Source organism: Stenotrophomonas maltophilia complex sp. Om-AH-Sm3, from assembly GCF_059337855.1.
Genome location: NZ_JBYBLQ010000001.1, coordinates 282,179 through 397,521 on the forward strand (window position 1 = coordinate 282,179; position 115,343 = coordinate 397,521).

99 protein-coding genes (2 of these 99 running past the window's edge) are annotated in these 115,343 nt (G+C 67.1%); 48 read left to right on the forward strand and 51 right to left on the reverse strand.

All coding sequences use genetic code 11. The annotated features are described in order from the left end of the window. Nucleotides 1-185, reverse strand: the beginning of a protein-coding gene (locus tag AC10QF_RS01360; protein WP_329846422.1) for a serine hydrolase. 1,378 nt of this gene lie to the left of the window's left edge; only the first 185 of its 1,563 coding nucleotides appear in the window; the start codon lies at nt 183-185; its stop codon lies off the left edge, out of view. A 111-nt stretch (nt 186-296) separates the two neighbouring features. On the opposite strand from AC10QF_RS01360, the gene AC10QF_RS01365 reads away from it, so the two are divergent. Together AC10QF_RS01365 and AC10QF_RS01370 are read left to right on the forward strand one after the other, a co-directional pair. After that, the gene (locus AC10QF_RS01365) at nt 297-740 is read left to right on the forward strand and encodes a VOC family protein (protein WP_005415823.1); all 444 of its coding nucleotides are present in this window, start codon (nt 297-299) and stop codon (nt 738-740) included. Then, on the forward strand, nt 737-1,609 hold the full coding sequence (locus tag AC10QF_RS01370) for a DUF72 domain-containing protein (protein ID WP_069138007.1): 873 nt from the start codon (nt 737-739) through the stop codon (nt 1,607-1,609). The genes AC10QF_RS01365 and AC10QF_RS01370 overlap by 4 nt, the downstream gene beginning before the upstream one ends. Here the strand turns inward: AC10QF_RS01370 and AC10QF_RS01375 are convergent. After that, the gene (locus AC10QF_RS01375; protein ID WP_111176273.1) at nt 1,530-2,144 is read right to left on the reverse strand and encodes a Pr6Pr family membrane protein; all 615 of its coding nucleotides are present in this window, start codon (nt 2,142-2,144) and stop codon (nt 1,530-1,532) included. The two genes, AC10QF_RS01370 and AC10QF_RS01375, sit on opposite strands and share 80 nt — an antisense overlap. Nucleotides 2,145-2,223: 79 nt before the next feature. Between AC10QF_RS01375 and AC10QF_RS01380 the strand changes: the two genes are divergently transcribed. Beyond that, on the forward strand, nt 2,224-3,171 hold the full coding sequence (locus tag AC10QF_RS01380; protein WP_005415820.1) for a DMT family transporter: 948 nt from the start codon (nt 2,224-2,226) through the stop codon (nt 3,169-3,171). A 30-nt stretch (nt 3,172-3,201) separates the two neighbouring features. Here the strand turns inward: AC10QF_RS01380 and AC10QF_RS01385 are convergent, their stop codons facing one another. From AC10QF_RS01385 to AC10QF_RS01410, 6 genes are all read right to left on the reverse strand, one after another. Further along, on the reverse strand, nt 3,202-4,362 hold the full coding sequence (locus tag AC10QF_RS01385) for an AAA family ATPase (RefSeq protein ID WP_494541600.1): 1,161 nt from the start codon (nt 4,360-4,362) through the stop codon (nt 3,202-3,204). Between the two features lie 117 nt (nt 4,363-4,479). Then, the gene (locus tag AC10QF_RS01390; RefSeq protein WP_111176279.1) at nt 4,480-5,550 is read right to left on the reverse strand and encodes a GGDEF domain-containing protein; all 1,071 of its coding nucleotides are present in this window, start codon (nt 5,548-5,550) and stop codon (nt 4,480-4,482) included. Nucleotides 5,551-5,683: 133 nt separating this feature from the next. Next, nucleotides 5,684-6,406 (reverse strand): pseudouridine synthase, encoded by a 723-nt coding sequence (locus AC10QF_RS01395; RefSeq protein WP_005408708.1) that lies wholly within the window; start codon nt 6,404-6,406, stop codon nt 5,684-5,686. A 34-nt stretch (nt 6,407-6,440) separates the two neighbouring features. Continuing rightward, nucleotides 6,441-8,105 carry a sensor domain-containing diguanylate cyclase gene (locus AC10QF_RS01400; protein WP_494541601.1) on the reverse strand — a complete coding sequence of 555 codons (1,665 nt, stop codon included), beginning with the start codon at nt 8,103-8,105 and terminating at the stop codon, nt 6,441-6,443. Nucleotides 8,106-8,213: 108 nt separating this feature from the next. Further along, nucleotides 8,214-10,637, reverse strand: coding sequence for a putative bifunctional diguanylate cyclase/phosphodiesterase (locus AC10QF_RS01405; RefSeq protein ID WP_111176283.1), 2,424 nt, complete (start codon nt 10,635-10,637; stop codon nt 8,214-8,216). A 218-nt stretch (nt 10,638-10,855) separates the two neighbouring features. Then, nucleotides 10,856-12,802: a DEAD/DEAH box helicase gene (locus AC10QF_RS01410; protein WP_053497041.1), complete on the reverse strand. Its 1,947-nt coding sequence runs from the start codon at nt 12,800-12,802 to the stop codon at nt 10,856-10,858. A 269-nt stretch (nt 12,803-13,071) separates the two neighbouring features. On the opposite strand from AC10QF_RS01410, the gene AC10QF_RS01415 reads away from it, so the two are divergent. After that, complete coding sequence (locus AC10QF_RS01415) at nt 13,072-13,293, forward strand: RNA-binding S4 domain-containing protein (RefSeq protein ID WP_014036469.1); 222 nt, start codon at nt 13,072-13,074, stop codon at nt 13,291-13,293. 11 nt (nt 13,294-13,304) lie between these two features. On the opposite strand, the gene ubiM is transcribed toward AC10QF_RS01415, so the two are convergent. The 4 genes from ubiM to AC10QF_RS01435 all read right to left on the reverse strand — a co-directional run bounded on the left by ubiM (nt 13,305) and on the right by AC10QF_RS01435 (nt 16,732). Beyond that, complete coding sequence (gene ubiM, locus AC10QF_RS01420) at nt 13,305-14,483, reverse strand: 5-demethoxyubiquinol-8 5-hydroxylase UbiM (protein WP_069138013.1); 1,179 nt, start codon at nt 14,481-14,483, stop codon at nt 13,305-13,307. Nucleotides 14,484-14,562: 79 nt separating this feature from the next. Continuing rightward, nucleotides 14,563-14,952: an MAPEG family protein gene (locus AC10QF_RS01425; protein WP_494541602.1), complete on the reverse strand. Its 390-nt coding sequence runs from the start codon at nt 14,950-14,952 to the stop codon at nt 14,563-14,565. Between the two features lie 11 nt (nt 14,953-14,963). After that, complete coding sequence (locus tag AC10QF_RS01430) at nt 14,964-15,509, reverse strand: DUF4019 domain-containing protein (protein WP_005415810.1); 546 nt, start codon at nt 15,507-15,509, stop codon at nt 14,964-14,966. A gap of 59 nt (nt 15,510-15,568) precedes the next feature. Then, nucleotides 15,569-16,732 (reverse strand): COG3904 family protein, encoded by a 1,164-nt coding sequence (locus tag AC10QF_RS01435; RefSeq protein ID WP_494541603.1) that lies wholly within the window; start codon nt 16,730-16,732, stop codon nt 15,569-15,571. Nucleotides 16,733-17,148: 416 nt separating this feature from the next. Here AC10QF_RS01435 and AC10QF_RS01440 point away from each other — a divergent pair, with 416 nt between their 5' ends. The 3 genes from AC10QF_RS01440 (at nt 17,149) to AC10QF_RS01450 (ending at nt 20,776) form a co-directional block, all read left to right on the forward strand. Further along, nucleotides 17,149-18,627: a DNA-3-methyladenine glycosylase 2 family protein gene (locus AC10QF_RS01440; RefSeq protein WP_053501265.1), complete on the forward strand. Its 1,479-nt coding sequence runs from the start codon at nt 17,149-17,151 to the stop codon at nt 18,625-18,627. After that, the gene (locus AC10QF_RS01445; RefSeq protein ID WP_494541604.1) at nt 18,624-19,115 is read left to right on the forward strand and encodes a methylated-DNA--[protein]-cysteine S-methyltransferase; all 492 of its coding nucleotides are present in this window, start codon (nt 18,624-18,626) and stop codon (nt 19,113-19,115) included. The genes AC10QF_RS01440 and AC10QF_RS01445 overlap by 4 nt, the downstream gene beginning before the upstream one ends. Before the next feature lie 410 nt (nt 19,116-19,525). Continuing rightward, nucleotides 19,526-20,776: an alkaline phosphatase family protein gene (locus AC10QF_RS01450; protein ID WP_069138019.1), complete on the forward strand. Its 1,251-nt coding sequence runs from the start codon at nt 19,526-19,528 to the stop codon at nt 20,774-20,776. A gap of 132 nt (nt 20,777-20,908) precedes the next feature. On the opposite strand, the gene AC10QF_RS01455 is transcribed toward AC10QF_RS01450, so the two are convergent. Further along, nucleotides 20,909-21,088 (reverse strand): 30S ribosomal protein THX, encoded by a 180-nt coding sequence (locus AC10QF_RS01455; protein WP_004150462.1) that lies wholly within the window; start codon nt 21,086-21,088, stop codon nt 20,909-20,911. A gap of 110 nt (nt 21,089-21,198) precedes the next feature. Then, nucleotides 21,199-21,612 (reverse strand): MerC domain-containing protein, encoded by a 414-nt coding sequence (locus tag AC10QF_RS01460; RefSeq protein WP_005415804.1) that lies wholly within the window; start codon nt 21,610-21,612, stop codon nt 21,199-21,201. Between the two features lie 135 nt (nt 21,613-21,747). On the opposite strand from AC10QF_RS01460, the gene AC10QF_RS01465 reads away from it, so the two are divergent. The 5 genes from AC10QF_RS01465 (at nt 21,748) to AC10QF_RS01485 (ending at nt 28,179) form a co-directional block, all read left to right on the forward strand. Continuing rightward, nucleotides 21,748-23,955 (forward strand): TonB-dependent receptor, encoded by a 2,208-nt coding sequence (locus tag AC10QF_RS01465; protein ID WP_494541605.1) that lies wholly within the window; start codon nt 21,748-21,750, stop codon nt 23,953-23,955. A gap of 169 nt (nt 23,956-24,124) precedes the next feature. Continuing rightward, nucleotides 24,125-24,574, forward strand: a complete 450-nt coding sequence (locus AC10QF_RS01470; protein WP_494541606.1) for a hypothetical protein — start codon at nt 24,125-24,127, stop codon at nt 24,572-24,574. A 200-nt stretch (nt 24,575-24,774) separates the two neighbouring features. Then, nucleotides 24,775-25,341, forward strand: coding sequence for a TetR/AcrR family transcriptional regulator (locus tag AC10QF_RS01475; protein ID WP_059033760.1), 567 nt, complete (start codon nt 24,775-24,777; stop codon nt 25,339-25,341). Beyond that, nucleotides 25,341-27,014, forward strand: coding sequence for an MFS transporter (locus AC10QF_RS01480; protein WP_494541607.1), 1,674 nt, complete (start codon nt 25,341-25,343; stop codon nt 27,012-27,014). The genes AC10QF_RS01475 and AC10QF_RS01480 overlap by 1 nt, the downstream gene beginning before the upstream one ends. Nucleotides 27,015-27,024: 10 nt before the next feature. Then, nucleotides 27,025-28,179, forward strand: coding sequence for an HlyD family secretion protein (locus tag AC10QF_RS01485; protein ID WP_494541608.1), 1,155 nt, complete (start codon nt 27,025-27,027; stop codon nt 28,177-28,179). 70 nt (nt 28,180-28,249) lie between these two features. Here the strand turns inward: AC10QF_RS01485 and AC10QF_RS01490 are convergent, their stop codons facing one another. From AC10QF_RS01490 to creB, 7 genes are all read right to left on the reverse strand, one after another. Further along, entirely contained in the window at nt 28,250-28,741 is a 492-nt protein-coding gene (locus AC10QF_RS01490; protein ID WP_005415799.1) for a Fur family transcriptional regulator, read from the reverse strand. 34 nt (nt 28,742-28,775) lie between these two features. Next, nucleotides 28,776-30,179, reverse strand: a complete 1,404-nt coding sequence (gene gltX, locus AC10QF_RS01495) for a glutamate--tRNA ligase (RefSeq protein ID WP_494541609.1) — start codon at nt 30,177-30,179, stop codon at nt 28,776-28,778. Nucleotides 30,180-30,333: 154 nt separating this feature from the next. Then, the gene (locus tag AC10QF_RS01500; RefSeq protein ID WP_065197074.1) at nt 30,334-31,926 is read right to left on the reverse strand and encodes a M20/M25/M40 family metallo-hydrolase; all 1,593 of its coding nucleotides are present in this window, start codon (nt 31,924-31,926) and stop codon (nt 30,334-30,336) included. 180 nt (nt 31,927-32,106) lie between these two features. Beyond that, nucleotides 32,107-32,517: a hypothetical protein gene (locus AC10QF_RS01505; RefSeq protein ID WP_005415796.1), complete on the reverse strand. Its 411-nt coding sequence runs from the start codon at nt 32,515-32,517 to the stop codon at nt 32,107-32,109. A gap of 10 nt (nt 32,518-32,527) precedes the next feature. Beyond that, entirely contained in the window at nt 32,528-33,847 is a 1,320-nt protein-coding gene (gene creD, locus AC10QF_RS01510; protein ID WP_494541610.1) for a cell envelope integrity protein CreD, read from the reverse strand. 81 nt (nt 33,848-33,928) lie between these two features. Then, the gene (creC, locus tag AC10QF_RS01515) at nt 33,929-35,389 is read right to left on the reverse strand and encodes a two-component system sensor histidine kinase CreC (protein WP_065177469.1); all 1,461 of its coding nucleotides are present in this window, start codon (nt 35,387-35,389) and stop codon (nt 33,929-33,931) included. A 3-nt stretch (nt 35,390-35,392) separates the two neighbouring features. Beyond that, entirely contained in the window at nt 35,393-36,118 is a 726-nt protein-coding gene (gene creB, locus AC10QF_RS01520) for a two-component system response regulator CreB (RefSeq protein ID WP_080375099.1), read from the reverse strand. A gap of 35 nt (nt 36,119-36,153) precedes the next feature. Between creB and AC10QF_RS01525 the strand changes: the two genes are divergently transcribed. The 4 genes from AC10QF_RS01525 to AC10QF_RS01540 all read left to right on the forward strand — a co-directional run bounded on the left by AC10QF_RS01525 (nt 36,154) and on the right by AC10QF_RS01540 (nt 41,929). Next, nucleotides 36,154-37,011 (forward strand): 23S rRNA (adenine(2030)-N(6))-methyltransferase RlmJ, encoded by an 858-nt coding sequence (locus AC10QF_RS01525; RefSeq protein ID WP_053499314.1) that lies wholly within the window; start codon nt 36,154-36,156, stop codon nt 37,009-37,011. Nucleotides 37,012-37,106: 95 nt separating this feature from the next. Then, the gene (locus AC10QF_RS01530) at nt 37,107-37,652 is read left to right on the forward strand and encodes a GNAT family N-acetyltransferase (protein WP_004150340.1); all 546 of its coding nucleotides are present in this window, start codon (nt 37,107-37,109) and stop codon (nt 37,650-37,652) included. 149 nt (nt 37,653-37,801) lie between these two features. Further along, nucleotides 37,802-41,266: a transcription-repair coupling factor gene (gene mfd / locus AC10QF_RS01535; RefSeq protein ID WP_005415791.1), complete on the forward strand. Its 3,465-nt coding sequence runs from the start codon at nt 37,802-37,804 to the stop codon at nt 41,264-41,266. 45 nt (nt 41,267-41,311) lie between these two features. After that, complete coding sequence (locus AC10QF_RS01540) at nt 41,312-41,929, forward strand: HD-GYP domain-containing protein (protein WP_005415790.1); 618 nt, start codon at nt 41,312-41,314, stop codon at nt 41,927-41,929. Nucleotides 41,930-42,128: 199 nt separating this feature from the next. On the opposite strand, the gene AC10QF_RS01545 is transcribed toward AC10QF_RS01540, so the two are convergent. Beyond that, on the reverse strand, nt 42,129-44,222 hold the full coding sequence (locus tag AC10QF_RS01545) for a M13 family metallopeptidase (protein WP_053499310.1): 2,094 nt from the start codon (nt 44,220-44,222) through the stop codon (nt 42,129-42,131). A gap of 210 nt (nt 44,223-44,432) precedes the next feature. After that, nucleotides 44,433-45,182: a 2,3-diphosphoglycerate-dependent phosphoglycerate mutase gene (gpmA, locus tag AC10QF_RS01550; RefSeq protein ID WP_069140082.1), complete on the reverse strand. Its 750-nt coding sequence runs from the start codon at nt 45,180-45,182 to the stop codon at nt 44,433-44,435. Between the two features lie 93 nt (nt 45,183-45,275). Here gpmA and nfi point away from each other — a divergent pair, with 93 nt between their 5' ends. Further along, nucleotides 45,276-45,950, forward strand: a complete 675-nt coding sequence (gene nfi / locus AC10QF_RS01555) for a deoxyribonuclease V (RefSeq protein ID WP_069140083.1) — start codon at nt 45,276-45,278, stop codon at nt 45,948-45,950. Nucleotides 45,951-45,989: 39 nt separating this feature from the next. Here the strand turns inward: nfi and AC10QF_RS01560 are convergent, their stop codons facing one another. Further along, nucleotides 45,990-46,970 carry a cation diffusion facilitator family transporter gene (locus AC10QF_RS01560; RefSeq protein ID WP_069140084.1) on the reverse strand — a complete coding sequence of 327 codons (981 nt, stop codon included), beginning with the start codon at nt 46,968-46,970 and terminating at the stop codon, nt 45,990-45,992. A 143-nt stretch (nt 46,971-47,113) separates the two neighbouring features. Then, nucleotides 47,114-49,363 carry a TonB-dependent siderophore receptor gene (locus AC10QF_RS01565; RefSeq protein WP_494541611.1) on the reverse strand — a complete coding sequence of 750 codons (2,250 nt, stop codon included), beginning with the start codon at nt 49,361-49,363 and terminating at the stop codon, nt 47,114-47,116. Between the two features lie 286 nt (nt 49,364-49,649). Between AC10QF_RS01565 and AC10QF_RS01570 the strand changes: the two genes are divergently transcribed. Next, nucleotides 49,650-51,065 carry a GGDEF domain-containing protein gene (locus AC10QF_RS01570; protein WP_494541612.1) on the forward strand — a complete coding sequence of 472 codons (1,416 nt, stop codon included), beginning with the start codon at nt 49,650-49,652 and terminating at the stop codon, nt 51,063-51,065. A gap of 112 nt (nt 51,066-51,177) precedes the next feature. On the opposite strand, the gene AC10QF_RS01575 is transcribed toward AC10QF_RS01570, so the two are convergent. Then, nucleotides 51,178-52,383, reverse strand: coding sequence for an MFS transporter (locus tag AC10QF_RS01575; RefSeq protein WP_494541613.1), 1,206 nt, complete (start codon nt 52,381-52,383; stop codon nt 51,178-51,180). A gap of 78 nt (nt 52,384-52,461) precedes the next feature. On the opposite strand from AC10QF_RS01575, the gene AC10QF_RS01580 reads away from it, so the two are divergent. From AC10QF_RS01580 to map, 19 genes are all read left to right on the forward strand, one after another. Continuing rightward, nucleotides 52,462-52,890: a winged helix-turn-helix transcriptional regulator gene (locus AC10QF_RS01580; RefSeq protein WP_069139141.1), complete on the forward strand. Its 429-nt coding sequence runs from the start codon at nt 52,462-52,464 to the stop codon at nt 52,888-52,890. Nucleotides 52,891-52,981: 91 nt separating this feature from the next. Beyond that, complete coding sequence (locus tag AC10QF_RS01585; protein WP_494541614.1) at nt 52,982-53,317, forward strand: DUF3649 domain-containing protein; 336 nt, start codon at nt 52,982-52,984, stop codon at nt 53,315-53,317. Continuing rightward, nucleotides 53,314-54,903, forward strand: a complete 1,590-nt coding sequence (locus tag AC10QF_RS01590) for a PepSY-associated TM helix domain-containing protein (RefSeq protein ID WP_494541615.1) — start codon at nt 53,314-53,316, stop codon at nt 54,901-54,903. The genes AC10QF_RS01585 and AC10QF_RS01590 overlap by 4 nt, the downstream gene beginning before the upstream one ends. Beyond that, nucleotides 54,900-55,199 carry a DUF3325 domain-containing protein gene (locus tag AC10QF_RS01595; RefSeq protein ID WP_134730283.1) on the forward strand — a complete coding sequence of 100 codons (300 nt, stop codon included), beginning with the start codon at nt 54,900-54,902 and terminating at the stop codon, nt 55,197-55,199. Before AC10QF_RS01590 ends, AC10QF_RS01595 begins: the two co-directional genes overlap by 4 nt. A gap of 17 nt (nt 55,200-55,216) precedes the next feature. Continuing rightward, nucleotides 55,217-57,424, forward strand: coding sequence for a TonB-dependent siderophore receptor (locus AC10QF_RS01600; RefSeq protein ID WP_494541616.1), 2,208 nt, complete (start codon nt 55,217-55,219; stop codon nt 57,422-57,424). 116 nt (nt 57,425-57,540) lie between these two features. Beyond that, nucleotides 57,541-58,671, forward strand: coding sequence for a metallophosphoesterase (locus AC10QF_RS01605; RefSeq protein ID WP_494541617.1), 1,131 nt, complete (start codon nt 57,541-57,543; stop codon nt 58,669-58,671). A 133-nt stretch (nt 58,672-58,804) separates the two neighbouring features. Beyond that, nucleotides 58,805-59,488, forward strand: coding sequence for a response regulator (locus tag AC10QF_RS01610; protein ID WP_008265770.1), 684 nt, complete (start codon nt 58,805-58,807; stop codon nt 59,486-59,488). Further along, nucleotides 59,485-60,864, forward strand: coding sequence for a sensor histidine kinase (locus AC10QF_RS01615; protein ID WP_095377801.1), 1,380 nt, complete (start codon nt 59,485-59,487; stop codon nt 60,862-60,864). Before AC10QF_RS01610 ends, AC10QF_RS01615 begins: the two co-directional genes overlap by 4 nt. An 80-nt stretch (nt 60,865-60,944) precedes the next feature. Further along, complete coding sequence (locus AC10QF_RS01620) at nt 60,945-61,781, forward strand: alpha/beta hydrolase (protein ID WP_005415777.1); 837 nt, start codon at nt 60,945-60,947, stop codon at nt 61,779-61,781. Between the two features lies 1 nt (nt 61,782). Then, entirely contained in the window at nt 61,783-62,142 is a 360-nt protein-coding gene (locus AC10QF_RS01625; RefSeq protein ID WP_021202495.1) for an EamA family transporter, read from the forward strand. Beyond that, entirely contained in the window at nt 62,139-62,537 is a 399-nt protein-coding gene (locus AC10QF_RS01630; RefSeq protein ID WP_494541618.1) for a DMT family transporter, read from the forward strand. The genes AC10QF_RS01625 and AC10QF_RS01630 overlap by 4 nt, the downstream gene beginning before the upstream one ends. Nucleotides 62,538-62,547: 10 nt before the next feature. Beyond that, nucleotides 62,548-63,750 (forward strand): DegT/DnrJ/EryC1/StrS family aminotransferase, encoded by a 1,203-nt coding sequence (locus tag AC10QF_RS01635; protein ID WP_494541619.1) that lies wholly within the window; start codon nt 62,548-62,550, stop codon nt 63,748-63,750. Nucleotides 63,751-63,924: 174 nt separating this feature from the next. Next, entirely contained in the window at nt 63,925-64,641 is a 717-nt protein-coding gene (locus AC10QF_RS01640) for an MtnX-like HAD-IB family phosphatase (RefSeq protein WP_494541620.1), read from the forward strand. 64 nt (nt 64,642-64,705) lie between these two features. Next, a complete protein-coding gene (locus tag AC10QF_RS01645) occupies nt 64,706-66,106 on the forward strand; it encodes an aspartate aminotransferase family protein (RefSeq protein ID WP_061479537.1) in 1,401 nt (466 codons plus the stop codon). A gap of 28 nt (nt 66,107-66,134) precedes the next feature. Next, entirely contained in the window at nt 66,135-67,199 is a 1,065-nt protein-coding gene (locus AC10QF_RS01650; protein ID WP_111175400.1) for a GNAT family N-acetyltransferase, read from the forward strand. Between the two features lie 3 nt (nt 67,200-67,202). Further along, entirely contained in the window at nt 67,203-68,087 is an 885-nt protein-coding gene (locus AC10QF_RS01655) for a hypothetical protein (protein WP_494541621.1), read from the forward strand. Between the two features lie 142 nt (nt 68,088-68,229). After that, on the forward strand, nt 68,230-68,589 hold the full coding sequence (locus AC10QF_RS01660) for a bleomycin resistance protein (RefSeq protein WP_072166862.1): 360 nt from the start codon (nt 68,230-68,232) through the stop codon (nt 68,587-68,589). Nucleotides 68,590-68,656: 67 nt separating this feature from the next. Beyond that, nucleotides 68,657-68,869, forward strand: a complete 213-nt coding sequence (locus AC10QF_RS01665; protein ID WP_006425741.1) for a ParD-like family protein — start codon at nt 68,657-68,659, stop codon at nt 68,867-68,869. Between the two features lie 7 nt (nt 68,870-68,876). Beyond that, nucleotides 68,877-69,659 carry a type I methionyl aminopeptidase gene (map, locus tag AC10QF_RS01670; RefSeq protein WP_494541703.1) on the forward strand — a complete coding sequence of 261 codons (783 nt, stop codon included), beginning with the start codon at nt 68,877-68,879 and terminating at the stop codon, nt 69,657-69,659. Here map and AC10QF_RS01675 read toward each other — a convergent pair. Then, nucleotides 69,656-70,270 carry a LysE/ArgO family amino acid transporter gene (locus tag AC10QF_RS01675; RefSeq protein WP_494541622.1) on the reverse strand — a complete coding sequence of 205 codons (615 nt, stop codon included), beginning with the start codon at nt 70,268-70,270 and terminating at the stop codon, nt 69,656-69,658. The two genes, map and AC10QF_RS01675, sit on opposite strands and share 4 nt — an antisense overlap. A gap of 105 nt (nt 70,271-70,375) precedes the next feature. On the opposite strand from AC10QF_RS01675, the gene AC10QF_RS01680 reads away from it, so the two are divergent. The 5 genes from AC10QF_RS01680 to AC10QF_RS01700 all read left to right on the forward strand — a co-directional run bounded on the left by AC10QF_RS01680 (nt 70,376) and on the right by AC10QF_RS01700 (nt 76,050). After that, nucleotides 70,376-71,269 carry a LysR family transcriptional regulator ArgP gene (locus tag AC10QF_RS01680; protein WP_005415765.1) on the forward strand — a complete coding sequence of 298 codons (894 nt, stop codon included), beginning with the start codon at nt 70,376-70,378 and terminating at the stop codon, nt 71,267-71,269. 78 nt (nt 71,270-71,347) lie between these two features. Then, nucleotides 71,348-72,754 carry a TolC family protein gene (locus AC10QF_RS01685; RefSeq protein ID WP_494541623.1) on the forward strand — a complete coding sequence of 469 codons (1,407 nt, stop codon included), beginning with the start codon at nt 71,348-71,350 and terminating at the stop codon, nt 72,752-72,754. Beyond that, entirely contained in the window at nt 72,747-73,760 is a 1,014-nt protein-coding gene (locus AC10QF_RS01690; RefSeq protein ID WP_069139124.1) for an HlyD family secretion protein, read from the forward strand. Before AC10QF_RS01685 ends, AC10QF_RS01690 begins: the two co-directional genes overlap by 8 nt. Then, nucleotides 73,745-74,932: an ABC transporter permease gene (locus AC10QF_RS01695; protein WP_171955915.1), complete on the forward strand. Its 1,188-nt coding sequence runs from the start codon at nt 73,745-73,747 to the stop codon at nt 74,930-74,932. Before AC10QF_RS01690 ends, AC10QF_RS01695 begins: the two co-directional genes overlap by 16 nt. Next, nucleotides 74,929-76,050 (forward strand): ABC transporter permease, encoded by a 1,122-nt coding sequence (locus tag AC10QF_RS01700; protein WP_494541624.1) that lies wholly within the window; start codon nt 74,929-74,931, stop codon nt 76,048-76,050. The genes AC10QF_RS01695 and AC10QF_RS01700 overlap by 4 nt, the downstream gene beginning before the upstream one ends. A gap of 50 nt (nt 76,051-76,100) precedes the next feature. Here AC10QF_RS01700 and AC10QF_RS01705 read toward each other — a convergent pair whose 3' ends face one another. From AC10QF_RS01705 to AC10QF_RS01745, 9 genes are all read right to left on the reverse strand, one after another. After that, nucleotides 76,101-77,393: a hypothetical protein gene (locus AC10QF_RS01705; RefSeq protein ID WP_494541625.1), complete on the reverse strand. Its 1,293-nt coding sequence runs from the start codon at nt 77,391-77,393 to the stop codon at nt 76,101-76,103. Nucleotides 77,394-77,618: 225 nt separating this feature from the next. Further along, nucleotides 77,619-77,987 (reverse strand): glycine zipper 2TM domain-containing protein, encoded by a 369-nt coding sequence (locus AC10QF_RS01710; RefSeq protein ID WP_005415760.1) that lies wholly within the window; start codon nt 77,985-77,987, stop codon nt 77,619-77,621. Nucleotides 77,988-78,152: 165 nt separating this feature from the next. Then, on the reverse strand, nt 78,153-80,375 hold the full coding sequence (locus tag AC10QF_RS01715) for a methyl-accepting chemotaxis protein (protein ID WP_494541626.1): 2,223 nt from the start codon (nt 80,373-80,375) through the stop codon (nt 78,153-78,155). A gap of 210 nt (nt 80,376-80,585) precedes the next feature. Beyond that, complete coding sequence (locus AC10QF_RS01720) at nt 80,586-80,978, reverse strand: hypothetical protein (protein WP_494541627.1); 393 nt, start codon at nt 80,976-80,978, stop codon at nt 80,586-80,588. Beyond that, entirely contained in the window at nt 80,978-81,865 is an 888-nt protein-coding gene (locus tag AC10QF_RS01725; RefSeq protein WP_494541628.1) for a DUF2628 domain-containing protein, read from the reverse strand. The genes AC10QF_RS01720 and AC10QF_RS01725 overlap by 1 nt, the downstream gene beginning before the upstream one ends. A 130-nt stretch (nt 81,866-81,995) precedes the next feature. Continuing rightward, complete coding sequence (locus AC10QF_RS01730; protein ID WP_494541629.1) at nt 81,996-82,601, reverse strand: hypothetical protein; 606 nt, start codon at nt 82,599-82,601, stop codon at nt 81,996-81,998. Between the two features lie 141 nt (nt 82,602-82,742). After that, entirely contained in the window at nt 82,743-82,961 is a 219-nt protein-coding gene (locus tag AC10QF_RS01735; RefSeq protein ID WP_134970741.1) for a hypothetical protein, read from the reverse strand. After that, a complete protein-coding gene (locus tag AC10QF_RS01740) occupies nt 82,958-94,132 on the reverse strand; it encodes a hemagglutinin repeat-containing protein (protein ID WP_494541630.1) in 11,175 nt (3,724 codons plus the stop codon). The genes AC10QF_RS01735 and AC10QF_RS01740 overlap by 4 nt, the downstream gene beginning before the upstream one ends. 21 nt (nt 94,133-94,153) lie before the next feature. Next, entirely contained in the window at nt 94,154-95,842 is a 1,689-nt protein-coding gene (locus AC10QF_RS01745; protein WP_494541631.1) for a ShlB/FhaC/HecB family hemolysin secretion/activation protein, read from the reverse strand. A 422-nt stretch (nt 95,843-96,264) separates the two neighbouring features. Between AC10QF_RS01745 and AC10QF_RS01750 the strand changes: the two genes are divergently transcribed. The 4 genes from AC10QF_RS01750 (at nt 96,265) to AC10QF_RS01765 (ending at nt 101,925) form a co-directional block, all read left to right on the forward strand. After that, nucleotides 96,265-96,657: a barstar family protein gene (locus AC10QF_RS01750; RefSeq protein WP_494541632.1), complete on the forward strand. Its 393-nt coding sequence runs from the start codon at nt 96,265-96,267 to the stop codon at nt 96,655-96,657. 133 nt (nt 96,658-96,790) lie between these two features. Next, entirely contained in the window at nt 96,791-99,382 is a 2,592-nt protein-coding gene (mutS, locus tag AC10QF_RS01755) for a DNA mismatch repair protein MutS (RefSeq protein ID WP_494541633.1), read from the forward strand. Nucleotides 99,383-99,571: 189 nt separating this feature from the next. After that, entirely contained in the window at nt 99,572-101,215 is a 1,644-nt protein-coding gene (locus tag AC10QF_RS01760) for a catalase (RefSeq protein ID WP_005415744.1), read from the forward strand. Nucleotides 101,216-101,322: 107 nt separating this feature from the next. After that, nucleotides 101,323-101,925 (forward strand): DUF937 domain-containing protein, encoded by a 603-nt coding sequence (locus AC10QF_RS01765; RefSeq protein ID WP_065178082.1) that lies wholly within the window; start codon nt 101,323-101,325, stop codon nt 101,923-101,925. A gap of 38 nt (nt 101,926-101,963) precedes the next feature. Here the strand turns inward: AC10QF_RS01765 and AC10QF_RS01770 are convergent, their stop codons facing one another. Together AC10QF_RS01770 and AC10QF_RS01775 are read right to left on the reverse strand one after the other, a co-directional pair. Further along, complete coding sequence (locus AC10QF_RS01770; protein ID WP_494541634.1) at nt 101,964-102,371, reverse strand: RNA-binding S4 domain-containing protein; 408 nt, start codon at nt 102,369-102,371, stop codon at nt 101,964-101,966. Nucleotides 102,372-102,380: 9 nt separating this feature from the next. Further along, nucleotides 102,381-102,620: a hypothetical protein gene (locus tag AC10QF_RS01775; RefSeq protein ID WP_005415741.1), complete on the reverse strand. Its 240-nt coding sequence runs from the start codon at nt 102,618-102,620 to the stop codon at nt 102,381-102,383. Nucleotides 102,621-102,682: 62 nt separating this feature from the next. On the opposite strand from AC10QF_RS01775, the gene AC10QF_RS01780 reads away from it, so the two are divergent. Next, nucleotides 102,683-104,143: an MATE family efflux transporter gene (locus tag AC10QF_RS01780; protein ID WP_069139106.1), complete on the forward strand. Its 1,461-nt coding sequence runs from the start codon at nt 102,683-102,685 to the stop codon at nt 104,141-104,143. A 69-nt stretch (nt 104,144-104,212) separates the two neighbouring features. Here the strand turns inward: AC10QF_RS01780 and AC10QF_RS01785 are convergent, their stop codons facing one another. From AC10QF_RS01785 to ffh, 10 genes are all read right to left on the reverse strand, one after another. Continuing rightward, the gene (locus AC10QF_RS01785) at nt 104,213-104,620 is read right to left on the reverse strand and encodes a DUF1801 domain-containing protein (protein WP_065178085.1); all 408 of its coding nucleotides are present in this window, start codon (nt 104,618-104,620) and stop codon (nt 104,213-104,215) included. A 38-nt stretch (nt 104,621-104,658) separates the two neighbouring features. Continuing rightward, nucleotides 104,659-105,093: a DUF1801 domain-containing protein gene (locus AC10QF_RS01790; protein WP_005415738.1), complete on the reverse strand. Its 435-nt coding sequence runs from the start codon at nt 105,091-105,093 to the stop codon at nt 104,659-104,661. A 78-nt stretch (nt 105,094-105,171) separates the two neighbouring features. After that, the gene (locus AC10QF_RS01795) at nt 105,172-105,552 is read right to left on the reverse strand and encodes a DUF6404 family protein (protein WP_095377784.1); all 381 of its coding nucleotides are present in this window, start codon (nt 105,550-105,552) and stop codon (nt 105,172-105,174) included. A gap of 82 nt (nt 105,553-105,634) precedes the next feature. Next, nucleotides 105,635-106,036 carry a 50S ribosomal protein L19 gene (gene rplS, locus AC10QF_RS01800; protein ID WP_005415736.1) on the reverse strand — a complete coding sequence of 134 codons (402 nt, stop codon included), beginning with the start codon at nt 106,034-106,036 and terminating at the stop codon, nt 105,635-105,637. 154 nt (nt 106,037-106,190) lie between these two features. Next, nucleotides 106,191-106,949, reverse strand: coding sequence for a tRNA (guanosine(37)-N1)-methyltransferase TrmD (trmD, locus tag AC10QF_RS01805; protein WP_005415735.1), 759 nt, complete (start codon nt 106,947-106,949; stop codon nt 106,191-106,193). A gap of 8 nt (nt 106,950-106,957) precedes the next feature. Next, complete coding sequence (rimM, locus tag AC10QF_RS01810; protein ID WP_005415734.1) at nt 106,958-107,470, reverse strand: ribosome maturation factor RimM; 513 nt, start codon at nt 107,468-107,470, stop codon at nt 106,958-106,960. A 44-nt stretch (nt 107,471-107,514) separates the two neighbouring features. After that, the gene (rpsP, locus tag AC10QF_RS01815) at nt 107,515-107,775 is read right to left on the reverse strand and encodes a 30S ribosomal protein S16 (RefSeq protein ID WP_005415733.1); all 261 of its coding nucleotides are present in this window, start codon (nt 107,773-107,775) and stop codon (nt 107,515-107,517) included. A 99-nt stretch (nt 107,776-107,874) separates the two neighbouring features. Then, complete coding sequence (locus AC10QF_RS01820; protein ID WP_494541635.1) at nt 107,875-108,687, reverse strand: aminotransferase class IV family protein; 813 nt, start codon at nt 108,685-108,687, stop codon at nt 107,875-107,877. Further along, nucleotides 108,684-109,760 carry an NAD(P)H-dependent flavin oxidoreductase gene (locus AC10QF_RS01825; protein ID WP_206621924.1) on the reverse strand — a complete coding sequence of 359 codons (1,077 nt, stop codon included), beginning with the start codon at nt 109,758-109,760 and terminating at the stop codon, nt 108,684-108,686. Before AC10QF_RS01825 ends, AC10QF_RS01820 begins: the two co-directional genes overlap by 4 nt. Nucleotides 109,761-109,908: 148 nt before the next feature. Beyond that, nucleotides 109,909-111,285: a signal recognition particle protein gene (ffh, locus tag AC10QF_RS01830; protein WP_346469749.1), complete on the reverse strand. Its 1,377-nt coding sequence runs from the start codon at nt 111,283-111,285 to the stop codon at nt 109,909-109,911. A gap of 122 nt (nt 111,286-111,407) precedes the next feature. Here ffh and AC10QF_RS01835 point away from each other — a divergent pair, with 122 nt between their 5' ends. Next, nucleotides 111,408-112,202: a cytochrome C assembly family protein gene (locus AC10QF_RS01835; RefSeq protein WP_494541636.1), complete on the forward strand. Its 795-nt coding sequence runs from the start codon at nt 111,408-111,410 to the stop codon at nt 112,200-112,202. 41 nt (nt 112,203-112,243) lie between these two features. Here the strand turns inward: AC10QF_RS01835 and AC10QF_RS01840 are convergent, their stop codons facing one another. The 3 genes from AC10QF_RS01840 to AC10QF_RS01850 form a co-directional block, all read right to left on the reverse strand. Next, entirely contained in the window at nt 112,244-112,702 is a 459-nt protein-coding gene (locus AC10QF_RS01840; protein ID WP_069139100.1) for a YqhG/Tai3 family protein, read from the reverse strand. A gap of 92 nt (nt 112,703-112,794) precedes the next feature. Next, nucleotides 112,795-115,101 (reverse strand): tetratricopeptide repeat protein, encoded by a 2,307-nt coding sequence (locus AC10QF_RS01845; RefSeq protein WP_494541637.1) that lies wholly within the window; start codon nt 115,099-115,101, stop codon nt 112,795-112,797. 49 nt (nt 115,102-115,150) lie between these two features. After that, nucleotides 115,151-115,343 carry the end of an ATP-binding protein gene (locus tag AC10QF_RS01850; protein WP_494541638.1) on the reverse strand. The gene runs 1,664 nt beyond the window's last position, so 193 of the gene's 1,857 nt are visible here — the last part of the coding sequence; its start codon lies beyond the right edge, outside the window — the gene reads right to left on this strand; it ends in the stop codon at nt 115,151-115,153.

The window sequence follows — 115,343 nt, forward strand, 5'->3', positions numbered from 1 at the left end:
ACGCCCCAGCCACGTTCCAGCACCACCTGGCCATCCTTGACTACGGCCACGGCGATGCCGGGCACGTCGAACTGCGTGCGCACGCGCTCGACGGTCGCATCCAGGTCCTGCAGCTGCTGCGGGGTCGCCGCATTGGCCATGGTCGTGCACGCCAGCAGCACGGCTCCTCCGATCCAGGTTTTCATCCAGCACCATCTCCGAACAGGGGTCGCGGCCATGTGCAGGCCGTCACCGGGGTTTCGCAGGATGGTAACGGTCGCCGATGCACCCTGCCCCGTGCCATAGGAGGGGGTGTCATGGGCGGAAACGGCCAATCAAGCAACGGCTCCACCATCATTCCGTGCCTGCGCTACCGCGACGCGCTGGCCGCCATCGACTGGCTGCAGCGGGCCTTCGGCTTCCATGCCCAGGCCGTGTATGCCGATGGCGATACGGTTTTCCATGCCCAGCTCACCTTCGGCAACGGCATGATCATGCTCGGTTCGGCCAACAACCAGAGCGCGTGGAGCGAACACGCGGTTCTGCCCGGAGAAGTCGGCGGCCGCCAGACCCAGAGTGCCTGCGTGATCGTCACCGATGTCGATGCGCACTATGCGCGGGCCAAGGCGGCTGGAGCGCGCATCGTCATCGACATTGCCGACCAGGACTACGGTGGCCGCGGCTACGCCTGTGCCGATCCTGAAGGCTACCTGTGGTGGTTCGGCAGCTACGACCCCTGGCGCGAGGACCACAGCCAGTGACCGCTGCTGGCCGGATGGCGATCCGCTGCGGTATCGGCGGCTGGGTGTTTCCCGAGTGGCGCGGCGGCATGTTCTATCCGGTGGGACTGCCGCAGCGCGAGGAACTGGCCCATGCCAGCCGCGCCCTGCGCTGCATCGAGATCAACGGCACCTTCTACCGCACGCCCACTGCGGCCCAGTGCGCGCAGTGGGCCGCGCAGACGCCGGAAGGCTTCCGTTTCTCGATGAAGGCGCCACGCTACCTGGTGCAGCGCCGCGACCTGTCCAGCACCGTGGAAGCGGCCACGCCGTTCCTGCAGGCGGCACTTGCACTCGGTGACCGGCTCGGCCCGCTGCTGTGGCAGTTCGATCCGCACCATCCGGCCGACGCCGATGCATTGGAAGCGCTGATGGCGCAGCTGCCGAAGCAGCTCGAGGGCGTGCCGTTGCAGCACGCTCTGGAAGTGCGCAACGCCGAAGCACATGGACCGGCACTGGTCGCCGCCGCGCGCCGCCACGGCGTGGCGCTGGTGATCGAGGACAGCGACGAGGCGCCATTGCATGGCGATGTCAGTGCGGGCTTCGTCTACGCGCGGATCAAGCGCAGCCAGGCCCGCTTGAACGAGGGCCTGCCTGCACCCGTGCAGCAGCGCTGGGCTGAACGCGCGCGACGCTGGTCACGCGGCGAGCCGGTGGACGACCTGCCCTGCCTGGCCGGGTCCGCCCCGGAAACCCCGCGCGAGGTCTACCTGCTGTGCATCGGTGCCGGCAAGGCCCGCAACCCGGCCGCAGCGATGGCCCTGCAGCGCCTCATCGACGGCGCCAGCGGTCCAGCCCCCACAGCAGGGTCCACCCCACCACGAACACGCCGGCAACGCGCAGCACGTTGAGCAGGAAGGCCGCCAGGCCCAGGCGTTGCAGTTCGAGGAATGGATACGGCGCCTGTCCGGTCATTGCAGCGACCAGCATCGCCCAGCCAAGGTAGACCAGCGGTACCAGCAGCACGCCGCCCAGCGCGCGCCAGCGCAGCGCCCCATGCGGCAGCAGCCACCACCACCCCAGCAGGTACAGCGCCGGCACAGCGTAGTGCAGGCCGGCATCGACCCACCATTGCAGCCCGGTGGGCTGCCACAGCCCCTGCAACGCCAGCACGTAGATGCACGCGGTCACCCCGATGCACAACGCGATCACCGCGGCGACAGTCGTGTCCAGCACACCCGCACGGATCAGCCTGACGCATCCCAGGCACACCGCCACGTTGCTGAGAATCGTGAAGTAACCAACGAAGCGCAGTGTCGCCATGCCGACCCCGGCAGCCGCCCCGGGGCCGCGTAGCAGCAACAGGTATTGCAGCAGCAACGCGGTGGCGGCCACCAGTGCAGTCAGTGCTGCCCATGCACGCAGGGCGGAGCGGTTGGCAGCCATTGCAGGGTTCCCCTGAGGAGTTTCCGCGAGCATGCCACAGGCGTCGCCGGCGACCGTACGATTGCCTCACAATAGGCCGATGAGCACACCCGACACCCGCAAAGCGCTGTGGCAGATCCATTTCTGTGTCCTGCTGTGGGGCATCACGGCCATCCTCGGCAAGCTGATCACCCTGCCCGCACTGCCGCTGGTGTGGTGGCGCATGCTGCTGGTGACGGCGATGCTGGCCCTGCTGCCGCGGGTCTGGCGCGGGTTGCGCACCCTGCCCCCGCGGCTGGTCGCCGGCTACGCCGGTATCGGCGCGCTGGTCGCCCTGCACTGGCTGACGTTCTACGGCGCGGTGAAGCTGGCCAATGCCTCGGTGGCTGCCACCTGCATCGCACTGGCACCGGTGTTCACCTCGATCATCGAGCCGTGGGTGGCCAAGCGGCCGTTCCAGCTGCGTGAGCTGGCGTTTGGCCTGGCGGTGCTGCCGGGTGTTGCGCTGGTGGTCGGTGGCGTGCCCGATGGCATGCGCCTGGGTGTGTTGATCGGCGCGATCTCGGCGCTGCTGGTGGCGGTGTTCGGTTCGCTCAACAAGCGCATGGTCAGCCATGCCGATCCGCTCACGGTCACCGCGCTGGAGCTGGGTGCCGGCACCCTCACACTGACCCTGCTGGCGCCGCTGATGCCCTATCTGCTGCCGGCGCTGGCCAGCCCGCTGTGGGTGGTCCCGAATCTGCACGACGGGATCCTGCTGCTGGTGCTGGCCGGGTTCTGCACGCTGCTGCCGTTCGCCCTGGCCCTGGTCGCGCTGCGCCACCTGAGTGCCTACACGGTGCAGCTGGTGACCAACCTGGAGCCGGTCTATGCGGTGGTACTGGCGGTGGTGCTGCTGCGCGAGCAGCACGAAGTCACCCCGTGGTTCTACCTGGGCGTGGCGATCATCGTCGGCGCGGTGTTCCTGCATCCGCTGCTGAACCGCCGCAAGCCGGTGCAGCATCCGGAAATCCTTGGCACGGCCGAAGCGCGCAACATCGCCGATTGAGTGCATCCACGCATGGCGTGGATGGCCGCATCAACGCTGCGGCCAATGCCAGGCCGGCGCATCCAGCAGGCCCTGCCCGCTCAACAGCGTGCGGCCCTGTTCCTTGTACAGATGCAGCGAATGGCACCCTGGCGCCTGTTCCAACGCCGCGATCAGCCGGCTGGCGTGCGACACCACCCATACCTGGCTGCGCGCACTGGCTGCGATGATGAGCCGCGCCAGCGCCGGCAGCAGGTCCGGGTGCAGGCTGGTCTCCGGTTCGTTGAGCACCATCAGCGGCGGTGGGCGTGGTGTGTGCAGCGCCGCCGCCAGCAGCAGGAAGCGCAGCGTGCCGTCGGAGAGCTCGGCCATCGACAATGGCCGCAGCAACCCGGGTTGGTGGAAGCGCAGCGCCAGGCGTCCATCCAGCTCCTCGAAACCGACCGTGGCGCCCGGGAACGCGTCGTCGACGCTGCGTGCCAACGCAACCGGGTCACCGACCTCGAGGATGGTCACCCAGGCCGCCGCCAGGTCCCGGCCATCGTGATGCAGCACCGGCGTGCGCGTGGCCATCGCCGGTTGCCGCGCCGGGGCATCGCCATCGCTGCGGAAATGGTCATAGAAGCGCCAGCAACGGATGTACTCACGCAGGGTGATCGTTTCGGGCATGCGCTGCGGATCGCCGACCTGGGTGAACAGGCTGTCGAACAGCGACAACCGGTCATCCACCAGATCCCAACCGCGCGCATGGCGCTGCCGCACCATCGCCCCGCGACGATCGACCAGCTGGTTGGCGCTGCGCAGGAACGGCCCCGCCCAGATCGCCTCGGCCTTGATCTGCGGGTCCAGCGCAAACGGCGAACGGCTCGGCGGCGGGTAGCCGAGATCGATGGCGTAGCCGAATTCGTCGGTCGTGAAGCCGAGCTTCAATCCCACCGATTCCTGGCGTGGGCCGCCCTGCAAGGGGATTTCGCCGGCAGCAACCCGACGGTCTATTTTTTCCGGGCCCGCCCACAGCGCCGAGCCCAGCCCACCTTCGCGGGCCAGCACCGCCGCGACGCCGCCCTGCGCGGTCTCGGCCAGCAGGCGCAGCGCGCGGTAGAGGCTGGACTTGCCACTGCCATTGTCGCCGGTCACCACATTCAACTGCTGCAGCGGCAATACCAAACCGTGCAGCGAGCGATAGTGGGCGATGGCCAGGGTCTGCAGCATGGTCGGCGTCCGGGAAGACAGAGCGTCATGCTGCCCGCTCTTGATCGCAGGCGCTGCGACGCGATGTGAATCGGGAAGAGCATCCACGCATGGCGTGGATCTACCGGGCGGGGCGCTTCAGCCCGCTACTTCCACCCGGTTGCGGCCATTGCCCTTGGCCCGGTACAGCGCCTTGTCGGCACGTGCCAGCGTGTCGTCCACGCTTTCACCGGGCTGGTGCTGGGCGATGCCGATACTGATCGTGACCGGGAAGCCCAGTGGCAGGTCGGCCACGGCCAGGCGCAGGAACTCGCACTGAAGTTCGGCGGTGCGCAGGTCGGTTGCGGGCATCACTGCCACGAACTCCTCGCCGCCATAGCGCGCCGCCATGCCACGGCCGGCAAAGTGCGACCGCAGCAGCGCGCCCAGTTCGGCCAGCACGCGGTCGCCGGTGGCGTGGCCCTGGAAGTCGTTGATGTGCTTGAAATGATCGATGTCCAGCAGCGCGACGCAGGCCTCAGCGGGCTGCTCCCCGGTCATCGCCACGGCCTCGTCCAGCGCCGCTGCCATCGCGCGGCGGTTCGGCAGGCCGGTCAGCGCATCAGTGCGGCTCTGCTCGGCCAGGTCGGCGTTCTGCGCCAGCAGCACGTCGTGGTACTCCGACAGCAGGCGCTCATAATCATCGCGTTCCAGCATGTGGTTCTGGATGTCGAGCGCGAAACGGCGCAACTCCATCACCAGCATCACCTGCCGCGACAGTGCGGCCAGCGCCTCGGCCTTGTCGCTGGCCAGGTGTTGCGGCTGTGCGTCGAACACGCACAGCGTACCCAGCGGCAAGCCGTCGGAGCTGATCAGCGGCGCGCCGGCATAGAAGCGGATGTGCGGATCGCCGACCACCACCGGATTGTCGTGGAAGCGCGCATCCTGCAGCGCATCCTCGACCACCATGATCTGCTGCGGCTGCAGGATGGCATGGCCACACATCGATTCGCTGCGCAGGTTTTCCGCCGCATCGATGCCCTGGATCGACTTGAACCATTGCCGTTCGACATCGATCAGGGTCACCGCCGCCATCGAGGTGCCGCAGACCGCCTTGGCGATCACCACCAGGTCGTCGAAGGATTTTTCACGCTCCGAATCGAGGATGCGGTAGCGGTACAGCGCCTCGAGCCGAAGGGCTTCGTTGGCGGGCTTGTCGGGCTTGATCATGCAACGTCACGTTCCGGCAGGTCACCGCGAAGTCTAGCGGAAGCCGGTGCGCAATCCGCATGGCGGTGGTGCCGACCGTCGGCCGGCATCCCGGATACACCGCGCGCCCATTGCAGCCGGCCAGCGGCCGGCACTACCAGTCCAGCTGCTTCGGCAGCAGGCCCTGCAGCTCCTGCTCGGTCAGGTTGCGCCACTGGCCCGGCTTCAGCGCCCCAATCTTGATGTTGTCGATGCGCACGCGGCGCAGCTGGGTCACGCGATAGCCGAACTCGGCGGCCATCAGGCGGATCTGCCGGTTCAGGCCCTGCTGCAGGGTGATGCGGAAACCGAACTTGGCGATGCGCGAAGTCTTGCATGGCAGCGTCATCTGGTCGTGGATGCGAACACCACGCGCCATGCCGCGCAGGAACTCATCGGTGACCGGCTTGTTCACCGCCACCAGGTATTCCTTCTGGTGGCCGTTCTCGGCCCGCAGGATCTGATTGACGATGTCGCCGTTGCTGGTCATCAGGATCAGGCCTTCGGACTCCTTGTCGAGGCGGCCGATCGGGAAGATGCGCTGTTCATGCCCGACGAAGTCGACGATGTTGCCCTTGACCGACGTCTCGGTCGTGCAGGTGACGCCGACCGGCTTGTTCAGCGCGATGTAGACGTGGCGGCGGGCGCCGGGCTTGCGGGCCACGCGCGCGCGCAGCGGCTGGCCGTCCACCAGCACCTGGTCTTCCTCGCCCACCACCGCGCCGGTGCCGGCCGGATGGCCGTTGACGGTGACCCGGCGGGCGGCGATCAGGCGATCGGCCTCGCGGCGGGAGCAGAAGCCGGTGTCGGCGATGTGTTTGTTGAGTCGGGTGGTCATCGCCCTATTATCCGGCATCGCCGCCCGCCGCGCTTCATGCCAGGCCGGGTGGATCGAGTTCTTCGCCGTCGAACACCCGGTTGCGGCCGGCACGCTTGGCCACGTACATGGCATGGTCGGCCCGGCGCAGCAGCGCGGCGAGATCGTCCTCGCCCGGCCGCCACTGCGCCAGGCCGATGCTGGCGGTGACCTCCAGGCCGGGCACCTGCAGCGCCCGGGCCGCCTCCGTAATGCGTTGGCGCAGGCGATCCAGGCGCGCCGACGCCGCCTCGCGGGGCATGCCCGGCATCAGCAGCAGGAACTCTTCGCCGCCCATCCGCACTACCTGGTCCTGGCTGCGTACCGCGGCACGCAATGCACGCGCCACCGCCACCAGCACCAGGTCACCCACGGCGTGGCCATGGCGGTCATTGATCTCCTTGAACAGGTCGATATCGAGGAAGCCGATCACCAGCGGGCCACGCTCGCGGTCAACCCGCTCCAGGTGGCGGGCCAACTGCTGCAGGCCGGCACGGCGGTTGGGCAGGCCGGTCAGGCCATCGGTCTCGGCCAGCTGGCGCAGTTCATCGCGCTGCTGGCGCAGGCGGCCCAGCCGCTGGTTCAGTGCGTAGGCGGCCATCATCAGCAGCCAGGTCACCGCCAGCTGCAGGGCCTCCACGCGGTATTCCAGCAACCACGCCGCGCGGCAGGCGTCGGCCAGGATCAACACCAGCATCGGCGCCAGCGCCGCCAGCCCCGCCTGCGCCCAGCGGTCACCGCGCAGCCGTGCCCACACCCCGGCCATCAACGCCAGGCCACAGCCCAGCAGATAGGACACCTGCAGGCCCTGCGCCACCCAGGCCAGGCTGTCCCATGGCAGCCAGGGCACCAGTGCAGCCAACACCAGCAATCCCCAAAGCGCCACCAGCTGGAACGGACGCGAACGCGGCAACAGGCGATCACCGCCATTCAGCCGCCACAGCGCCGGCAGCACCAAGGCCTGCGTGGCCGCAGTCAACACCAGCAGCCACCAGGCACCGCGCTCGCCCACCGGCAACCAGGGTTCCGGATAGCCGCTGAGGCCACCGAGGATGGCCTGCCAAAGCACCAGCACGGTGGTACCGGCGATGTAGACCAGGAAACTGCGGTCGCGGGTGGTGAGGAAGGCCATCAGTGCCGACAACGCCAGTGCGATCGCCACGGCGATGCAGGCCGCGCGCACCAGCAGGCGGGCGGTATCGTTCTGCTGCACGGGACTGGGCGCGCCCAGCCGAAGGGTGGGTACCCAACGCGCCTTCAACGGCGTCTGCCACGACACCAGGAATGGATCGTGACTGCCCGCTGGCGGCACCGCCACCAGCCCGATGCCTGCGCGGAAGCGTGAGTCTCGGGTACGGGCATCGTGCATGTTGCCGCAGATCTCGCGATCGCCATACTGCACGCGGACTTCGCCAGCGAACACATTGAACACGTCCAGGGCCTGCGGTTGCCCCGACCAGCCGCCCGGCGGCGCAGGCACCTGCACCTGCTGCCGGCGACCGGCCAGCATGTCCGGCGTGCATGCGCGATGTGGAGTGGGTTCATCGGTGGCTGCGCCGACCAGCAGGTAATCGCGGCCGGCTTCGACGGCAGCGGCCCACAGTGGCCACGGCGTGGCCAACCACACCAACAGCACGACCAGCACCGCCCCTGTTCCGTACTGCCACTGCCTGCCGCCCACGCCACGTCCTGTTCCTGCTTACGCCCGCGCCCACTGCGCGTCGCCCCTGGCGGGCATTATCGCAGCCGCGGCTGCAACGCATGTGTAGACCAAAGTCGCCGACGGCGTTCAACCTGCGGCAGGCGGGCCCTGCACCGCCACCAGGCGCACCGGCCGCAGGTCGGCCAGGGTCATCCGTTCCAGTGGCTGCGGTCGCTCGACCGCATAGCCCTGCAGGCCCTGCACCCCAAGCCGGGTCAGCGCGGCGGCGACTTCGGCGGTCTCTACCCATTCGGCCACCACCTCCATCTGCAGCTCGCGCCCCAGTTCACTGATCGCGCGCACGGTGGCGTGGCTGACCGGATCGGTATCCATGTCGCGCACGAAGGCCCCGTCGATCTTCAGGATGTCGGCCGGCAGCTGGCGCAGGTAGCCGAACGAGGACAGCCCGGAGCCGAAATCGTCCAGCGCCATCCGGCAGCCGCGCGCCTTCACCGCATCGATGAACGCGCGCGCCTGGCTGAGGTTGCTGATCGCTGCGGTCTCGGTGATCTCGAAGCACAGCTTGGAGGCCAGCGCGCGATTGCGCTCCAGCAGGTCGCAGACGAAGGCGAGGAAGCCGGGTTCGGCGATCGACTGCGCCGACACGTTGACGTTGCACAGTCCCAGCTGCCGCACATGCGCCGGGCACACCTGCAGGTGCCGGAACAGCAGGCCGAGCACGTGCCGGTCCAGCGCCACGGCCATGCCATAGCGCTCCACCGCCGGCATGAACTGGCCCGGCAGGTGCAGGCTGCCATCGCTGCCGCGCATGCGTACCAGCACCTCGTAGTGCAGGTAGGTGGGATCGCCGACGCGGGCGATGCGCTGCGCATACAGCACCATGCGGTTCTCGGCCATGGCCAGGCTGACGCCCTGCAGCCGCTCGGCTTCCCGGCGCCGTTCCTCCAGCGCCATGCGGTTCTCGTTGAAGCAGTGCACGCGGTTGCGCCCGGCCTGCTTGGCCGCATAGCAGGCACTGTCGGCGGCGCTCATCAACCAGTTCACATCCGGTGCATCGGCGCTGACCTCGACCACGCCGATGCTGCAGCTCAACTGCGGGCTGCCCTCGCTCACCGGGAACGTCGCCTGCCCCAGATTGCGGATCACGCGCTGCAGCACGCGCTTGGCCTCGTCCTGCCCGGCATGGGCGAGGAACACCGCGAACTCGTCCGCACCCAGCCGGCCCACCCAGTCACCATCGCGCACCGCCGCCACCAGGTAATCGGCGAAGCTGCGCAGCATCTGGTCGCCGGCGGCATGGCCGAAGCTGTCATTGACCAGCTTGAAATGGTCCAGGTTGATGTAGCACAGCGCGTGCGTACCACCTTCGCTGCGCACCTGCAGCAGCGCGCGTTCGAGCAGGCGTTCGATCTCGCGCCGGTTGATCAGGCCGGTCAGCGGGTCATGGCTGGCGTGGTGCTCGATCTCGCGCGCCAGTGCATGGTTCTGGCTGACGTCTTCGATGATCGCGAACACCGACAGGCCACCGCCGGCGCTGCGCACACCGGTGCCGCTCCAGCGGCCCCAGACCAGGCTGCCATCACGACGGCGGAAGCGCAGTTCGCTCGGGCGCAGCTGGCGGTCCCAATCGATGCGCCCCACCCCATCAATGACCAGCTCGCCGTCCATCAGCAGGTCAGCCAGCGACAGCTGCAGCAGCATGTCACGACGATGGTCGAGGATGTCGGCCATCGCCTGGTTGGCCTCGATCACCTTGCCTTCGGTATCGAGCTTGAGCATGCCGACGTTGGCCTGGTAGAACGCTGCGCGGAAGCGGCTCTCGTGTTCGGTCAGGTCCTTGCCGACGCGGCGCGCCAGGGCCACCGCCATCAGGCTGATCGCCAGCACCGACAGGCCCGCGACCATCAACGTGGCCAGCCTCACCAGCGTCGCCATCCGCAGCAGCGCCTGCGAGAACGCCTGGCTCTGCACCTTCATCCGCTGGTCCAGATCGCGCAGCTGCTGCAGGTAGTGGTCACGCATGGCTGCCACTACGGGGCCACCCTCGTGCCGCCGCTGCAACTCATCGACCAGGCGCTGCAGCGCCATCAGGTCCCCGTCGGTCTGCCGCCATAACGCGGTCGCTTCGCGGAAGGCACCGATATCCCGCGCGTAGCGGAACGAAAACACCAGGCGCGGAATGTCGGCGTGCGCGTTGCCCCCCTGCAGGAAGCCCTGCCGGGCCTTCTCTTCGTCAGGCTCCGCCTGTTCCAGCGCCAACCGCGCCTGCAGATCGCCCAACGGCACCTGCAGGGCCTGGCGTGCATCGTCCAGGTCCTGGACATCACCGCGCGCCAGGTAGCGACTGAGCGCGGCGGTCGCATCCTGCTGACCGCGCGACCAGTATCCCTGGCCGGCGATCCAGGCGGTGGAGGCCGCCTGCAGTTCCTGGATCAACGCCGACAGTGCGACCAGTCCGATCGCCATGCCGGTCAACAACGCAAATCGCAGTCCCAGCCCCCGGGTCATCGGCACCCGCCGGCTGTGTTGGTCCGTGCCACTCCTACCCATCCCGGATCCCCCCGAATGTGCTGCGGTGACAACCTCCTTTGGAACCGGGCCAGCCTATGACCGGCAATGTGTTGACCATGCGAAAAAGGGGACGGAGGGGATTAAGTCGTTTTCGGCATAAGCGCATGGCCTGCCAAATACGACTTAATCCCCTCCGTCCCCTTTTCCTGTGCGCCAGCCCGGGGGCTGGCGTTGTTCTTGACGGCTGCGGGTGCGGCTTAGAAGCTGCGCGGGCCGCGCGGCTTGAAGCCATCACGACGTGGCGGGCGGCTGTCGCGGTCACCGCCGCGGTCGCCCCCATGGCCACCCGGACCACCCGGGCCGCCACGACGCGGGCCACCCGGGCCGCCCGGACCACGCTTGTCGAAGCGCGGCTTGAACGGGCGCGGGGCCGGATTGATCTCTTCACCGGCCGCCAGCGGACGCATCTGCAACTGCTGGCCGGACACCCACACCTTCTGCAGGTGCGACAGCACGTCCGGCGGCATCTGTGCCGGCAGGTCCAGCAGCGAGAAGTCGTCGTGGATGTCGATGCGGCCGATGAAGCGGCTTTCCAGACCGGCTTCGTTGGCGATGGCGCCGACGATGTTGGCCGGCTTCACGCCGTGCTGGTGGCCCACCGAAATGCGGTAGGTCTCCATGCCCTGCTCCGGCGCACCACGCGGCGGAACCTCGCGGCGCGGACGCGGCTCGAAACCACCTTCGGCGTCGTCGCGACGCGGGCCACGCTCGAAGCGCGGCCCCCGCTCGTTGCGGTCGAAGCGATCGCCACGCTCCGGGCGGTCGCCACGGTCGAAGCGCTCGCGCGGCGCGCGCTCTTCACGCGGGGCACGCACCGGCGGCTGCAGCAGGAACGGGGTATCGCCCTGCAGCATCCTGGCCAGCGCGGCGGCGATCTCGATGGCCGGCACGTTCTGCTCGTTCTCGAAGCGCTCCAGCAGCTGGCGGTAGAAGTCCAGGCCGCCGGCGCCGAGCGTTTCGCTGATGCGCGAGGTGAACTTGTTGATGCGGGTGTCGTTGACCGCTTCCACGCTCGGCAGCTGCATCTCTTCGATCGGCTGGCGGGTGGCACGCTCGATCTGGCGCAGCATGCCCTTCTCGCGCGGGGTGGCGAACAGGATCGCCTCGCCGCTGCGGCCGGCACGGCCGGTACGGCCGATGCGGTGCACGTAGCTCTCGGTGTCGTACGGGATGTCGTAGTTCAGCACGTGGCTGATGCGCTCCACGTCCAGGCCGCGGGCGGCCACGTCGGTGGCGACCAGGATGTCCAGCTTGCCTTCCTTCAGCATGGCAATGGTCCGCTCGCGCTGGGCCTGCTGCATGTCACCGTTGATGGCGGCAGCGGCCAGGCCACGCGCCTGCAGCTTGCTGGCCAGTTCTTCGGTGCCGGCCTTGGTGCGCGCGAAGATGATCATCGCGTCGAACGGCTCGACTTCCAGGATGCGGGTCAGCGCGTCCAGCTTGTGCATGCCGCTCACCCACCAGTAGCGCTGGCGGATGTTGGCCGAGGTGGTGGTCTTGGCCGCGATGGTCACTTCCACCGGGTCCTGCAGGTAGGTCTGCGCGATGCGACGGATCTGCGGCGGCATGGTGGCCGAGAACAGGGCCACCTGGCGCTGCTCCGGCAGCTTCTTCAGCACCGCTTCGACATCGTCGATGAAGCCCATGCGCAGCATTTCATCGGCTTCGTCCAGCACCAGGGTCTTCAGCTCGGACAGGTCCAGGGTGCTGCGGTCCAGGTGATCGATCACGCGGCCAGGGGTACCGACCACGATATGCACGCCACGGCGCAGCGCCGACAGCTGCTGGCCGTAGGGCTGGCCGCCGTACACCGGCAGCACGCGGAAGCCCGGGATCTTCGACGAATAGGACTGGAACGCCTCGGCAACCTGGATGGCCAGTTCGCGGGTCGGCGCCAGGATCAGGGCCTGGGGCTTGATCTGCTGCAGGTCGATGTTGGACAGTACCGGCAGTGCGAACGCAGCGGTCTTGCCGGTACCGGTCTGGGCCTGGCCCAGCACGTCGCGGCCTTCCAGCATCGCCGGGATGGTAGCGGCCTGGATCGGCGACGGGGTTTCGTAGCCGATGGCGGTGACCGCCTGCATCACGGGCTCGGACAGGCCGAGCTGCGCGAACTGCAGCGGCGCTTGGGAATCTTGGGACATGGGGAACTCCGAAGGCACTGCCGTCTTCCTGGCAGTGCGATAAAAAGGGTGATGGTCCGCGCTTTGGGCGCCCTTCTTATCGCGTGCCCTGGCGCTGCTCGGTCGGAGGAGATTTCACTCGCTCAGAGCGGAATGATACCGCATTGATCCTGAACGAGGCGTACAGCTTTCCATGCGCGTGCCGTCATGCCCCGTGCTGGCGCACAATACGCGCCCTTCTTTCCGGCCCGGCCGCTGGCCTGCGCCCTCTTTCCAGGACCCCTCGCTCCATGCAGATTCTCGAATTCGACCTCGACGGCGACTACGTCGAACTCAAGCAGCTGTTGAAGCTGGCCGACCTGGTCACCAGCGGCGGCGAGGCCAAGATGGTCATCAGCGAGGGCCAGGTGCGGGTCGATGGTGAGGTCGAACTGCGCAAGGCCTGCAAGATCCGCGCAGGCCAGGTGGTCGAGTTCGCCGACAGCCAGATCCGCGTGCTGGCCGCTGGCTGATCCGAGAGTGTTCAGGCCACGCGCTGGGTCAGGTGCGAGGCAATCAGCTGCCTGAACGGTGCCACGCCCTGCGCCACGCGCAGGCCCGCGGCCCGCAGCAGGCGTGCCGGGCGGCGATCGTCGGTGTACAGGCTGGCGATCGCATTGGTGGCCTCGTACAGCGGCCGCGACGCCAGTCGATGACCGCGCTGGTAGCTGGCCAGCATGCCGGCGGCGGCAATGTCGGCACCGCGCCGCTGCTGCGCGACGATGCCCTGTGCCAGCCGCTGTGCGCTGGCCAGTCCCAGATTGAAGCCGTGCGCGGTGACCGGGTGCATGCCCACCGCGGCATCGCCGATCAGCGCGGAACGCTCGCCGACGAAACGGTGCGCGTACACCCCCACCAGCGGATACGCCTGCGCTGTGGCCACCGGCTGCATGCGGCCCAGGCGATGCTCGAAGCAGGCACTGATGGCCTCGCCGAAAGCCACCTCGTCCATCGCCAGCAGTTCTTCGATCTGCCGCGGCGGCAGCGTGATCACCGCCGATGCCTGGCCCTCGTTGAGCGGCAGCAGCGCCATGGTGCGGCCGTAGCCGAACCACTCCCAGGCCGTATGGTGATGGTCGCGCTCGACCTGCATGCGGCATACCAGCATCGACTTGCCGAAGTCGCGCATCTGCGCACCGATGCCAAGCATGCGGCGGGTGGCGGAGAAGCGGCTGTCAGCCGCGACCAGCAGGCGCGCGTGCAGTTGACTGCCGTCATCGAGTCTGACCACGTGGCCCTGCGCATCGGCCTGCACGCCCAGCACCTTGCGCCCGTCGAACAGCTCCAGCCCATCCTGGCCCTGCACGGCATCCCATGCAGCACGGCGGATCAGGTGGTTGGGCACCAGCCAGCCCAGCGGCTGGCCATCAGCCTGACTGCTGGCGAAGGTCAACGCGAACGGCGAGCCGCCGTTCATCACCCTGGCATCGCGCAGCTCGGCGACTTCGGCCTGCGGCAGGCGCTGCCACAGCCCCAGTTGCTCCATGCTCTGCCGCGAGGCATGGGTCAGCGCGATCTCGCGGCCATCGAAGGCGGCTTCGGCCAGGGCCTGGCGCGGCTGCACTTCGACCAGCCCGACCTGCAGGCCACTGCCGGCCAGCGCACGCGCGAAGCACAGGCCCGCCGGTCCGGCGCCGACCACCACCACGTCCATCCTGCGCATGCGCGCCTCCTGCCGTTGATTCAGTCCGGGCCAGCATAGCGCCGCGCGCATGACTGGCCTTGATCTGGATCAGGCCCGGCTACAGCAGTGCGAACACCAGCGCCAGGATCGACAGCAGCGATACGAGCCAGACCAGGCTGCGCAGGTAGGGCACGCCCGCGGCATACAGCGGCAGGTAGACCACACGCGCCCAGACGTAGGCCTGCGCAGCCAGCGCCGTGGTGTCGTTGCTGCGCCCGGCCACGACCACCGAGATGGCGGCAGCGGCAAAGAACGGGAACGTTTCCAGGAAGTTGGCCTGCGCACGCTGCAGGCGACCGGCCAGCGCGCTGAGCGGCTTTGCATCGCCATCGCGTGCCGAGGCATTCCACTTCATCCCGCGCTCGCGGGTGACCACGGTGGAGGTGGCGAAGATGTAGACGAAGCCCAGCACGATCGACCAGGCCAGCATTGTCAGTTCAGTTGCCATCGTTCATCTCCTCAGGGTGCCGACGCGCGCAGGCTGTAACCGGCCAGGCGCCAGACCTGGTCTTCGTCGAAGCGGAACGAGACCAGCTCGCGCACCGGCTGTGCGCTGTTGGCGAAACGGGTCGGGAAGCTGACGTTGATGTACAACCCTTCCGGCACTGCGGCGCCGGGGCTGTACTTGACCCGGGTGATGGTCGGCTGGCCACGCCCGGCCAGCGCACCCAGGCGCGTGCGCTCGGCGGCCAACTGGCTGACGAAGGTGGCTTTCGGCACCGCACGGCGCGCGACGGCCGAAGCGCCATCCCACAATTCGCCGGCGCGGTTGGCATCGACCAGCTGCGCCGCCTTCAACGCAGCCGCGCCCATTTCCGCGTCCTGCTTCTGCACCTGGGCCTGCTGCGCAGCGGTCAACGCCGGGGCGCCGGCAGTGGCGGGCTTCGCAGCCGCCGGCGATGCCGGGGCCGGGCGTGCCGGAGCCGGTGCAGGCGTGGCCGGCGCAGGTGCCTGCGCCAACGCAGTCAGGGGCAGCAGGGACAGCAGCAGGAGCACGCGCTTCATGGACACCGCCGGTTCTGGAGGAAAGGACCGCAGTCTACGCCAGCGCAGTGAGCGGTTCGTCAGCGCGCGTGGGCGTTGCCTTCCACCGCCGCCGCATCGGCCTGCGCGGCCGGCGTGCCGGTCTCTGCTGGCGCCTGTTCGGCCACCGGCGGCGGCTCCGGCGGCGCTGGTGGCAGCGTCGCCACATCGATCTCCGACAGCGGGCTTTCGTCGGGGCAGACCGCGTCCGGGAAGCCGAAGCGCTGCTTCAACGCCTGGCCGCAGCTGTTGATCGACTCCATGTCGGCGCCTTCGCGCTTGCATTGCTGGTCGAAGGCGACCAGGAACGCGTCCTTGCGCTGCACGAAATCATCGCCGCAGGCACGCATCTGCTTGATCCGTTCCAGATCATCCTGCACCGCATTGGTCCCATCCAGGCCGTACTGGCGCAGCTCGTCCGGAGTCAGCAGGCGCAGGCTGCGGTTGGGCACGGTCATCATCAGATCGGCCACACCGACCGCCACGCCGTTGCGCTGCAGGTAGTCCTTCACGTTGTCGTAGACCTCGTGCAGCTCGCGGTTGAGCTCGGCGCGCGAGGTGGCCTTGGAGCTGATGCGCATCATGCGGTGGATGCCGACCTTGCCCGACAGCAGGCGGTTGTCGCCGGCGGCCAGCACGAACACGCAGGCGCTGTGGCAGATCGAGCCTTCGCGCACCCAGATGGTCCAGCCCGATTCACCGATGCTGTCACCGGCCACGATCGCCGACTCCACCTGCCCGCCGCTGGAATCCAGGTCAAGGATGCGCTTGTGGATCTTCTGCTGGTCGGCCACCACCGCCAGACGCCACATCATCTCGGCGAAGCCCGGATTGATCTTGCCGGCGTAGCGCACGCGCATCAGGCCACGCTCGGCGCACGGGGCCAGGGCCTGGGTGATCTGCTCGCGCTGCAGGCCTTCCAGCTCGACACCGTCGCCAGCCTCGCCGGCGTACTCGGTGCTGCAACTGATCCAGGCGCGTCCATTCTCCAGCTGCGCCTGCGGCCACGGCCGGTCCTCCCGGCTGCGCGGCGGTGCCGGCGGCGGCGGTGCGTCAGCCGCATTGATCGACACCATGTTCTCGCCATCGCTGGACGGCGCCCGCGCGGCCTTGTCGGCGGCAGTCACATTGCCCGGATTCTCCAGCTGGCTGCAGCCCGCCAGGGCCAGGCACAACAGGGGCAACCAGCGGAGTTTGGCGGACATCGGGCAACCGGTCTTCAGGTGAGCAGGAGCCACAGTCTACCCGTCCAGGCCGCGCATTCAGTGCGTGGTGATGAACCCCTTCTGACCCTTGGGGAAGCGTGTCGACCAAGGTCGACACCTACCAGAGCGGGATGCCCTTCCGACAGATCGCAGGAACCTGTCGAAGGCGGGGTGGGTCCGGTTGCGGGAGTGTCCGCGGCATGGATGCCGCGGCCAAGCCCCCAAGGACGGGTTTACGGCGTCTCCCGCAACCGGGCCCACCCCGCCTCCCCACAGAAAACCAGCTTCTGCCGTTGCCGTTGCCGGCCAGCGGCCGGCACTACCGCGGGTGCAGGGCGCAGCGCAGCCTGCCCCCCTTCAGTATCCATGTCCGAATGTGGCGAGTATCGCCGCCCGCGCGGGCCTAGACTGGCGCCATGGACTCCCCTCTCGCCCTCGACACCGCCGCCTGCGACCGCGCCCGCCTGGCCCGCGACGCACGCTTCGACGGCGTGTTCTTCACCGCCGTGCGCAGCACCGGCATCTATTGCCGCCCGGTGTGTCCGGCACCGCCGCCGAAGCCGCGCAACATCACCTACTTCCCCACCGCCGCGGCCGCCGCGGCCGCCGGGTACCGCCCCTGCCTGCGCTGCCGCCCGGAATTGGCACCGCAGGCCCAGCAGGCCCTGGCCGGACAGACCGTGCAGCGCGCACTGGCGCTGATCCACGGCGGCTTCCTGCAGGAGCAGCCGGTGGCCGATCTTGCAACGAAGCTCGGCCTCAGCGCGCGCCAACTGCAGCGCCTGTTCGTCGAACATCTCGGCGCAACGCCCGGGCAGATCCACGCAACCCATCGCCTGTTGCTGGCCAAACAGTTGCTGACCGAAACCACGCTGGCGGTGACCGACGTCGCGCTGGCTGCCGGCTACAACAGCCTGCGCCGCTTCAATACCGCGTTCCTGCAGGGCTGTGGGATGGCGCCGACCGCCCTGCGTCGCCAGCATCAACCGTTGGCTGCAGATGATGGCGGCTTGGTGCTGCGCCTGGGCTACCGTCCACCACTGGACTTCCCACGCATGCTGGCCTTCCTGCGCAAACGCAGCCTGCCCGGCATCGAACTGATCGGTGAAGACAGCTACCAGCGCGTATTGGGCGCGCCGGAGCGCCCCACCCTGCTGCGCGTCACCGCCGATTCGAAGCGGCCGGAACTTCGCCTGCAATTGGGCGCGGTGGATCCGCGCTTGATCCCCGACATCGTGCGCCGCGTGCGTCGGGTGTTCGATCTGGATGCCGACCTGCAGCAGGTGCATGCCGCGCTCGGCGAGGAACCTCTGCTGGCGCGCGGGATCGCCGAGCGCCCCGGGCTGCGCGTGCCCGGCGGCTGGGATGGCTTCGAGGTGGGCGTACGCGCGGTGCTCGGGCAGCAGGTCAGCGTGGCCGCGGCCACCACCTTCGCGCGGCGCCTGGTCGACGCCTATGGCGCGCACCTGCCGGGCATGCCATCCGACTTCGATCGCCAGTTTCCAGCGCCCGAGGTACTGGCCGAGGCACCATTGGAATCCATCGGCCTGCCGCGCAGCCGCGCCGCCACCGTGCGCGCCCTGGCCGCCGCCTGCGCCAGCGGCCGGCTCGACTTCGGGCCCGGCCAGGCCTTGGAGGAATTCGTTGCGCGCTGCGTTGCACTGCCCGGCATCGGCCCCTGGACCGCGCAGTACATCGCCCTGCGTGGCCTCGGCCAGCCCGATGCCTTCCCGGCCGGCGATCTTGTACTGCAGCAGGTGCTCGGCCACGCGCAGGGCCAGCGCCTGAGCGAACGCGCGACCGAAGCGCGCTCGCAACCCTGGCGTCCGTGGCGCGCCTACGCGGTGCTGCACCTGTGGCACCTGTCCGGCACGTTCGTTGGAGAACCGACATGACCCTGTTGTTCGATCGTTTCGACAGCCCGATCGGCGTATTGACCATCGCCGGTGACGAGCGTGGTCTTGCGCACGTGCTGTTTCCGGAGAACCGTCACCCCGCACGCGGGCGCGATGACTGGCATTACGCACCGGATGCACTGCCGGAGGCACGCGAACAGCTGCTGCAGTTCCTGCACGGTGAACGCAGCCGGTTCGACCTGCAGCTGGCACCACGCGGCACGCCGTTCCAGCTGCGCGTGTGGCAGGCGCTGGCGTTGATTCCGTTCGGCCAGACCTGGAGCTATCTGCAGTTGGCGCAGCACCTGGGACAACCCAGCGCGACCCGCGCGGTGGGCGCGGCCAATGGCCGCAATCCATTGCCGATCATCCTGCCCTGCCACCGCGTGATCGGCAGCAACGGTGCACTGACCGGCTTCGGTGGCGGCCTGGAAACCAAGGCCGCGCTGCTGCGGCTGGAACAGCGCCAGGCCCCGCTGTTCGCCTGAGAGGGCCGGCCGGGCTGCGCCCGGCACCCGCAGAGGCAACGGCAAGGTCAAGAGCCAATACAGCTCCGTTTTTCTACGCGTTGGGTGGGGCGGTATGGGTGGGCAGGACACGCCGTAAACCCATCCATGGGGGCTCGATGGCGCCATCCATGGCGCCAACGGTCCTGCCCACCCACACCGCCCCACTTTCGACAGATTCCCGCGGCGGTGGGTAGGTGTCGACCTTGGTCGACGCGGTAGATCCACGCCATGCGTGTATGGAAGCGTCTGTAAACTGTCTGGAGAAAAAGCCCCCTTCTTGTTGAAGGGGGCGCGCCGACAGGCGCGGGGATAAGGAAAAATGCGCGGAGACGGCGCGCGATAGTGCGCCGTGTCTTGGGCGCGTCATTACCTCGCACTATCATGCGCGGATGACTTCCGTACGCCTGACCTGCGCGCTGGCGCTGCTGCTGCCCTTGGCCGCCTGCACCACCGCACCCGCCCCTTCCGCCTCTGTTCCCACCGCTGTTGCAACAGCGGCACCGCCCAAGCTGCTGCTGATTTCCATCGATGGCCTGCGTGCCGACGCGCTGGATCGCGGCCTGACCCCGAACCTGCAGCGACTGATCGACGGCGGCGTGCGTGCACGCTGGATGACCCCGTCCTATCCGTCACTGACCTTCCCCAACCACTACACCCTCGTCACCGGCCTGCGCCCGGACCACCACGGCATCGTCAACAACAGCATGGACGATGCAACCCTGGGCCGCTTTGAACTGAGCAACCGCAAGGCGGTTACCACCAGTGGCTGGTGGGGCGGCGAACCGATCTGGGTCGGCGCAGAGAACGCTGGCGTGCGTTCGGCCACCACGTCATGGCCGGGCAGCGAATCGGAGATCCGTGGTGTACGCCCCAGCCAGTGGCGCATCTACGACGGCAAGGAACCGCTGGAACAGCGCGCCGGCATCGTGCTCGATTGGCTGTCACAGACCGACGCCGATGCCCCCCGCCTGACCACGCTGTACATGGAACACGTGGACAAGGCAGGTCACAACTACGGCCCCGAGTCGAAGCAGTACGCCGACGCCATCGTGCGCGCCGACCAGATCGTCGGCCAGGTGCTCGACGGACTCCAGCAACGTGGGCTGGCCGCAACCACCAATGTGATCGTGGTTTCCGACCATGGCATGGCCAGTGTCCCCGCTGGCCAGGTGATCGCCACCGAATCGATGGTCGACCCGGCGATTGCGCGCAATGTCAGCCAGGGCCAGTCGGTCGGCTTCGCACCGGTGGTCGGCCATGAAGCCGCCGCCGAACGCGCTCTGCTCGGCCGCCACGCGCACTACGAATGCTGGAAGAAAGAAAAACTGCCGGCGCGCCTGCACTACGGCACCCATCCGCGCATTCCCGCCATTGTCTGCATGATGGATGAAGGCTGGGATGCCCTGCATCAGGAAAAGATCGCCAAGCGCGAACAGCAGGACCGCGGCTCGCACGGCTACGACAACGCGCTGCCGTCCATGCGCGCGGTGTTCGTGGCCAGTGGCCCGTCGTTCCGCCAGGGCCTGGTGATCGATGGCTTCGACAATGTCGATGTCTATCCACTGCTGGCACACCTTCTGCAGGTACCAGCCGCGCCGAACGACGGCAACCCGGAAACGCTGAAGAAGACCCTGCGCTGATCCGGTTGTGGAGCCGAGCCCACGCTCGGCTGCATTGCGCCAGCCGGGCATGGGCTCGGCTCTGCAAAATCATGCATAAAAAAACGCGGCGCCAGGCGCCGCGTTCTTCCTTGGACCAGTCGCGCGGCCGGATCAGGCCTTGGCGACGGCCTTCTTCGCCACGGCCTTCTTCGCCGGAGCCTTGGCCACGGTCTTCTTGGCAACCGGGGCGGCGGCGCCTACGGCGACCTTGCTCGCGGTATGCGAACGGGCGTTGCCGTAGCTGGCGTTGTAGCGCTTGCCCTTGGCGGTCTTGCGGTCACCCTTACCCATGTCTTCAACTCCTCAAGTGTGAAATCTGGTTACCCCGTACTGACACGGGTTCGGCGGGGCCGCCTTGCTGGGCGCCCCCGCGCACGATCGAAAATCCTATCATGGAGCGCCTAGTGCGCGCAGCTGGCGTCGTGTACGTGGCCGTGGTTCAGGCGCAGGTTGACCAGATGGGCAACGCCCACCAGCAGGCCACCGATGGTCATCACCACCGCATGCGGCACGGCGTTGTGATGCAGCGGCTCGTACAGCACGCCGGCCCACAGCGCGACCAGGCCGGGGATCAGGAAGCCCAGCGCACGCAGCGCGCCATGGCGGCGGTAACCCCAGACCAGGCTGAACAGCCCAAGCAGGGTCACGAACAGCACCAGCGCCTGTTCAACGCCGTCGCTCAGCCAGAACGACAGGCCCAGCGAGGGCGCTGCCGCCAGCAGCACCGGGATGACTGCGCAATGCACCGCGCACAGCATCGAACCGGTGGCACCGAAACGGTCGAGCAGGTGGCGCAGGCGTGAGGACAAGGACATGACTTCCAGCAGGGTCGGCGAATCGTTATGGAATAATATAACATCCCTTCCCGACCCGCACGCTTTCCCTCCCCCTGTCCCATCGACGGGATTCGTGCGCCCCGCGATTGATACAGTGTAACAAAGGATCCATCCATGCCCGCCCACACCGCACGGCTCAAGCCGCATTCCCTGGCCCTGGCCCTCGCCGCCCTGCTGCCGTCCGTCGCCTTTGCAGCCGGTCAGGACACCGCCCATCGTGACCGCCACCTGACCGAGCTGTCCTCGGTGCAAGTCACCGCGTCGCCGCTGCAGGGCGATGCCGAATCCCTTGCGCGCCCGGTGGAGGTGCTGGCCGGTGAGCGCCTGGACGAACAGAAGGCCGGCACCCTCGGCGATACCGTGGCCAAGCTGCCCGGCGTGCAGAGCACCTTCTTCGGGCCCGGCGTCGGGCGCCCGATCATCCGCGGCCAGGAAGGCCCACGCGTTGCGGTGCTGTCCAACGGCATGGGCAACATGGATGCATCCACCGTCAGTGCGGACCATGCCACCAGCATCGAGCCGTTCCTGGCTGACCAGATCGAAGTGCTGAAGGGGCCGGCCACGCTGCTGTTCGGCAGCGGTGCCATCGGTGGTGCGGTCAATGTGGTCGACGGCCGCATCGCGCGCGAGCTGCCCGAGCGCCCGCTCAGCGGCCGCGCCGAGCTGCGTGGCAATTCGGTGAACAACGAGCGCAGCGGCATGTTCCGCCTCGATGGCGTCAGCGGCAATGTCGTGCTTCATGTGGACGGCCTGGTGCGCAATGGCGACGACTACCGCATTCCCGGCTATGCGGTGATCGACAGCCTGGAAGACCACCACGACGACCACGGCCACGACCACGCGGGCGAGGAAGGCGAAGAGCCGCGTCGCGGCCGCCTCGACAACAGCTCCATCCGCACCCGCGCCGGCGGCGTCGGCGCCACCTGGCTGGGCGAAGGCGGCTACTTCGGCGTGTCGGCCAGCACCTACCGCACCAACTACGGCATTCCCAACGGCGCACACGTGCACGCCGACGGCGACGATCACGGCCATGACCACGGCCACGACCACGGCGATGAAGAGGAAGGCGGCGACGAGCATGACGTGCGCATCGACATGGTGCAGAACCGCTTCGAGACCAAGGCCGGCATCTACAACCCGGTCTCGTTCCTGAAGAACATCAACGCACGCGTGGCCTACACCGACTACGAGCACGTGGAGCTGGAGGCCGGCACGCCCTCCACCCGCTTCACCAACCGTGGCATCGAGGCGCGCCTGGAAGCGGTGCAGCAGCAGATCGGTGGCTGGGACGGCGCCTTCGGCCTGCAGTTCGGCAACAGTGATTTCGGCGCCAAGGGTGAAGAAGCGTTCGTACCGGATACCGGTACGAAGAACATCGGCCTGTTTGTACTGCAGGAAAAGCAGTTCGGCCCGTTCAAGCTGGAACTGGGCGGCCGCCACGACCAGGTCAAGCTGGACCCGACCGGTGACTACCGGCGCCGCACCTTCGGCGCCACCAACCTCTCGGCTGCCGGCATCTGGAAGCTCAACGACGCGGTCGACCTGCGCATCGGCGTGGACAGCTCCGAGCGTGCACCGACCAACGAAGAGCTGTACGCCGCCGGCGCGCACATTGCTACCCGTTCGCTGGAGATCGGCGACGGCAACCTGAAGACCGAGCGCGGCCAGCGCGTGGAGCTGGGCATCCACACCCACAGCGAGCGCCTGGACTTCTCCGCCTCGGTCTACCAGACCAAGTTCAAGGACTTCATCTACCTGGCCGACACCGGCGTTACCGAGGGCCTGCCAGTTCGTGCGTGGACCCAGCAGGACGCGGTATTCCGCGGTGCCGAGGCCGAGGCCCTGGTGCACCTGTTCGAGGGCGGCGCCGGTGACTGGGACCTGCGCCTGTTCGGTGACTACGTGAAAGCCAAGCTGGATGGCAGCGGCAGCCGCAACCTCGACATTGCCGTTCCGCATGGCGACCACAACCATAACTACAGCGTGGAACTTGCCAACACCGGCTACCTGCCGCGCATCGCCCCGGCCCGCGTCGGTGCCGACCTGCGCTGGTCGAAGGACGGCTGGCGCGCCTCGGTCGGTGCGGTGCGTTACAGCCGCCAGAAGGACGTCGCGCAGAACGAGGAGCCGAGCAACGGCTACACCCTGGTCGACGCGCACCTGGCCTACCGCTGGGATCGCAACGCCAGTAACAGCTATGAGGTGTTCCTGGATGGCAGCAACCTGACCAACCGCGAAGTGCGTCCGCATACCTCTCTGCTGCGCGACTACTCGCCGCTGCCGGGCCGTGGCGTCGCATTCGGTATCCGCGCGTTCTTCTGATCGGCCTACGCCGTCGGAACATTACCTGAGGGGGCCGAAAGGCCCCCTTTTTTTGTCGTATATGGCATGAACTGGTGAAAGCGGCGCACTACCAATGCGTCACCATCTACTACGCGGCTAGACTCAGCCCGGTATCAATCCAATAGAAAAACTGAGCGGAAACATTTGCATGGCCCTGAGTCTCGATGCCGAACTGGAAGAACGCTTCCTTGCAATTGCCAAGCGCGGCAGAACCGCTTGGCTGGCCGGCGATATTGCGGAGGCAGAGCATTGCTTCCTTGAAAGCTGGGACATGATTCCGGAGCCGAAGTCTGCTTATGACTACGGCCAGATTACATCGTATGGAATAGCTGTCTTCTATCGCGATACCGCTCAGTTTGAGAAGGCCAGAGCGTGGGCGATGGTCGCCAGAGGCATCTATGGAGAGGGCGAAGCTGCGAGCGTGTCCATGGACGAACTCGCCGCCACCATCCAGTTCGAGTCCGGAGACCTGGATGGGGCCTACACACTATTTGAACCGCACTACCGCAAGTACGGCCGTCGTGTCTTTGAGGGCCACAAGAAGGGGTTCATTGATTTCATCAAGAGCAGGAAGAAAACTGGAAAGGTGGATCAGTGAGCCGCTAGCCAGCTCCCATCCGCTCCAGATGCTCATCACGCATGGCGTGGCTCTACTGCCCCCTCCGGGAGCCGTGGAGTTCCTACATATCGCTGCGACACCATCACACATCCGTCACAAAGATGTGCGTACCACAACAAGCGGACAATCCCGTCACCCAATGTCTCGCCAATCGGACACTTTTGTCCGAAAATAATTCCATGACTGCCCAACGTGCCGATGCTGCTGCCCGCCGTGCCCTCATCCTCGACGCTGCCGATCATGTCTTCGGCCAACATGGCGTCACCGCCCCGCTGGATCTGGTGGTCGAACGCGCCCAGGTGGGCCGCGCCACCCTGTACCGCAACTTCCCCGACCGCACCGCGCTGATCCAGGCGCTGCTGCAGCGCACGGTCGACCGCATCCGGCGCCAGGTCGAACAGCTCGGCGACCGCGATGACGCCCTGTTCGAGGTGTTCGAGGGCATGGCCCAGCGCATCATCGATTCGCCGGCACTGGCCGATTACTGGCGTGCGGTCGACTCGGACGTGCCGTCCATGCGCGCTGCGCGCGAGACCGTGCGCGACCTGCTGGAGGAACCGATCGCGCGCGCCAAGGCCGCCGGGCTGTGCCGTGCCGACCTGGAAAAGACGGATATTTCACTGATCTCGGGCATGCTGGGCGCAGCCCTGCGCGGCAAGACCCGCGACGAGCGCGCCCACCTCGCCGGGCGCGCCCTGCAGCTGCTGCGCGGGGGTCTCCAGGGAGCAACCAGCGAGGCCCGCTGATGGTCCAGCCGTATCTGAAGCCGGTTCCGGATTGGGAGGAGCACGAGAAGCCGACCATGCCCGGCTCGGCGTCGATGCCCTGGCACCCACCGTACCGGCGTGTGGCTTATGCGCTGGTATCGCTGCTGGTGGCGATCACCGGCGGGCTGGGCAATGCGCTGGTCACTGCCAACCTGCCGTTCCTGCAGGGCCAGCTGGCGCTGACCCCGACCCAGGGCAGCTGGCTGGTGGCGGCCTATGCAATGGTCAATGTCACCGCCAACCTGCTGGCCTTCAAATTCCGCCAGCAGTACGGCATCCGCCTGTTCGCCGAAATCGGGCTGGGCCTGTACGCGGCGCTGGCGGTGCTGCACCTGTTCGTCGGCAGCTTCGAGACCACGATGCTGACCCGTGCCGCCAGCGGCTTCGCCGGCGCGGCCTGTTCGACCTTGGGCACGCTGTACATGCTGCAGGCCCTGCCCCGCCGCTTTACCGGCAACCTGCTGGTGGTCGGCGTCGGCCTTTCGCAGCTGGCGGTGCCGATCGCCTGGATCGTTTCACCAGGCTTGGTGGATACCGGCCAGTGGCACCAGCTGTATTCGTTCGAGGCCGGCCTTGCGTTGTGCGCATTCGCCGCCGTAGTGGTGTTGAAGCTGCCGCCCGGCATCCAGGTGAAGGCCTTCGAGCCGCTGGATTTCCTTACCTTCGCGTTGCTGGCGCCGGCGGTTGCGCTGCTGGTGATCGTACTGGCGCAGGGCTACACCCGTTGGTGGCTCAACACGTCGTGGCTGGGCTGGGCGCTGATCGCCTCGATCGTGCTGTCCACCACCGCCTTCATCATCGAGCACTACCGGCGCAATCCGCTGCTGCAGATCCGCTGGCTGTCGACGCTGCCGGTGCTGCATTTCATCGTCGGCGCCTTCCTGATCCGCTTCCTGACCACCGAGCAGTCCTATGGCGTGGTCAACCTGATGCGCACGCTCGGCATGGGGCCTGACCAGATGCGGCCGCTGTTCGTGGTGATCCTGGCCGGGGTGATCGTGGGCATCGCCGGTGCCTCGCTGACCTTCGGCCCGAAGCGGCTGATCGCCCAGCTGCTGATGGCGATCCTGCTGCTGGGCGCTGCCGCCTTCTTCGACCAGCACCGCACCAGCATGGATCGGCCGCACGATTTCTACGCCAGCCAGTTCCTGGCCTCGGTCGGCGCCGGCATGTTCATGGGCCCGTTGATCATGCTCGGCATTTCCGCTGCGTTGAAACAGGGCGTGGACCACATGATCACCTTCCTGGTGACGCTGTCGATCACGCAGACACTGGGCGCCCTGGCCGGCTCGGCAGTGCTGGGCACCTTCCAGCTGCATCGCGAGCAACTGTACTCCAGCGCGCTGACCAGCCAGCTCGACCCCGCCGATCCGGTGGTGGCACAACGCCTGCGCATCCAGCAACAGCTGTACAGCGCACAGATCACCGACCCGGTGCTGCGCAGCGCGCAGGGCAGCGCGCAGCTGGCGCAGACTACGCGCCGCGAAGCCAATGTGCGCGGCTTCAATGATGTGTTCACCCTGAGCGGTTGGCTGGCGATCGGTTTCCTGTGCTGGTTGCTGCTGCTGTCGCTGCGCACCGCCGTGCTCAAGCAATGGCGCAAGCGCCACCCCACTTCACCCGTTGCGGCCACCCCGGCCGCGCACCGCTGAGTCCTCCGCCATGCCCCCCGTTCCGCCCCGACCCGACGACGCCGACAATGTGACCCCACCGCCGCCGACCGACGCGGCGCCTGCGCCCACGCCCGTTGAACCGGCGGTCGCGCCGAAGTATCTCAAGCCCAGCGCGCGCAGCGTGGTGGTGATGGTGGTGGTGGCCCTGCTGGGCATTGCGCTGATCCTGCGCGCCTGGCACCTGTGGCCGTTCACCAGCAGCGTGATGGTGACCGACAACGCCTATGTGCGCGGCCAGATCACCGTGATGGCGCCACAGGTCAACGGCTATGTGACCGAAGTGCTGGTGAAGGATTTCCAGCATGTGAGGCAGGGCGAGCCGCTGCTGCGCATCGATGACCGCATCTATGCCCAACGCGTCGCCCAGGCGCAGGCGACGCTGGACAGTGCGCGTGCGGCGCTGGCTAACTCCGACCAGTCGCAGGCGCAGAACCGTGCGCAGATCGCCTCGGCGCGCGCCACGCTCTCGGCCGGCCAGGCCGAACTGCAGCGCGCGCGCAACGAGCTGAAGCGCTACGAGGAACTGGCCGCGCAGCAGCTGGTGTCAATCAATGACCGCGACAAGTTCCGCACCAGCCAAGCCTCGGCGCAGGCCAGCGTGCAGCAGTCGCAGGCGCAGATCCGAATCGCCGAGGAAACACTGGTGTCGACCCAGGTCGCGCGCAAGAGCCTGGAGGCCCAGGTGGAAAGCGCACAGGCGCAGCTGGAACTGGCCCGCATCGACCTGGCCAACACGGTGATCCACGCACCGCGCGACGGCCAGATCAGTGAAGCCAGCGTGCGCGTGGGCCAGTATGTCGCCGCCGGTTCGCAGCTGCTGTTCCTGGTACCTGACACACTGTGGGTGGTGGCCAACTACAAGGAAGGCCAGACCTGGGGAATGGCGATCGGCCAGCCGGCCACGTTCTCGGTGGACGCGTTCCAGGGCCAGGTGCTGAGGGGCCGCGTGCAGGAGATCGCGCCCGCCACCGGATCGGAGTTCAGCGTGTTGCGCCCGGACAATGCCAGCGGCAACTTCACCAAGGTGGTGCAGCGGCTGCCGGTGCGGATATCGATCGATGAAGGCCAGAAGCTGGCCGCGCAGCTGCGGCCCGGCATGTCGGTGATCGTGCGGGTGGATACCGCAGGCAAACCGATGGACTAGCGTTTGTCATGAAACGGGGGTCAGATCCCTTTTGCCAAGGCAAAAGGGATCTGACCCCAGGACCCATTGCTCAGCCCGCGCAGCGCGCGCAGAGACCGTGCACTTCCAGCGTCTGTGCCTGCGGCTGGAAGCCCAGTTCCTTGGCCCGCTTCTCCAGCTGGCTGACGATCTCGCGGTCTTCCAGCTCCACTGCGCTGTGGCAGCTGTTGCAGATCAGGAACGGCACCGAATGGGCGGCGCTGCTGGGATGGTGGCAGGCCACGAAGGCATTCACCGACTCCAGCTTGTGCACAAAGCCATTGGCCATCAGGAAGTCCAGCGCGCGGTACACGGTGGGCGGGGCATCAGCGCCCACGCCCTTGCCGTTGCGCACCCATTCCAGCAGCTCGTAGGCCTTGACCGGCTTGCCGGCCTCGGCGATTAGCTTCAGCACGTTGGCGCGGATCGGGGTCAGGCGCAGCCCGCGTTCGCGCGAGACACGCTCGACCACCGCCACGAAATCCGATGCGTCGTGGACGTGGTGGTGCGGGGCGGTACAGGCAGTGGCGGTCTTGGCGGGCATGCGTGTTCTCCGGTTCGGGCCTGGCAAGGATGCCTCAGGCCGTTGCTACCTTGGTGATGGCCACATCAATGCGTTTCAAGGCCTGTTCGCGGCCGGCCAGGTACACGGTATGGGAAATGTCAGGGCTGACCTGGGTGCCGGTGATGGCCACGCGCAGCGGCTGGGCGACCTTGCCCATGCCGATCTCCAGCGCTGCGGCCGCGTCATGCAGGGCCACCCCCACCGACTCGGCGGTCCATTCCGGCAGCGCGGCCAGCAGCTCGCGGGCCTTGCCCAGCGCCACCTCGGCACCGGCCTTGAAGTGCTTGGCCACCGCCGCTTCATCGTACTCGGTCAGCGGCTGGTACCAGACCACGGCCTTCTCGGCCATTTCCTTCAGGGTCTGCACGCGTTCACGCAAGGCGATCACCACATCCTCCGGAGCCGGGCCGGCGGTCACGTCCAGCCCCAGCTTCTGCAGCTGGTAGACCAGGTGCGGCACGATCGCGGCCACGTCCTCGGTCTTCAGGAAGTGCTGGTTGACCCAGCCCAGCTTGGCCATGTCCAGGCGCGAGGCCTTGGAATTGCAATCCTTCACGTCGAACAGGTCGATCAGTTCCTGGCGGCTGAACAGCTCCTGGTCACCATGCGACCAGCCCAGGCGGGCCAGGTAGCTCAGCAGCGCATCGGGCAGGTAGCCGGCGTCCTTGTACTGCATCACGTCAGCCGCACCGGTGCGCTTGGACAGCTTGGCGCCCTGCTCGTCCAGGATCATCGGCATGTGGCCGAACCTGGGCACCGGCGCGCCGATGCCTTCATACAGGTTGATCTGGCGCGGGGTGTTGTTGATGTGGTCGTCGCCGCGGATGACCTCGGTGATGCCCATGTCCCAGTCGTCCACCACCACCGCGAAGTTATAGGTGGGGTAGCCGTCCGGGCGGAAGATGACCATGTCATCCAGCTCGCTGTTGGCGATCTCGATGCGGCCCTTGATCAGGTCATCGAACACCACCGTGCCTTCCAGCGGGTTCTTGAAGCGGATGACGCGGTTCGGGTCGTCCCGGTAGGGCAGGCCCAGATCGCGCGCAGCGCCGTTGTAGCGCGGCTTTTCCTGCCTGGCCATGGCGGCCTCGCGCATGGCATCCAGCTCCTCGCGGGTCTCGTAGGCGTAGTACGCCTTGCCCTCGGCGATCAGCTGCTCGGCCACTTCCTGGTAGCGGGCGACGCGGTCGGTCTGGTAGATCGGGCCTTCGTCGTAGTCCAGGCCCAGCCACTCCATCGCCTCCAGGATGGCGTCGATTGCGCCCTGGGTGCTGCGTTCGCGGTCGGTGTCCTCGATGCGCAGCACGAACTCACCGCCGCGGTGACGGGCCTCCAGCCAGCAGTACAGCGCGGTGCGGGCACCACCGATGTGCAGGTAGCCAGTGGGACTGGGGGCGAAGCGGGTGCGGCAGGTCATGGACGGCTCGAGGAACGGGAATCCCCCGATTTTACCAGCCCACCGCCCCCGACGGAAAAAGGGGACGGAGGGGATTAAGTCGCGATTGCCCAGCCTTGGGGTGCTGCAACCGGGAAGCGGAGGGAAGATACGACTTAATCCCCTCCGTCCCCTTTTACGGTTCTGCCTTTCGCGGGAAGGACGGCTCGCGCATTGCGGCGTTGTAGGCGAACGAAGCGACGATGGCCGCGGCCTGCTTCAGGTCTTCCGGTTCGGCGTGGTCCCAGGTGTCCAGGTGGCTGTGGTGGACGTTGGTGAAGTAGTCCAGCCGGTCCTGGATGAACTGGAAGCCCGGAAGGCCGATGCGGTCGAAGCTGATGTGGTCGGTACTGCCGGTGTTGCGGGTGGCCACGGTGGTGGCGCCGACGTCATGGAACGGCGCCAGCCAGGCTTCGAAGATCGGCATCGCCGCCAGGTTTTCCTGCGCGTAGATGCCACGGAAGCGGCCCGAGCCGTTGTCCATGTTGAAGTAAACCTGGAACTTGCTGTAATCGCGGGTCTTCTGCAGTGCACCGGTCGGCTCGCGCAGCGACGCCGGCAGCGCCTTCTGCGCCGCGTCAGTAGGTTCGGGGAAGCGACCGAAATGCTTGGCGACGTAGGCCTGCGAGCCGATCAGGCCCTGCTCCTCGCCGCTCCACAGCGCCACACGGATGGTGCGCTTGGGCTTGGCGCCGGTGGCCTTGAGGATGCGCATCGCCTCCATCATCACCGCCACGCCGGCCGCGTTGTCGGCCGCACCGGTGCCGCTGTGCCACGAATCCAGGTGCGCACCGATCATCACCACTTCATCGGGCTTGCTGCTGCCGCGGATCTCGGCCAGCGTGTTGTAGCCGGGCTGGTCGGCCTCGTCGGTGAAGCGCGCCGCTACATCCACGCGCAGGCGCACCGTCTGCTTGGCCTGAAGCGCGCGCACCAGCGGATTGAAGTGTTCGCTGATCATCGCCAGTTCCGGGATGCCCACCGGCTCACCGGCCTTGCGCGAACCGCCGCCGGCAACGCGGATGATGCCGTTGTCCCAGCTGCTGATGCTGATCGAGGCCAGCGCGCCCTCTTCGACGAAAAACGCATTGACCTTGGCCGCCAGCTGCTGGCGTTCCTGGTACTCCTTGACCCGCTTGGCGCGCTCGGCGGTAGCGTCCTTGTCCTTGGGCAGGGTGAACTCCTGCAGGCCCTCGAGCGAGGTCGCGTCGTGGCGGTGCGAATCGGGCTCGGTGCCCCGCTTGTATTCGCGTGCCTCGCCCAGCAGGAGGATCTTGCCGCGCAGCTTGCCGCGGTACTTCTCGATGTCTTCGGGCTTCTTGATGTCGACCTGCACCAGCTCGCCTTCGACCGGGCCCTTCGTACCGGGGGTCCAGGCTTTGGGCAGCGCATGCAGCGGCTGCACGCGGTCACCCAGCATTTCCACGCTCGCCGAGGTGAATTCCCAGCCACGGCCGAAATCATCGAAGGCTTCGTCGTGGACGTTGTCCAGCTTCCATTCGTTGAACTTGCCGCGGGTCCACGCATTGGCGCGGCCCATCGCCGGCGAATTGCTCAGGCGCGGGCCGATGCGCTCGGTGAGATAGCTGAAGGTGTCCATCACCTGCGAACGGTGGAATGCCTCCTGGCGGATGCGGCTGACCATGTCCAGGTCCACCGTTTCGCGCTGCTGCGCCGCTGCATTGCCACCCATCGCCAGCGCTACGGCCAGCACGCCCCACTTCAACACATCGCACCCCTGCCCTTCGGCTCGATCATCAACCCATCGAGTCTAGCCAGCCGGGGCGCGGCGATACCGTCCCATCGGTCATGGGCGGCGCGGAAGCGTGCGAACCGAGGTTCGCACCCACAGCAGAGTGGTTGGTTCGCACCCACAGCAGAGTCTTGGTTCGTACCCGCAAAAGCCGAATCACCCGCTCCATCCCAACCACAACTGCGCCCGCTCCGGCAGCAACAGCAACCAGTGCCGCCGGTCGACGCTGCTGCAGCCGTACACCGCCGCGTGTGCCGGCCAGTCATCCGGAAGGCCGCCGATGCCGATCTCGGCCAATGCCTCCGCGCCGGCCTTCCATGGCCGATAGCGCGGCACCCGCCCGGCCACCGCGCCGCGTCCCTGCCGCGCACCCTGCAGCCAACGCAATCCCTGCCCCTGCAATCCTTCGCAGGTCACCGCCGCCAGCTGGAAGCGGACCAGACCGGGGGCGATCCGCGCCCCCGGCAGGGCCGCCAGCACGCCATGTGCCTGCAGCAGCGCATCCACTTCCAGCAGGGCCGGAATGCCCTGCCGTGCCCGTTGCCGCAATCCCTGGCGCCAGCCCATGGCGTGCTCCTTACTTCAGGTTCGCGCCGAGCGCGTACCAGTCGACCCGGCGGGTCACCCACATCGCCAGCGCCAGGATCACGAACAGCAGCAGCGACCCCATCAGCAGTGCGTTGTTCTCCGACACCAGCAGGCCATACAGCGCGCCGTACAGCACGGTCAGCAGGGCCGCGAAGCCGAGGCCGCGCCTCCAATGGCCCAGCACGTTGGCCAGATACACCGCCTGCAGGCCGATACAGGCCACCGCCGAAACCAGGTAGGCCTTCCAGAACGCGATGTGCTCGGACAGGCTGATCAGCAGCAGGAAGAAGATCGCCAGCGCCAGGCCGACCATGAGGTACTGCAGCGGGTGGATGCGCAGCGACTTGATCAGCTCGAACAGGATGAAGCCGACGAAGGTCAGCAGCACGAACAGCACCCCGTACTTGGACGCACGGTCGGCCTGGGTGTAGGTATCGACCGGATCGACCAGCGACACCGTCACCGCCTGCGAGTCGACCGAACCTTCATTGCGCAGCTGCCGCTGTGCGTCGGAGGCCAGCGATGACACCGCCCAGCGCGCGTCGAATCCCTGTGCATCAACGCGCCGCTCGTTGGGCAGGAACGCACCGCTGAACGACGGATGCGGCCAGCTCGAACGCAGCGCGATGTGGGTGTCATCGCCCACCGGCACCACCGACAGCATGCGGCTGCCATCCAGGCGCAGCTCCAGTTCAACGGTGCTGGCCGCCAGCGTGCCGCCCTGATCCGCAGCGAAACCGGCCACCGGCGCATGCAGGCCACGGCCAACTTCGCTGGCCACGCCGACGCCCGGCAGCAGGCGCAGCTGCTTGCCATCCACGCGCAGGTTCGGTGTACCGACCAGGCCGCGCACATCTGAAACGCCCACCGCCACATACGGCTGGCCATACGTGCGTCCTGCCTTCACGGGATAGTCGTCAGCGGCGAAGCTCGCCTTCATCTGGCCGTTCCAGCTGTACACCGGCACCTTGAACAGGCCGACTTCGCGCTGGCTCGGCAGCATCTCACCGCCCACCTCCAGCGACGCCGGCATCTGCAGCCAGTGCCCCTCGGTGACCTGCACCTCGGTCTTCTTGACGCCCAGCGGGTCAACCAGTTCAACCTGCTTGCGTTCCACCCACGGCACCACCCGCACCGGGCCCACCAGCTGCTGCGTGCCGGCACGGCTGTCGGCCACCCGCGCAAAGGCCTCGTCGCGGTACTGGCTGCGCTCGGTGATCACCCCGCGGATCATCATCAGCGGCACCAGCAACAACAGGATCAGCCCGCCGACAATGGCGAACCGCAGCAGCATCTTCAGGGATTTCATGGTCCATCCTCGTTGGAGAGGGCTGCAGGATGGACCGCTGCGGTGAGCAGGGTTTGTGGCGAATTTGAAGCGAGTGTGAAGTCAGCGGCGCGGGCGCTGGCCCGCTGCACCCAACGGCAGCCACAGGCTGGCCACCGTGCCACCGCCATCGCGGGCGTCGAGGCTGGCGCGTCCGTCATGCAGGCGAGCCACTTCCTGCACGAACGGCAGGCCCAGGCCGGAACTGCGCCGGCCGCTGCCGGGGCGGGCCAGCGAATAGAAGCGTTCGAACACCCGTTCGCGCGCGTAGTCGGGAATGCCGGCACCGCGATCCGCTACCTGCAGGCGCACGCCCTGCCCGTCCACCTCGGCCTGCAGCGCGATGTCCGCGCCGGGCGGTGAGAAGGCAATGGCGTTGTCGATCAGGTTGTGCAACGCCTGCCGCAGCAGATAGGCATCACCCTGCACGCGCATGTCGGGCACGCTGCCGATGCGAACCTGCACGCCGGCCGCCTGCGCACGCACCTGCGCCGCCGCCGCCGCATCGGCCAGCAAGGTTGGCAGCGCGATCGGATCGCGGGTCTGCAGCCAGCCGTGCTGTTCCACTTCGGCCAGCGCCAGCAGCTTGTCGATCGTCTCGGTCAGCCGCTCCTGCTGATCGACGATGCTGCGTGCGAAATGCACGCGGTCGGCCTCCGGCAGTGGCTCCTGCAGCAGCTCGGCGGCACCGCGGATCGCCGCCAACGGGCTTTTCATTTCATGCGTCAGCGACTGCACGTACTGCTCGACGTAGGCCTTGCCCTCCAGCTTGCGGCGCATTGTTTCCAGTGCCTGGCCCAGGTCGCCGATCTCGTCGCGGCGCCGCCGCGGCGGTGGCACCGGTTCGCCGGCGCTGACCGCCCGTGCATAGCGGCTGAGCTGGCCAAGGCCCGTCGTGAGCCACATCGTCACCAGCACGCCGACCAGCGCCGACAATCCGATCAGCCAGGCGCCGCGCTCGATGATGGCGCGCTGGCTGGCCGCAATGAACGGATCGATGCTGCGATTGGGCTGGGCCAGGCTGAGCACGCCGATCAGGGTGCGGCCATCGGCCGGGTCGTATACCGGCGCCGCCACATGCATCACCGTATCGCCTTCTTCGCCTGGCACTTCCGGGCTGGAGCGGGCGCCGTACTCGCCACGCAGGGTGCGGTAGACATCGTTCCAGCGCGAATTGTCACGCCCCAGGTCGCGGCCCAGCGAGTCGTAGATGACGATGCCCTTGGCATCGGTGATGGTCACCCGGTAGTCCAGTGAGCGCTTGGGAAAGCGCCAGACCATCGCTTTCAGGTCACGCTGCCGCGCCTTGGCGAGGTTGCGGGTGAAGCTGCCGCTGCGGATGGTGCCGTCCTTGACATCGGCCGCCGCCATCTCGGCCAGCACGTTGGCGGCATCGACCAGGGTCGACTCCATCGCCTGGCGCACACCCGGCTTCACTTCGTTGACGAACACGCGCATCACGAAGAACGCGGCGATGCCGGTGATCAGGAAGAAGCCGAGGAACAGCTTCAGGACCAGGCGCATCGGCTAGACCTCCAGCGCGTAGCCGAGGCCACGGTGGGTGCGGATCGGGTCGTCGCTGGCACCGGCTGCGCGCAGCTTGGCGCGCAACGTCTTTACATGGGTGTCGACGGTGCGGTCGGCACTATCGGCGCTGCTGTCCCAGCCGCGATCCATCAACTGGGCACGACTGAGGATGGCACCCGGCCGCTGCAGCAACGCTTCCAGCAACGCGTACTCGTAGCGGGTCAGGTCCAGCGCGTGGCCGCGGAAGCGGATGCGCCGGCCTTCACGGTCGATGGCGAAGGCACCATGTTCCTGCCAGCCCGTATCGGCGCCGGGGGCTGCCGCGACCGGTGCGGCGCGACGCAGGCGCGCACGCACCCGCGCCACCAGCTCACGCGGCGAGAACGGCTTGGTCATGTAATCGTCGGCGCCCAGTTCCAGGCCGAGCACGCGGTCCACTTCATCGTTGCGGGCGGTCAGGAAGATCACCGGCAGCTGCGCCGCCGGCCCGGGCTGCGCGCGCAGCCGGCGGCACACCTCGAAGCCGCCCAGGTCGGGCAGGCCCACGTCCAGCACCACCACGTCGATATCCCCGGCCTGCAGCCGTTGCAGCGCCTCGCCACCGAGCAGGCAGTGGCTGGCGGCATAGCCCTCGCTGCGCAGCGCATAGAGCACGGTTTCGGCGATGGCGGCTTCGTCCTCGACCACCAGGACATGGGCAACAGGAGCTGTCATGGCGCGCAGCATAGCCGCTGCGGCCGCCGCCCCGTACACTGCGGCCCATGAACTATCGCCACGCCTTCCATGCCGGTAACCACGCCGACGTGCTCAAACACATCGTGCAGCTGGCCCTGATCGACAGCTTCAAGCGCAAGGACAGCCCGTTCTTCGTGCTCGACACCCACGGCGGTGCTGGCCGCTACCTGCTGGCCAGCGAAGAGAGCCGCAAGACCCTGGAGGCCGAATCCGGAATCATGCGGCTGATGGCCCAGCCCAGGCTGCCGGAAGTAGTCGAGCGCTACCTGAAGGCGGTGCAGGCCGACAATCCGGTGGGCGCACTGACCAATTATCCGGGCTCGCCGCTGCTGAGCGCGCAGGCCATGCGCCCCCAGGACCGCATGGCGGTCTGTGAGCTGCAGGAAGCCGAAACGGCCACGCTGAAGGCCCTGTTCGCCCATGACAGCCGCGTCGACGTTCGGGCGGGCGATGGCTATGCCCTGCTGCGTTCGCTGCTGCCGCCGAAGTTCAACGGCAGCAAGATCGGCCGCGGCCTGGTGCTGATCGACCCGCCCTACGAAGCCCAGGATGCCGAGTACCAGGCGGTGCTGGCCGCCCTGGCCGAAACCCTGGCACGCTGGCCGCAGGCCACCTGTGCGGTCTGGTTCCCGATCAAGCAGCGCCGCACCATCCTGCACTTCCTGCGCAAGGCCACCGCCCTGCCGGTGAAATCGGCGATGACGATCGAGTTCCTGGTGCGCCCCGACGACTCGCCGCTGCGCCTCAACGGCAGCGGCATGCTGCTGCTCAACCCGCCGTGGCAGTTCGACCGCGTGGTCGGTCCGGCCCTGCCGGCGCTGCGCCAGCACCTGGGCGAACCCGGGGCCAGCACCCGCCTGGACTGGCTCAAAGCCCCCGAATAACGGCCTTCACGAGGCTGTACCGCCGTGAGCCTTTCGTTCACGGAACGCAGCCCCGGTGATGCCACAATCGATGGACCACCAAGGAATCACCCGGTATGGCCACTCGCAACCGCATGCCGCCCTGGCATGAGATCTTCAAGGCTCCCAGCGGCCACGAGCTGCTGATCCGCCCCATCCGCCCGGAAGATGGCGCACCGCTGCAAGCGGCATTCAGCCTGTTCGGGCCGGAAGAAATCCGTGATCGTTTCCTGCAGGCGGTGACCGAGCTGTCGCCGGAAACCACCCAGCGTCTGACCCACCCCAACCCCAAGACCGAGATCACCCTGGTCGCAGCCGAGTCCCTGCCCGCGGGCGAAGCGGTGGTCGGCGCGGTCGCCCGGGCCTCGATCATCCCCGGCACCCGTGAAGCCGAGTACGCGATCCTGATCAGCCGCTTCCTGATCGGCCAAGGACTGGGACGGCAGCTGATGCGCAAGCTGGTGAAGTGGGGCCGTGGCAAGTACCTGGACCGCCTGTACGGCGACGTTGCCGCCGAGAACGAACCGATGAAGCAGCTGGCCGCGTCGCTGGGCTTCAAGCCGGTGCCGCACCCGACCGGAGCCGAAGGCCTGGTCCGGATGGTGCTGGAGCTGGACAACTGACGGATGCGCCGGGCCCTGCCCGGCCACGTCTCCCGGTAGTGCCGGCCGCTGGCCGGCATTCCGCTGCCCCAACGGCAGATGAGGCTGCCGGCAACGGGCCGGCACGATGCACCGGGACCGGATCGGGCTTCTGCTAAAATCCGGGGTCCATGTCGCGTACCTCATACCCCGCCCCGCCGCTGCCGCGCGCCGGCCAGCTCCGCGCCTGGTGGCGCGCCCCCGCCTCGCCCACCGCACTGGCCTGGTACCTGGCCCAGGCATCGCGCGTGCACGACGCTCCGCTGCTGGTGATCGCCCGTGACAACCACGGCGCAAACCAGCTTGAAGCCGATCTGCAGACCCTGCTCGGCGGTGACCCGGCCCTGCCGGTGGTCGCCTTCCCGGACTGGGAAACCCTGCCCTACGACCGCTTCAGCCCGCATCCGGACATCATCTCGCAGCGCCTGGCTGCCCTGCACCGCCTGCCCACGCTGAAGCGTGGCCTGGTGATCGTGCCGGTGCAGACCCTGCTGCAGCAGCTGGCCCCGCGCAGCTACGTCATTGGTGGCAGCTTCGACCTGAAGGTCGGCCAGCGCCTGGATCTGGAAGCCGAGAAGCGCCGCCTGGAAAGCGCCGGCTACCGCAACGTGCCGCAGGTGATGGACCCGGGTGACTTCGCCGTGCGCGGCGGCCTGCTCGACGTGTTCCCGATGGGCGCCGACGAGCCGCTGCGGGTGGAACTGCTGGACGAGGACATCGATTCGATCCGTGCCTTCGATCCGGAAAGCCAGCGTTCGCTGGACAAGGTCGAGGCCGTGCACATGCTGCCGGGCCGCGAAGTGCCCATGGACGAGGCCAGCATCGCCCGCGTGCTGTCCACGCTGCGCGAGCGCTTCGATGTCGATACCCGGCGCAGCGCGCTGTACCAGGACCTGAAATCCGGGCTGGCCCCGGCCGGCGTCGAGTACTACCTGCCGCTGTTCTTCGAGCGCACCGCAACCCTGTTCGACTACCTGCCCAGCGGCAGCCTGCCGGTGGTCTGTGCCGGTGCCGGCGAAGCCGCTGAGGCGTTCTGGGCGCAGACCGGCGAGCGTTATGAGCAGCGCCGCCACGATGTGGAACGGCCGCTGCTGCCGCCGTCGGCGCTGTACCTGTCGCCGGAACTGCTGCGCGAGCGCCTGAACGATGCCCCGCGCATCGAGGTATGGGCCGCCGACCACGCACGCATCGCCGACGCGCACGCGCTGGGCGACCAGCCGCTGCCCCCGCTGCCGGTGGCCGCACGCGAAGCCCCCGCCGGCGATGCGCTGAAATCCTTCCTCGGCCATTATCCGGGCCGGGTACTGATCGCCGCCGATTCGCCCGGCCGCCGCGAGGCACTGCTGGAAGTGCTGCAGGCCGCCGAGCTGAAGCCGCCGGTGGTGGCCGACCTGCCCAGCTTCCTCGCTAGCGATGCGCGCTTCGCGATCGCGGTGGCGCCGCTGGAAGATGGCTTCGCGCTGGACGACCCGCGCATCGCGGTGCTGACCGAGCGCCAGCTGTTCCCCGAGCGCGCCGGCAGCACCCGCCGCACGCGCCGTGCCGGCCGCGAGCCGGAGGCGATCATCCGCGACCTCGGCGAGCTGACCGAGGGTGCGCCGATCGTGCACGAGGACCATGGCGTCGGCCGCTACCGTGGCCTGATCGCGATGGACGTCGGCGGCATGCCCGGCGAGTTCCTCGACATCGAATATGCCAAGGGCGACCGCCTGTATGTACCGGTCGCCCAGCTGCACCTGATCAGCCGCTACTCCGGTGCTTCGGCGGAAACCGCACCGCTGCATTCGCTCGGTGGCGAGCAGTGGAGCAAGGCCAAGCGCAAGGCCGCCGAGAAGGTGCGCGATGTCGCCGCCGAACTGCTGGAAATCCAGGCCCGCCGCCAGGCGCGTGCAGGCCTGGCACTGCAGGTCGACCGCGCGATGTACGAGCCGTTCGCCGCCGGTTTCCCGTTCGAGGAAACCCCCGACCAGCTGGCTGCGATCGATGCCACCCTGCGCGACCTGGCCAGCAGCCAGCCGATGGACCGCGTGGTCTGCGGCGACGTCGGCTTCGGCAAGACCGAGGTGGCGGTGCGCGCTGCATTTGCTGCGGCCAGTGCCGGCAAGCAGGTGGCGGTGCTGGTGCCGACCACGCTGCTGGCCGAGCAGCATTATCGCAACTTCCGCGACCGTTTCGCCGATTACCCGCTGAAGGTCGAAGTGCTGTCGCGCTTCAAGACCAGCAAGGAAATCAAGGCCGAACTGGAGAAGGTGGCCGCTGGCACCATCGACGTCATCGTCGGCACCCATCGCCTGCTGCAGCCTGACGTGAAGTTCAAGGACCTGGGCATGGTCATCGTCGACGAGGAGCAGCGATTCGGCGTGCGCCAGAAGGAGGCGCTGAAGGCGCTGCGCGCCAATGTGCACCTGCTGACCCTGACCGCCACGCCGATCCCGCGCACCTTGAACATGGCCATGGCCGGCCTGCGTGACCTGTCGATCATCGCCACGCCGCCGCCGAACCGGCTGGCGGTGCAGACCTTCATCACCCAGTGGGACAACGCGCTGCTGCGCGAAGCCTTCCAGCGCGAGCTCGCGCGCGGTGGCCAGCTGTACTTCCTGCACAACGATGTGGAGAGCATCGGCCGCATGCAGCGCGAGCTGTCCGAGCTGGTGCCGGAGGCACGCATCGGCATCGCCCACGGGCAGATGCCCGAGCGCGAACTGGAAAAGGTGATGCTGGATTTCCAGAAGCAGCGTTTCAACGTGCTGCTGTCGACCACGATCATCGAATCGGGCATCGACATCCCCAACGCCAACACCATCATCATCAACCGTGCCGACCGTTTCGGCCTGGCCCAGCTGCACCAGCTGCGTGGCCGCGTGGGCCGTTCGCACCACCGTGCCTACGCCTACCTGATCACCCCCGACCGTCGCGCGATCACCCCCGACGCCGAGAAGCGCCTGGAAGCGATCGCCTCGATGGACGAGCTGGGCGCCGGCTTCACCCTGGCCACCCACGATCTGGAAATCCGCGGCGCCGGTGAACTGCTTGGCGAGGACCAGAGCGGGCAGATGGCCGAGGTCGGCTTCAGCCTGTATACCGAGCTGCTGGAACGCGCGGTACGCAGCATCAAGCAGGGCAAGCTGCCCGACCTGGATGCCGGTGAGGAAGTGCGCGGCGCCGAGGTCGAGCTGCATGTGCCGGCACTGATCCCGGAAGACTACCTGCCGGACGTGCACACCCGCCTGACCCTGTACAAGCGCATTTCAAGCGCGCGCGACAGCGATGCACTGCGCGAACTGCAGGTGGAGATGATCGACCGCTTCGGCCTGCTGCCGGATGCAGCCAAGCACCTGTTCGCCATCGCCGAGCTGAAGCTGAAAGCCAATACGCTGGGCATCCGCAAGCTCGACCTGGGCGAGAACGGCGGCCGCATCGTGTTCGAGTCCAAGCCGAACATCGATCCGATGGCGGTGATCCAGCTGATCCAGAAACAACCGAACCTCTATGCCATGGAAGGGCCCGACAAGCTGCGCATCAAGCACCCGCTGCCGTTGCCGGAAGACCGCTTCAACGCGGCCCGCGCCCTTCTGACCACCCTCGCCCCGGGTTGATCACCCCCCGAACACCCCGCACCGGCCCCCACCCGGTGCGGGCGGATGACCATGTTCCCTGACGCCGTACCCGCCCCCGACCTGCTGCACGCGCAGGCCTGCCTGATCGATGCCCTCGCGATGTCGCTGCAGATGCGCGACGCCTACACCCGCCACCACTGCGACCGCGTTGGCCTGCTCGCGCAGTGTCTGGCCACGCACTGCGATCTTGATGACGAGGCCCGTGCGCAGATCGGCCTGGCCGCGCGCTTCCATGACATCGGCAAGATCGGCATACCCGATGATGTGCTGCTGGCACCCCGCCGGCATACCGATGAGGAGCGCGCGATCATGCGCGAGCATCCGGTACGCGGCGAACACATCTTCCTGGCCACCGGCCGCAGCGACGCCTTGCCGGTGGCGCGGCTGATCCGCGCCCATCACGAGGCCTTCGATGGCAGCGGCTACCCCGATGGGCTGCGCGGCGAATCCATCCCGCTGGGTGCGCGCATCGTCACCATCGCCGATGCCTACGATGCGATGACCAGCGTGCGCCCGTATCGCAATGCGATGGAGCATGAGGCCGCATTGCGGATCATCGACGAGCAGGCCGGCGGGCTGGTGGATCCGTACGTGCTGCAACGCTTCCATCGCATGCTGGAGCGGGAACCGGCGCTGGCCTGAGATCTTCCCGACGGTGAAACGACCCGCCTGTAGAGTCGACTGTTAGTCGACTGCTCTTCGTCCAGATCGCGAAAATCCCGCGCTGCGCGCGATAGTCGACTAACTGTCGACTCTACCAGCCGGCGCTGCGCTGCCGGCCTGGAAGACAAAAGGCCCGGCGTTCGCCGGGCCTTTCGCTCCACGCATCACGGGTGATCGATTACCAGATCACCACGCGCTTGTCGTCGGCGCGCACCATCGCATCACCCGCCTTGCACTGGAATGCAGCAGCGAACGAGGGCATGTTCGACGGCGCACCGTTGGCACGGAAATTGGCCGGCGCGTGCGGATCGGTGTTCAGGCGCACGCGCAGCTCGCCATCGGTGAAGTTGCGGCGCCACACGGTGGCCCAGTTCATGAAGAAGCGCTGGTCTTGGCTGTGGCCATCAACCTCGACATTGGCCTTCGGGTCTTCCTTCAGCGCCATCTGCAGCGCGTCGTAGGCCACGGTCAGGCCGCCCAGGTCGCCGATGTTCTCGCCCAGGGTCAGCTTGCCCTTCACGAACACGCCCGGCACCGACTCGTAGCCGTCGAACTGCGCGACCAGCTGGTCGGTACGCTCGGTGAAGGCCTTGCGGTCGGCGTCCGTCCACCAGTTGTCGAAGTTGCCGTTGGCGGCGAACTGGCTGCCCGAGTCGTCGTAGCCGTGCATCATCTCGTGGCCGATGACTGCACCGATGCCGCCGTAGTTCAGCGCCGGATCGGCCTTGGCGTCGAAGAACGGCGCCTGCAGGATCGCCGCCGGGAATACGATCTCGTTCTTGGTGGCGTTGTAGTACGCATTGACGGTCTGCGGCGTCATGCCCCACTCGGTCTTGTCCACCGGCTTGCCGATCTTGTCCAGCATGTAGCGGTAGTTGAACGCACGTGCTGCCTGCATGTTGCCCAGGTAGCTGTCGCCGTTGGTCTGCAGGCCCGCCCAGTCACGCCACTTGTCCGGGTAACCGATCTTCGGGGTGAAGCTGGCCCACTTTTCCAGCGCCTTCTTCCTGGTTTCTTCGCCCATCCACGGCAGCTGCTCCAGGCGCGCCTTCAGCGCCTGCGACAGGTTTTCCACCAGGTGCTGCATGGCGACCTTCGACTCGGCCGGGAACACGGCGTCGACGTACAGCTGGCCCAGGGCTTCACCCATGCCGCCGTTGACCGACTCCAGCACGCGCTTCCAGCGCGGCTGCATTTCCTTCTGGCCACGCAGGGTCGTGCCGTAGAAATCGAAGTTGGCCTTCTCGAACTGGCTGCTCAGGTATGGCGCGGCATCGTCGATGGTGTGGAAGCGCAGGTAGGCCTGCCAGGTGCTGGCGGGCACATCGGCCAGCATCTTGTCCATTTCACCGAAGAAGCCCGGCTGCGCCAGCGAGAACTTCTGCGCGGCCGGTACCTTCAGGGTGTCGAACAGCGCGGTCCAGCTGAAGTTCGGGGTCAGTTTGTCCGCGTCGGCGGCACTGAGCGGGTTGTAGCGCTTGGCCGGGTCACGCATTTCGATGCGTGACATCGAGGCCTTGGCCAGGCGGGTTTCGAAGGCCATCACGGCCTTGGCCTGCTCGGCGGCCTGCGCCGCGTCCACGCCGGACAGGGTCAGCACCTGCGCGATGTAGGCCACGTAGGCGTCGCGGATCTTGGCCTGCGCATCGTCGAAGTAATAACCCTTCTCCGGCAGGCCCAGGCCGCCCTGGCCAACATAGGCGATGACGTTGGCCGAATCCTTGTAGTCGGCATTGGCGAACAGCGAGAACAACACGCCCTTGCCTTCGGCCTGGCTGTCGCGCAGATACTGGGTGATGGCGGCGGTGTCGTTCAGCGCGGTGATCTTGTCCAGCTGCGGCTGCAGCGGCGCCAGGCCGGCGGCTTCGATCTTGGCCTCGTCGTTGCCGGTCTTCCAGATGTCACCGATCTTGGCTTCCACCGAACCGGCCTTGGCCTGGCTGGCGGCGGCCTGCTGCACCAGCGCGTGCTGCACTTCCAGCGAGCGCTCGCGCAGGATCTCGAAGCTGCCCCAGGTGGTCTGGTCTCCCGGCACCGGGTTGGCCTTCAGCCACTTGCTGTTGACGAAGCCATTGAGGTCGGTACAGGCCGAAATGGCCGGATCCAGGTCGGCGCTGTTGAGCGAGATCAGCGGCGTCTTGATCTGCGACAGGTCGAAGGCCGGCTTGGCGTCGGCACTGGCCGCCGGCGCGGTTTCGTTCTTGCCACACGCGGCCAGCGAGGCAGCGATGGCGATGGTCAGGCCCAGCGGGACCAGGTTGCGGACGTTCATGAGGCTCTCCTGCGGGTAATTTCACAGGGTAGCCGGGGGCGTGAGGTTGGGGACCGGCCAAAGGTCACAGCACGCGGCTTCTGTAGAGTCGAGCCATGCTCGACTGCTCTCCGTTCCGGGTTCATGCTACCTGCGGCAAAAGCCCAAAGCCGCCGAGCGTGGGCTCGGCTCTACAAAAGCGAAGGCCGGCTTGCGCCGGCCTTCTGCTTCTTACTTCGCCTTGCCCTGGTTGGCTACGGCTTCGGCGGCCTTGCGCGCCGCTTCCGGGTCGCCCAGGTAGCGGAACGACTGCACGGTCAGGTCATCGTTCAGTTCGAACAGCAGCGGGATGCCGGTCGGGATGTTCAGCTCGAGGATTTCCTCGCGCGAGACGTTGTTGAGGTACTTGTACAACGCACGCAGCGAGTTGCCGTGGGCGGTGACCAGTACGGTCTTGCCGTCCTTCAGCTGCGGTGCGATGGCGTCGTGCCAGTACGGCAGCACGCGGTCCAGGGTGGTGGCCAGCGATTCGGTGCCCGGCAGCGCGTTGCGGTCCAGGCCGGCGTAACGGCGGTCATGGATCGGGTGGCCCGGATCTTCCAGGTCCATCGGCGGCGGCGGGATGTCGTACGAACGACGCCAGACCTTGACCTGCTCTTCGCCGTGCTTGGCCGCGGTCTCGGCCTTGTCCAGCCCCTGCAGGCCGCCGTAGTGCCGCTCGTTGAGGCGCCAGGACTTGTTCACCGGCAGCCAGTCCTGCTCCAGCTCGGCCAGCGCACCCTGCAGGGTGTGGATGGCGCGCTTGAGCACGGAGGTGTGCGCAACGTCGAACTGCAGGCCTTCATCGCGCATCAGGCGGCCGGCGGCGGCCGCTTCGCGACGCCCCTGCTCGGTCAGGTCGACATCGACCCAGCCGGTGAAGCGGTTGTCCAGGTTCCACTGGCTCTGGCCATGGCGCAACAGTACGAGTCTACGGGTCACTGCAGGGTCTCCAACGCGAGGAAAGGCAGGCCGCCATTGTAGCCCGGCCGCCGCTCACCGGGCCGTGGCGCCGCCCGTGCGATGCTGTGACCCATGAATACGGTGATCGACCCCGGACGCTGGGAAGGCAGCGTCGCTGCCGCCCGTGCGCAGCAGCTGCAACTGGCAGGCCGCGTGGAGCGCCAGGACCGCCTGCCACGCAACGTGCGCTGGCTGGCCGGGATGGATGTCGGCTTCGAGGACAACGGCGCCATCACCCGCGCCGCGGCGGTACTGCTGGATGCAAAGACGCTGCAGCCCGTGGCGCAGGAGATCGCGCGCATCCCCACGGTGATGCCCTATATCCCCGGCCTGCTCAGCTTCCGCGAGCTGCCGGCGCTGCTGGCCGCGCTGGCGCTGCTGCCGCGGGCACCGGACGTGGTGTTCGTCGATGGCCACGGCATCAGCCATCCGCGCCGGCTGGGCGTCGCCGCGCATCTGGGCGTGGTCACCGACCTGCCGAGCATCGGCGTGGCGAAATCGAATCTGGTGGGAAGGTTCGTCGAACCGGGCGCCGAAGCTGGTGCGCATACACCGCTGCTGGATGGCGACGAGCAACTGGGCTGGGTGCTGCGCAGCAAGGTGCGCTGCAAGCCGCTGTTCGTGGCCGGTGGCCATCGGGTCAGTGCCGATACCGCGCTGGGCTGGGTGCAGCGCACCCTGCGCGGCTACCGGTTGCCGGAGCCAACCCGGCTGGCGGATCGGCTGGCCTCGCGGCGGGACGAATAGCTGCGCCGGCCATCTCCCGGCGCGCGCGTCAATCGTCGATCAACGATGCACGTGGCCACGATGGCCCTGCGCGTCCTCGCCGTGGTCGTGGCCCTCATGGCCCTTGTGTCCGCCGCCGTTGGCCGGCGCCGGTTCGCCACAGGCTTCGCCGCAGTGGTCCGCCTCGATCTGCAGCGTCACGTGCTCGATACCGAAGTCATCATGCAGGCGACCGCCCAGCTCGCGGCGCAACGCATCGGCGTCGGTGCCGTCGCGCATCACAATGTGCGCGGTCAGCGCCGGCGTGCTGGAAGCCAGCGCCCACACGTGCAGGTCATGCACGTCCAGGACTGCGACGTGGCCGGACAGGCTGTCGCGCACCCTGGCCACGTCCATGCCCTTGGGCACGCCTTCCAGCAGTACGTTGATCGCCTCACGCATCAGCACGTAGGTACGCGGCAGCACCCACAGGCCGATCAGCACGGCCAGGATCGGGTCGATCGGTTTCCATCCGGTCCACTTGATCAACAATGCGCCCGCAATCACTGCCACCGAGCCGAGCATGTCGGCCCATACTTCCAGGTAGGCGCCCTTCACGTTGAGGCTCTCGCCACTGCCCGCCTGCAGCAGGCGCATCGAGATCAGGTTGATGACCAGGCCCGCAGCCGCGATCACCAGCATGCCGGAGGAGGCGATCTCCTGCGGCTGGCGGAAACGGCCGACCGCCTCCCACAGGATGTAGGCGGCGACCACGAACAGCATGGCACCGTTGATCATCGCGCCAAGCGCCTCCAGCCGTGCATAGCCGTAGGTGCGGCGCGCATCGGGTGGGCGCCGGCTCAGCCGCACCGCAACCAGCGCGATCATCAGCGCCAGCGCGTCGGTGGCCATGTGTGCCGCGTCGGACAGCAGCGCCAGGCTGTTGGTCCAGAACGCGCCCACCACCTCGACGACGAGGAAGGTGGAGGTCAGGCCGAGCGCCCACCACAAGGGTTTCTCGTGGCGGATCTGGGACGGCAGGTGATCGTGGTCGTGGCCCATGGCAACAGCTCCTTTGCGATGCGGTGCAGGCTACGCCGTGCTGGCGGGGGAGACTATTACGGTGTTTATAACATTGCGGGCTTGCAGCACCGGTGCCGCCGGGCAGGACCCGGCGGCCACGGCGGATTCGCACTTGCGTATGCTCAGAACCCGAAGCGCAGGCTGGCCCAGTAGGCGCGGCCGGGCTCGTTGTAGGTCGCCGCGCCGGCATCGCTGCTGTTGGCCTCGCGGAACAGGCGCTTGTCGGCCAGGTTGTTGACGCCGAAGCCGAAGCTGACCGTCTCGGTCACCCTGTAGCGGGCGCTCACGCCCCAGATGTTGTAGGCACCCCGGTCCTGCAGCGCGATCGAGGGATCGCAGCTGCCGGTGCAGCGCGGATCATTGTTGATGTTGGTGGTGGCCGGTTCCTGCTTGCCGTAGAACGTGCCGGTCAGCAGCAGCGACAGCCTGTCGGTGGCCTGCCAGTCCAGCATGGTGTTGATCGTGTACTTCGGAATCACCGACAGCGGCTGGCGCGTGGTCTTGTTCTCGTTTTCCACCATGTAGGTGAAGTTGTTGCTCCACTTCAGGCGGTTGCCCTGCTCGCCCAGCAGCGGAATGACCAGGTTGCCTTCCAGCCCCTGCACGATCGCCTTCGGCGCGTTCTCCCAGCGGAAGATGCGGCCCTTGGTGTCGGCGGTCAGCCCGATCTGGGTGTAGCCGGCCTGGATCTTGTCCTTGTAGTCGTTGTGGAAGTAGGTCAACGACGCCTGCCAGCCGCTCTGCGGTGCCCACTCGATGCCCAGTTCCTTGTTCAGGCTGGTTTCCGCCTTCAGGTCCGCGTTGCCGCGCATGTAGCAACCGGCGCCCAGGCTCGGCAGCGCATTGGGGCAGCCGTTGCCGCGGGTGTAGTAGAGATAGTCCGGATTCGACTGGTACAGGTTCGGCGCCTTGAACGCGCGGGCAATGCCGCCCTTCACCACCCAGTCGCTGTTGATCCGGAACTGCGCGTTGAGGCTGGGGCTGGTGTTGTTGCCGAACTGGCTGTGGTGGTCGAAGCGCAGGCCCGGGGTAACGATCCAGCGCTCGCCCAGGTAGATGTTGTCTTCCACGAACACCGCGGTGGTCTGCGCATCGGCCTTGCCGCGCCCGCGATCGGCCGACAGCCCCGGGATGCCGCCGCCGCTGCTGCTGGACTGGCTCATCGAATACGGGTCGGTCAGGCGGCTGTCCAGGTATTCAAAGCCCAGCGTCCAGATGTTCTCGGCGCCGCCCAGCGTGGTCGGGAAACTCACTTCGCCATCCAGCTGGTAGTTGCGCAGGCGCGAGGTCGACCAGTCGGTGCCGTTGAAGCTGCCTTCCGGGCCACCGGCCAGGCCTTCGTTGATGCGCGAGTTGTTCACCGCTTCCACCGCGGCGGTCACCCGCGAGGTCACGTCGCCCCAGCGACCGCGATGGGTGATCGCGCCGGTGTTGCGGTACATGCGGTTGGTTTCCGCTTGGCCTTCGGCCAGTGCCGCCAGGTCGACACCGGTCGAGGTACCGGTGGTGCTGACCGCGCGGTCACCGGCATAGATGTTGCCCTGGCGGCTGGTGCCGGCTTCGAACTCCACCACCTGGTTGGCGGTCACGTCCCAGCGCAGCAGCGCGTTGACGTCGCGGTTCTTGACGCCCTCGCGGCCAGCTGGCGGCACTGCGTTTGGGTTGGTGGCGTACTGGCGGTTGAGGTCCAGTGAGTCGGCGTCGGTCTTGTTGAGGTTGCCGTACAGGCGGAACGACAGGGTGTCGGTCATCGGCCCACTCAACTGCAGGCCGACACGCTCGCTGCCACCTTCGGCACTGTGCTCGGGCACCAGGCCATACAGGTCGACCGCACCGGTCAGGTCGCCGGTCGGGCGCTTGGTGATGATGTTGACCACGCCGCCGGACGCACCGGAGCCATAGCGCGCCGCCGCCGGGCCGCGCAGTACTTCGATGCGCTCGATCATTTCCGCTGGCACCCAGTTGGTGTCACCGCGGGTATTGCGCTCACCGCTGCGGCCCATGCGCACGGCATCACGCGCACCGATGCGCTTGCCGTCGACCAGGATCAGGGTGTTCTCCGGGCCCATGCCACGCAGGTCGATCTGGCGGTTGTTGCCGTACTGGCCCGAGGCGCTGTTGCCGGTGAGGTTGACGCCCGGCATGGTGCGCAGCAGTTCGGCGATGTCGTTGGCCGGCGGGCGCTTGGCGATGTCCTCGGCGGTGATGGTCGAGGTACCCAACGCCTGGCGGGCAATCTGCGAGGCGGTGACATGCACCGTGTCGATATCGGTGGCGTCGGTTTCAGCCTGGGCGGTCAGGGCGCTGCCCGCCAGCAGGGCGGCAACGGCAAGCGCCAGCGGGCGCGGCGAAAGGACAACGGCAGGAGACATGATCTGGACCTTCTGGCAGGGCAACGGGGCCTCTGGCAAAGGGCTTGAGGCAACGACGAGGGGGAGGCGGAGCGTCGCTGCAGTCGCCTGCGGCCCGATCCGTGCGCGCATTCTCCCATCAATGCGAGTGATTCTCAAATGCGTTCACTCATTGCCGCAGTGGCGCCGATGTGCTTTGCGCACCGTGCAACCCTGCATCGCGCTTAAACTGGCCGGCTTACCCGCCATCAACCGCACGCCACCACGGCCGATACCCGTGGTTTGGCGTACGCAGTCAGAGATCGACGTGGAACCACCTCAACTGGACGATGCCAGCCAGCCGCTGGCCGAGGCCTGGCAGCACTGCCTGCAGCAGGCCGGGCCGGCCGCCACCGCGCTGCTGCGCGATGCCGCCGCCGATGCACCACCGGCGCTGGCCCAACGCTTCTACGAAGTGCTGCTGCAGGACGCGCGTGCACGCCGCTTCCTGTCCCATGACCAGGTCAAGCAGCGCCTGCAGCCGGCCATGCAGCGCTGGCTGATGCAGCTGCTGACCACCGATGCCGACGGCATTGCCGGCACCGTTGCCTCGCAACGGGTGATCGGTGATGTGCATGCACGGGTCGGTATTCCGGTCGACCTGGTCACCCGCGGCGCACGCGTGCTCAAGCACGAACTGTTCGTGCGCCTGCGCGACGACGCCCCCGACAGCGCCACCGCGTTCGCCGCCATCGACTGCCTCAGCGCGATCATGGACATCGCCATGGAAGGCATGACCCTGGCCTACACCCATGCGCGCGAGCGCTCCACCCGGGCCGATGCTGCCTACCGGCTGTTTTCGCTGGTGCAGAATGTCAGCACCGAACGCGAGCGCCAGCGTGCACTGCTGCTGGACTGGGAAAACGCCCTGCTCTACGCACTCGCCGGCCACGTGCAGGTCGGCGAAAGCGCCAGCCTGGCGACCTCGGAATTCGGCCTGTGGTTCACCCACAAGGGCATCCCCAGCTTCGGCGAGAGCAGCGAAACCCAGCAGGTCGGCCAGCTGATGGCCCGCATCGACGGCAACCTGCAGCGGGCAAGCAGTGACACCCCGGCGCAACGACTGGCGGTGCTGCCGGCCATTCGCGAGGACCTGGCCGCCATCCGTACCCTGATGACGCTGTTGTTCGAACGCATCGGTGAACTGGATGCCGGCAGCGATGCCCTGACCAACCTGCTCAACCGCCGCTTCCTGCCTACCGTGCTGCGCAGGGAGATCGAGCTGGCCACGCGCAATCGCACGCCGTTCTCGCTGCTGCTGCTCGACCTGGATCACTTCAAGGCGATCAACGACGGCCACGGCCACGATGCCGGCGACCGCGCGTTGCAGCATGTGGCCGGCCTGCTCGGCCAGCTCACGCGCGGCAGTGACTACCTGTTCCGCTACGGCGGCGAAGAGTTCGTGGTGGTGCTGGTCGCAGCCAGCGAATCGCAGGCTGAGGTGATTGCCGAAAGCCTGCGGCGGCAGATTGCGCGGTCGCCGGTGGTGCTGGCCAACGGGCAGGTGCTGGAACTGACCGCCAGCATCGGCGTAGCCGGCCACGACGGGCACCCCGACTACGAACGCCTGATGTCGCGCGCCGATGCCGCGATGTACGCGGCCAAGCGCGGCGGCCGCAACCGTGTGGTGGTGGCCAGCGATGCGTTGCAGGACGCGCCGGGGCGGCGTGCATTGCAGCGCTGAACCGGCGGAAATGAAGAATCCCGGCGATGGTAGCGTCGACTGCTAGTCGACTATCGCGCGCAGCGCGGGGTTTCCCGGGTCCAAAGGAAGAGCAGTCGACCAGCGGTCGACTCTACCGGCAGCCGACGCTACCGGTTCGTGCGCCCGCCGATACCTTGAGCGCTGCCGCCCACCACAGCAGCGCCAGCAAGGCGATGCCCGCGCCCAGCAGGCACACCGCCAGCCAGCCGTGACGGGCCTGCATCCAGGTTCCGGCCGCCGCACCGGCACCGCTGCCCATCGCATAGAACAACATGTACAGCGCCACCAGGCGACCGTGCTGTTCCGCCGGTGCACGCAGCAGCAGGGCCTGATTGGCGACGTGGAGCGCCTGTCCGCCCAGATCCAGAACCACCACGCCCAGCAACAACAGCACCAGCGAACGCGGCAAGCCCAGCAGTGGCCACCAGGCAACCAGCATCAACATCAACGCGCCGACGCTGACCCGATGCGTGAAGCCGCGATCCATCCAATGCCCGACCCGCGCCGCCAGCAGCGCCCCTACCACGCCCGCCAGGCCCAGTGCACCGATGGCCGCGGTCGACCAGTGCAACGGCGGAGCCGACAGCGGCAGCGGTACCGCCGCCCAGAACACATTGAGCCCGGCAAACAGCAACAGCGCCAACGGACCGCGCTCACGCAGGGTCCGGTCGTTGCGCAGCATGCCCAGCATCGAATCCAGCAGTTCGCGCCAGCGCGGGGGAACCACCGGCACCGGCACGGCGGGCAGGCGCTGCCACAACAGCGCCGCCAAGGCCACCATCACCATCGCCGACAGCAGATAGACCGCGCGCCAGCCCAGCGCAGACGCGATTGCCCCCGATAGCACACGCGCGAGCAGCAGGCCGATGAACACCCCACCCTGCACGGCGCCCACCACGCGCCCCCGCTGCTCGGGCGGTGCCAGCGTGGCTGTGTAGGCGATCAGTCCTTGGGTCAGCGCCGTGCCCAGCAAACCGGCCAGCAGCATGCCCGACAACAACCAGACTGCCGTGCGTGCCGCGGCAAGCCACAGCAACGCCAGCACCAGTGCCACCAACTGCAACCGCAGCAGGCGTCGACGGTCACCACGATCGGCCAGCGGCAGCAGGCCCAGCAGCGCCAGCACGCTGCCGGCCTGGGTGGCAGACACCACCGCACCCGCCACCGCCCGGTCCAGCGCGAAGGCGCGCGCGAGCTGGTCCAGCAGCGGCTGCGCGTAGTAGACGTTGGCGACGCTGGCGCCGGCGGCGACCGCGAGCAGGACCAGCAGGGAGCGGGGTGTCGGGGCGAGGCTCATCATGTAGTTGCAATTTGAAACTTGATGCAGGCTAGCGGCATTGGTTTTAAACTGCAACCACCTTCTGCGGAACCTGCCATGCACGCCGACAGCCCCTGCCCCGTCGCCCGCAGCGCCGACCTGCTCGGTGACCGCTGGGCGTTGCTGGTGATCCGCGATGCTTTCGATGGCATCACCCGCTTCGGCGACTTCCAGCGCAGCCTCGGCGCCGCGCGCAACATCCTCAGCGACCGCCTGCGCCGGCTGGTCGAGGCGGGCATCCTGCAGCTGCAGCCGGCCTCCGATGGTTCGGCCTACCAGCAATACGTGCTCACCGCCGCCGGCCAGGAGCTGTTCCCGCTGCTGGTCGCGCTGCGCCAGTGGGGCGAACGCCATCGCTTCGGCGCTGGCGAAGCCCACTCTTCCCTGGTCCAGCGTGACAACGGCTCAACCGTGCCCTACATGCAACCGCTGGACACCCACGGACAGCCACTGCCGGCGCACGCTACCGTGGTGCGCAAGCTGTAAACGGCGCCCCCCCGAATGGGGGACTCGACAGGGTCACCGGTGTCAAATAGCATTCAATTGCAATTGCACACGGTTCTCATTGACATCGGCGATGCCCGCTCCTACCTCTCCTTCTGCTGCCGGCGCTGCGCCGGCCAAGCGCGTGGCGCGCGGTAACGGTCATGGCCTGCTGTGGGCGCGCGGGCTGCTGGCGCTGCTGGGCGGTTACGCCGTGGCTGCCTGCTGGGCCGCCGCACTGGCGCGTCTGCTGCCGGGCGCCAAGGCCGATGCCACCCTGGTGGCGACCATGGCCGCGTTCGTGGTCTACGCACTGGCCGCCATCTGGGCCTACGCCGCGCGCAGCACCCTGCGTGCCGCTGTGGGCCTGCTGGCCGCGGGCGCCCTCGCTGCACTGATCGCCTGGCTGCTGCGCGGGAACTACGCATGAGCAGCGCCGACAACCTGGGCGGCATCCGCCAATCGCAATCGGTGCTGCACACCTGGTCGGGCCTGGTGGTCGGCTGGGTGCTGTTCCTGATTTTCATTGCCGGTACCGCATCGTACTGGAAGGAAGAACTGACCCGCTGGATGCAGCCGGAAATCGGCCTGCCCGCCGAGGCCACGACCGCCGTCACCCAAGCCCAGCAGTTCCTGGCCCACACTGCACCGGACGCGCAGCGCTGGAGCATCGAACTGCCCGATTCGCGCAGCAGTGCCACCACCGTCAGTTGGCAGGCGAAGGGCGAAAAGGAACGCCGGCGTGGCCAGCGCAATCCCAACCAAGCCACCCTGGATGCCAACGGCACCCCGGTGCAGGTGCGCGAGACACGCGGTGGCAACTTCTTCTATCGCCTGCATTTCGATCTGCACTACGTACCGGTGTTGTGGGCGCGCTGGTTCATCAGTGCCTGTTCCATGCTGATGCTGGTGGCGATCATCAGCGGGGTCATCACCCACAAGAAGATCTTCACCGACTTCTTCACCTTCCGCCGCGGCAAGGGCCAACGCACCTGGCTGGACGGCCACAACGCGCTGGCGGTGCTGTCGCTGCCGTTCCACCTGATGATCACCTACACCGGCCTGATCACCCTGATGACGCTGTACATGCCGTGGGCGGTGGACGCGAACTACCCCGGTGGACGCGATGCGTTCTTCGCCGAACTGTTCCCGCGCGCGGAAAAGGTCGAACCCAGTGGCGTAGCCGCTGCGCCGCCCGCACTGGCCCAGGTCCTGCGCCGTGCGGAATTGCAGTGGGGCGGTGGCCATGCCGCGTCGCTGCAGATCGACCAGCCAGGCGATGCGTCGATGCGCATTGCCGTGCGCCGCCAGCAGGCCGACCAGATTGCCGGGGCCAACGACACCCTCACCTTCGACGCGCGCGGCGAACTGCTCGATGCTGCCCCGCCGCGCTCGGCCGCCGTGGTCACCCGCGACGGCATGATCGGACTACACGCGGCACGTTTCGCGCCCACCACGATGCGCTGCCTGTTCTTCCTGTCCGGCGTGGCCGGCACGCTGATGGTCGCCACCGGGCTGGTGTTGTGGACGGTGAAGCGCCGCACCCAGTTGCCCGACCCCGCGCGTCCGCATCTGGGTTTCCGCATCGTGGAACGCCTGAACATCGGCTTCGTCAGCGGCCTGCCGGTCGCCATGCTGGCCTTCCTGTGGGGCAACCGCCTGCTGCCGGTGGAGCTGGCCAACCGCAGCGATGCCGAAGTGAAGGTGTTCTTCTACGCGTGGGCGGCCTGCCTGCTGCACGCGCTATTCCGTCCGGCCCGTCGCGGCTGGGTGGAACAACTGGCATTGGCCGGCGTGTTGGCGCTGGGCCTGCCGCTGTACAACCTGGCGGCCTGGCAGGGGGGCGCGGTCACTGCGCTGGCCAACGGTGATGGCGCCCGGGCCGGCATCGACATCGGCCTGCTGCTGATCGGCGCCAGCCTGTTGTGGGCAGCGCGCAAGGTGCATCGTTTCGTGCCGGCGCAACGCAAGCCACGTGCCGCACGCGCCGCCCCGGCTGCCGAGGCCAGCGCATGAGCGCGCTCGCCCTGCTGCTGGCGACCGTCGGCTTCGTATGTCTGGCGTTGGCGATGGAACGCCACCATCGCGACGTCACCGGTCATGCCCCCGCCGCGCCGCGCCGCCGCCTGCTGCGCCTGCTGGGCGCGGCCGCGCTGGCGGCCAGCCTGGCACCGAGCATCGCGGCTTGGGGCGTTGCCCAGGGCTTCGTGGGCTGGTGTGGCGTGCTCGCCGCAGGCGCCGGGGCCATGGTGCTCTGGCTCAGTTTCCGCAGCCCGGCCAAGCCGGCGCCACGCCCGTCTTCCCGTTCCTGAACTAGAAAGGTCATTGCATGAAGCACACGCACTCTGGCGCCCTGCGCCGGAACGCCCTCGCCTTGTCGCTCGCCTGCGCCGCCGCGCCGGTATTTGCCCAGGACAGTGCGCCGACCACCACCGAACTGGACCGGGTGATGGTGACCCAGCGCACCGAGGGCTACCAGGTCTATGGCACCAACACCGCCACCAAGCTGCCGCTGACCCTGCGCGAGACCCCGCAGTCGCTGACCGTGTTCACCCGCCAGCGCATCGAGGATTTCAACCTCATCACGATCTCCGAGGTGCTGCAGCAGACGCCCGGCGTGACCATCCAGTCGTATGACAGCAACCGCACGCTGTTCAATGCGCGCGGCTTTGCCATCAACAACTTCATGTTCGATGGCATTCCCACCAACTACACCACCGGTGCCGGCGGCAACTCGATCCTCAGCGACACCTCCATCTACGAGCGCATTGAAGTGGTGCGCGGTGCCAGCGGCCTGGTCACCGGCTCGGGTAACCCGTCGGCCACGGTGAACATGGTGCGCAAGCGCCCGACCGAAACCTTCCAGGCCAGCACCAGCCTCAGCGCCGGTTCGTGGGATTACAAGCGTGCCGAAGTGGATGTGTCCGGCCCGCTCAGCAAGAGTGGCCGCGTACGCGGGCGTTTCGTCGGCGCCTACACCGACAAGGAAAGCTGGGTACGTTTCCAGCATGACAAGTCGCCCAGCCTGTACGGGGTGATCGAAGCCGACCTGACCGACAGCACCCGCCTGCGTGCTGGCATCGATTACCTGAAGACCGGTTCCGATGGCGGCGCCTGGAGCGCCTCGCCGCTGTACTTCCGCGATGGCAGCCGCGCGCACATGCCGCGTTCCTACAGCGCCGCAGCGCGCTGGAACGAGTGGAACCGCGAAAGCACCAACTACTTCGCCACCCTGGAACAGCAGTTCGGCGCCGGCTGGAGTGGCCGCCTGGCGTACAACCACCGCGCCACCGATACCGATTCGCTGCTGCTGGCCGGCTCCAACACCGGCAACTGGGCCGACCCGGTCACCGGTCTGGGCCTGCGCATTGCCGATACCTATTCGGTGTCGGAAACCCGCGAGGATGCCTTCGACCTGTACGCGTCCGGTCCGTTCCAGCTGATCGGCCGTTCGCACGAGCTGGTGGTGGGCATCAACCACTACGACCGTGACCTGGACACCATCCGCGCCGGCATCACCTCGCGCCCGTACAACGTGGCCGCCTTCCCCAGCATCTTCAGCTGGGACGGCAACATCGGCAAGCCGACCACGTACAACTACGGCATCCCGTCCAGCACGGTGAACACCACCGAGACCGGCTACTACGCCGCCGTGCGCCTGAACCCGATCGATCCGCTGAAGATCATCGCCGGCGCGCGCTATTCCGATTACCGCACCACCACCGACAACTACAACACCGACGGCGTGTTCACCAGCCGCAGCGCGCGCACCACCGCCCATGAGCTGACCCCATACGTGGGCGTGCTGTATGATCTGAGCAGCACCATCACCGCCTTTGCCAGCTATTCGGACGTGTTCCAGGCCACCGCGCGGCGCGACATCAACAACCAGCTGCTGGCCCCCACCACCGGTGGCAACTACGAGTACGGCCTGAAGGCCGACTTCTTCGGCGGCCGCCTGTACGCGGCGTTGAACGGCTTCTACATGAAGCAGGACAACGTGGCCGAGCTGGACCCGAACGGTGGCGAGATCAAGCTGCCCGATGGCAGTTCGCCGTACATCGCCAGCCGTGGCATTACCACCCAGGGCGGTGAGTTCGAAGTCTCCGGTTCGATCAACGACCACTGGAGCATGACCGGCGGCTACACCTACAGCTACAGCAGCAACCCCGATGGCAGCCGCTTCGCCAGCACCAGCCCGATGCACCTGGCCCGCTTCAATACCACCTGGACCCATGGCCAGTGGACGCTGGGCGGCGGTGTCAGCGTGCAGAGCGAGATCTACCAGATGCAGCCCATTCCCACCGGCCGCTTCACCGCCAGCGGTGCGCCGGTCACGGCCACCGGTCGGATGAGCCAGGGCGGCTACGTGCTGTTCGATCTGATGGGCCGCTACCGCATCAACGACAACCTGAGCGTGGGCGTGACGGTCACCAACCTGTTTGACAAGGTCTACTACCGAAACGTCGGCTTCTTCAACTCCGGCTATTGGGGCGAACCGCGCCGCGTGCTGTTCAACCTGCGCGCGAAGTTCTGAGCCGACGGCCGCATGCCGGACCGACCGGAACGGCAATGCGGCTGGCGCAGCGACGGCGTAGCATCAAGGGCGGGCCTTCGGGCCTGCCTCTTCATTGCCCGCCAAGGAAACATCCCATGCCGCATCGCGCCCTGTTCCGCCTTGCCCGCCTGCTGCCGCTGGCCCTGCTGGCCTGTGCCGCTGGAGCCACGCAGGCCCGCGAGGTCGCCGCGCCTGCTGACCATGTACAGGCCGATGGCCCGTACGTGTTCCGCGACGGCAAGCAGCTGAAGGCGAAATGGATCTGCGCGGACAAGGTCGAATCGCGCACGCTTGCCTCCGGGGCAACAGGGACCGATATCGCACCGCGCTGCGGCTACGAACACACCGTGCATGTGGCTGCGCCGAATGCAGCCTCGGTCTCGGTGCTGCCGGCCACACCGCGCATCGTCGCGCTGTCCGACATCCACGGCCAGTATGGGCTGCTGGTGCGCCTGCTGCGTGCCCATCACGTGATCGACGCGCAGGATCGCTGGGCGCTGGGCAAGGACACGCTGGTCATCGCCGGCGACGTGTTCGACCGCGGCCCGCAGGTGACCGAGGCGTTCTGGCTGCTCTACGGCCTGCAGCAGCAGGCGGCCGCCGCCGGTGGCGCCGTGCACTTCGTGCTCGGCAACCACGAAACCATGGTGCTGTATGACGACCTGCGCTACGTCAACCCGAAGTACCTGCGCAGCGCCCAGCTGCTGGGCCGCAGCTACCCGCAGCTGTATGGCGCCGACTCGGTGATCGGGCAGTGGCTGCGCACCCGACCGGTGCTGCTGAAGATCGGCGATACCCTGTTCCTGCACGGCGGCATCTCGCCCGAGGCGGTGCAGCTAGCGCTGGACCCGGCACGCACCAACGCGGCCTATCAGGCCTCGCTGGGCCTGCCCAGGGCCGAAGTGAAGGCCGACCCGGCCACCGCACCGCTGTATGGCGGCAAGACCAGCCCGATCTGGTACCGCGGCTATTTCGATGGCCGCCTCGACACCGCGGGTGTGCAGGCCGTGCTCGACCGCCTGCAGCTCAAGCGCATCGTGGTCGGCCATACCTCGATGCCACACGTCAGCAGCTTCCACGGCGACCGCGTGATCGCCATCGACAGCAGCATCAAGAACGGCGAGAACGGCGAACTGCTGTTCATCGAGGAGGGCAAGCTCAGCCGTGGCCTGCTGGATGGCTCCCGGTTGCCGCTGGCGCGGGGTGAGCCGGGGCTGCAGGACTGAATGGAGGGACAGCGTGACGGCGCCGGGAGGTGCCGGCGCGCTCCACCTTCACCCGGTTTGCGGCTACCCTTCGGCAGCCGAGAGGCCCACCCCGCCCAGCCGGTGGGCCTGACCGTTACAGGAGCCCCCGCGCATGCGCGTTCTGATTGCTGAAGACGACCCGGACATCGCCTCCGGCCTGTGCGCCTCGCTGCGCCGGCAGGGGCACGTGGTCGACCACGTCGACAACGGTGCGCACGCCGATGCAGCACTGGGCTCGACCCAGTACGCACTGCTGGTGCTGGACCTGGGGCTGCCGCAACTGGATGGCCGCGACGTGCTGCAACGACTGCGCCAGCGTGGCGATGGCCTGGCGGTGCTGGTGGTGACCGCGCGTGACGGCCTGGCCGAGCGGGTGCGCGTGCTCGACCTCGGTGCCGACGACTACCTGGTCAAGCCGTTCGCACTGGACGAATTCGAAGCCCGCGTGCGTGCACAGCTGCGCCGGGTCACCAGCAATGGCAATCCGGACCTGCGCATCGGCCGCTTGCGCCTGGACCTGGCCGGGCACCGCGTATGGATCGACGACCAATCACTTGAACTGACCGCACGCGAGTTCGGGCTGCTGTCGGCGCTGGCGGTGCGTGCAGAGCGCATCGTGTCACGCGCGCAGCTGGTGGAAGCGCTGTGCGACTGGGGCCAGGACCTGACCGACAACGGCCTGGACATCGCCCTGCACCGCCTGCGCCGCAAGCTGCAGCCGGGCGGCATGGGCATCCGCACCGTGCGTGGGCTGGGCTACATGCTGGAAGACGCACAGGACGACAGCGCCCCGTGATCAGCGGCCCCCCCAGCCTGCGACGGCGCCTGCTCGCCTTCCTGGCGTTGCCGATGCTTGGCCTGCTCACCTTCAATACGATCCTGGCCTATTACGTTGCGCTGGACTATTCCAACCGCATCCACGACCGCAACCTGATCGACGACACGCACTCGTTCGCACAGATGCTGAGCACCATGCCGGTGACCAGCGACCTGTCTCCGCAGGCGCGCTTCCTGATCGAGTACGAGCCCGACGGCCATCGCTATTTCAACGTGGACAGCAGCCGCCAGGGGACACTCAGCGGCAATGCGGATTTCAGTGCCTACGCGCCTTCGCAGGAATGCACCGGCGTGGACCCCACCCTGTACGATGGCATTCTCAACGGCCAGCCGGTGCGCATGGCCACCGTCTGCACGCGTGCGATGAACGATCCGCAGGACCAACTGGCGGTGACCGTGGCCGAAAGCATGGCCGAACGACGCCAGCGCGCGCGCGAGATCCTGATGATCATCATCCCGCTGATGACCATGCTGGCGCTGGGCACTGCCGCGCTGGTCTGGTTCGGGGTGACCCATGGCCTGCGCATCCTGACCCCGCTGAGGACCCGCCTCGCGCAGCGCCGCGGCGAACTGGCGCCGATCTCCGACGCCGACGTGCCGGAGGAAATCCAGCCACTGATCAGCACCATCGACGATCTGTTTGCCCGCCAGGCGGAAATGATCACCCTGCAGAACCGGTTCATCGCCGACGCTGCGCACCAGCTTCGCTCGCCGTTGGCCGGCATGGCCCTGCACGTGGACCAGGCACTGGCGCATGGCGACCCGGACACGGTGCGCGAGGCACTGCAGCACATCCGCCGGCTCAACCAGCGCACCGCGCGGGTCAGCACCCAGCTGCTGGCGCTGAGCCGGGCCCAGACCGTGCCGGAGACGGTGGAGGTACTGGACCTGTGCGAACGGGTGCCGCAGTGGGTCGGTACACGCGTGCCTGAAGCGATCCGCGATGGCATCGATCTGGGTTACCGCGGCAGCCCCCAGCCGCTGCGCGTGCTCGGCAACGGTGCCCAGCTGCAGGAAGCACTGGACAACCTGATCGACAATGCGCTGCGCTATGCCGGCCGCGATGCGACCGTCACCGTCGGCGTGCACGCGCTGGATGACAATGACGTCGAACTGTACGTGGAGGACAACGGGCCCGGCGTACCCGAGGACGTGATGCCGCGGCTGGGTGAGCGCTTCTTCCGCGCCCCCGGCACCACCGCCAGCGGCACCGGCCTGGGCCTGGCCATCGCCCACGAGGCGGTGGAGCACTTCGGCGGGCGCCTGACCTTCCTCAACCGCCCCGGCGGCGGACTCAAGGTCGCCATCACACTGCCGCTGCTGAAGGCCCCCTGACCCGGACCGGGGCGCTGAAAGGCTGGCGAAAATCGCGGTTGCGATCCTGACCCTCCCCACTGCCGTCCCGGAGCCGCCAGGTGACCGACTCGCACGACTTCTTCCTCCCCGGTGGCCCGCAGGGCGTGCTGCTGGTTCACGGCCTGACCGGTACCCCGGCGGAAATGCGCATGCTGGGCAAAGGGCTGAACAACGCCGGCTTCACCGTACACGGCGTGCAGCTGCCCGGCCATTGTGGCACCGTGGATGACCTGCTGGCGACCACCTGGGAACAGTGGTACCAGGGCGTGGAAGATGCGGCGGCAAGCCTGCGCGGCAAGGTCGACCAGCTGTTCGTCGGTGGCCTGTCGATGGGCGCGGTGCTGTCGCTGGCACTTGCTGCTCGACGACCGGACTGGGTGTCCGGCGTCGGCGTGTATGGCGCCACGTTCCGCTACGACGGCTGGAACATACCCGCTGTCGCCCGCCTCTCGTTCCTGCTGCCGTGGTTCAAGCGCTTCAACATCGGCCGCGACCGCATGTTCATGGAAGAACCGCCGTACGGCCTGCGCGACGAGCGCCTGCGTGCGCAGGTCAGCGCCGCCATGCTGTCCGGCGACAGCGCGGCGGCAGGCCTTCCGGGCAATCCCTGGCACGCGCTGGCCGAGATGCGTGCGCTGAGCAACTGGACCCGCCGCCACCTGCACCAGGTCACCGCCCCGTGCCTGGTGATGCACGCCCGCGAAGACGACGTGGCCAGCATGGGCAATGCCGAACTGGTGATGTCGCGGGTCAGTGGCCCGAAGGAACTGGTGGTGCTGGAGGACAGCTACCACATGATCACGATCGACCGCGAACGCCGCGAGGTGATCCGCCGCAGCGCGCGCTTCTTCACCGGGATCGGTGAACGCAGCGGCGTCCTCAAGGCGGTGGCCTGAGATGGGGGCACTTGCCACGCTGCTGTGGCTGGCCAATGTCGTGCTCGATACCGGTGGCCAGCTCGCCTTCAAGGCCGCCGCCAGCGACCCGCAGGAGGGCGAGGGACTGCAGCGCTGGAAGCACATGCTCAGCCGCCCCTGGCTGTGGATCGGCATCGCCTGTTACGTGCTTGAGTTCGTCGCCTGGATCGCCTTCCTGTCACTGGTTCCGCTGTCCAAGGGCGTGCTGCTGGGCTCGATCAACATCGTGGCGCTGATGATCGCCGGCCGCATCCTGTTCCGCGAGAAGCTCACGCCATTGCGGGTGACCGGGATGCTGCTGGTCACAGCAGGCGTGGCGGTGGTGGGGGCCGGCTCATGAGGCGCCTGTATGTGATCGGTTTTCCGCTGCTGATGGCCTTCGACACCCTGGCCCAGCTGTGCTTCAAGTACGCCGGTGAGGCGGCCCTGCCGGTCGAGGCCAACACCGCCTGGCTGCTGCGCGTGCTGTCGCAGCCCTGGGTGTACGGCGCCATCCTCGGCTACGTCGGCGCGTTCTTCACCTGGATGAGCCTGCTGCGGCATGCGCCGATCGGCCCCGCATTCGCGGCCTCGCACCTGGAGGTGATCAGCGTACTGCTGCTCTCGGCGTGGCTGCTGAAAGAGCCGCTCACCCTGCACCACCTGGTCGGTGCGGTGCTGATCGTGGCCGGCATCGTCTGCCTCGCCCGCGCGGAAGCGGACGACCCGCACAGTCCCACCGAAAACGCTTCGTGAGCGCGTTGCGATGAGCCTGTTCGCGCGCGAACTGCCACCGACCGCCGGCCTGCCGATGCAGGCCACCGATTTCCTTCCCGGTGGCGGTGACCTGCGCGGGATCCTGGCCAACCAGCTGGGCACACCGCCGCTGCAGCTGACCTGTTCCGGCACGCACGCGCTGCTGATCGCCCTGCGCACCCTGCGCAAGCGCGCGCCCAGGCGCGACACGGTGATCATGCCGGCCTACACCTGCCCGCTGGTGCCGATCGCGGTGCACAGCCTCGGCCTGCGCGTGCAGCTGTGCGATACCCGGCGCGGCCACTTCGACTTCGATCCCGGCCAGCTCGAACGGTTGGCCGATGCGCGTACGTTGGCCATCCTGCCGACCCACCTCGGCGGTCGCATCGCCGATGTCGAACGGGCCTGCGACATCGCCCACAGCGCCGGCGCCTGGGTCATCGAAGATGCCGCACAGGCGCTGGGCGCACGGGTGGGCAACAGCAGTGTCGGCCTGCGTGGCGACATCGGATTCTTCAGCCTGGCCGCCGGCAAGGGGCTGAGCCTGCACGAAGGCGGCCTGCTGGTCAGCCGCGATGACGAACTGCGCGCCGAACTGGCCGAGCATGCCGCCGAACAGGTGCGCTTCAACCTGCGCTGGGAGCTGCTTCGCAGTGTGCAGCTGCTTGGCCTTGCCGCCTGCTATCGCCCCTCGCTGCTGTCGCTGGTGTACGGCAATCCGCTGCGCAGCGCACTGCAGCGTGGCGATCTGGAAGACGCGGTCGGTGACATTTTCCCGCTGGACATACCGCAGCACCGGGTCAGTCGATGGCGACAGAACATCGGTGCCCATGCCGCGCGGCGATTGCCGGCGTTCCTGCAGGCCGGGCGCCTGCGCGCACTGCAGCTGCGCGTGCAGCTGGCACAACTGCCAGCGGTGGAGGTGGTCGATGGCCTGGCCGGTAGCGGCGGCACCTGGCCGATGCTGATGCTGCTGCTGCCCAGCCAGCGCGCGCGCGATGCCGCGCTGGACGACCTGTGGCCGCGCGGCCTCGGTGCCAGCCGCATGTTCATCCATGCCCTGCCCGACTACGCCTACCTGCGTGGCATCGTGCCGCAGGAGGACGTGCCCAATGCACGTGACTTCGCCGCACGCATGCTCACCCTTGGCAACAGCGCCTGGCAGACCCGTGAGGAGACGGACGAAATACTGCAGGTCCTGGCCCGCGCCTGACCCGCACGTGCGCCCGTGGCCTGCGCTCCGCGCATTCATCCATGTACTTTCCTGAACGCTTCCCCAGCCTGTCAAAAGCGCCTTTCAACAGGAAAGGAACGAGAAAGGCGGCCTGCCTACATTGAGCCTGCCCCGGCAATGTGCCGGACGCCTTTCTCATCGACGGACCTGCCCATGCACTGGAGCATCCTGTGTGACTTCGACGGCACCATCAGCCTCGAAGATGTCATCGACTCGCTGCTGGAAAAGTACGGCCAGCCGGGCTGGCAGGAACTGGAAGAACAGTGGAAGGCGGGAAAGATCGGCTCGCGTGAATGCATGCAGGGCCAGGTGCGGCTGCTGGAACTGGATCCGGCCACGCTTGATGCCCATCTGGACCAGGTGCAGATCGATCCAGGTTTCGTCGCCTTCGTCGCTCGCACCAAGCAGCTGGGCCTGCCACTGCGCATCGTCAGCGACGGCCTGGACTATGCGATCCATCGCATTCTCGCCAACCACGGCCTGGCGCAGCTGCCGGTGGTGGCCAACCACCTGCGCTGGTGCGATGACCACTGGGAACTGGAATCGCCCTACCAGGCCGAAGGCTGCCGCAGTGGCACCTGCAAATGCACCTGCGCCGCACAGGCGCGCGCCAACGAAGCACCGCGCGTGCTGATGATCGGCGACGGCAGTTCGGATTTCTGTGTATCCGAAGATGCCGACTTCGTGTTCGCCAAGCGCCGCCTGATCACCCATTGCACCCATGCCGGCATCGAGCATGCCGCCATCGACACCTTCCACGATGCAATCGCACTGCTGCCGCGCTTGCTCGATGGCAGCCTGCTGCAGCCACGTCGTCTCGACGCCAGCCCGCAGCCCGCCGCACTGCCCCTGCTGCTGGCCACCGCCTGAGCACTCCCTTCCAGGCGCGCTCCCCTGTTACCCCTTTCGAACGTCCTTCACGGAACCGAACTGCATGAACATTTTTGACAAGAACGCCGCCGCCGCTGCCTCCGATGCGCAGCTGCTGGCCGACGAAGCCCGCTACAGCTCCTTCGGCGATACCGTCCACTACGTCGATCCGCCGAAGATCTTCCAGCGCGGCGAAGGCAGCTACATGTTCGACGGCGCGGGCGTGCCCTACCTCGACCTGCAGATGTGGTACTCGGCGTGCAACTTCGGCTACAGCAACAAGCGCCTGAACGATGCACTGAAGGACCAGATCGACACCCTGCCGCAGGTCGCCAGCCAGTACCTGCACCCGACCCGCGTGCAGCTGGCCAAGACCATTGCCGTGGACATGCACGAGAAGTTCGGCCTCGACGGCCGCGTGCACTTCAACGTTGGCGGTGCGCAGGCCATTGAAGACTCGCTGAAGATCGTGCGCAACGCGCGCGGCGGCAAGAGCCTGATGTTCGCCTTCGAGGGCGGCTACCACGGCCGCACCCTGGGTGCGTCTTCGATCACCTCCAGCTACCGCTACCGCCGCCGCTACGGCCACTTCGGCGAGCGCGCGATGTTCATCCCGTTCCCGTACCCCTTCCGTCGCCCGAAGGGCATGACTCCGGACGAGTACTCCGACCACTGCGTGTGGCAGTTCGAGCGCCTGTTCGAAAGCGAGTACAACGGCGTGTGGGATCCCAAGGTCGGCCAGGCCGAGTACGCCGCGTTCTACGTCGAGCCGATCCAGGGCACCGGTGGCTACGTCATCCCGCCGCGCAACTTCTTCACCGGCCTCAAGCGCGTGCTGGACAAGTACGGCATCCTGATGGTCGTCGATGAAATCCAGATGGGCTTCTGGCGCACCGGCAAGCTGTGGTCGATCGAGCACTTCGGCGTGACCCCGGACGTGCTGGTGTTCGGCAAGGCGCTGACCAACGGCCTGAACCCGCTGTCGGGCCTGTGGGCGCGCGAAGAGCTGATCAACCCGACCGTGTTCCCGCCGGGCTCCACCCACTCCACCTTCAATTCCAACCCACTGGGCACCCGCCTGGGCCTGGAAGTGCTGAAGCTGGGCAAGGAAATGGATTACGAGCGCACCGTGCCGGAAAAGGGCGCGTACTTCCTCGACGGCCTGCGCGGCCTGCAGAAGCGCCACCCGGAAATCGGCGACGTCGACGGCCTGGGCCTGGCGCTGCGTGCGGAAATCTGCCAGGCCGACGGCTACACCCCGAACAAGGAGCTGCTGGACCGCATGGTCGACATCGGCCTGGCCGGTGACCTGCTGCACGACGGCAAGCGCATGGGCCTCGTGCTCGACGTGGGTGGCTGGTACAAGAACGTGATCACCTTCGCGCCGTCGCTGGACATCAGCTACGAAGAAATCGACCTGGCGATCACCCTGCTCGACCAGGCGCTGACCAAGGCCAAGGGCTGAGGTCGATGCGCTGCCGGTTCCCGTGCCGATGGAAATGACGTCACGCGCATCCAGCACCGCGCTGGAACCGGCCGCGCTGCTGGAGGGCTTCCTGGCCCACCCGCCGCTCGGATTCGAGGCGGGCCGCCTTCCCAGCGGCCTGCCGACCTTCCGTGCGCCGCTGGATCTGACCACCACGATGGACGACGAACTGCGCGGCAGGCTGCTCGGCCTGCCGCTGTCGCGCCTGTGGCGGCCTTGGATCACCTGGAAGACGCGCTTCGTCGGTGCCACCAGCACCGAGTACACCCCGTTGCCGGCGCACGTGGCGCCGGAGGCGCTGGCCGAGGACGTGACACGTCACGCGATCGGCGATACCCGGCTGCTGGTGGTCAAGGACCTGGCGATCGATTCACCGCTGCTGGACGACGCCGCCAACGCACACAGCGGCGCCTTCCTGCAGGCGCTGCTGACACGCGGCTTCGTCGAACTGGAAGGCATGCCGCTGGCCTGGGTGGCGATCGATTTCGATTCGCTCGACGACTATCTCGGCCGCCTGTCATCCTCGCGCCGCAAGAACATCCGTCGCAAGTTGCGTTCGCGCGATGACCTGCAGATCGATTGCATCGCCACCGGCAACCCGGCCCTGGCCGACCCGCAACTGCAGGCCGAACTGTACGCGCTGTACCTGGGCGTATACGCGCAGAGCGCGGTGCATTTCGACCAGCTCGACCTGCCCTATTTCCAGTACCTGCTGGCCGACAGCCAGGGCCAGGGACGGATGTTCCTGTACCGCCACCAGGGCCGGTTGATCGGCTGGAACCTGTGCTACGTGCATGCCGGCAAGCTGGTGGACAAGTACATCGGCCTGGCCTATCCGCAGTCGCGCGAGCACAACCTGTACGCGGTCAGCTGGATGCACAACCTCGAGTACGCGCTGCAGCACGGCCTGAGCCACTACGTGGCCGGCTGGACCGACTCGCGCATCAAGGCCGAACTGGGTGCGCGCTTCACCTCCACCCGGCACGCGATCCACGCGCGCTCCCCGCTGCTGCGCGCCGCCCTGCGCAAGCTGGCCCCGCACCTGCAGGGCGAACCTGATGGAGGCGGTTGAACGATGCCGTTGCGTTCCCCGCTGATCCTGGACCTGGACGGTGGCGTGCTGCCGCTGCCACAGGCACAGACCCTGGCCCTGCCGCAGTGGCATGACCCGCTGCGCTTTTCCTGCAGCAATGTCACCCTCGACCGTTTCGCCGCTGACGTGCTGGCACCACTGCCGGCCCAGCTCGGAACCGTCATGCTCGGCAGCGGCGACTTCCACCACCTGAGCCTGCCACTGCTGCGCCGCATGCATGGGCAGGCCCCGTTCCAGCTGGTGGTGCTGGACAACCATCCGGACAACATGCGGTTCCCGCTCGGCATGCACTGCGGCTCGTGGGTGAACGCCGCCAGCAAGCTGCCGCAGATCTCGCACATCCATGTGCTCGGCATCACTTCCAGCGACATCGGCCTCGGTCATGCCTGGGAGAACCACTGGCGACCGCTGATGGGTGGACGCCTGACGTACTGGTGCATGGACGTGGACGTGGGCTGGGGCCACCGCCTCGGCATGGGCCGTGCGTTCCGATGCTTCGAGCACCCGGAGGCACTGGTCGCCGCGTTCGCCGCCGAGCAGGCCGCATCCCCGCAGCCGACCTACCTGTCGATCGACAAGGATGTATTCGCCGAGGACGTTGCGCGCAGCAACTGGGACCAGGGCCGCTTCCAGCTGGAACACGCACTGGTGGTGATCGAAGCACTGCGCGCCGGTGGCCTGGTCGGCAGTGACATCACCGGCGAAGTCTCGCTGGCCAACTACCAGAGCCGCTTCAAGCGCTGGTTGTCGTCGCTGGATGGCCAACCGGACATCAGCGCCGATGATCTTCCCGTCTGGCAGGCGCGTCACCAGCAGGTCAACCGCGAGCTGCTGGCGGCAATCGCCGCCGCACCGACGGCCTGCTGACCGCGTCGGCAATGCCGGCCGTTGGCCGGCGTGGCTTCGGTAGTGCCGGCCGCTGGCCGGCAACCTCGTTGTTCCCGGGCTCACGGGAATGCCGGCCAGCGGCCGGCACTACACTGGGCTCCTGTCCCCAAGAGCCGCCGCCATGCCCCAGACCGTCATCCCGCAACTGCGCATGCGCCACGCCGACACCACCCTGCCGTTCTACGTGCAGGGGCTGGGTTTCGTGGTCGACTGGGAACACCGCTTCGAGTCCGGCTTCCCGCTGTTCGCCCAACTCACCCGGGACGGCCAGACGATCTTCCTCACCGAGCACAGCGGTGACTGCGAGGTAGGCGGCGCGGTGTACTTCATCGTCGACGACGTCGACAGCCTGTACCGCGCCTTCAGCGCCGCCAACGTGCCGATCGAGCAGCCACCGCATGACACCGACTGGGGCAGCCGCGAAATGCTGCTGCGCGACCCCGACGGCAACCGCCTGCGCTTTGCCACCCACCTGGACTGAACAACGTGGGCTTGAGGCGGATATACGAAACATATACGCTTCGTATATTCCCACTCCAGGACCGCCGATGGGCATCGTCAACATCGATGACACCCTGCACGACCAGCTGCGCCGTGCCTGCACCGTCTCCAGCCGCTCGATCAACGCCCAGGCCAACTTCTGGATCCGGGTCGGCATGCTGTGCGAAATGAACCCCACGCTGAGTTTCCAGGACATCGTCGCCAGCGAACTGCGCGCAGCCGGCGTGCAGCCACAGGCGCTGGCACCCGGGCGGGCCTGACGTGGCAGTGATCAAGCAGCCGCACGAAATCGCGCTGATGGCCGAATCCGGGCGCCTGCTGGCGCAGGTGTTCGCCGCGCTCGACCAGCTGCCGCTGCAGGGCCGCAGCACGATGGAGATCAACGAGTTCGTCGAACGCATGATCGTCGATGAACTGCAGGCGCGGCCGGCCAGCAAGGGCCAGTACGGCTTCCCGTATGTGCTCAACACCTCGATCGACAACGTGGTCTGCCACGGCGTGCCCAGCACCACCGACGTGCTGCGCAATGGCCAGATCGTCAACCTCGACATCACCCTGGAGAAGAACGGCTACATCGCCGACTCCAGCACCACCTACCTGGTCGGGAAGGTCGACTACGCCGCGCGCAGGCTGGTGCAGACCGCCTACCAGGCGATGTGGAAAGGCATCGCTGCGGTGCGCCCCGGTGCACGCCTGGGCGACATCGGCCACGCCATCGCCCGCCACGCGCGCAGCCACGGCTACAGCGTGGTGAAGGAATACTGCGGCCATGGCATCGGCCAGGAAATGCACGAGGAACCGCAGATCCTGCACTACGGCCATCCCAACACCGGCCTGGTGCTGGAAGAAGGCATGGTGTTCACCATCGAGCCGATGCTCAACCAGGGCAGGCCGGCCATCCGCCAGCAGCCGGACCAATGGCCGGTCTACACCCGCGACGGCAAGCTGTCGGCGCAGTTCGAGCACACGGTGGCGGTCACCCGCAACGGTGTGCGCGTACTGACCCTGCGCCCCGGCGAAGCGCCACTGTGCGCGGTGGACGCGGCCTAGAGCGGACGCAACAGCAGTAGCGTGGCCAGGCAGAGCATGAACATCGCCACGCCTGCATCCAGCACCCGCCAGGCACTCGGCCTGCGGAACACCGGCTGCAACAGGCGCGCGCCATAGCCCAGCGTGCAGAACCAGGCCACGCTGGCGGCGCACGCACCGGCGGCGAACGCCCAGCGCAGGTCACCGGGGTAGCGCGTGGACAGGCTGCCCAGCAGCACCACCGTATCCAGATAGACGTGCGGGTTGAGCAGGGTGAAGGCCAGGCAGGTCAGCAGCACCTCCCGTCCGCTGCCGGCCTGCGCCTCGGTGGCGGCCAGTACGCCACCACCGCGCCACGCACGCAGTCCCGCCTGCACGCCATACCAGAGCAGGAACGCCGCACCACCGAAGCGCAGCACCTGCAGCAGCAACGGCCACTGCAGCACCAGCGCGCCCATGCCACCGACGCCGGCCAGGATCAACGCGATGTCCGCGCCGGCGCAGGCCAGCACCACCCTGCCCACATGCCGCTGCTGCAGGCCCTGGCGCAGCACGAAGGCATTCTGTGCGCCGATGGCGATGATCAGGCCGGCACCTGCGAACAGGCCGGCGGCGGTAGCGGCGATCCACATCAGGACAAGCCAGGCAGCGAGGGGATGCGCAGGGTGCGGCCAACGGCCGGTTAAGACAATCTGGTTTTTCTTTATCCTGTGCAGAAAAACTGAAGGGGCACCGGCATGGATCTGGTACATCCACAATTGGCCGCATTCGCTGCGGTGCTGGAAGAAGGCAGCTTCGAGGCTGCGGCACGCCGCCTGTCGATCAGCCCGTCGGCACTGTCGCAACGGATCAAGGCCCTGGAGGACAGGCTCGGGCAGGTGTTGCTGGTTCGCCAGGCACCGTGCCGCCCCACCGCCGCGGGTGAAGCGCTGCTGCGCCGGGTACGGCCGATGCAGGCGCTGGAAGCCGAGGCGCTGGCCGAGCTGCTGCCCGAGCGTGGCAGTGACACCGCGCGCACGCCGATCCCCCTGGCGGTCAACGACGACTCGCTTGATACCTGGTTCGTGCCCGCCATCGCCGACCTGCACCAGCGCCACGGCTACCTGTTCGACCTGCGCATGGACGACCAGGACCACACCCTGCAGTTGCTGCGCGATGGCAGCGTGCTCGGCGCAGTGACCGCCGAAAGCCAGCCGGTGAAGGGCTGCAACGTGCACCCGCTCGGCGCTATGCGTTACCACGCGATCGCTTCGCCCGGCTTCGCCCGCCAGTACTTCAACGATGGCATGCAGGCCGCGGCCCTGGCGCGCGCACCGATGCTGGTGTTCAACCGCAAGGATGAACTGCAATGGCGCTTCGTGCGGCGCCTGACCCGCGCGCGACTGCAGCCGCCGCTACACTACCTGCCCTCTTCCACCGGTTTCGTCGAAGCTGCCGCGTGCGGACTCGGTTGGGGCATGGCCCCGGAAACCCTGGTCGCGCCCGCCGTGCGCGCCGGCCGCGTGGTGGTACTGGAACCCCGCCGCTGGCTGGATGTGCCGCTGTACTGGCAACATGCCGCCGTGCGCTCAAGCACGCTGCAGCACATCACCCAGGCGCTGCGCACTGCGGCCAGCGGCACCCTTCGTTGAGGACAATCCGATGACCGCAGACTCGGGCTTCACGCCGCGCGCACTACCGTTTGCGCACTTCTTTACCACTGGGACGGCATGGGCGTGATCGGCCGACGTACAAGGATGCACCGCGCGAAGGCCGCGCTGGCGCTGGTGCTGGCGACCTGCCTGCCAACCGCTGCGTCCGCGCAGAACAGCAACGACGCCCCCGCATTGGACTGGGAACAGGCACGCCAACGCCTGGAGCAGGTCTCCGATGCGCTGGCAGCCGCTGATGCAGCGGTACGCAACAAGCAGGACCTGCAGGACGCCACGCGCCTGCTGCGCCTGCCGGAGATCACCGGCGAAGTGCGCCGCCTGCAGTTCCAGAAGACCCTGACCCTGCCACTGGGTTCGCTGGCGCCCGTGGCTGAAGCCTTCGGAATCGATTCGCCGCTGTCGTTCACCGAGCGCGACTGGCGTACACGCCCGGTAGTGACCGCGGTGCTGCCGCTGTACACCGGCGGCGTGATCCCGGCCGCGCAACGTGCGGCCAGCGCCGCCCATGAGCAGGCCAACGCCGAGCGCGAGGCACAGCGCCAATCATTGACCGTGCAGCTGGCCCAGGCCTACTTCGGCCAGCGCCTGGCCGAGCAGGCGGTGGACGTGCGCCGCGACGTGCGCGACGGCCTCAACCGCCACCTGTCCGATGCAGAAAAGCTGGAGCGCGAGGGCTTCGCCACCCGCGCCCAGCGCCTGCAGGCGACCGTGGCCCGCGACAAGGCCGAGCGCGAATACCAGAAGACGGTGAACGATCTGGCTACGCTGAAGGCCGCGCTGGCCACGCTGCTGCGTAGTGGTGGCGAGGTGCAGCCGGTGTCGCCGCTGTTCGTGCAGCGCGTGCCGATGGAACCGGTGGCCAGCTTCGAGCGCACGGCGCAGGCGCGCCAGCCGCAGATCGCGCGCTTGCGGGCGATGGTGGCGCAGGCCGAACAGGGCGTGCGCGTGCAGCAGGCCAAGCTGAAGCCGCAGATCTTCGCCTTCGGCCAGTACGACTTCCGTCGCCGCGACGAGATGCTGACCGACCCGGACTGGGCGTTCGGCATCGGCCTGAAGTACACCTTCCTGTCGCCGAACTCGCGGCCGGCGCAGATCAGCGCCGCGCGTGCGCAGCAGGACCAGGCCGAAGCGGGCCTGCGCGAGGCCGAGAACCAGGTCGCACTGGGCGTGCGCAAGGCCTGGAACGAACTTGAGACCGCGCGCCAGCAGTTCGTGCTGCTCGACAGCAGCATCGCCCAGGCACACGAAAACCTGCGCCTGCAGGAGCTGGCATTCCGCGAAGGCCAGGCCACCTCGCTGGATGTGATCGATGCGCGGCTCGGCCTGGGCGGCGCCCGTGTCGAGCGCGCACAGGCCGCCTACCAATACGACATTGCGCTGGCACAGTTGCTGGAGATCAGTGGACAGATGGACCGTTTCGAAGAATTCCGGCGGCGTGCGGACGAGGTGATCGACCATGAGTGATGTGCTGCACGACGATGCGACGACTCCCCCCGGCAAGCGGCGGCTGGGACCGATCCTGCTGGTGGTCCTGCTGGTCGCGGTGGTGCTCGGCCTGTGGCTGGCCTGGCGCAGCCCGGCCGACCAGATCCAGGGCATGGCCGATGCGGACACGATCAACGTGGCCGCCAAGATCACCGCACGCGTGGCCGAGCTGAAGGTGCGCGAGGGCGATCGCGTGCAGCCCGGGCAGGTGCTGTTCCTGCTCGACAGCCCCGAAGTGGCTGCCAAGGAACAGCAGGCGCACGGCGCATTGGCGGCTGCGCAGGCGGTGGCCGACAAGGCCGACGAAGGCGCGCGCAGCGAAGACATCCGCGCCGCCGAAGCGAACTGGAAGCGGGCCGAAGCCGGCGCGACGCTGGCCGAAGCGACCTACCAGCGCGTGCAGAACCTGTACAACGAAGGGGTGATGACCCGGCAGAAGCGCGATGAAGCGCATGCCCAGGCCACCAGTTCGCGCGAACTGGCCCGCGCCGCCCGCGCGCAGTACGACATGGCATTGGCCGGCGCCCGCGAGCAGGACAAGCGCGCCGCGCAGGGCCAGGTACAGCAGGCGCAGGGCGCGGTGGCCGAGGTCAACGCCGCGCGAGCAGAAGTGGAAGGACGCGCGCCGGTGGCGGGCGAGATCAACAAGCGCATGGCCGATCCGGGCGAGCTGGTGCCGGCCGGCTATCCGGTGTTCACCCTGGTCGACATCGACCGCATGTGGGTGGCGATGAACCTGCGCGAATCGCAGATGCAGGGCCTGAAGGTCGGCAGCAAACTGCAGGGCAGCGTGCCGGCGCTGGGCCTGGATGGTGAGTTCGAGGTCTACTTCATCAATCCGGCCGGCGACTACGCAACCTGGCGTACCACCCGCCAGTCGTCCGGCTATGACGTCCGCAGCTTCGAGGTGCGGGTGCGCCCGGTACGCCGCATCGAGGGCTTCCGCCCCGGCATGAGCGTGCTGTTCGCATGGCCCCAGCACTGAGCCCGGACCGCAACGGCTTCGCCGCTTCGTGGCGGCGCGAGCTGCAGTCGCTGCGCGGCAACCGTGCCGACCTGCTGCTGGTCACCCTGCTGCCACTGCTGATGCTGGTCGTGATGGCATGGATGTTCACGCCGTCGGTGATGCGCGATATCCCGATTGCTGTGGTCGACCTTGACCACAGCAGTGACAGCCGCCTGCTGCTGCGCATGCTCGACGCCAGTCCCGGCGTACGCGTCGCCAGCCAGCCAGCGGACCTGGAGGAGGCACGATCGCAGCTGCGCAGCCTGGACGTGTTCGCCATCGTGCTGGTGCCGCGCGATGTCACCCGGCAGGCGCTGCGTGGGCGCCAGGGCACGGTGTTCGCCTATTACAACGCCACCTACATGACCACCGGCCAGTCGGCGTCGCGCGACATCGGCGACGCGGTTTCCGCATGGAACGCACGCCTGCTGCGCGAGCGCATCGGCCTGCAGGTCGGCCCGGGCAAGCTGCGCGCGGCGCCGATCGCGGTGCAGTCGGACATCCTCTACAACCCGGCGCGCAGCTACGAATTGTTCCTGCTGCCACTGATCTTCCCGGCGGTGCTGTCACTGGTACTGGCACTTGCGGTGGCCGGCAGCCTCGGCCGCGAGATCCGCGATGGCACCCTGCCCGCCTGGCTGGCTCGCACGCCGTGGTCGGCGATCGCCGGCAAGGTCGCGCCGTACCTCCTGCTGTTCTCGCTGTATGGCGCGCTCGGCATCGGCTACCTGGCCTGGCTGCGCGGCGATGGTGTGGCCGGCAGCGTGCTCCTGCTGCTGCTCGCACAGCCCCTGTTCTACCTGGCCACGGCCGCCTACGCGTTGTTTTTCGTCGGCGTCACCCGCGACATGGGTACCGCGCTGTCCGCGGTGGGTCTGAGCATCGGCACCGCACTGGCGTTTTCCAGTGCCACCTTCCCGGTGCTGGACGGGCCGTTGTTTACCCGCGTCTGGCACCAGCTGCTGCCATTGAGCGCCTACATCAAGCTGCAGACCCAGCAGCAGTTCATCGGCTCGCCGCTGCAGGTTTCGGCATGGCCGCTGGCTACGCTGCTGTTGATGACGGTGGTGGCCGGTGGCATCGGCGGCCTGCGCCTGATCGCCTTTGCACGCACGCCTGCCGCCGCACAATCCGCAGGGGCTGACGCATGAGCATGCTCTGGCGCAGCCTGCGGCAGACCCTGATGGCGGTGCTGTGCGACCGCTACGCGATCGTGGTGATGGTCGGTGCGGTGATCCTGTATTCGTTCTTCTATCCAGCCGCCTACCGGCACCAGGTGGCCGGCAACCTGCCGGTGCTGGTGGTGGACGAAGACCACAGCGCGACCAGCCGCGAGCTGCTGCGCAAGCTCGACGCACTGCGTGTTGCGCGCGTGGTCGGGCAACCGGCGGACGTCGACAGCGCACGCCAGCAGCTCGAAGCCGGCCACGCCGAAGGCATCGTCGTGATCCCGGCCAACCTGGAGCGCGACATCCTGCGCGGCCATCCGGCCAAGCTGGTATTGCTTGGCAACGGTGCCTACCTGGGCCGCGCCAGCTGGGTGCTGGGCAGCGTAGCTGATGCGCTGGGTGCGTTCGGGCGTGATGCGGTGGTCGGCCAGGCCGCCTTCATGGGTGCGCCGCAGGCACCGCCGGTCACCCTGGTGCAGCGCCCGCTGTACAACACGCAGGAAGGCTATGGCAGCGCCATCGTGCCCGGCGTGGCCGAACTGATCGTGCACCAGACGCTGTTGATGGGCATCGGCGTTCTGCTCGGCGGCCGCCGCCTCGCACTGGGCCGGCGCCTGCGCTTCGACCTGCCGGCGCTGGCCGGCATGGCGCTGGGCTTCGGCCTGATCGGCCTGTTCGGCCTGTTCTGGTACGCCGGTTTCACTGCCTGGGTGCAGGACTATCCACGAGGAGGCAACCCGCTGGGCCAGCTGCTGGGCGGCACCTTGTTCATCGCCGCGACGGTGGCGTTCGGCCTGTTCATCGGCAGCTTCTTCCGTACCCGCGAACGCGCGTTCCAGTACATCATCGCCACCTCGATCCCGCTGTTTTTCCTCGCCAACCTGTCGTGGCCGGCGGTGATGACGCCGCAACCGCTGGTCTGGCTGGCACAGCTGCTGCCGACCACCTCGGGCATCAACCTGATGGTGCGCCTGAACCAGATGGACGCCCGCCTAGCCGACATCAGCCACGAACTGATCACCCTCACCGTCCTGCTGCTGCTCTACGGTAGCCTCGCCACCTGGCGCCTCCTCGCCAAAAAAGGGGACGGAGGGAATTAAGTCGTAAGCGGCCTGTTCAAGCGGCGCGGCATGGCCGCTTTGGCCCACGTTTATGGATCTGGGGCGTACCAGAACGGGATGCGGAACGCGCGGCGCCGTCCGCCCCCCCGCTCGCCGCCTGCAGCATTCCACACCAGCTCCAGGTCATGGCGTCCGGGTGCGAGTCCCCGGGTAGGCAGGTACCCCACCAGGCCGCGCATATCCAGGTCACGCCGCTCCATGGGCACGAAGCCATGCAGGTCGACCGGGGTGCCGTCCAGCTTGACCTGCCAGAGCCGGGAAAGGCACTCCACTGCGGCATTGGCGGCCTGTTGCCCGGTGGCCTCATTGCGCGCGTCCGGAAGTGCGGTGCAATGCTGGCGCGCCAGCGGATTGTCGCGTTGCGGGCGATGCGGAATGAACAAACGAAGCTGCGCACCGCTGATCGTGTCCGACGGGATCATCGGGTACGGCAGCAGCTGGTCATGCGCCGAACGCATCGATTCGTAATGCGCACTCAGCATGCCGTGCTCAACCGCCGCTTCCGTGACGATCTGGTAACGGTTGAACAGCGAGAACTTCAACGACGCCATCACCTGCACGGCCGCCAGCAGCATCGCTACCAGCACCGCGAACAGGTAGGCCGCCATGAACGAACGCGAGCGCAGGTTGCTCTGCATGGTCAGCTGCATGGTCTGCATCAGGCGCAACAGCGGAACCCGTTGCAGTGCCGCCAGCATGCCCTGCAGCAGTCGCTGCGGTCGCTCATGGGGCTGCCCGCGCGCTTGCCGCCGCGCCACGATCTTCTCCAGGATCCCGGGGGTAACAGCCAGCGCCAACATTGCGGCCAGCACGGTGCACAGGGCGAGCATGGCGACGTGATCGGCGCCACCGGACAGCGCGCCGATCACCATCGACACACCAAGCGTCAGGACGGCCAATACCAGAGTGCCCGCCAATGTCTGTACGGCAAGCAGGGTGGTCGAGAACAGCATCGTCGCCAGCCGGTCGGCACGTTCGATGCTGCCATCTAGGCCTCCGTCCCGGGCCTGCAGGAAGGCGCGCGTGACCGCCCCCATTCTTGGCAGGCGCCCCCAGTCAATGCCATCGGGGAAATGCGACCTGAGGCCGATCAGCCCGATCCAGTAGCCGCGCACCGTGAGGTGGATGATCAAAGCCACTGCCAGCACATAGCACATGCCGACACTGATGCTGAAACCGAACCAGAGCATCTGGAAGTACATGCCTTCGGTGTGCAGGCTGCTGCGCGCCCAGGCGTCGAACAGATAACCCGGCACGGCCAGCAGCGCGAACGCCAGCAGGCCCGAAATGAAGAGCTCGAGTTCATCGGTGCGATCACGCACCCGATGGGGATGGGCAGTCGCTTCCGGTATCGGGTCGTGCCTTGCGAGCGGTGCCGGTTGGGGAGCTGGAGCCGATTCGTTCACTGGACATTCATCCGTTGAGTCGGCGCAGTATAGGCACGACGCCGGAGTCAGCGATACAGGTCCGGAACGAAGAACGCCGGCGCGGGGCCGGCGTTCGAGTACTGCGATGTGTAAGGCGGAACGGGCGCTGTCGGCAACCGATCAACGATAGACACGCTCGCAACGGCGCTCAACCACGCGGTCGCCATTCTTCTGCTGGCTGTTGCCCTGGATCTGGCGACCCGCCGCACCACCGGCAACAGCACCGGCCACGGTAGCGAGCTTCTTGCCATTGCCGCCGCCCACCTGGTTGCCCAGCAGGCCACCGATCACCGCGCCGGTGGCCGTACCGGCGATGCGGTTCGGATCGCGCGAGTTGCGCTGCACTTCCACGTTCTTGCAGACCACGCGGCTGCCGTCGTTGAACTTGCGTCCCTCATCGCGCGGCCCATACGTCTGCGCGCCGGCCACCGACGAAGCCGCCAGCAGGGTGCCCAGCACAAGCAATCGGGTCGAGGTCTTCATGGCCATCTCCTGAGTTCCGGTAGGGCGCCAGTGTCCTCCCGCAGTTGGCAACCGGAAGTGAAATGCACGTGTCCGCCACCTCATCGGCCATCGCGCGTTCAGGAAGAAAATCCGCGCCCATCACGATCAGCCATCGTGATGGGCGCCGTCTCCCTACCGGCGTGCCACGTTCTAGAACTCTTCCCAACCACCGGCATTGGCCGCCAGTGTCGGTTCGATGCGGGGTGAAAGCGCAGCGGGCCGGCGTACCGGGGTGACCGTCGCAGCTACCGCTGCCAATGCGGGGCGTACCACCGCCGCTGCCGTCGTCGCACCCGTGCGGAACACCGAAACCGCCTCAGCCAGCAGGTTGGCCTGCTCTTCCATCGAGCGTGCCGCTGCACTGGCCTCTTCCACCAGCGCCGCATTCTGCTGCGTGGTCTCATCCATCTGCACCACAGCCTGGTTCACCTGCTCGATGCCCGAGCTCTGCTCCTGCGATGCGGCGGAGATATCAGCCATGATGTCGGTCACGCGCTGCACCGACGCCACGATCTCGCCCATCGTGGTGCCTGCCTGGCGGACCAGCGCCGATCCATCGGCGACCTTGCCGACCGAGTCCTCGATCAGGCCCTTGATCTCCTTGGCCGCACCGGCCGAGCGTTGTGCCAACGTGCGCACCTCACTGGCCACCACCGCAAAGCCCCTGCCCTGCTCGCCGGCACGCGCGGCTTCCACCGCCGCGTTCAAGGCCAGGATGTTGGTCTGGAAGGCGATGCCGTCGATGACACTGATGATCTCGGCGATCTTCTTCGACGAGGCTTCGATGGCCGACATCGTGGCGACCACCTGGCCGACCACCTCGCCGCCCTGCGAGGCGACACCGTGCGCGCCGATGGCGAGCAGATTGGCCTGGCGTGCATGCTCGGCGTTCTGCTTCACGGTGGAGGTCAGTTCCTCCATCGATGCTGCGGTCTCTTCCAGGTTTGCCGCCTGCTGTTCGGTACGCCGCGACAGATCGGTGTTGCCCGAGGCAATCTCGCCTGCTGCGAGGTTGATGCTGGACGCACTGGACTGGATGCGGCCGACAATCTGCTTGAGCTGATCGACGGTGGCATTGCAGTCATCGCGCATGCGGGCGAACACGCCGTGGAAGTCGCCCTGCATGCGTACGGTGAGGTCACCGCGCGAGATCGCCTGCAGCAGCGTCGACACCTGCACCAGGTTCTCGTCGGTGGTCTGCATCAGGCGATTGAGTCCAGCCACCATGTCGCGGAAATCATAGGCGAAGCGATCTTCATCGCCGCGCAGGCTGAAGTCGCCCGCCGCCGCGGCCGTCGCCAGCCGGCGGATCTCGCCGTTGATCGCCGACAGGCTGGTCTTGGTCTCGTCCATTGCCTGGGTGATCGCCGCCTTCTCGCCCGGCAGCGGATCCATGTCCACCGACAGGTCGCCACGGGCGTAATGCTTCATCACTTCGATCAGCCGGTTCTGCACCTGCACATGCGAGCCGACCAGCGCATTCGTCTCGTGCACCATGCGCCCGTAGTCGCCGGGGAAGGCAGCCTCGTCCATGCGATAGCTGAGGCTGCCGGCATCGTGCTGGCGGGCCAGCTCGCCCTGCGCCGCCATCACCGACTGCAACTGCGCCTGCATGCGCTGCATCGACCTGAGCAGCTGCGTCACCTCATCGTTGCCGGACGCGTCGATGCTGTTGTCCAGCCGCCCGTTGGCGATGCCGTCGGCCAGCTTCACCGCACCTTCCAGCGGGCGGGTCAGGCTGCGGGTGATGGCCCACGCGGCCAGCGAGCCCAGTATCAGGCTCAGCACGCCGAACACGATCGACAGCGTGCCGGTCCAGGATTCGGTTGAACGGTATTCCTCGCGGCTGCGCGCGGTCAGTGTCTCCTGATGCCGCAGCAGGGTCGAGATCGTCTCATTCCATGCGGTCGCCAGGCCGTGCTCGGCGAGCAGTTCCTTGGCCGCACCGTCGAAATCACCGGCCTTCATGCGCTCGTGCAGATGCTGGGTGGAGGCGTCGGTGGCCTTGCGTGCCGCGTCGATTTTCGCAACCAGGCTATCGCCGGTGGCGTCGCGCGGAATCTTGATGTACTTGGCCCAGATACCGTCGTAGGTCTGCGACAGCTCCTGCGCCTTCTGATAATCCTTGTCGAAATCCTCGCCGCGCTTGATCACCATCAGCCGGCGATGCATCAGCACCGCGTTGTTGGTATCCAGCATCTCATTCAACAGCCGCATCTTCACCATGTTGACGTCCACCACTTTCGAGAACTGGGCAGACTTCAGATGGTTTCCGTACAGCGCCAGGCCGACGATGGCCACGATGAACAGCAGCAGCAAACCGAACCCGGCCCCCAGCCGGGATCCCACACGGAGGTTGCGTAAGGCGAGCATCTCAATTCCCTTGATCATGGCCGTACGATCGATGGCGGCGCGGGCAGGGGAAACTTTATGGGCCGGTATTATTATATCGATCTAAAACTCTGGAACTGTGCAGACAGGTGTGAAATCAGACAACCCACGAAGGCGCTGTATCCATAAGGTATATCGCCACGGGTAGCGAGAATGGGATCAGACAGGGACCTGCCAGCCCGTTGCGCGGCATTACGGGGCAGCTGGCCCCGGGAAGACCAGATCCTTCCCGAGCCTTGCCGCATAGATGCTCTCGAACTGGAAAGAGAGCACAAACCGGAACCCGCACGCCGCGGCGTAACGCTTGATGAAGTTGCAGATTTCCTCCCAGGCGCTTTTAAACCCGCTCGCGCGGAAATGAAACGAACCGAGCAGGCCCACTTGCCACTCGGCTTCAATCCCTTCCGCAACGACAGCTTCCGGCGGGTCGACGATGCTGAATCCGAAGCCTGTATTGGAGGCTGGAAGATACCCATGCAGACCGTCAGTACCGTCGGCGTACTCGGCCTGGATCGAATCCAGAGCGTGCAGCACGGCAGCCAGGTCGGCACCGGCTTCGACCTCGAGAAACAGCGAAATGCTCATTACCTGCGCAGGCCGATGAGGGTATGCCTGTTGAAGAACCGCATCTTCCCCTCGATCGTGAAGTCCGTGCGCCTGATCTCGCCCAGCATCATCTCGCGCTGCTCCTCGCTCAACGTGCAGGGCTCCAGAACATTGGCCTCCAGCACTCGCCCCGGGGGCGCCAGTCGCAGCTCGACAATGCAGGCATTGCCCTCGATGGGAACACCTGCTGGCCACGCCGTCATTGCGATCGCACGCATTTGCTCCTGGTACTCCACCTGCTCCGCTTCCTCTATCTGCGGGTCCGGCAGATCCGGCGGGTTCGCCGCCACGTGCAGAGCAGACTGCGTGGGCGTTGGCTCTGATATCGAACCAACGATCAGTTTGATCAGGGTGTTCTGTGAGGCCGTTACCGCCAAGGCGATCACCAGAGCGGTGTAGCTGACACCACCAGCCTTCTGCAGCTCAAGGTGCCGCCGATGTGCCCCGCGATGCTCAGCATCAACCTTGCGGACAATCCTTCGGCAATACGCTAGGTACAGCGGATTCGCCAGGATTCCTGCAAGTACGCGAAACACCACGAAGGAGAGCAAGGACAACCATGGCAGCCCCAGCAGCACGAAGGTGGTCATCAGCAACGGCGAAAGGATGAACCAGATCGCGCCCCACGCATGCATGCGCCGGAAGAAGAACCAGAGTGACGAGAACAGGAATGCCGGCCAGTTCCAGCGCCTTGGCGCCCCGCCGCTTGCGTCGTACAGCCTCCAGTAGTGGAGGTAGGTGGAGAACCGGTCTCCTACCACGATCGCCAGTGCGTCCTTCTCGCTCGGCCCATCAGAGGTTGCATCTGTGCTCTGCACCGCTTCACCGACGGCGCTGCCGAAGGTGGGTTCAATCCTTGCTCTCATTATTTTTCATCCAAACTCGACACGAAATCACTCACGACCGCTTACCACGTAGCATCTCGGCTATTGAGTCCCACCCCGCCTGTACTCAGCGCGGCCTTACTCGAACTCAATGCAACGACCATAAACACTCTCAAGCCACGACGCAGATTGCAGTCACGACCTGCTCCGGCTCATCCTCAAGCGGCACACCCCAACCGGAAATTTCGAGGGCAGCGTACTGACCTCCGCTACAGAACCACTCCTCTGCTTCATCGAAATGCAACTCGGTGAAGCAAAGAAAATCTGAAACCAGACTTCCAATGCCAACTGAACCTGCTGCAAGTCCACGATAGGACTTACGTGCAACGACATCCCACGGCATCCCCAATGCGTAAACCTTGATCGCCCGCACACCCCAGTCGCCGATCGTAATAGAGAGCGCAGCCATATCACCAGTGCGATCACCGCCAGGCAGGGAGAACAGGAGCCCGCCGTTTCCATGCTCGTCAGGACCATACCTTTCCAGACGAAGATCAGGCCCGTCCTTAAACCTGTACAACTGAGCATCCGCGTCGATCAGAAATGCAGCAATAGCCGCGTCCAGATCACCGTATGACGCATGCAGAGGTATGGCTGCCATGGATACGCCAGGAACAATCGGCGCATCCCATGCAACGGAGAATCCACTGGAAATACCCACCCCAAAACAAGAATTTTTCAAACCACTGAATTCAACCCTCCGCTTCCGCGGATTCAAGAATCTCACTTTGTCATCACAAATCGAGCCACCAGGACCCTAAAAGCCCAGGCCCGCACCGCGGCGAACAAATCGCACCGAAAATTTGCCCGACAACAATCAATCCAGAATTGAAGTTTTAAAATCACATCCAAATTATTATCAATAATAATGCGATCGATCAAACCTGACACCTGTCGCAACCACGTCACCCGACTCAAAGAAGACAGATGTATCCATCCCATGCAGCATCACTGCATAGCCCTTGACGACGCCATCTTCCTCCCGACTTATCCCCAGCACACCACCACGTCGACCAACGTATACAGACCGGGGCTCAACGACCTCAACCTCCATATAGAAATCAATAGCTTCATTCATTTGTGCGTAATCCGTCCATCAAGCGAAATATTAAGATGCGACCCGTCGCGTGTCGCCCAGCCCAACTGCGCCTTTCCAGTTCTGGACAATTGCACATCCCACTCGAAAGCCTGCCCCTGAGTGCGCGACGGACCTTTTGTCCATTCATTACCAAATCTATCCAGATATCCATTATTGGGGCCACGGGGAAGCGGATTTGATGCAGAGTATCCCGACGGAGGAACGTACCTTATTCTACCCTGAGTCGGCAATTCGACATATTTTATTCTGGCTTTTGATGACCAAACTTGTGCAGAACCGACCGACCCAACAGGATTGAATGGCGGTTCATCAAGGTACGCCAATCCGCCACGAGACACCGCGACTTCGCCAGACGAGGCGACTGATGCAGGTGGTGCTTTCCCACCCTTTACCAAGGCTCCCCCCTTTGCACCCGCAGCACTTGTGATCAGCGCGAGTGCCATATCCCGCCAATACTCACCACTGGTGAATATATTGGAAAGATCGCCAAACGCCTGACCGGCCTGCCCCCTTAATCCGTGCGTAAAGTAGGACCCCAAATCCAGAGCGTAGCCAGGTGCCATGCCCCAAAGCGGCGGAGGCAGTCCAGATACAACGAAATCGTTGTACTCATCCTTCTGCATGATGAGTCGAGGAGTTCCGTCTGACTCCGTCAGCGTGAAGCTGACAGTCTCGCCTGTCTCCTTGTTCTGATTCGCTATGACTTTATAGGCAACCTCATCACTGCTGTCGGAAATAACAACGGCCTTGGTGTTGTCCGACATCTCAAGAATCGTGGAACAGCCTCGCACAGCAGGATTGGCCTTGCAGACATCCAGAGCTTCCAGGTACTGATCCCAGTGCATCTGACGGTTGAACTGATCTCCCAGCAGCGCCGTGCCCGCACCATCACTACCACCCACGACTCCGCCCAGCGCAGCACTGGCGAGTTCGATCAGACTGTTGAACTCACCGCTCCGCGGATCCATGCCCTGACCGGTAAGGAAGCGTGTCATCGCCTCCTTGGCCAGCGCGGCACCGGTGGCACCCGCAGCGGCGCCGCCAATATCGCCGCCACTCAATGCCGCAACGGCAGCGCCTGTCAGGCCATGCAGCAAGACCTTGTTGCGCCCGCTTTCACCCCACTCGCTGATCCGCCGCAGCGCGTCGGCCTCGGCCTCGGCATCACCATTGGCGCGCGCAACTTCCAGATCCACCTTGGCCTGGGCACTCTTCTTGGAGGCCAGATTGCCAACGGCCTTGAAACCGATCTCCCCCAGGATCTGCGTGAGTTCCTGCCGCTCCTGAACCTTCTTCTCGTCGAAGATGGGCGCAAATCCATTGGCGTTGTCCAAACCAGTTACGCCGCGCTGCAGGCCTGCCAGCGTGCTGTTGTCTCCATTTCGAATGTCGATCGTGCCGTCGGCCACGCCGCTTCGCGTGGTGGAGCTCTTGCTGTCACCCGTTGGCAGGCCCGGCATCACCGAGGGGTTGAAGTTGAACCCGTCTGAAGGGCTCCCGCCGCCACTGGTACCGCCACTGATCGAGGCGGAAAGGAACTCCGCCCGGTTCTTGAGATCCTCAACCGTCAAGCTGCCCGTCGACAGCAGATTCTTCGAGGGATCCGCGGTGCTTGCGATGACGGCCCCGACCAGATGCGTGTTGCCCCCCACCTGCAACTGGAAGCCCCCGTCGCCGGCGGCGATTCCCGTCTGCTCTCGGACGCTACGGTAGTCACTGTCGATCATGGCGGCACTGCCGCTGGCACTACCCTCGAAGCCATAGCCAATCGTGGCTTCACCTTTCGCCGCAAGCTGCTGGCTCTTGTATCTATCCGTGTCCTGCTCTGTGCGCACCGTCAGATTGCCCGCCACCTGACCGATAACCTGGTTGGCAACCAGCTGTGCGCCCTGCAAAGTCGTGTCTCCACCACTCGCAAACGTAAGGCGATCCCCGGCCTTGATGATGCTTTCGTTGTGGACGGTGCCGTTCCCGTCGGCCTTGCCACGCGCGGCATTGGCGCCAACATAGACACCGATCGCTGCACCGCCGCCGCTGCTTCCACTGATCGCAACACCGATCTCTCCACCCTGGGACTGGTTTCTGCTGTCCTGGGCATAGCGATCCTCGCTGCTTCGGATCATCAGATCCTTGGCCGCCGCAAGATCTACGTTGCGACCCGACACGTTACTGCCCACCACGGTCAGATCACCGCCGGTGGCTGCGATCACCACATCGCCATCACTGTGCAATGTGCTGCCACGATGGGTCGTCTGCTCCATCGTCGTTTCCGACTGGGATCGCTGGGTTCCTGCGGTCACCCGGACGTTCAATCCGGCGCCGCCACCGCCATCGCCCGACTGCTGCCCCGCAGCCTGGGCCACCGCGATTGCACCCTGCGCCGCCTTGTACGCATAGAACGCCTTGAGGCGATCGTCCTCGACCTCGTCTGCGCGCTTGGCGAAGGCATACACGGCGCGTGCACTTTGAATGGTATCAACGGTCGCACCGCCCACGGCAACATTCAGACCGGACTGCCTGAAGTAGTTCCTGTCGTTGTACTCCGAGTGCTGTTCTGCTGAATCGATACGCACATTCTTGCCAAGCAACGTCATTCCGTTCCTGGAGAGCACATCGGAGCCCCCGATGTGCAGCGTTTCGCCCGCAGTCAGCGTCACGCTGCCCAGCGCGCTGCCGACGATGCTTCCTTCCGCGATCGTCTCGGTCAGGGAACTGCTGTTGCCGCTGCTTCGGCTGCCGAAGGTAACCCCGAAGCTGCCATTCATCCCCCCAAGTAGCCCGGACTTCTTGCGATCGCTACTGTGCTGTTCGGAATGACTGGACTCCGCAGCAACAATACTGAGATTGCCTTTGGCAGCTATCACTACATCGCCAGTGGACGCAATCTTGGCGCCCTCGGCTGTGATGTCACGACCTGCGCCGATGCTGATCCGCTCAGCCGACAAAACCGTGCCAACGGCCAAGATGTCTTGGGTTGCATCGTGCGTTGCGGTACGCGTAGTGGACGTTAGCCCACGCCTCTTGCGCTGGGTGTCTTGCTCCCAGGTGTGCTCTTCCTGCGCGGATGTCAGATTCACATCACGGCCGGCACCAATACTGATCGCGTCCTGGTCGCTTCGTACCTCTGCGGCTACCAGGTTCACATCGCGGCCTGCACTGAGTGCGATTCCGCCGTCAGCAGACAACTGGCTGCCGCGCACCGTCTCATCACGCTGGCTGACCTGCAGCGAACTGCGCTTGCCTGCGCTGGCAAAATCCCGGCTCTCACTGTCCACCAGCGCCTGGCTGTTGATGTCCCCACCGGCCTGCAATGCCAGGCCACCACCAGCATTGATCTGCGCTGCAGCAAGGTTGATGTCCTTGCCAGCGGCCAGCACCACGTCGCCAGCGCCCTGCACCGACGAGGCAGCGTGTGTCGTCTTGCTGCTGCGCTGGTGGTTGCGTTCATCGAAGGTGGCGTCGCGGCGCTCCTCCAGCGCAATCGCGCCAACATCCAGAGTGCCGCCTGCGGCCAGCTGGGTCAGGCCGTCGGCGGCGGCGTTGCGGATCTGTGCGGCCTGCAGGCTGATGTCACCGCCAGCCACCACCGACAGCATGCCGTCGCCACTGGGGTTGGTCACATACAGACCAGCAACCCGATCAATGCGGTTGGTCTCGTACTGGTAGGTGCCACCGCCCTGCTGTGTCTCCACCGTGGAGACCACCGTGACATTGCCCGCGGCCTTGACCGACAGCGCATCGGTGGCCGTCACGGCGGCACCGACAACACGGATGTCCTTGTCCGACGACAGCCCGACGTACTGGCCGGAAATGCTGCCGCCCAGATGCTCGATGTTGCCGGCATCGATGGTCACCAGCTTGCGCCCGGCGATGTTGCCGGAGTTGACCAGGCCATTGCCCAGTTTGATATCGACATTGGCACCGGCCAGCAGTGCACCGTTGCCGTCGAGGTCTCCCGGGCGCAGGCGCAGGTAGACCTGCGGCACCAGCGCGGTGGTGGTGCTGCCATCGGCCAGGGTGACGGTCTGCTCGACCAGCCAGACGATGTCGCTGGTCAGCTGTGCCATCTGCGCTTCGGTCAGCGCCACACCGGGGCGAAGGCCCCATTCGCTGGCCACCGTGGCACCGGCCTCCAGCAGCGCGCGGTACTGCGCCTCGTCACTGGCGTAGCCGTCCAGGAAGCGGCGACCGGTCAGCTGGCCGATCTGCTCGCGCACCAGCTTCTGCTCGTAGTAGCCATCACCCAGCCGCTTCTGCACGGTATCGGGCGAGTAGCCCATCTGGCCCAGCAGGTGGTCCGAGCTCAGCCAGGTCTTGTGGTCGGTAAAGCGCGGATCGGTCTCGACCAGGTAGTGGCCACCGTTGGGATTGACGTTGAACAGGCTGGCGCTCGGCGCGCGCGTGTCCGGTGCACCCATCGCGATGCGATCCGGCGATCCTCCACTGGCTGCGACCACGCGCGGCCCGGACGTACCGGTGTTGCCGCTCACGCCGCCGACGCTGCCGCCCTGCTGGGTACCGGCGGCATCGGCCGCCTGCGCCAGCGCGCGTTCGGCACCGGTGCCGGTGGACTGGCCCGGCCCCTGCGCACCGCCGTGGCCCGGCCCATCCGGCAGCGCTTTGGGACCCTGCACGTTGAGGTTGGCCATCGCCGAACCGTTCTGCACGTTCGGCGCGTTTCGCCCCTGGTTGAGGTTGCTCAGGTCACCGACGTCGATGCTCAACGTGCCGTTGGCGGTAATCTGGCCGCCCAGCTGGCCGATCTTTTCGGAGATGGACTCTGCGGTCCATTGCGTTCGGGTGCCGTCGTAGGCAATGGAGGTGTTGTTGAAGGTGTGCGTGCGGAACAATTCGAGGCCGACGTTGCTGACGCGGCTGTCGGCGCCGTGACCGACGATCTGCAGATTGCCGCCCGCAGCAATCTGCGCGTAGCGGTTGTTCAGCTCGTCCACCGACAGGCGCATGTTGCCGCCGGAACGGATCACCGCATCGGCACCGGCACCGGGCTGCAGCTGGTCCTCATGGGCCACGTGGTGAGCAACGCGCTTTTCTTCATTGAGGCCGTGTTCCTGCGTGTGCTGGCGGCGGCCGACAATGGTCGCATCGGGATTGCTCAACGACGCCGGGGTGATGAACTGGATGCAGGTAGTGCTGCAGGTACCGTAGGCGCTGGAGAACGTCAGGCGGTCGTTCTGGTAGGTGAACTTCTCCTTCGACTTGAGTACGTCGAACGGATCGCCGCCCGGCACCTGGTCCGGATTGGCGGCGGCACCCTTGCTCACGTAGTAGATCGTGACGGTACCCGTGACCGGATCCATGCGCCAGCGCTCGCCGCGCACGTCATAGCCCAATCCACCAGAGCCGAAGAAGAAGCGCGAGGTGTTCGCGGTCAGGCGGACCACCGCCTTGCCCAGGCGAGTGCCGTCCGGCGCGATATAGGGCTCGTCCTGCAGCACGTCTTCCGGCGCGATGTAGTAGAACTCCCAGGCCTTGTAATTGCTGGTATCGCTGACCGTGCCTGCGGTGTTCTTCGAGTTCTTCTGCCACGCCGCCACCATCATGTTGACGGTAGTGTCGATGGTTTTGACCAGGGTCGGGGCGATCGCCACGTTCTCGCGGATGTTGTTGACCTCCTGCGCATCGATGGACAGGTTGCCGGTCACATCGATGACCGAGCTGATGTTGTCGATCCGGCCTGCAATGCCGCTGGCGATCCGGTCGGCACTCAGCGTGCCGCCGATGGCAGCATCACCGCCGCTGTAGATCAGGCCCTTGCCGGTGTTCTGCAGCTCGCGCACGCCCAGGTCCAGGCGCTCGCGTGCGGCCACGGTGCCGACGCGGGTGGCACCACCGGCCTCTTCGGCGCGGTTCTTCAGCACGCCGGTGGAGATCGCCACGCGATCACCGTAGATGCGCCCGGTGCCGAGATTGTCGATTTCGCCGGCCTCCAGGTGGGTCAGCGCGCCATCGATCAGGCCGCGGTTGGTCAGCTGGCCACGGGCATTGAGGTGGGTCGTGCCCTGGCTGGAGATCTCACCCGAGGCCGCGTTGGTGATGTTCTGGGCGTTGAGGTCGAGGTTGCCACCGCGCACGACACCCTGGTTGTCGAGGTCGCCGGACAGGTTCAACGACAGCGTGCCGTTGGCGATCCATTCGCCACGATGGCTCATGCTCTGCTGCAGGGTGAGGCCGAGGTCACGCTGCGCGTGCACCTGGCCGCCTTCGCTGAGCGCACGTGCCACCAGCGTCTGGCTGCCATCGGCGCGCAGCAGGCCACCACTGTTGGCGACGGTGTCCGCCTGGCTGTCCAGGTTGCCGCCGGTGCTGATCACGCCGCCGGTGTTCTGCAGCTGGCCGTTGATCTGCAGCCGCGCACCGCCATCAGTGACGACCTGGCCCTGGCTGTTGTCCAGCCACTGTGCACCGAACTGCAGCTGGCCCGCCTGCAAGCCACGCGTGCCGTCGCCGCCACGGGTGTTGCGGTTGTCCACGCTGGCGGCCGTGAGGGTCAACAGCTGGCCGGCAGCGATCGCGCCGTCGGCGTTGTCCAGGTGCCCGTCCAGGGTCAGGTCGAGGTTGCGCCCGGCCTGCACGCGACCACTGGCATTGGCCAGGCTCCCCGCCTGCAGCGACAGTTTCGCGGCGCTGGCAAGTGTTCCACCGGAACTGTTGTCGACGCGGGCCAGCAGCAAGCGCGCATCGCCTTGTGCATTGACTGCGCCGCCACGGTTGTCCAGCACGCCACCATCCAGCTGCAGCTTCCCGGCCGCCAGCAATCCACCGCTGCCGGCGGTGGCGCGGTTGTCGATGTCCTGCCCGGCCGTGTTGATGGCCAGGTCGGCCGCCGACTGCACGCGACCGCCCTGGTTGTCCATCGCGCCACTGCGAACGATCAGGTCGCCCTTCTGCGTGCCCAGCGTGCCGGCGCGGTTGTCCAGCCGCTGGCCGCGGGTATCGATGTCCAGCTGGCCGCCCAGCAGCGCGCCGCGCTGGTTGAGCAGGCCGTTGCCCTGCAACTGCAGCCGTTCGCCGGCCTGCATCGCGCCATCGCTGTTGTCTACGCCTGCCGCCGTGGTCGCGCTCAGGTCCTTGCCAGCGACCAGGGTGCCGCGGCGGTTGTCGAGGCTGTCGGCATCCACAGTCATCGTACCGGTGCTGGACAGCAGGCCCTGCTCGCCATTGTCGAGACGACCGTCAACGCCCAGCACCAGCGCGCTGCCGCCCGCATGCACGGTGCCGCCCTGGTTGCCGAGGCTGGCCGCGGTGACCGTGCCGGCACCGCCGAGAAGGATGCGGCCCTTCTGGTTGTCCAGCGCCTGGCCGATCACCAGCGTGGAGTGACCCGCGCCTGCACCCTGCAGCGTGCCCTGTGCATTGATCAGCTGCTGCGCGGTGACAGCCAGCGCGCCATTGCTGGCCAGCGATCCACCGCGATTGTCCAGCACACCCTGTACGCGCAGGCGCAGCGCGTCTTCACCGGTTGCGGTGAGCGTGCCACCGGCGGTGGTCAGGGTATCGGCGGTGATGTCGACGCGGCGCGCCGAGGTGGTTGCCGCGGTCAGATCGAGGTTCGCGCCATCCAGCGCGAAGCTGCCATTGCTGAGCACGCTGCCGCCGTTGCCCAGCAGGGTCTTCGCCGAGACCTGCAGCTGGCCGCTCCCCGCGTGCTGGATCCTGCCTGCACGGTTGTCCAGCGCCTGTGCCAGCAGGGCCAGGTCGCCATTGCTGGCCAGCGTGCCACCGGCATTGCCCAGCGTCCTGGCCTTGATGCGACTGGCGCCTTCGCCGCTGGCGATGATGCGGCCACCGGCGTTGTCGAGCGTAGTGGCCTCAAGGTCGAGGCGATCGGCGCCCAGCGTCGCGTCACGATGATCCACGTCGCCAGCACGCAGGGTCAGCGTGGCCGAGGAGACCAGCGTGCCCTTGCTGCCGTCCAGGCGGCCGGTAGTGATGTCCAGGCCCTGGTTGCCGGCCTGGCGGATGCTGCCGCCACTGTTGTCCAGCCGTGCGCTGCTGATCACCAAGCGGTTGGCATTGCTGGCGATCGTGCCTTCGTGGTTGTCCAGCGCAGCGACGATCTGCAGCGTGCTGTCAGCCGTTCCGGCACCGCTGAGGGTGCCCTTGCGGTTGATCAGTTCACCGGCCTGAACATCCAGCGCGCCGTTGCCGGCGATCGTGCCGCCACTGTTGTCCACGCGCTGCGCCACGTGCAACCGCAGCGTGTCGCTGCCGGTCGCGCTGAGGTTGCCGCCGGCATTGTCCAGGTGCTGCGCATCGATGGCGATGCGCTCGGCCTGGGTAATGCTGCCGGCGCCGAGCACCAGCTCGCCCCCTTCCAGCGTCAGCGACGACTGGCTGAGGATCCGGCCCGCCGCGCCCTGCAGGCTCTCGGCCCGGATCTGCAAGGTGCCGCTGCCCGCGTGTTCGATCGCCCCACTCCGGTTGTCCAGCCTTGCCGCCTGCAATCGCAGATCGCCAGTACCGGCCAATCGGCCACCGTTGCTGTTGTCCAACAGCTCGCGGACCTGCACCTGCAATGCAGCGCTGCCTGCGGCCAGCACCTTGCCGCCCTGGTTGAGCAGGCTGCCAACCTGCAGCTGCACCTGGCCATTGCCGGAAATGCCGCCGCCGCTGTTATCCAGCGTGTCGCGCACCGTCAGCGCCACACCCTGCGTGCCGGCCGACTGCAGCGTGCCCTTCTGGTTGTCGATGCGACCGGCGGCGATGCGCAGGCCGCCGTTGCCGACGATCTGGCCGCCCTGATTGTCGAGCGCATCGCGCACGTCCAGCGCCAGCGCCGAGACACCCTGCGAGACGATCTGGCCCTGGCGGTTGCGCAGTGCCCCGGCGTGGATCTGCACACTCTGCGCCGATGTCGTACCACCACTCACGTCCAAGTCCCCGCCGGACAGAACCAGCGCGCCGTTGCTGAGCAGGCGCCCTTCGCTGCCACGCAACGTATCGGCCTGCACGCTCAGGGTGCCGGTGCCAGCCTGCTGAACCAGGCCGTTGCTGTTGTCCAGCGTGGTCGCGACCAGTGCCAGATCGCCGTTGCCGGCCAACGTGCCGCGGGCACTGTTGTCCAGCGTCGTGGCCTTCACCGAACTGGCCCCGGTACCGAGCGACAGCAGGCTGCCGCCGCGGTTGTCCAGCGTCGCGGCGAGGATGTCGAACGCCGCCGCACTGAGCGAACCGTTGCGCAGATCGGCGTTGCCTGCCGACCATTGCAGGCGTCCCAGGGTACTCAGACGCCCACCGGCGCCGGCCCAGTCGCCGGTACCCAGCTGCAGGCCACCCTCGCCGGCGTGTTCGATGCGGCCACCGGCATTGCCGACCTGGCCCGCGCGCAAGGCCAGCTGCGTGGCATTGGTGGCCAGCAGGCCACCGTCGTTGTTGAACAGGCCCTGCACCGTCCACGACGATGCCGCCTTGCCGGCGTGGCGCAGTTCACCACCGCGGTTGTCGAGCGCCTGCGCATCCAGCGACAGGTCGCCGGCCACGCTCAGCGCACCCTTCTGGTTCGACAACAGGCCCACCTGCAACGCGGCATCGCCATGCACCTGCAGCATACCGCCGTCATTGCGCAGCTCCCCCCCGGCCTGCAGCGCGCTCACGCCCAGGCGACCGCCGCTGTTGTCGAGACCGTTGCGTGCGGCCAGTGACACCGTGCCGCCGTTGCTGATGCTGCCGCCGTCGTTGTCCAGCGTACCGGCGATGGCGATCAGGCCCTCGGCCAGGGGCAGCTCCGGCGACGTCGGCGTGCCCGCCGAGCCGCCATTGCCGCCTCCGGTTCCCGGCGTTCCCGGCGTGCCGGTTCCGGGTGTTCCACCGCCATTGCCGGGCGACGTGCCGCTGCCAACGCTGCTCCCGTTACCACCTGACGCTACGGCATCCAGTGCACCCAACAGGCCATTGCTACGGTTGCTGGCTGCGTCGGCCTTGAGCGCCAGCGCCTGCACACCAGTCTGTTCAATGGTGCCGCCATGGTTGCGCAGGCCCTGCGCCTCGACCCGCAGGCGCTGTGCGTTGAGCTTGCCGCCGCTGTTGTCCAGCGTGCCGCCGGTGTCGATCGCAACCTCGCGCGTGGCGGCGATGGTGCCGGCATTTGCAAGATCACCGCGCGCCTGCACGCGCACGTTCTGCAGCGACTGCAGGGCACCGGTGTTTTCCAGCCGGCCATCCACCGTCACCACCAGCTCGCCGGCCTGTGCGCCAATGCTGCCGGCATTGCGCACGCCCACGCCGTGCTCGTTGCCGACCAGCCAGATCTTGTTGGCGAACATGCCGCCCAGCGCACCAACGTCCAGCGCGAAGGCCGGCGCCCCGCCGCTGGCTGCGGTCGCACTGGCCTGGCTGTGGTCGGCACTGACCACGTTGTTGCCCAGCGTCGCCTGCAACTGATTGGCCCAGATGCCGGCGTTGACCTGCAACGAACGGGTGATCAGGTCGGTGTAGTCGGCGCGGCTGGTGTCCAGGCCATCGCCATCGATCTGGATCGCGCCCCCTGTGACGCGGTAGCCCTCAAGTGCGCCTGCACCCGTGAACATCGGCGTGCCGGTGGTCAGGGTCACCCGGCTGGCATTGAGGAAACCGCCGCCATTGACCTGGATGCCGGCCGGGTTGGCAATGATCACCTCGGCGCGCTGCCCGGCCACTTCCACATAGCCGTTGAGCCGGCTGGCCGGACCATTCACTTCATTGAGGATCACCCGTGCACTGCCGGTGGCGAGCCACGGGTTGCCCTGCACCCAGCCGCCCAGCTGCGTCTGCACCTGGCCGCGGGCGTTGTTGAGGATGACGCCATCGCGGCCCACATCGAACTGCGAATAGCGGTTGCGCGACACACCCGCCGCCGACGGCGTGGTGATGTTCACCATCGGCACGCCATTGGGTGCGGTCACCATCGTCGGCCGTTCACGGCCCGGCGCATTTGGATCGGAAATGATGCGCGCATCGGACTGCGCCAGCGCAGGCGTTCCCAGGCTGACCCAGCCCAGTGAGCACATCAGTGCGAAGCCCAGCGGCGACAGCGCAGCGCTCTGCCGGCCCGGCACATGGCCGACCAGGCCACCGCCGCCCTTCACCAGCTCCGAAGCCACCTGCCAGACGCGCAGCGCGCGGTTGAAAACCAGACGATAGATAGTGTTCATGTCACGTGTCCTTGTGGCAGATCAGTAGCGCCAGGCCAGGCTGAAGCCGAATGTGGTGTAGTCGGTGGGGAAATGGGCGGGTTTGCGCAGCGCCGAACCCACGAAGCCATCCCAGGAAAGCTGCTGCCAGCCGCCGCGCAGGCCCAGTGCCATGCCGGCCAGGTCATGGCCGGACTGCCACTGCGCGGATGGGCCGCCGATGCGGCCGTAGTCGGCAGCCACGTAGAACTCCTGGCCGCCACCGATACCGAGCGAAAGATCGTTGCGCAGCGACCAGCCACGCTCGCCGCTGAGCGAGCTTTCACCGTCGAAACCGCGCACGGTATAGCGGCCACCGATGGCGAAGCGATCCTGCGGCGAGAGTGGCGTGCGGTTCCACTGCGCCCGCCATGCGGCGGTGTAGCGCAGGCGCTGCTTGCCCAGCTGGAACGGCACGCTGAACTGCGCGTCGGCGGTGATCAGCTTCATCCGCGAGGTGCCTTCCAGCGGCAACGTCGGGTCCCACAACTGCGCCATCTCTTCCGGCGAACGCAGTGCGTGGAAGGCGCCCGTGCCACGCCGGTAGGCCACGCTGGCATCGAGCGTGGCAGTGCCGATGAACTGCTTGTGGGTCAGGCCCAGTTCCCAGCCAGCGGTGCGGCGGCGCTGCACTTCGATCTCGGTATCGTCGATGTAGTTCTTCGACTCGCGCTGCCAGCCGCGTGCGTAGGCACTGAACTTGATCTTGGCATTGCGCAGCAGCAGCCGGTCCACCCGCGCTTCGGCGTTGCGGCTGCGGCCACTGTACTCGTAGCGTTCAAAGGCACCGACCACGTTCTGGCTGTAGTCGTAGGCGCTGGCAGTAGCACCGAACAGCCAGTAGCCGTAGGGCACGTCGTAGTGCGCGGTCCAGCTGTCGGTGTCCTTGCCGCGGCCGTTGAACACGCCACGGCCGGCACTGATGTAGAACAGCTCGTTCAGGCCCAGCGGGTTGTCCAGCGACAGCGTCGCGTTGGCCTGCAGCTTGCCGGTGCCGCGGCTGCCGGCATCGTCCAGGGTGACGCTGGCGCGTACCGGTGAACGCTGCGTCCAGTCGATCTGCAGGTCGCTCTGGCCCGGCACCGCGCCCTCGCCGTCGGCCGGCGCGATCTTGATGTCGGCACTGACGGTGGGCACGCGCTGCAGGTTCTCCAGGCCCTGCTCGATGTCACGCAGGTTGAGCAGGCCGCCGCTGCGGATCGGCAGTGCATTGGCGAGGGCCGGATGCCGTCCCTGCGGATCGGAGAACACGGCCTCGCGGAACCGGCCCGGCACCACCGACAACGCCAGCGTGCCCTGGTTGAGGTCCTGCGGTGCCGACAGCACGCGCGTGGTGACATAGCCACGGGCGATGATCGCGTTCTGCACACGCTTCATCACCACGTTGATGCCTTCGGTTCCCAGGCAACGGCCAGTGGCCGGATCGTCCGTCGGGTCGGCCGCCGCCAGTGCCCAGCCGAAGCGCTGGCTGTCTTCGCCTTCCAGCACGATGCGATCGATGCGTACGCACGGGTGCTCCCGCGCCGGCAGGCGGTCGCCCTCCTTCTGCGCGTCCCGCTCCAGGCGGACGTCGGGGCGTTGTTCCTGCTGCTCGCGCAGCACGCGTTCGCGCTCCTGCTGCCGCAGCAGTTCCTGCGCGGCGGGATCACCGGCCTGCTGGGCGGTCGCCGGCCATGCGGCAACGGCGAGCATCAACGACCAACCACGATGGAGCCTCGGCCCCGGGTGCTTCTTCCCTGTTTCCACGCTACGTTCCATTCGAAATCGTCCTGCCAGCCGCGGTGCTGCAGGAACGTGAACCGAGGCTGCGCCACCATGGACAGCCACGGCATCGCGCGACAGGCGCAATGCCGGAGTACACATCGGCCGGCGCGGGAGTTTCTGAAGGATGAATTTCCGGAGGGCGCGCGTCAGCCCTGTGCAAAGGCTCGCGGCAAAGCGCTGGCAGGTTGCGGAACGAGCGTTCGCCTCGTGCCTGCAAAGCGGCGCATGCGGCTGCACGACAGCCGTGCAGCGAAGTGCAGCCGCGAAGTATGCGGTGCACGGCCCACGCCCGCAAAGCGAATCCGTTCAGCCGCACACGCCCTGCGCGCGGGTCACGCTACAGTCGGCGCATGACCATCGTCCTACAGATTGAAGGCGCCGCCATCGATGACATCGCCAGCCTGTACGCGGAGATCAACCGCGTGTTCATGGCTGGCGAGGCGTGGCAGCTCGGGCGAAGCCTGGATGCGCTGGACGACCTGCTGCATGGCAGTTATGGCGCGTTGGCCGGCCAGGCGCAGGCCACGCTGATCTGGCGCGATATTGCCCACAGCCGCACGGCCCTGGGCATGGAGACCACCCGCCAATGGCTGCAGGCAAAGCTGGACACACCGGGCGGCTTCAACACGCAGGCCATTGCCCACCAGCTGCAGGCCCTGCAACGGGGCGAAGGCCCGACCTACTTCGAGATCGTCATGGAGATTTTCACCAGCCACCGGCAGATCACGCTGGTCCCGGCCTGACTCCTTTACGTGCCGTACCGGCCTGCCACCGGTGGCGGCAGCCCTGCGCCCCAGCAGTTACCATTGACGGCCCTGTACCCGCTCCGCTGCGGCCGCCCTCCGGCGCGGCCGGATGCCCAGATCCACGAGTCCCATGTCCAAAGACAAGTCCGCCGAACACACCCCGCTGATGAAGCAATTCTTCGCAGCCAAGTCCGAGTACCCGGACCTGCTGCTGTTCTTCCGCATGGGCGACTTCTACGAGCTGTTCTACGACGATGCGCGCAAGGCCGCGCGCCTGCTCGACATCACCCTGACCCAGCGTGGCAGCTCCGGCGGCGCACCGATTCCGATGGCCGGCGTGCCGGTGCATGCCTACGAGGGCTACCTGGCACGGCTGGTGGCGCTGGGCGAGTCAGTGGCGATCTGCGAGCAGATCGGTGACCCGGCGCTGGCCAAGGGCCTGGTCGAACGCAAGGTGGTGCGCATCGTCACCCCCGGAACTGTCACCGACGAAGCGCTGCTGGACGAGCGCCGTGACACCCTGCTGATGGCGCTGTCGCGCACGAAGCAGGGCTACGGCCTGGCCTGGGCCGACCTGGCCGGTGGCCGCTTCCTGGTCAACGAAGTGGAAACCGACGATGCGCTGGAAGCCGAACTGGCCCGACTGGAGCCGGCCGAGCTGCTGGTGCCCGACGATGAAAACTGGCCGGAATTCCTGCGCCAGCGCACCGGCGTGCGCCGCCGTGCGCCGTGGCTGTTCGATGCCGACAGTGGCCGCCGCCAGCTGCTGAACTTCTTCAAGCTGCATGACCTGAGCGGCTTCGGCATCGATGACAAGCCACGTGCGACCGCTGCCGCAGGTGCCCTGCTCGGCTATGTCGAGGAAACCCAGAAGCAGCGCCTGCCGCACCTGACTTCGATCGCGATGGAAACCGCCGGCGAGGCGATCGCGATGAATGCCGCCACCCGTCGCCACCTGGAACTGGATACGCGCGTCGACGGCGATACCCGCAATACCCTGCTGGGCGTGCTCGACAGCACGGTGACGCCGATGGGCGGCCGCCTGCTGCGGCGCTGGCTGCACCGCCCGCTGCGCCTGCGCGAGGTGCTGGTGCAGCGCCACCATGCGGTGGAAACCCTGATCGATCGCGGCAGCGACGCCGACATCCGCGAACAGTTCCGCCGCCTGGGCGACCTGGAACGCATCCTCACCCGCGTCGCGCTGCGCTCGGCGCGCCCGCGCGATTTTTCCACCCTGCGTGATGGCCTGGGGCTGCTGCCCGCCGTGCGCGAGGTGCTGGCGCCACTGGACTCGCCGCGCCTGCAGGCCCTGCACGCCGAGCTGGGCGAGCATGACGCGTGCGCGCAGCTGCTGGCCAGCGCCATTGCCGAAATGCCGCCACTGAAGCTGAGCGACGGCGGCGTGCTGGCCGACGGCTTCGATGAAGAGCTGGACGAGCTGCGCCGCCTGTCCACCCATGCTGACCAGTTCCTGGTCGATCTGGAACAGCGCGAACGCGAAAGCAGCGGCATTCCCACCCTGAAGGTGGGCTACAACCGCGTGCACGGCTACTACATCGAGATCAGCAAGGGCCAGTCCGACCGTGCGCCGGTGCACTACACCCGCCGCCAGACGCTGACCAATGCCGAGCGCTACATCACCGAAGAACTGAAGGCGTTCGAAGACAAGGTGCTGTCCGCGCGCGACCGTTCGTTGTCGCGCGAGAAGTACCTGTACGAGCAGCTGCTGGACACCCTCGGCGAACAGCTGGAACCGTTGAAGCAGTGCGCCGCTGCGCTGAGCGAACTGGACGTGCTGGCCGCCTTCGCCGAGCGCGCGCAGGCGCTGGACTGGTCGCGGCCGGAACTGGAAACGGCACCGTGCCTGAAGATCGAGCGTGGCCGCCATCCGGTGGTCGAAGCGGTGCGTGAGCAGCCGTTCGAACCGAACGACCTGGACCTGCATCCCGACCGTCGCATGCTGGTCATCACCGGCCCGAACATGGGCGGTAAATCGACCTACATGCGGCAGAACGCGCTGATCGTGCTGCTGGCCCACATCGGCAGCTTCGTGCCGGCCAGCCGTGCGGTTATCGGTCCGATCGACCGCATCCTGACCCGCATCGGCGCCGGTGACGACCTCGCCCGCGGGCAGTCGACCTTCATGGTCGAGATGGCCGAGACCAGCTACATCCTGCATCACGCCACCGCCCATTCGCTGGTGCTGATGGACGAGATCGGCCGCGGCACCTCCACCTACGACGGCCTGGCGCTGGCCGATGCGGTCGCACGCCACCTGGCCTACCAGAACCGCTGCTATACGCTGTTCGCGACCCACTACTTCGAGCTGACCGCGCTGGCCGACGAACAACACGAGGGTGGCCGCAGCGGCATTGCCAACGTGCACCTGGATGCCGTCGAGCACGGTGAAGCGCTGGTGTTCATGCACGCGGTGAAGGACGGTCCGGCCAACCGCAGCTTCGGCCTGCAGGTGGCCGCACTGGCCGGCCTGCCGCGCACTACCGTGGCGCAGGCACGGCGGCGCCTGGCCGAGCTGGAGCAGCGCGGCGGTGAAAGCCATGCCGCCGAGCTGGCGCCGCAGGCATTGGATGCGCCGCAGCAGTTCGGCCTGTTCAGCGCCCCGGCCAGCAAGGCGCAGGAGGCGCTGGCGGCGATCGACCCGGACGAACTGACGCCCAAGCAGGCGCTGGAAGCCCTGTACCGGTTGAAAGCGCTGCTGTAACTGCAACGCATAGAGACGGCCTCCGGCTGCCATGCAGGAGGCCTCTTGAAAGTCTCTGCAAATCCGATTTTGCGTTTCAATTGACAGAATCTATCAATCTGAACGGATCATTCGATTATTCATTTCATCTGGCCCTAGCTAAAGTCGAGTGAAGATGTTCCACCCCGTCTTCACCCGCAGGAGCCAGCCATGAGCCAGTCCGATAACAACAGTCCCAAGTGCCCGTATCACACCGCTCCGTCGCCGGCAGAAGGCGCCCAGCAGCAGCGTGAGCTGAGCACGACGCCGAAGCAGAAGCACGGCGACGATCCGGTCACGCCGATGACCACGGCCTTCGGCGCACCGGTGGTGGACAACCAGAACAGCAAGACCGCTGGCCCGCGCGGCCCGCTGCTGATGGAAGACGTGTGGCTGCTGGAAAAGCTGGCCAACCTCAACCGCGAGATCATTCCCGAGCGCCGCATGCATGCCAAGGGATCGGGTGCGTTCGGTACCTTCACCGTCACCCACGACATCAGCAAGTACACCCGCGCCAAACTGTTCGAGAAGGTGGGCAAGCAGACCGAGATGTTCGCGCGCTTCACCACGGTGGCCGGCGAGCGTGGTGCCGCCGACGCCGAGCGTGACATCCGCGGCTTCGCACTGAAGTTCTACACCGAAGAAGGCAACTGGGACCTGGTCGGCAACAACACGCCGGTGTTCTTCCTGCGCGACCCGCGCAAGTTCGCCGACCTCAACAAAGCGGTCAAGCGCGACCCGCACACCAACCTGCGCAGCGCGCGCAACAACTGGGACTTCTGGACGCTGCTGCCCGAAGCCCTGCTGCAAGTGACCGTGGTGATGAGCGACCGCGGCATTCCGCGCAGCTTCCGCCACATGCATGGTTTCGGCTCGCACACCTACAGCTTCACCAACGCCGACAGCGAGCGCTTCTGGGTCAAGTTCCACTTTGTCAGCCAGCAGGGCATCGAATCGCTGACCGACGCGCAGGCGCAGATCCTGGTCGGCCATGACCGCGAAAGCCACGGCCGCGACCTGTTCGACGCGATCGAGAAGGGCGACTTCCCGAAGTGGAAGCTGTTCATCCAGGTCATGCCGGAGCTGGAGGCGGAAACCTACCGCATCCATCCGTTCGACCTGACCAAGGTATGGCCGAAGAGCGACTACCCGCTGATCGAAGTGGGCCAGTTCGAACTGAACCGCAACCCGGTCAACTGGTACCAGGACGTGGAGCAGTCGGCGTTCGCACCGAGCAACCTGGTGCCGGGCATCGGCCCGTCGCCGGACAAGATGCTGCAGGCACGCCTGTTCGCCTATTCCGATGCGCAGCGCTACCGGCTGGGCGTGAACCACCACCAGATTCCGGTGAACGCCGCACGCTGCCCGGTGCACAGCAATCACCGCGATGGTGCGATGCGCGTGGATGGCAACTACGGCGGCCTGCCGCATTACGAACCGAACAGCTACGGCCAGTGGCAGGAACAGCCGCAGTACCGCGAACCGCCGATGAAGATCCGCGGCGACGCCGACTTCTGGAACTTCCGTGAGGACGACGCCGACTACTTCAGCCAGCCCGGTGCGCTGTTCCGCAGCTACAACCAGGCACAGAAGGACCGCCTGTTCGCCAACACCGCCCGCGCCCTGGGCGATGCACCGGACTTCATCAAGCAGCGCCACATCGACAACTGCAGCAAGGCCGACCCGGCCTACGGTGCCGGCGTCGCCGCAGCCCTCAAGGCGCTGGCCAGCCAGCCATCGGATCCGTTCAAGCCGGCGCAACCGGAAGCGGACTTCCCTACTGCGACCCCGGGCGCGGAAGACATCGAGCTCTGATCGCCCTCCCCGTGTACGGCACGCCGCCCCCCTGTGAGGCGGCGTCGCCGTTTTAACGGTCCGCGTCGTACCTTCTGCACGCCCCACCCCAATCAAGGAATCCGCAGATGAGCCTGACCGATGAACTTCTCGCCAAACTGCAGGGCGCGCCGCTGCAGCAGGTCTCCCAGCAGCTCGGTATCAGCGATACCCAGGCTTCCGGTGCGATCAGCGCCGCACTGCCGGTGCTGATGGGCGCGCTGGGCAACAACGCCTCGCAGCCACAGGGCGCACAGGCGCTGCTCGGCGCACTGCAGAACAACCACAGCGGGCTGGACCTGGGCAGCGTGCTCGGCTCGGTACTGGGCGGCGGTGGCGGTGGTGCCGCCAGCGATGGCGCCGGCATCCTCGGCCACATCTTCGGCGGCAGCCAGCAGAAGGTCGAAAGCGGGCTGGCGCAGGCTACCCAGCTGGACAGCGGCCGCACCAGCCAGTTGCTGCAGATCCTCGCACCGATCGTGATGGCCTTCCTCGCCCAGCGTCTCGGTGGCGGCCAGGCCGATGCCGGCTCGCTCAGCCAGGCGCTTGGCCAGGAAAAGCAGCACGTGCAGCAACAGGGTGGTCTTGCCGGTGGCCTGCTCGGCAGCCTGCTGGACCAGGACGGTGACGGCCAGCTCGGCGTGGGCGATCTGCTGAAGATCGGCGGCAGCCTGCTCGGCGGCAAGCGCTGACGCCTGCGGGCGCCGGACCCGGCCCGGCGCCGCATCATTTACAGCGCGTCAATATCGCCCAGCGCGCGGATCAACCGGCGCGCGCGCTTGTCCGGCTTGTGCTCCGGCGGCTGGAACCCATCGCGCGCGGCGATGCGCAGCGCACGCTGTTCGGCACGACGCGCCTTGGAGGCCTCGCTCTCGGCATACAGCTGCTGCGCCGTCGCTGCGGGCCCGCGCTGATCGCTCAGGCCGAGCACCTGGACCTCGAAATGCTCTTCACCACGGTCGACCTGAAGCTGCTCGCCCACGCGCACCGCGCGTGAGGATTTCGGACGCTGCCCGACAACGCTGACCTTGCCGGTCTCGATCGCCTGCTTGGCCAGGCTGCGGGTCTTGAAGAAACGGGCCGCCCACAACCAGATGTCCAGGCGGACACTGGGTGACAGCGGGGAAAGCTCGGGCATGGGGGCAGGCTACTCCAGTGGCTTGTTGAGGGGACGCGGGTTGTCCGGGTCGGCCCGGCAGCCGGTGCCGCCGATCAATGGCCGCACCCCGGAGGCCAGGTCCTGGCGCTGGCTGCCGACCAGACACTCGGGACGGTCGGTTGGCCGGATCTGGGTATCACCCAGCCGGTCGTCCATCGAACATGCGGCCAATCCGACGCTGATCAAGGCCAGCGCCAGCCTGCGCTCCACCTGCAGTCGTTGATGCATTGCCACATCCCGCAAACCGGCTTGGTGCTAGTGTGCGCCTCCCGGGATTCGATCACCACTCCATGGCCAAGGCACCGCTTGACCTGACCTCCGGCCCGATCGGGCGCAATCTCCTGTTGTTCTCCCTGCCGATCCTGGCGGGCAACATCGCGCAGTCGCTGAACGGCTCGGTAAACGCGGTCTGGGTCGGGCGGTTCCTCGGCGAGGCGGCGCTGACCGCCACCGCGAACGCCAACAACATCATGTTCTTCCTGATCGGCTCGGTGTTCGGTTTCGGCATGGCCTCCACCATCCTGATCGGCCAGGCGATCGGCGCGCGCGACCTCGTGCAGGCGCGGCGCGTGGTCGGCACCAGCGCCACCTTCTTCATCGGCCTGTCGGTGATCATCGCCCTCGCCGGCTGGTTCATGGCCCATCCGCTGCTGGCGGCGATGGGCACGCCGGCCGCTTCGCTGCCATTGGCCGAGGCCTACCTGCAGATCATCTTCCTGGCGATGCCGACGCTGTACGCGTTCGCCTTCCTCACCGCCGCGCTGCGCGGTGCCGGTGATTCGCGCACGCCGTTCCGCTTCCTGATGGTGTCGGTGGCGCTGGACATCGTGCTGAACCCGGTACTGATCTTCGGCATGGGGCCGTTTCCCGCGCTGGGTATCGCCGGCTCAGCGTGGGCCACGCTGGTCGCGCAGACGCTGTCGCTGGCCGGCCTGCTGCTGTACATGCGGCACAAGCGCCACACCCTGTGGCTGGGCCGCGCCGACATGCGCCTGTTCAAGCTCGACATGACCATCCTCAAGGCGCTGGTGGTCAAGGGCGTGCCGATGGGCCTGCAGATGGTGCTGATCTCGCTGTCGGTGATCCTGCTGATGACCATGGTCAACCAGTACGGGACCGACACCGGCGCGGGCTACGGCGCTGCCCTGCAACTGTGGAACTACCTGCAGATGCCAGCGATGGCGATCGGTGCAGCGTGCTCTTCGATGGCCGCACAGAACGTGGGTGCGCAGCGCTGGGATCGCGTGCGCGGCACCGCGCGCCAGGGCGTGCTGTTCAACTTCCTGCTGACCGGCGCGTTGATCCTGCCGCTGGTGCTGTTCGATCGCCAGCTGCTGGCGCTGTTCCTGCCACCGGCCAGCCAGGCGCTGGAGATCGCGCGCCACCTCAACCACGTAGTGATCGGCTCGTTCCTGTTCTTCGGCGTCAGCTTCGTGATCTCCGGCGTAGTGCGCTCCACCGGCGCGGTGATTCCACCGCTGCTGATCCTGGCTGGCTCGCTGTGGGGCGTGCGCGTGCCGTTCGCAGAACTGCTGCAGCCGTACTGGGGCGCCGATGCGATCTGGTGGAGCTTCCCGGTCAGCTCGCTGGTGTCGATGCTGCTGTCGCTGGCGTATTACCGCTGGGGTGGCTGGCGCAAGGCGAAGATGATGGGCAAGCCCTCGCATGCCGAAGAACTGGCCACGCCCTCTGAGATTCCGGCCTGCCCACCGTCGCCGGTGGCCGACCCGGATGCCGCACCGCTGCGGTAGTGCCGGCCGCTGGCCGGCAACTTCAAACCGCTCCGCAAGCATCGCAAAGCAGCCGGCCAGCGGCCGGCTCTACCGCTTCTTCTTCGCCGCGTTGAGCGTCGCCGCCGCGCGCAGCAGCGCCTTGAACGCAGCGGCATCCGGCATCGCGCCTTCATGGATGTCGATCGCACGCCGCGTGTTGCCGTCCAGGCTTGCGTTGAACAGCCCCTTTGGATCGGCCAGCGCCGCACCATTGGCGAAGGTCAGCTTCACTGCCTGCTTGTAGGTCTCGCCGGTGCACAGGATGCCGTTGTGCTCCCACACCGGTGTACCCCGCCATTTCCAGGTTTCCTGCACGTCGGGCAGCGCTTCATGGATCAACGCACGCACGCGTGCCAGTGTTTCACCGCGCCAGTCTGCCAACTCGGCGATGCGTGCATCGATCAACTCGGTGGCCGGTGTTCCGGCATCGGCCGGGTTGGGGGCATGCGTGGCCATCAGGAGCTCTCGTCGGGAAAGGAATGAGAAGGTCGGGGTCACATGCGCTCGCCGGGCAACGCGGCGGCCTGGCGCACCCAGTCGAGGAACTGTGCCTCATCCAGCAGGCCGTCCTGCGGGATGTGCAGGTAACGCGTATCGGCGCTCCTGGACGGCTCGGGCGGCACTGGCGCCAGTGCCGCGCCGCGGAAGAACGCCACCTTGATGTAGCGGGTGAAGCAATGGAAGCTGAGAAACCACCCTTCGCCCGGCGCAACCGCATACATCGGCGAGTTCCACTTCACTGCCTTGTGCACCCCAGGTACGGCCTGCTCGATCAATGCATCCAGTCGCGCGCCGATCGGACGTTTCCAGTCCGGCATGGCGGCGATGTATGCCTGCACCGGCGCATCGCCCTCGCCCTTGGCGATCTGCGGGTTGCCACCGGACAGCAGCGTGGGCGCAGTGGAAGGTGCGGTTCGCTTGGCAGGCATCGCACGCTATGTCCATCGGGATGAAGCTGCAGCCTAGCGCGGGCCCGCCCGGTGGTCACGGCGCAGTGCGCCATCGGCTCAGCCCGCCTGCCGTGCGCGGAACCGGCGCCAGTCCGGCAGCTTGCGGTGGCGGCGCAGCGAGCGCATCAGCGCTGCCATCACGATACCGAACAGCACGCCAGCCGACAGGCCGGCCACCAGCAACAGCGCCAGCGGGCGCTCGCTGCCCTGCCACAGCATCAGCCACATCAGCGCGGTCCAGAACAGCCCGAACAACAGGCCCTGCACCAGCGCATTGGTACCAAAACCAGCCAGGATTGGTGGTGGCAGCGCGATGCCCACGCGCCACAGCAGGCGGTGCAGCAGCGGCGCCGACTGCACGCGCGCCAGCCCCTTGCCGTCGAGGAAGCGCAGTGCCGACTGGATCACGGCGGGATAGCGCGGGTTGATGTCGCTCATCAGCTGATCGTGGCCGATGCGATGCCGGAAACGCAAACGGCCACCCGAAGGTGGCCGTCGCGGCAACAACCGAAGTTGTTTATCAGGCCTTGTCGGCCAGACGGGCAGCCTTGGCGGCAGCAGCGGCAGCCAGGTCTTCCTTGATGCGGGCAGCCTTGCCTTCCAGGCCACGCAGGTAGTACAGCTTGCCGGCGCGGACCTTACCACGACGCTTCACTTCGACCGAGTCGATGATGGCGCTGTGGGTCTGGAAAACGCGCTCGACGCCGTAGCCGTGCGAGATCTTGCGGACGGTGAACGAGGAGTTCAGGCCGGCGTTCTTGGTGGCGATGACGACGCCTTCGTAGGCCTGCACGCGCTCGCGGCTGCCTTCCTTCACCTTCACGTTGACGACAACGGTGTCGCCCTGGCTGAACTTCGGCAGTTCGCGGGTGATCTGGGCGGATTCGAATTCCGCGACGATGGACTTGTTCAGCTTGCTCATGGGTTACACCGATTCTTGTTCGGGTGGGCGTGTCGTATCGACAACGTGGGCTCATGCAGTCACCGGACTGTGCTGCACGTTTGTTTTGGGTACTGCGCGCGCCAACCGGGGCTGGCGGGAATTGGCCATGATAGCCGATAAAGCCAGCCCTGCGCTAGGGGCTGGCCTTCTGGTTCCGGGCCTGGCGGCCCTGCTCCAGCAGTTTGCGGTCGGCCTTGCCCAGTGCCTGTTCATCCAGCAGGTCCGGGCGCCGCTGGGCGGTCCGGAGCAGCGACTGCTGGCGGCGCCAGGCGGCGATGGCCGCGTGGTTGCCCGAGCGCAGCACCTCCGGCACGTCCCCCAGCGGGTGCTGGGCCGGCTGGCTGTAATGCGGGCAGTCGAGCAGACCGAGGTCGCCCTCGAAGCTGTCCTGCGCCGCCGACTCCGCATCGTTCAGGGCACCGTCCTGCAGGCGGGCCACGGCGTCGATGATCACCGCCGCGCCCAGCTCGCCCCCGGACAGCACGTAGTCGCCGAGGGAGATTTCCTCGTCGACATTGGCCTCCAGGAAACGCTCGTCGATGCCCTCGTAGCGGCCACAGAGCAGGACCATGCGCGGCAGCGCCGCCAGTTCCCGCACCTTGGCCTGGGTCAACGGCGCGCCCTGCGGGCTGAGGTAGATCACCCGCGCCGGGGTTGGATCGGCCTCGCGGATCGCCTGCAGGCAGGCCTGCAGCGGCTCGATCAGCATCACCATGCCCGGGCCACCGCCGAACGGACGGTCGTCCACCCGGCGGTAGTTGCCTTCGGCGTAATCACGGGGGTTCCAGCCATGCAGGCTGAACAGTCCCTTCTCCTGCGCGCGCCCGACCACGCCCAGTCCAGCGGACTGGGCGAGGAACTCGGGAAACAGGGTGATGACGTCGAAACGCATGCTCACACTCAGAACTCGGGGTCCCAGTCGACCACGATCAGGTTGGCCTCGAAATCGACCGATTTGACGAAGTCCGGCTGCACGAACGGAATCATCCGCTCGCGGTCACCCCGGACCACAACCACGTCATTGGCGCCGGTGCTGAACAGGTGCGAGACCTGGCCCAAGGCGACGCCCTCGGTGGTCTTCACATCCAGGCCTTCCAGGTCCACCCAGTAATACTCATCGGGCTTCGGCGGCGGCAAGGCACTGCGGGCCACGTAGATCTCGGTGCCGCGCATCGCTTCGACCACATCGCGATCCTCGACCCCGGGGAAACGGGCCACCAGGTGCTTGCCGCTGTCGCGGCCGCGCACACCTTCAACCGTGGTTTCCACGCCGGATGGGCTGCGCACGATCCACGGCTGGTAACGGAAAATGGCGGAACGTGGCTCGGTCCAGGACTCGAGCTTGATCTCGCCGCGCACACCAAAAGCGCCGACAACCCTGCCCAGCAGGATGCGGCGCTCGATATCTTTCATCTGCTTCAACCAAGAGGGCCACGCCGAAGCGTGGCCCGTCAGGATCAGGCCGCAGCGGCCTGGGACTTGGTCGCTTCCTTGATCAGGTTGCGGACCTTGTCGGTCGGCTGGGCGCCGTTCTTGACCCAATGGTCAACGCGGGCCAGGTCCAGCTCGATGCGCTTCTCGGCGCCCTGGGCGACCGGGTTGTAGAAGCCAACGCGCTCGATGTTGCGGCCGTCGCGCGCGCTGCGCACGTCGGTGACGATGATGTGGTAGAACGGACGCTTCTTGGCGCCGCCGCGGGTCAGTCGGATCTTGACCATGGTGTTTTTCCTATTGCCCAGTCGCCAGGATGGCGAGGTAAGCGGGCGATTATAGCGGCAGATCGCGGCCGGGCCAACCCCGGGGATGAACTCCCGGGGTCAGATCCCTTTTGCGGCGCAAAAGGGATCTGACCCCAATTTGTCCCAAGCCACCGCCGCCAACACCTGCCTGCCCTGTTCAGCCAGCGCCGGCGAGCCGGCCAGGACATGCCCGTCAATGGCCTCCAGCGCCCACAACCCGCTGGCGTTGCAGGCAAAAGCCGCCTTCACGCCGGCCAGATCAGCCAGCCGCAGCGGCTGAGTGGCCTGAGGCCCCGGCCAATGCTGCTTCAGCAGTGCCTCGGCAGTCCCGCGCAGGGCCGGCGCCTGCGGCCAGAGCAGCCGTTCACCATCGTGCACGGCCAGGTTCCAGGTACTGCCTTCACTCACTTCGCCATCGGCGGTCACGAACAGCACGTCGTCGAATCCTTCGGCCATCGCCGCGCGGCGCTCGGCGAACAGGCCGAAGGTGCCCACATGCTTGAGCTGCGGCAGCTCGCGCTGCCAGGTCACGCTGCGCACACGCTTGGAGGCGGTCAGCGTCACCGGCGCTGAAACCGCCACCAGCACGTCCACCGGCACCGCCGCCAGCGGATTGCGGAAATCGAAGCGGCGCGAGTACACCGTCACCCGCAGCGAGGCATCGGCCAGGCCGGCCTGCCGCAGCGCCTGCGCCATCCAGCCCCGCACCTGCGCCGTATCCAGTTTGCTGCCGAACAGTTCGCGCGTGGCCTGCGACAGCCGCGCCAGATGCAGATCCAAGCCCTGCGCTGCGCTGTCGCGCACTTGCAGCGAAGTGAAGTGGCCGTAGTTCACCAGCGCCGGCAGCAGATCCTCCACCTGCGCCGCCCAGCCGTTGCAGCTCACCATCATGGCAACAGTGCCTGCGCCTGCTCCCACATGCCGCGCAGCACGTCGGCGGCCGGCTGCGCCGGCGCCATCCACGCCGACTGCCCGGCCCAGGCCTGCATCGCCGCCAGGCGGTTTTCCTGCGCGGCCTGCTTGCGCATCGGCGCGGTCAGCCCACGCTGCACCGGGTATGGACGCGGCGCGGGGGCTCCTTCTGCGGCAGCGGCGCGCACATAGGGTGTCGCCAGGCCACGACCCAGGCGACCGCTGAAGGCACGGGTCGGCCAAGTGTCTTCCGGTTCGCTGGCGGCCAGCCCATCAGCCCACGCCGAAGCGATCGCCGCTTCCGGCGTGCGCAGGAAGGCGGTGCCGATCTGCACGGCGCTGGCCCCCAGCGTGAGTGCGGCAGCGATGCCACGGCCGTCGGCGATGCCGCCTGCGGCAATCACCGGAATCTGCAGGTGATCGGCCAGGCGCGGCAGCAGTGCGAACAACCCGACCAACTGGCGCTCGGCCATCGCCGGATCGAACGCGCCACGATGGCCGCCGGCCTCCGCGCCCTGCGCCACCACCGCATCGGCACCGGCGTCCTGTGCCGCGCGCGCTTCGGACAAGGTGGTGGCACAGGCGATCCAGGCGATGCCGGCGTCCTTCAGCTGCTGCACGTGATGCGGCAACAGCACGCCCATGATGGTCGAGGCGACCGCCGGGCGCGCGGCCAGCAGTGCGGCGAACTGTTCTTCGAAGTCGGCGGGCGTGGCGTCGGCGGCACTGGCCGGCACGTCCGGGCCCCACTGCGCGAGGAAGGCGCGGCTGGCGGCTTCGGCGGCAACATCACGGGTCGGTGCGGGATCGGGCACCCACAGGTTCACCTGGGCCGGGCCGGTCGAAGCGGTGCGGAATTCGTCCATCCAGCGACCGATATCGGCCGAAGAGGACAACACCGCGCCCATCGCGCCCATGCTGCCGGCGTTGGCCAGCGCGGCCGACAACGGCACCGGGCAGGCGCCGGCCATCGGTGCCAGCAGGATTGGAACGGAAACGCCAAAGCGCCGGCAGAACGCCTCGGCGCGGGAAGCTACAGCGGAACTCTGCATGACGGCCCATCATTTTGGACAGGCCCTCATGGTGCGCGCAGGACAGGGGAAGAGTCGAGCCTGCTGCCTGACGGCCTGCTGCGGCGACTGTGCGCCGCCGCCCGAGCGTGGGCTCGGGCGCTACATCAGACTGCGACCGGGGCCGTCATCAACGGAACGGCATGCCGCGGCCACCCATGGCGCCCATCATGCCCTTCATGCTGCGCAACATGCCCTTCATGCCGCCGCCGGCCATCTTGCTCATCATCTTTTCCATCTGCATGTACTGCTTCATCAGCTTGTTGACGTCGGCCGGTGTCACGCCCGAGCCCTTGGCAATGCGCGCGCGACGCGAGCCGTTGAGCAGGTTCGGGTTGCGCCGTTCCTTCTTGGTCATCGAGTTGATGATGGCGATCATGCGCGGCACTTCCTTGCCCTGGCTGACCTGCTGCTTCAGATGATCGGGGATGTTGCCCAGGCCCGGCAGCTTGTCCATCAGGCCACCGATGCCACCCATGTTCTGCATCTGCTCCAGCTGGTCGCGCATGTCGTTCAGGTCGAACTTCTTGCCCTTGGCGACCTTCTCGGCCAGCTTGGCCGCCTTGTCCTTGTCGACCTGCTGCTCGACCTGCTCGACCAGCGACAGCACGTCGCCCATGTCGAGGATGCGGCTGGCGATACGGTCGGGATGGAACACGTCCAGGCCTTCCGGCTTCTCGCTCACACCGACGAACTTGATCGGCTTGCCGGTGATGTAGCGCACGCTCAGCGCGGCGCCGCCGCGGGCATCACCGTCAGTCTTGGTCAGCACCACGCCGGTCAGCGGCAGCGCATCGCCGAAGGCCTTGGCGGTGTTGGCCGCGTCCTGGCCGGTCATGGCGTCGACCACGAACAGCGTTTCAGCCGGATTCACCGCCGCGTGCAGGGCCTTGATCTCGGCCATCATCGCTTCGTCGATGGCCAGGCGGCCGGCGGTATCGACCAGCAGCACGTCCACGAACGACTTGCGCGCATCGTCGATGGCCGCGCGCACGATGGCTTCCGGCTTCTGGTCGGCGCTGGACGGGAAGAACAGCACGCCCACCTGCTCGGCCAGGGTCTTGAGCTGCTCGATCGCGGCCGGGCGGTAGACGTCGGCCGACACCACCATCACCTTCTTCCTGCGCTTTTCCTTCAGGTGCTTGGCCAGCTTGCCGACCGTGGTGGTCTTGCCGGCACCCTGCAGGCCTGCCATCAGGATGATGGCCGGAGCGGGAACGTTGAGGTTCAGGTCGCTGGCTTCGGCGCCCATCACGGCGGTCAGCTCGTCGCGCACGACCTTGATCAGGGCCTGGCCCGGGGTCAGCGACTTCAGCACTTCCTGGCCGACCGCGCGCACCTTGATGCGCTCGATCAGCGCCTGCACCACCGGCAGCGCGACGTCGGCTTCGAGCAGTGCGATGCGCACTTCACGGGTCGCCTCGCGGATGTTCTCCTCGGTCAGGCGGCCGCGGCCACGCAGGCGCTCGATGGTGCCGGAAAGGCGCTGGGTCAGGGACTCGAACATGCGGCGCAACCTGTCTGAAAGCGGGGGACAATAAGGCAGACAGTATAACGGGTCTGGCTGTCTCCCCGGACTGCGGCCACGGGGCCGTCGCCAGCATCACGGGGGTATGCGAAACTGCAACGATGACAATCGTTCTCATCGCCGTCCTGCTCTACCTGGCTGCCAGTGCCCTGCTGGTGCGCGCGCTTGGCCGCGATGAGACGACCGGCTCCCCCATCTGGCTATGGCCGGCCCTGCCCGCCATGCTGCTGCACGGCGGCTACCACGTGATGGTGGCGATGCGCACCAACGGCGGGCCGGACATGCACTTCTTCGCCGCACTGTCGCTGGTCGGCCTGGGCATGGCCTGGCTGACTTCGCTGGTCGGCGCGCGCGGGCGGATGTCGGCGCTGGGCGTGGTGGTGTTCCCGCTGGCCGCCGTGCTGCTGCTGGCCTACCACGTTTACGGCCACGAACCGAGCAAGGTGCTGGGCTGGCGCCTGGCCAGCCACGCCTGGCTGGCCCTGCTGGCCTACGCCACGCTGAGCATCGCCGCGCTGCTGGCGATCATGCTGTGGCTGCAGGAACGCGCACTGCGCCGCCGCGAGTTCCGGCCTTGGCTGCGCGCGCTGCCGCCGCTGGCCGACCTGGAATCACTGCTGTTCCGGGTGATCACCGTCGGCTTCGCGCTGCTGACCCTGACCCTGGTCACCGGGGTGCTGTTCGTCGACGACCTGCTGGCGCAGAAGCTGGTGCACAAGACTGTGCTGAGCGTGCTGTCGTGGATCGTGTTCGGCGTGCTGCTGATCGGCCGCCGGCGCTACGGCTGGCGCGGCATGAAGGCGGTGCACTGGACGCTGGCGGCGATGCTGTTGCTGCTGCTGGCCTTCTTCGGCAGCCAGTTCGTGATCGAACTGGTGTTCGGGCATTCGCGATAGGCGGTGTGCCGACCAACGGTCGGCACCCACCGGCGCTACCGTCAAGGCTGGGCCAGGATCTTCCGCACCGAACGACCACTGTTGGTGACGATGTCATCAACCTGCCAGCACCCCTGCCCGTGGCGCACCATCGGCAGGCGGGTCAGGTAGGCCTTCTTCCACACCGAATAGCGCATCTCGACCTGGCCGGCGGAGGCCGAAGCCTCCTTCCAGCTGTAGCGCACCGGGGTTTCGATGTCACCGTCCTGCGCATCCAGCCACGGATCCGAATCGATGGTGCAGATGCCCTCTTCGCGCTGCTGGCAGGCGCGCTCTCCACGCAGTGCCTTGCCGAAGGCAGGGCTGACCAGCGCCGGGGGTGGCTCCAGCAGATCACCATCGCCCGTCGTTGCCTCGTAGAAGGCGCGGGCCACCGCCTCTGGTTCCTGGCAGGCGGGTGACGCCTGCACGGCAGGGGCCAGCAGCAGCCCGGCGATCATCAACATCCCTGTCTTCCGCATGTATTTTTCCCTGAGGTAGTGCCGGCCGCTGGCCGGCAATACAGGATCTCCCGGTGCTGCCGGCCAGCGGCCGGCACTACCCGATATCCGGCCTACAACCCGTAACGCTCGATCACGTCCAGATGCGGCTGGCGATCCTGGTCACAGGCTTCAGCCAGGCGCAGCCAGCAATGCGGATGCGGCCACGTCGCGGTGTGCTGCTGCAGGAAGCGGTGCAGCGCCAGCGGCGCATGGTCCTGCGGCTGGGCCACGGTGAACAGCAGGCCGGGCAGCGTACCCTCTTCCACATCGGGGTCGGTGACGGTGTAGTCCGGCCGGCTGTGTGACCACACCTTCCAGCCCTGTGCTTCGGCCGCCTCGACGAAGGCATTCCAGGCCTCTTCGCCCGGGTGCGCGCCATCGATCATCCAGCTGCGGGCGAAACCGCCGCGCTCCAGCACATGCACCTGCGCATAGGTCGGGATGAAATGCTCGCGTGCTTCCTCCTCCTCTGGTGCCGGATGCACCAGCGCGGCATCGAACACCACCCAGTCGCCCACCTGCTGGGCGCGGTTGGACGGTGCGTTCTCGACGATGCGCGCGGTCACCGGACCGCTGCGACGGGCGTAGTACTCCATCGGCTCGCCGTTTTCTTCGCTGCGGATGATCACCCAGCCCCACGGCTCCTCTACCACGCCGTCCTGGCTGGACAATTCCATGCCAAGCGCCGCCGCCGAGCGGCGCACGGCGTCCCAGTCGCGCGCGGCGCTGGCTGCGCTCATGTGGTCCCAATGCGCGGCATTGGGCTCGTCCAGCAGCTCCACCAGCTGTGCATAACAGGCCTGGGCCTCGCTGAAACGGCCGGTTTCCATGTACATGCGCGCCAGCGTGCCGCGCGCGCCGTGCGAGCCCGGAGACAGCTCCAGAAGCGATCGGGCCGCCTGCTCCAGCGCCGGCCAGTCGGACACGCGGCGTGCACGCTGCACCTCGCACCAGTGCGCGAACACCGGCACGCTGCCGCGATAGAGATCGGCCAGCTGGCGCAGTCCGTCGTCGTCGCCCTGTTCGGCCAGCCAGCGCATCAGCGTGTAGGCCGCGGGGCCATCGTGCTGGGTGTGGCCGCGCACGAACCGCCACAGCAGCGACCGCGCCTCGGCCTGCGCGCCGCAGGCATTCAGTGCCGAGGCGGCCATGTCGGCCAGCGCCTCGTCATCGGGCAGCTCGGCATGCGCCTGCAGCAACCACTGCGCTTCGCGCTCGGGATCGCGCGACTGGTTCTGTTCGCCCTGCGCGTCCAGCCATGCCAGCAGCTCGCCCGCCGGCACCGGCAGCGGCGCGACGTCCGGCAATGCCTCGATGCGCGCGGCCAGGCCGGCCACCAGCGCCGCAGCACCCCGATCCTGGCGCAGCTGCGCCAGATGGGTGCGGGCCAGTTCCAGCTGCCGCAGTGCGACCCAGCGCGCGCCACGCTGCAGCGCCAGCTCCAGGCTCAGCGCCGCGACTTCGATCAGCAGGCGGTGCGAACCGACCCGTGCGAAGTGCTCGATGATGGTGTTGAAGCGCGTGCCCAGATCCCACGTATTGCGCGCGGGCTCACGCTGGCACAGTGCTGCGGCGGTGTTTGCCCACAGCCGCCAGTAGTTCGGGGTCAGCTCGCTCCACGGCACCAGCTGCTGCAGCGCCTCTTCGTCGCGGCCCAGCTGGGCCAGCGCCCAGGCCTTGGACAAGCGACGCGGCACCGTGCAGTTGGCCGGTTCGTACTCCCCGGAGGCTGCCACTTCGGCCTCGCGCTTCTCGATCAGCGCCAGTGCCTCGTCGGCGCGGCCGACAGCGAGCAGGATCTTGATCTGCATCTCGGGGAAGCTGTCGAACACTTCCTTGCCACAGGCTTCCACGGCATCGGCCTGCACCTGCAGGTAATCCAGCGCCTCCTGGCCACGGCCATCATCGAGCAGCGCATCGGCCTTCTCGCAGCTCAGGCACTGGAAACAGGCCCAGCTCGGATCGATGCGGCCAAGGGTTTCGTCGCAGACCTCAATGCGCTCGGGCACCCAGCCCGGGCCATCGATGTTGCCGTAGCAGGCGGCCAGGTCCTGGGTCACGCAGATCGACTGCGGGCATTCCAGGGTGTCCTCGCGGTGCGCGCGCTCGAACAGCGCTACGGCTTCGCCGAGTGCGCTCTCGCCTTCCACGCGGTTGCCGACGCGGTTGCGCAGCGCCCAGTGGCCGACATAGACGTCAACCCAAGAGTTGTCCAGCGCCTTGCCCAGGGCACGTGCTTCGGGCAGCAGGGCATCGACGCGGTCGATCTGCAGTTCACTGACCTCATCGGCGAGACGGTTCAGCAGGTGCGCGTTCTGCGCCTGGCCGGCCTGGCGCAGGTCACCCTGCAGCTTTTCGACCCATTTCCAGATGTCCATGGGGGTAATTGCTCCTGTCTAGCGAAGGCTGGATGAGAGGGTGCGGTGCTCAGCGCAGCATCTGCTGCAGGGCACCGGCGATATCGGTGAAGGCACCATTGAGATCCGGGCCCGGCGTAGCGGTCGCGCGTGCCAGCGGGCGGCCCTGCGCGGCGACGATGACTTTCAGCGAGCGCAGCAGGCGCGCCGCAGCCTCGGCCTGTGGGTGGCCCTCGCGCTGGGCGCGCAGCAGTGCCTGCACC

Bases quoted from the DNA above. Each gene is read 5' to 3' on its own strand.
- AC10QF_RS01365 (WP_005415823.1), top strand. From the start codon at position 297: ATGGGCGGAAACGGCCAATCAAGCAACGGCTCCACCATCATTCCGTGC.
- AC10QF_RS01375 (WP_111176273.1), bottom strand. From the start codon at position 2,144: ATGGCTGCCAACCGCTCCGCCCTGCGTGCATGGGCAGCACTGACTGCA.
- AC10QF_RS01380 (WP_005415820.1), top strand. From the start codon at position 2,224: ATGAGCACACCCGACACCCGCAAAGCGCTGTGGCAGATCCATTTCTGT.
- AC10QF_RS01385 (WP_494541600.1), bottom strand. From the start codon at position 4,362: ATGCTGCAGACCCTGGCCATCGCCCACTATCGCTCGCTGCACGGTTTG.
- AC10QF_RS01390 (WP_111176279.1), bottom strand. From the start codon at position 5,550: ATGATCAAGCCCGACAAGCCCGCCAACGAAGCCCTTCGGCTCGAGGCG.
- AC10QF_RS01395 (WP_005408708.1), bottom strand. From the start codon at position 6,406: ATGACCACCCGACTCAACAAACACATCGCCGACACCGGCTTCTGCTCC.
- AC10QF_RS01405 (WP_111176283.1), bottom strand. From the start codon at position 10,637: ATGGGTAGGAGTGGCACGGACCAACACAGCCGGCGGGTGCCGATGACC.
- AC10QF_RS01410 (WP_053497041.1), bottom strand. From the start codon at position 12,802: ATGTCCCAAGATTCCCAAGCGCCGCTGCAGTTCGCGCAGCTCGGCCTG.
- AC10QF_RS01415 (WP_014036469.1), top strand. From the start codon at position 13,072: ATGCAGATTCTCGAATTCGACCTCGACGGCGACTACGTCGAACTCAAG.
- ubiM (WP_069138013.1), bottom strand. From the start codon at position 14,483: ATGCGCAGGATGGACGTGGTGGTGGTCGGCGCCGGACCGGCGGGCCTG.
- AC10QF_RS01425 (WP_494541602.1), bottom strand. From the start codon at position 14,952: ATGGCAACTGAACTGACAATGCTGGCCTGGTCGATCGTGCTGGGCTTC.
- AC10QF_RS01430 (WP_005415810.1), bottom strand. From the start codon at position 15,509: ATGAAGCGCGTGCTCCTGCTGCTGTCCCTGCTGCCCCTGACTGCGTTG.
- AC10QF_RS01435 (WP_494541603.1), bottom strand. From the start codon at position 16,732: ATGTCCGCCAAACTCCGCTGGTTGCCCCTGTTGTGCCTGGCCCTGGCG.
- AC10QF_RS01440 (WP_053501265.1), top strand. From the start codon at position 17,149: ATGGACTCCCCTCTCGCCCTCGACACCGCCGCCTGCGACCGCGCCCGC.
- AC10QF_RS01445 (WP_494541604.1), top strand. From the start codon at position 18,624: ATGACCCTGTTGTTCGATCGTTTCGACAGCCCGATCGGCGTATTGACC.
- AC10QF_RS01450 (WP_069138019.1), top strand. From the start codon at position 19,526: ATGACTTCCGTACGCCTGACCTGCGCGCTGGCGCTGCTGCTGCCCTTG.
- AC10QF_RS01455 (WP_004150462.1), bottom strand. From the start codon at position 21,088: ATGGGTAAGGGTGACCGCAAGACCGCCAAGGGCAAGCGCTACAACGCC.
- AC10QF_RS01460 (WP_005415804.1), bottom strand. From the start codon at position 21,612: ATGTCCTTGTCCTCACGCCTGCGCCACCTGCTCGACCGTTTCGGTGCC.
- AC10QF_RS01465 (WP_494541605.1), top strand. From the start codon at position 21,748: ATGCCCGCCCACACCGCACGGCTCAAGCCGCATTCCCTGGCCCTGGCC.
- AC10QF_RS01470 (WP_494541606.1), top strand. From the start codon at position 24,125: ATGGCCCTGAGTCTCGATGCCGAACTGGAAGAACGCTTCCTTGCAATT.
- AC10QF_RS01475 (WP_059033760.1), top strand. From the start codon at position 24,775: ATGACTGCCCAACGTGCCGATGCTGCTGCCCGCCGTGCCCTCATCCTC.
- AC10QF_RS01480 (WP_494541607.1), top strand. From the start codon at position 25,341: ATGGTCCAGCCGTATCTGAAGCCGGTTCCGGATTGGGAGGAGCACGAG.
- AC10QF_RS01485 (WP_494541608.1), top strand. From the start codon at position 27,025: ATGCCCCCCGTTCCGCCCCGACCCGACGACGCCGACAATGTGACCCCA.
- AC10QF_RS01490 (WP_005415799.1), bottom strand. From the start codon at position 28,741: ATGCCCGCCAAGACCGCCACTGCCTGTACCGCCCCGCACCACCACGTC.
- gltX (WP_494541609.1), bottom strand. From the start codon at position 30,179: ATGACCTGCCGCACCCGCTTCGCCCCCAGTCCCACTGGCTACCTGCAC.
- AC10QF_RS01505 (WP_005415796.1), bottom strand. From the start codon at position 32,517: ATGGGCTGGCGCCAGGGATTGCGGCAACGGGCACGGCAGGGCATTCCG.
- creD (WP_494541610.1), bottom strand. From the start codon at position 33,847: ATGAAATCCCTGAAGATGCTGCTGCGGTTCGCCATTGTCGGCGGGCTG.
- creC (WP_065177469.1), bottom strand. From the start codon at position 35,389: ATGCGCCTGGTCCTGAAGCTGTTCCTCGGCTTCTTCCTGATCACCGGC.
- creB (WP_080375099.1), bottom strand. From the start codon at position 36,118: ATGCTGCGCGCCATGACAGCTCCTGTTGCCCATGTCCTGGTGGTCGAG.
- AC10QF_RS01525 (WP_053499314.1), top strand. From the start codon at position 36,154: ATGAACTATCGCCACGCCTTCCATGCCGGTAACCACGCCGACGTGCTC.
- AC10QF_RS01530 (WP_004150340.1), top strand. From the start codon at position 37,107: ATGGCCACTCGCAACCGCATGCCGCCCTGGCATGAGATCTTCAAGGCT.
- mfd (WP_005415791.1), top strand. From the start codon at position 37,802: ATGTCGCGTACCTCATACCCCGCCCCGCCGCTGCCGCGCGCCGGCCAG.
- AC10QF_RS01540 (WP_005415790.1), top strand. From the start codon at position 41,312: ATGACCATGTTCCCTGACGCCGTACCCGCCCCCGACCTGCTGCACGCG.
- AC10QF_RS01545 (WP_053499310.1), bottom strand. From the start codon at position 44,222: ATGAACGTCCGCAACCTGGTCCCGCTGGGCCTGACCATCGCCATCGCT.
- nfi (WP_069140083.1), top strand. From the start codon at position 45,276: ATGAATACGGTGATCGACCCCGGACGCTGGGAAGGCAGCGTCGCTGCC.
- AC10QF_RS01560 (WP_069140084.1), bottom strand. From the start codon at position 46,970: ATGGGCCACGACCACGATCACCTGCCGTCCCAGATCCGCCACGAGAAA.
- AC10QF_RS01565 (WP_494541611.1), bottom strand. From the start codon at position 49,363: ATGTCTCCTGCCGTTGTCCTTTCGCCGCGCCCGCTGGCGCTTGCCGTT.
- AC10QF_RS01575 (WP_494541613.1), bottom strand. From the start codon at position 52,383: ATGAGCCTCGCCCCGACACCCCGCTCCCTGCTGGTCCTGCTCGCGGTC.
- AC10QF_RS01580 (WP_069139141.1), top strand. From the start codon at position 52,462: ATGCACGCCGACAGCCCCTGCCCCGTCGCCCGCAGCGCCGACCTGCTC.
- AC10QF_RS01585 (WP_494541614.1), top strand. From the start codon at position 52,982: ATGCCCGCTCCTACCTCTCCTTCTGCTGCCGGCGCTGCGCCGGCCAAG.
- AC10QF_RS01590 (WP_494541615.1), top strand. From the start codon at position 53,314: ATGAGCAGCGCCGACAACCTGGGCGGCATCCGCCAATCGCAATCGGTG.
- AC10QF_RS01595 (WP_134730283.1), top strand. From the start codon at position 54,900: ATGAGCGCGCTCGCCCTGCTGCTGGCGACCGTCGGCTTCGTATGTCTG.
- AC10QF_RS01600 (WP_494541616.1), top strand. From the start codon at position 55,217: ATGAAGCACACGCACTCTGGCGCCCTGCGCCGGAACGCCCTCGCCTTG.
- AC10QF_RS01605 (WP_494541617.1), top strand. From the start codon at position 57,541: ATGCCGCATCGCGCCCTGTTCCGCCTTGCCCGCCTGCTGCCGCTGGCC.
- AC10QF_RS01610 (WP_008265770.1), top strand. From the start codon at position 58,805: ATGCGCGTTCTGATTGCTGAAGACGACCCGGACATCGCCTCCGGCCTG.
- AC10QF_RS01625 (WP_021202495.1), top strand. From the start codon at position 61,783: ATGGGGGCACTTGCCACGCTGCTGTGGCTGGCCAATGTCGTGCTCGAT.
- AC10QF_RS01630 (WP_494541618.1), top strand. From the start codon at position 62,139: ATGAGGCGCCTGTATGTGATCGGTTTTCCGCTGCTGATGGCCTTCGAC.
- AC10QF_RS01635 (WP_494541619.1), top strand. From the start codon at position 62,548: ATGAGCCTGTTCGCGCGCGAACTGCCACCGACCGCCGGCCTGCCGATG.
- AC10QF_RS01640 (WP_494541620.1), top strand. From the start codon at position 63,925: ATGCACTGGAGCATCCTGTGTGACTTCGACGGCACCATCAGCCTCGAA.
- AC10QF_RS01645 (WP_061479537.1), top strand. From the start codon at position 64,706: ATGAACATTTTTGACAAGAACGCCGCCGCCGCTGCCTCCGATGCGCAG.
- AC10QF_RS01650 (WP_111175400.1), top strand. From the start codon at position 66,135: ATGGAAATGACGTCACGCGCATCCAGCACCGCGCTGGAACCGGCCGCG.
- AC10QF_RS01655 (WP_494541621.1), top strand. From the start codon at position 67,203: ATGCCGTTGCGTTCCCCGCTGATCCTGGACCTGGACGGTGGCGTGCTG.
- AC10QF_RS01660 (WP_072166862.1), top strand. From the start codon at position 68,230: ATGCCCCAGACCGTCATCCCGCAACTGCGCATGCGCCACGCCGACACC.
- AC10QF_RS01665 (WP_006425741.1), top strand. From the start codon at position 68,657: ATGGGCATCGTCAACATCGATGACACCCTGCACGACCAGCTGCGCCGT.
- AC10QF_RS01675 (WP_494541622.1), bottom strand. From the start codon at position 70,270: ATGTGGATCGCCGCTACCGCCGCCGGCCTGTTCGCAGGTGCCGGCCTG.
- AC10QF_RS01680 (WP_005415765.1), top strand. From the start codon at position 70,376: ATGGATCTGGTACATCCACAATTGGCCGCATTCGCTGCGGTGCTGGAA.
- AC10QF_RS01685 (WP_494541623.1), top strand. From the start codon at position 71,348: ATGGGCGTGATCGGCCGACGTACAAGGATGCACCGCGCGAAGGCCGCG.
- AC10QF_RS01690 (WP_069139124.1), top strand. From the start codon at position 72,747: ATGAGTGATGTGCTGCACGACGATGCGACGACTCCCCCCGGCAAGCGG.
- AC10QF_RS01695 (WP_171955915.1), top strand. From the start codon at position 73,745: ATGGCCCCAGCACTGAGCCCGGACCGCAACGGCTTCGCCGCTTCGTGG.
- AC10QF_RS01700 (WP_494541624.1), top strand. From the start codon at position 74,929: ATGAGCATGCTCTGGCGCAGCCTGCGGCAGACCCTGATGGCGGTGCTG.
- AC10QF_RS01710 (WP_005415760.1), bottom strand. From the start codon at position 77,987: ATGGCCATGAAGACCTCGACCCGATTGCTTGTGCTGGGCACCCTGCTG.
- AC10QF_RS01715 (WP_494541626.1), bottom strand. From the start codon at position 80,375: ATGCTCGCCTTACGCAACCTCCGTGTGGGATCCCGGCTGGGGGCCGGG.
- AC10QF_RS01720 (WP_494541627.1), bottom strand. From the start codon at position 80,978: ATGAGCATTTCGCTGTTTCTCGAGGTCGAAGCCGGTGCCGACCTGGCT.
- AC10QF_RS01725 (WP_494541628.1), bottom strand. From the start codon at position 81,865: ATGAGAGCAAGGATTGAACCCACCTTCGGCAGCGCCGTCGGTGAAGCG.
- AC10QF_RS01735 (WP_134970741.1), bottom strand. From the start codon at position 82,961: ATGAATGAAGCTATTGATTTCTATATGGAGGTTGAGGTCGTTGAGCCC.
- AC10QF_RS01740 (WP_494541630.1), bottom strand. From the start codon at position 94,132: ATGAACACTATCTATCGTCTGGTTTTCAACCGCGCGCTGCGCGTCTGG.
- AC10QF_RS01745 (WP_494541631.1), bottom strand. From the start codon at position 95,842: ATGCTCGCCGTTGCCGCATGGCCGGCGACCGCCCAGCAGGCCGGTGAT.
- AC10QF_RS01750 (WP_494541632.1), top strand. From the start codon at position 96,265: ATGACCATCGTCCTACAGATTGAAGGCGCCGCCATCGATGACATCGCC.
- mutS (WP_494541633.1), top strand. From the start codon at position 96,791: ATGTCCAAAGACAAGTCCGCCGAACACACCCCGCTGATGAAGCAATTC.
- AC10QF_RS01760 (WP_005415744.1), top strand. From the start codon at position 99,572: ATGAGCCAGTCCGATAACAACAGTCCCAAGTGCCCGTATCACACCGCT.
- AC10QF_RS01765 (WP_065178082.1), top strand. From the start codon at position 101,323: ATGAGCCTGACCGATGAACTTCTCGCCAAACTGCAGGGCGCGCCGCTG.
- AC10QF_RS01770 (WP_494541634.1), bottom strand. From the start codon at position 102,371: ATGCCCGAGCTTTCCCCGCTGTCACCCAGTGTCCGCCTGGACATCTGG.
- AC10QF_RS01775 (WP_005415741.1), bottom strand. From the start codon at position 102,620: ATGCATCAACGACTGCAGGTGGAGCGCAGGCTGGCGCTGGCCTTGATC.
- AC10QF_RS01780 (WP_069139106.1), top strand. From the start codon at position 102,683: ATGGCCAAGGCACCGCTTGACCTGACCTCCGGCCCGATCGGGCGCAAT.
- AC10QF_RS01785 (WP_065178085.1), bottom strand. From the start codon at position 104,620: ATGGCCACGCATGCCCCCAACCCGGCCGATGCCGGAACACCGGCCACC.
- AC10QF_RS01790 (WP_005415738.1), bottom strand. From the start codon at position 105,093: ATGCCTGCCAAGCGAACCGCACCTTCCACTGCGCCCACGCTGCTGTCC.
- AC10QF_RS01795 (WP_095377784.1), bottom strand. From the start codon at position 105,552: ATGAGCGACATCAACCCGCGCTATCCCGCCGTGATCCAGTCGGCACTG.
- rplS (WP_005415736.1), bottom strand. From the start codon at position 106,036: ATGAGCAAGCTGAACAAGTCCATCGTCGCGGAATTCGAATCCGCCCAG.
- trmD (WP_005415735.1), bottom strand. From the start codon at position 106,949: ATGCGTTTCGACGTCATCACCCTGTTTCCCGAGTTCCTCGCCCAGTCC.
- rimM (WP_005415734.1), bottom strand. From the start codon at position 107,470: ATGAAAGATATCGAGCGCCGCATCCTGCTGGGCAGGGTTGTCGGCGCT.
- rpsP (WP_005415733.1), bottom strand. From the start codon at position 107,775: ATGGTCAAGATCCGACTGACCCGCGGCGGCGCCAAGAAGCGTCCGTTC.
- AC10QF_RS01820 (WP_494541635.1), bottom strand. From the start codon at position 108,687: ATGATGGTGAGCTGCAACGGCTGGGCGGCGCAGGTGGAGGATCTGCTG.
- AC10QF_RS01825 (WP_206621924.1), bottom strand. From the start codon at position 109,760: ATGCAGAGTTCCGCTGTAGCTTCCCGCGCCGAGGCGTTCTGCCGGCGC.
- ffh (WP_346469749.1), bottom strand. From the start codon at position 111,285: ATGTTCGAGTCCCTGACCCAGCGCCTTTCCGGCACCATCGAGCGCCTG.
- AC10QF_RS01835 (WP_494541636.1), top strand. From the start codon at position 111,408: ATGACAATCGTTCTCATCGCCGTCCTGCTCTACCTGGCTGCCAGTGCC.
- AC10QF_RS01840 (WP_069139100.1), bottom strand. From the start codon at position 112,702: ATGCGGAAGACAGGGATGTTGATGATCGCCGGGCTGCTGCTGGCCCCT.
- AC10QF_RS01845 (WP_494541637.1), bottom strand. From the start codon at position 115,101: ATGGACATCTGGAAATGGGTCGAAAAGCTGCAGGGTGACCTGCGCCAG.